Here is a 113804-nt window from a genome sequence, read left to right on the forward strand (position 1 = left end):
GCGGCACGGGACGGGTCACGGGCTCGGCTCCCGGCCGCTGCCCGCCGAGCACCCCGGGCAGCGGCGCGTGCAGGCCCGCGGCGCGCGCCGCGGCCGCCCACGAGCCGGCGGGCGCGCCGCCCACCACGGCCCCGGTCGCCGCTGCGACCGGCCCCGCGGGCACCGGCGTCCCGGGCGCGTCGTCCGTCACCGGTCCGCCGAGGAGCCGGACGACGTCCGCGTGCTCCTCCCGCGCGATCGTCGTCCAGGCGTCCGCCCCCGCGTCGTCGAACAGCTCGATCGCGGACAGGAAGAGGCCGTGCGCACGCTGCAGTTCTCCGGCCCGCACGAGAGCCCGCGCGGCGCAGAGGTCCGTCCGCGCGTGCTCGTAGGGCGAGGCCGTGGTCCGGTTCACGCGCGTCGCCCGCTCGAGCGGCGCGGTGAGGTCCTCGGGTGCGGCGAGGGACACGTCGGCCCGGACGAGCGTCGCCGACCGCAGCGACGGCGGCAGCTCCTTCGCGTCCACCTTCCGCCGGGCCAGCGCGCGCTGCGCCGCGTCGTGGCGCCCGGCGACGACCCAGGCCTCGACGTCGTCCAGCCCGGGCAGCGGGAGCATGCGTGCGCTGTCGGGGCGCTCGCGCTCGGCCGCGAGCTCCAGGAGCGTGGCCGCCTGGGTCACGTGGTGCGCGAACGCCGCGCCCATCGCCCGGTCCACGAGGAGCCCGAGCCGGACCGGGCGGGACGTCGGGCTCGCGCACGTCTCCTCGAGCGCCGTCGCCACCGGTCCCACGACGCCGCGGGTCATCATGTCGAGACGGCGCGCCGCCGCCACGCCGAGCCCGGCGAACGGCAGCCCGAGCGGGAGCCGGAACGCCGCCTCGGCGAGCTCGTCCGCGGCCCGGGTCAGCGTGCCGCGCCACAGGTGCACGAGCGACTGGGCCAGCCGGACGTGCGCCTCCGCGAGCGGCGTGAGGGCGGCGTCCGGCCCGTCGAACCACCGGCCGCCGTCGCGGACCGGCGCGAGGGACGCGACGACGCTCGCGAGCGTCTGTGCCGCGTCGTCCAGCCGGTCGTCGGCCGCGAGGGCGAGCGCACGGCTCACCTGCAGCGACGCCTCGTGGTCGGGACCGAGGTCGACGTCGGGGACCACCCCGCGCTCGCCCACCCCGAACACGGCCGCCCAGGACCGTGCGAGGGCGAGCCCCGCGGCCGTCTCGTCGTCGTCGCACCACGACGCGAGGAAGGTCGCCGTGTCGAGGAGCTGGGACGTGCTCACGCCGTCGCCCCGCTCGGCGTGCAGCCGTGCCGCGTTGAGCACGCCCGACACGACCCCCGCCACGGCGTCCGGCGCGAGGTCGTCGGGCTGTCCGCCGCGCAGGTAGGGCGAGAGGACGTCGTCGGGCACCTGACCCTCCGCGAGCGTCAGCGCGGCGACGAGCGGCCCGAGCGTCCGCGCGCGCAGCGCGTCGTCGCCGCTGCGAGACGCCTTGCGCAACCAGTCCGCCGCGTCCTGCACGTGGCCCGACCGCAGCGCGGCGACGCCCGCGATCGCGAACGCCTCGGCGCGGTGCTCGGTCGCGGCCTGGCTCGCGGCCTCGCGGGCCACCTCGTGCGCCCAGACGACGTCCCCGCGGTCCAGGTGCCGACGCGCGATCCGCAGCAGTCCCGGGACGAGCGCCGGGTCGCCGACGAGCGTCGCGAGCGCCGAGTGCCACACCGCGACGTCCTCCTCGCCCGCCCGGCGGTGCGCCTCGGCGAGCGCGACGTGCGCCGAGGTGCGCTCCGCGAGCCGCGCGTCCGCGTGGACCAGGGACCGCATGCGCGGGTCGACGAACGCGAAGCGGCCACCCACGAGCGCGAGGTGCTCGGCGAGCGGGCCGTCGAGGACCTCGTCCATCGCGAGGCCGGTCGCCGACAGCAGCAGCTCCGTCCGGTCCACGACAGCCACGGCCGCGACCAGGAGCGCGTGCCGCTCCCCCTCGCTGAGGGCGGCGAGACGGTCGGCGAAGAGCGAGCGCACGGCGGGCACCGCCGGCAGCGGGTCCGGGAGGATCGACCCCCCGGAGAGCTGCTCCGGCGTGAGCAGCGCCGCCGTCTGGGTGAGCGCGGCGGCGTTGCCGCCGAGGAGCGACGCGAGGCGCGCCGCGACGTGCGGCGCGACGGCGAGCCGGCGCTCGACGAGCAGCAGGTGCAGGGCGTCGGCGGGCGCGAGCGGCGGGACGGCGCGGAGCTCGAACGGCCCGGAGGACGGGTCGAGCGCGCCCGCCGTCGCCGTACCGAGGAGCACGACCGGCGCGTGGCGCTGCGCGACGAGGCTCGCTAGGACGGCCCTGCTGAGCTCGTCCTGGAGGTGCAGGTCGTCGGCCACGAGCACGACCGTCGCGCCGTCGAACGACTCCACGAGGAGCTCGGCGAGCGCGACCGCCGCGACCTCCGGGAGGTGGCCGAAGCCGGGGTCGACGGGCTCGAGGACGCGCGTGAGGCGCTCCGGCACGACGCCGCCCGCGAGCTGCGACACCTGCGACACGAGCGACACGACCGCGGAGCCCGGCGCGGGAGCACCCGCGGGCGGGCGACACCGCAGGGTGAGCGTCGGGCGCGCGAAGGTGGACGTCGCGACGGCCTCGCACACGAGCTCGAGCGTCGCGCTCGCCCCCATGCCGCGCTCGGCCGTCCACACGAGGCCGCCCTTGCCCTCGCTCACGGCAGCGAGCGCGCGGTCGACCTCCTGCGCGCGGGAGGAGAGTCGCTCGAGCCGTCGCGCGGACCGCGTGTCCGCGCGACGGTGCGGCTCGGGAACCAGGTAGTCGTGCTGTTCTGACATGTCGGGACCCTCCGTCCGGGGGCTTCGTCGCCCGTCGACCGGATGAAATGTTAACAACCCTCCGTAAACAAGGGATCACCACATCGTTTCCCGGTCGTCACACGACCGCCACCTGGGCCGACGGCGCTTGCCCCGTCTGGGACGGAGGGCTAGCCTGGCCTCGATCCCCGTCGCGGCCACGGTTCTCGTGCGCCCCGACCCGGGTGCGGCGCCCACGGCGCCGCCGCCACGAGAGCGAGGTGAGCCCCATGCCGGACGGCAGCAGTCATAGAACCGTGCACTGCGCGCTCACCCTCCGTGGCCCGCAGCCCGTCGCCTGAGTCGGCGAAGCCCGAGGACTCGCGCGGCCGGCCGTCGCCCCGCGCGGGGAGGTCGCCAGTGCGCACCGCGCGCGCCGTCGTGCGCGCCGCAGGAACACCCGCCGACGCACCTCGCCGACCCACCCGCGCCCGCCGCCCACCCCGTGGCGCTCGCCCGTGGTCGTCGGCCCGCCGAGAAGGACGACCACCATGACCCAGCGCTCGCCTGCCACCGAGACCCGGACGCGCCCCGCACGCCTTCCCCTGCGCGACGCGCGCGAGGACCGACGTCGCGCCCGCCGACCGAACCTGGAACGCCAGTCCATCTCCTTCACCGTCGGCCTGTACGTGTTCATCTGCGTCGCCCTGCTGCTCGCGCACGTCACCGCCGGAGGTGTCTGATGACGACGACGCTGCCCGAGCCCACGGGCCTCGCCCTCACGGCCGGTGCCGACCGTGCCCTCCCCGCCCCCGCACGCGGCGGGCTGGACCTGCACGCCCGCGCGCAGGGCACCGGCGCACCCCGGTTCGACCCCCGCGTCCTGCGCTCCCGCTGGGTCCAGGTCGGCGTGGGCGACCCCGACGCGACGGCCCGCGCCGCCGAGCACGGCGTCGACTTCGCCGCCGCCGGCGACCGGGTCTGGGAGACCGACGCGCACGTCTACCTCCCGGTGACCGCCACGCGGCGCGACGGCGACCGGGTCGTCTACGAGCGGATCGTGCTCGCACTCTCCCCCGACGTCGTCGTGACCGCCCAGCCGCAGCGCCACTACGGCGTCTTCGACAAGGCGATCGCGCGCATGCGGCGCACCCCGTGGCTCACCGGATCCTCCTACGGGGTGGCGTACGCGCTGCTCTACGCGCTCAACGAGGCGGCGGACCGCGTCGTGTCGTACGCGAGCGACCTGCTCGAGGACATGTCCGACGAGATCGACGAGGCGACGCGCGGCGTCGACTCCCGCGGTCGGGAGATCGGGGTGAGCGACATGCAGGACACCATCACCCGCATGAACCGCGCGGAGGAGATCGTGTCTCGCGCCCAGGAGTCCCAGCTCTCGCTCGCGCGCGCCGCACGGCACCTGCGCAGCGAGATCGCCGACTCCGACCCCGTGCTCGCCGGGCTCGTGGAGACCCTGGTCGCCGACATCGACGGGGTGAAGCAGCACGCGAGCTTCGAGCACGACAAGGTGCGGTACCTCCAGCAGGCGATCATGACCTCGCTCGACGTCAAGCAAGCCCAGATCGTCAAGGTCTTCACGATCATCACGGCCGTGTTCCTGCCGCCGACGCTCATCGCGTCGTTCTACGGCATGAACTTCACGCACATGCCCGAGCTCGACCGTCCCTACGGCTTCACGCTCACCGTCCTGCTCACCCTCGTGGCAGCCGTCATCCCGCTCGCCTACATCAAGCGCCGCGGCTGGCTCCGCTGACCCCGACGGCGCGCGCTCGCGTCTGGTCGGCGAACCGGGCCCGCGACGCGCGGTCGGTCTCCAGCCCGCGGGCTCGGGCCTCGAGCCCGCGGGGTCGGGTCCGCGGCGCGGGTGGCCTCGGTGCTCGGGGCTGCGGCGCCGTCACCCTGGCCTGTCGGGCGTGGGTTCTCGGAGCGCCGCTCTGACGCCCCTTCGCATCCGAGCCCACCCCCACCGCTCTTCCATCAGCCCACCCACGGCCCGCCGCCCGGCCGACCAGGCCGTCCTCGCAAGCCGAACAGGCGACCACGGCTCGTCAGGCACCCCCCGACGATCCACAACCACCTGCTCGACGTGACGTCGCCACGACTCGACGCGACATCGCGACGACCAGCCCGTCCGACGGTGACGCGACCCACGGCCCCGGCGCAGGGCACCGGGAGCCGGGAGCCGGGAGCCGGGAGCCGGGAGCCGGGAGCCGGGAGCCGGGAGCGACCGTGCCACGCCGGCGACCGAAGGGGACAGCGGGAACATGCTCGGTGAACCGACACCGCGGGCAGTCGCCCGAGGTGGGCGGAGACCGGGGCGAGACGACGCCGGGCGGGGTGGGTGGTGGTGCAGCGTCGTGGCGGGCCTGGCGGGAGCCGCGAGGAACGAGCGGCGGATGGTAGACGCGGCACCACCACCCACCCCGCCCACCCAACCCAGCCACACGTCGTCGAACACCAAGAACCACGGCTCTACCTCGCGCGATGCGCTCCGGGACGTGCGTCAGGCCTCGAGGATCAGGGTGACCGGGCCGTCGTTGACGAGCTCGACGGCCATGTGCGCGCCGAACCGTCCGGTCGCGACCTCGATCCCGCGCTCGCGCAGCCGTGCCACGACCGCCTCGACCAGGGGCTCGGCGACGGGCCCGGGGGCTGCTCCGTTCCACGACGGCCGGCGGCCCTTCTTCGTGTCGGCGTAGAGCGTGAACTGGCTGACGACCAGCACGGGTGCGCCCTCGTCCTGCACCGACCGCTCCCCCGCGAGGATCCGGAGCTCCGCGATCTTGCGCGCGATGGTCTCGACCTGCGCGTCGCCGTCGTCGTGCGTCACGCCGACGAGCGCGAGCAGCCCGGGACGGTCGATCGCCCCGACGACCTCCGTCGTGCCGTCGTCGGCCACGACGCTCACGCTCGCGCGCGAGACGCGCTGCACGACGGCCCTCACGAGCGACGCTCCGCGTCATCCGTCGGCGCGGCGGACGCGCCGTCGAGGACCGGCCGCACGACGCCCACGGGCCGGCCCGCGCCGAGCACGGGTACGTCGCCGAGCGCGGTCAGCGCCGCGTCGTCGACCCCCGCCACGCCGAGCGCGCCGAGGCGTCGGAGCGCGGCGGCGAGCACCGCGGGCCGCGGGCGGGAGCCGCCGTCGAGCACCTTGAAGGCGAGGGCGCTGCCGTCGGGCAGACCGGCGCCGTAGACGCCGTCCGCACCGTCCTTGGCGACCAGGCCGGGCACCGCGCGCATCGCGAGCGTCGCGTCCCGGCCCGTCCCGCCGACCATCTCCGGGAACGCCGCCATCGCGCGCGCGACGTGCGCCTCCGGCGAGCGCGGGTCGCGCTCCGGGGCTGCGGCGAGCCGCCCGAACGCCCGCGCGAGGCCGCGCACTGTCGTCGAGAAGAGTGGCGCGCCGCAGCCGTCGACGGTCACGTGCTCGACCGGCACGCCGGTCGCCTCGGCGACGGTCTCGCGGACCGCGACCTGCAGCGGGTGGTCGACGTCCAGGTAGGTGGCGGTGTCCCAGCCGGCGGCGACGCACGTCGCGAGCATCGCCGCGTGCTTGCCGGAGCAGTTCTGCGTGATCGACGACGGCCCGTGGCCCTCGAGCTGCCACGTGAACGCGGCGGGCGGGTGGAGCGGCATGTCGGGCGTGTTCCGCAGCGCCGACTCGTCGAGCCCGGCGCCGTCGAGGATCTCCCGGACGCCGGCGAGGTGCTCCGGCTCCCCGTTGTGGCTCGCCGCGGCGAGCGCCAGGAGGCGGGGTGGCAGGACGAGCCCGTGCCGCAGCATCGCGACGGCCTGGAACGGCTTGACGCTCGACCGCGGCCAGATCACGGCGTCGGCGTCGCCACGCTCCAGGACCGGCTCGCCGTCGCCGCTCAGCAGGACGAGGTGTCCGGCGTGGACCGACTCGACGAGGTCGCCCCGGACGACCTCCGCGAGCGGGACGGCGGCGCGCTCGACCCCGCCGTGGACGTGCGCGGTCACCGGCGCGTCACCAGCCGCCCGGGCGGCCGGACGACCCGTTGCCGCGGCCGTTGCCGTACGGCTGGAGCCGCGGGCGCACGTCGACGAGGTAGACGATCGCCGCGACGACCGCGATGAGCCCGATGAAGCCGAGGTTCACACCGCCGCCGAGGGGCAGCGAGAGGAACCCGAGGGCCGCGGCGACCGCGAGGATCGCGAGCCAGATCGGCTTGGTCAGCTTCCCCTCGGCCGTGAACGCTCCGGCCGGACGCCGGATCGCGTCGACGAGCGCGAAGAGCTGCGTCCCGAACACGACGAGCGAGAGCGCGAGGTAGACGATCCACTGCAGCGACCCGATGATTCCCACGGGCACGAGCCTACGGTCTGGCGAGGGGCCACGGCACCACCCGCAGCCCGACCGACCGCGCGGCGGTCACCACGTGCGGGTCCCAGGCGGCGACGATCGTGTCGTCGTGCGCGACGGCGAGGGCGCTCGCCACGTGCACCGCGTCGTTGCTGCGCAGCGCACCGGCCGCGACGAGCGCCGACGCGCGGTCGGCGACCTCGCCCGAGACCTCGACGACGTGGAGCGCGGGGTACAGCTCGTCCCACGCGCCGAGGGCGCTCGCGTGGCCCGGGCCGTCGAGCACGCCGGCGCGGGCGCCGGCGGCGAGCGCCGCCCGCACCTCGACGTCGGCGAGGCGGCTCGTCACGACGACGTCCGCCCGGTTCCACAGGCGGCTGGCCAGCGCGGAGCCGACCTCGGGGACGCAGAGCTTCACGAGGGCGCTCGCGTCGAAGTAGACCAGGGCCATCGGGGCCTCAGCGCCGGATCCGACGGACGAGCGCGGCGACGCCGCCGCCACGACCCCCACGGACGCCGTCGGACGACCGCGCCCCGTCCGTCGTCGCGGGTCGCGCGCCGGCGTCGCGGCCCGCGGGGACCACGTGGACCGGGCGCTCGCCCGCCGGCGGGACCAGCACGCCGTCGCGCACGAGCTCGGTGACCAGGTCTGCCGTCGCGACGCCCGTCAGCCGGGCGACGGGGACGCCGCGCTCGGTGATGACGACCTCCTCGCCCTCCCTGGCCCGCTCGATCCACGACTTGAGCTCGGCGCGCAGGGCGCTGACGGGGACCTCCATGCCCCGACGGTACCGGCCCGGGGCTCCGCTGTGCAGGGTGAAGAACGTCCGGTTCGCCCCGACGGGCCGGGATGGTCCGCTCAGAGCTCGGGAAGGGCGTCGCGCGCCTGCTGCGGCGACGCCCCGGCCGCCTCCAGGAGGTCGACGATGGGCGACCGCACGAGCATGACGAGCGACTGCACCTGCCAGTCGCCGTCGCCGAGCGCGTGCGGGTCCGCGCTGTGCGCGACCTCCAAGAGGACCTCGCGCGCGACGGCCGGGTCGCGGCCGGCGCCGACCGCTTCCGCGAGCACGTGCACCCCGGCGCCGAACCGGGCGACGAGGTCCGCGACCGCGTCGAGCTCCCGCTCGTCCGGCCCGCCCGCGACCGGCATCGCACGCCGCGCCAGGACGCGCACGCTGCGCATGGCGCGGTCCACGAGGACGGCCTGTCGCTCGAGCCCGCCGAGCTCGTCGCGGTGCCGCAGCCCGGCCGCGGTGACGCGTGCGAGCTCCCGCGCCGACGACGCCGCCGACTGCCAGTCCTCGAGCGCTCCCTCGGAGGCGCGGCCCTTGACGAGCGCCGCCTCGAGGTCGGCGCGGTCGCGTCTGCGCAGCCCTCGCGCGAGGACGTCGAGGACGGCGGCGAGCTCCGTCGTCGCCTCGGCACCCAGCAGCCGGGGACGACGGCGGGGGTCGCCGGGCGTGAGCGCCGCGACCGCGAGCGCGACGGCCCCGCCCACCAGCGCGTCCGTCCACCGCCCGAGCGGGCCGCCGGCCTGCGCCGCCGGGAGCCCGACGATGACGATCGCCTGCACGCCGGCCTGCGTCGTGAGCATCGCGCCGCGGTCGATGAAGCGGGCCGCGAGCGCGGAGACGGCGAGCACGACGGCGACCTGCCACCACCCGGAGCCGATCGCGTGGACGACGAGGTCCCCGAGCCCGACGCCGATCGCGACCCCGACCGCGAGCTCGAGGACGCGGCGGAGCTGCCGGTCCTGGCTGAACCCGAGGCACACCCACGCGGAGACGGGGGCGAAGAAGGGAGCGGTGTGGCCGAGACCGTACCGGGCGATGCCGAACGCGAGGCCCGCGGCGGCCGACGCCTGGAGGATGGGCCACAGCGCCACGCGGACGCGTGAGACGCCCTGCCGGATCCGGGCGCGCAGGAGGAGCCGGCGCCACGCGGTGCGGGCGACGTCGACCGCGCCGGGTCCGGAGTCCGGGCCCGGCGGGCGCCCGGACGCCGGCCCCGCGGTCACAGCATGCTCGTCGGCGCGCCCTCGCCGCGGGGCGTGATCCCCCGGCCGACGGGGCCGCGCGGGGCGGGACGGTCGACCGAGACGCCCTCGCCGGGCACCACGACCTCCTGCGCCGCGGAGATCGCGCCACCGTCGCAGTCGACCAGGAGCTCGGCGTCCTCGGGGACGCTGCGCTTGAGGACGGCGAGCGCGATCGGGCCGAGCTCGTGGTGGCGCGCGACCGACGTCACGGCGCCGACGGGCCGCCCGTCGAGCGTGACCTCGGCGCCGGGCGCGGGCAGCAGGTGCCCCGAGCCGTCGAGGTGCAGCATCACGACCCGGCGCGGCGGGCGCCCGAGGTTGTGCACGCGCGCGATCGTCTCCTGGCCTCGGTAGCAGCCCTTGTGGAGGTGGACGGAGGTGCGCAGCCAGTCGGTCTCGTGCGGGATCGACCGGTGGTCGATCTCGGTCGCGAGCCGCGGCCGCCACGCCTCGACGCGGGCGGCCTCGCTCGCCCACGTGCCGACGAGCCGCCACCCGGCCGCCTCGCGCGCGGCGACGGCGTCGGCCAGCTCGGCCCGCGGCACCAGCACGAGCCGCCACGGCCGCTCCCGGCCCGGGTGCTCGTCCTCGGGCGGGCCGTACCGCGTGCCGCCGCCGGTGACGCGCGGCCACGGGTCGCGCCACGTGACCGGCTCGCCCTCCGCGCCCTCGGCGTCGACGGGCTCGCCGAGCGCCGCCCACGCGTCGGTGGCGTCGGAGATCTCGACCCGGAGCATGAACTTCATCCGGTCGAGCCAGGCGGCGAGGTCGGCGGCGTGCGAGCGCTCGGTGACGAGCCAGGTCGTCTCGCCGTCGTCGACGACGGACGCCGCGTGCTCGACGTGCCCCTGCGGGGAGAGGACGAGCAGCTCCGTCGACGTGCGCGGGGAGAGGTTCGTCAGGTCCTGCGACGTGATGGAGTGCAGCCAGCTCAGCCGGTCGGGACCCGTGACGGTGACGACGCCGAGGTGCGACTGGTCGACGACGGCACCGCCCGTGCGCAGCGCGCGCTGCTCGCCGGTCGGGTCGCCGTAGTGCCAGGCGACGCCCTCGTCGGGGCCGGTCGCGGGCACCGCGCCGTGGCGGGACAGGAGCGGGCTGGTGTAGCCGGTGGTCACGGGTGGTCCTCCTTCGTCGGCGCGTCCGGGCGTGCGGGCGCGCTCGTCCGTCGGCCCGCGGGTCAGGTCGTCGGTCGCCGGGTCAGCTTCGCGGACGCGTACGACTGCAACGGCTCACCGAAGGCCGCCAATTCCCACACCCACAGGAGCTGGCCCTCGACGAACCCGTACAGCCGCTTCGAGGCCGTGACCTCCGACGCGGTGGACGTGCGGGCGATCAGGTCGCTCGCCAGGTCCACGCGGCCGTTACCGACCGCTCCGAGGTACACGGACACCCGGCCCGCGGGGTCGGCGATCAGCACCTCGAGCGGGTGCCGGTCGTCCTCGAGCCCGTCGGGCCGATCGGTGGACACGCGCCAGTAGCCCGTCTCGGTGGACCACACGGGGGCGTCCGACGCCGCGGCGTCCAGCGTCTCGGCGTCGCGCTCGGGCCACGCGCCCTCGTCGGGGACGGTCTCCGGCACCTCGGTCTCGAGGAGTCGCAGGGTCGACTCGTAGCGCAGGTACGGGCCGCCGTCGTGGTCGAACACGACGTCGTGGACGAACGGCGTCTCCTCGATGCCCGGGTACTTGACGACCCCCTCGCCGCGCCAGCTCCCGACGAGCCAGGCGAGCGGGTAGACCTCGGGCGCGAGCCCCTCGGGGAACTCGAACGGCATCAGCGACCACCTCTCGGAGTCGGGCGGGGCGACGTGCGGGGGGCGGGGCTCGCCCCGCGCGGCAGCGTCAGCGCTGGCCCTTGTAGAGCTTGTAGACGACGTACCCCGCGAACCACGTGATGGTGACCGTCGCCGCGAGGAGCAGGCCGAGGAAGATCAGCTCGAGAGTGTGCGGACTCATGCGCCCGATCCTACCGGCCGGGCGGGACGACCACGCCGCGGGCGGGGAAGGCGCCGGCGGGGAGGGCTACGCTCGGCCGCGTGACCGACATCGTGCCGCCGCCCGCGGCTCCCCGTCAGCGCTCGCTCGTCGTCAAGGCCACCTCGGGGCTCGACCGCCCCGAGGCCGCCAACCAGGCGTTCACCGTCGCCGCCGCGGCGGTCGCGGCGGGCGTCGAGGTGAGCGTGTGGCTCACGGGCGAGGCCGCGTGGTTCGGGCTGCCCGGGCGTGCGGCGGAGCTCGAGCTGGAGCACGCCGCCCCGCTGCCCGACCTGCTCGACGCCGTGCTCGCCGCCGGCACCCTCACCGTGTGCACGCAGTGCGCGGCGCGCCGCGGGATCACGGCCGACGACGTGCTCCCCGGCGTGCGGATCGCCGGCGCGGCGGTGTTCGTCGAGGAGGCGCTGCGCGACGGCGCCCAGGCGCTGGTCTACTGACCGATCCGGTCTCCGGCCGGGTCTCCCGGCTTCCCGGGTGCGGCGCCGTCAGCGCGCCGGGGCGACCCGGCGCAGCAGCAGGTACAGCTCGCACCCCAGGCACAGGCCGAACGCGGCGTTGAGGACGGCGGCCACGAGCGCGAGCGCCGCCGCGGCGGGCACGGCCGCCTCGACGCCGAGCAGCCCCAGCACGACCCCTGCGCCGGTGATGACGAGGCCGACCGCCTGCGCGAACCGCGGCGGCCTCGGGTCCTCGCGCTCCGCCGTCGGGCCGATGCGCGGGAGCACGACCACGCGGTAGACCCACGCCTGCCACGTGCCCTGCGCGCCCCGGATCGCGCCGAGCAGGAAGCTCGCCGCGACGAGCGCGAGCAGCACGAGCGCGGCGGGCGACGTCCACAGGAGGATGACGACCGCGAGCAGCAGCGCCGTGATGCCCGCCCCCGCACGCGGCCCCCGCGGGTCGATGCCGGCGGGCGCAGTCCCGCGCTCCGTCGTGGCGTCGCCTCGCCCAGCCTGGTCGCTCATGCGGTCTCCTCCGGTGCGGCCGTCGGGGACGGCGTGGGTCAGGCGTCGTGCGCGGTCGCGGAGGCCGCTCCCGCGTCCGCGACGGCGAGCGCCGCGAGCGCCTGGGCGCGGTTCATCCCCCCGCTCGCGCGGGCGACCTCCCGACCCTCCGCGTCGAGCACGAGGACGGTCGGCGTGCGCAGTATGCCGAATGCTCGCACCAGGTCGAGGTGGTCGTCGACGTCCATCTCACGATGCGTCACGTCGTCGTGCGCCGCGCTGACCTCGCCGAGGACGCGCGCCGTCGCCCGGCACGGCGCGCACAGCTCCGCCGAGAACTGCACGAACGTGCCGCGCGCACCCAGCACGACGTCGTGGGCGGGCCAGTCGAAGGACGCCGCGCCGTCGTCGGTCGCGGACCCGGACGTCGTCGTGCGCGGCGCGCGCACGACCCCCTGGCGCCGCTGCCACCACACGCCGAGGGCGAGCGTCGCGAGCAGGGTCGCGCCGAGGAGCACGACGGGGAGCACCGACGGCGTCATCCCACGATCACCCGGCCCACCACGAAGATCAGCGTCCCGCCGACCGCGACCGGCAGCGCCGTCGCGGAGAACGCGCCGAGGCGCCCCCGCAGCTCCGGGAGCTGGTCGAAGAGCGCGTGGAGCGACGCGACGAGCAGGCCCGCGACGACGCCGGACCAGACGCCGCTCAGCAGGTCGAGGTCGGGCATGACGTACCCGACGGCACCGCCCGCGGCGACCGCGAGCCCCAGGGTGAGCGCGGCGTTGGTCCAGCCGCCCAGCGGCAGCGCCGAGACCGCGGAGGCGACGGCCAGCGCGACCGCGCACGTCACGACCAGGGACTCGCCCGCGTCGGTGCGTCCCGTCGCGATCCAGCCCGCGCACGACGTCGCGACGACGATCCCGCTCACGGTCCCGACGAGCGACTCGACCAGCCGCGGGCGCCCGTCGCGGCGCAGGAGCTCGGCGACGAACGCGAGCACCACGGCGAGCGCGAGCACCACGGGCAGGTGCCGCAGCGCGGGCTCGCCGTGCGTCGCGGCCGTGGCACCCACGGCGCCGAGCCCGGCGATCGCGATGACGACGCGCGTCCCGCCGTGCACGGGGATGTCGAGCAGGCGCGGCCACCCGATCGCGACGATCAGGGCAAGGGCCCACGACGCCGCGGCGAGCGGGAGCGGGCCGAAGAACGCGGCGACGGCGATGCCCGCGGCGAGGCACGCCGTGACGACGGCCCGGGTCGAGAGGTCCACGCGGTCAGCGCCCCGTTCGGGGGTCGCGGGAGGGCGTCGGGTCGTGCAGCACGCCTCAGAGTGTCGCAGAGTCTCCCGCCGGACCGCCTACCGGCCCGGCACGCGCACGGCCGTGGAACGTTCGCCGTGTCCGCGCCCGGCACGCGATACGGTAACCATCCACGGACCGAGAACGTGGCCGATGACGTGGCGAGCCCCGCAGAGGTACGTCCCGGCCCGGTCGCCACGCGTCGACGCCCGGGGGCGCCGCCCGCGCCCCGCGACCCGGAAGGAGGTGCCGGATGGCAGACCTGCTCATCCTCACCCCCGCGACAGGCGGTTCTGTCGAGGTCCTGCCTGCCCTCGGCCTGCTCTCGCACCGCATCCGAGTCCTTCCCATGGAGCCGTCGGCGCTCGTCGACGCCCCGGACTCCGACGTCGTGCTGCTCGACGCGCGGCGCGACCTCGTCGCGGCCCGCACCACGTGCCGCCTCCTGCACGCCACCGGGCTCACCGTCCCGCTCGTGCTCGTCCTCACCGAGGGCGGCCTGACCGTCGTCACGGCGGAGTGGGGGGCTGACGACCTCCTCCTGGAGGGCGCCGGCCCGGCGGAGGTCGAGGCCCGGCTGCGCCTCGTCGTCGAGCGGTCCGCGCGCGGCCCGGCCGAGGACGGTCCACAGGAGATCGCGGCGGGCGAGCTCGCGATCGACGCGAGCGGCTACACCGCACGGCTGCGTGGCCGGCCCATCGACCTCACCTACAAGGAGTTCGAGCTCCTCAAGTACCTCGTGCAGCACCCCGGCCGCGTGTTCACCCGCGCCCAGCTGCTCCAGGAGGTGTGGGGGTACGACTACTACGGCGGCACGCGGACCGTCGACGTCCACGTCCGGCGCCTGCGCGCCAAGCTCGGCCCCGAGCACGAGCAGCTCATCGGGACGGTGCGCAACGTCGGGTACCGGTTCGACCCGCCGAAGGACCGCCGCCCCGCCGAGGGGGCGGAGGACGCCGGGGCGGGCACCGCCGGGTCGTCGGCCGACAGCGGGCCCGGGACCCCGGTAGGTTCGTCCGGGTGACGCCCGACCCCTCCGACTTCACGTCCGCGCTGCCCGACGGCCCCTGGCGCCATGAGCTCGTCCCGGCCAACGGCGCGCGCTTCCACGTCGCGCTCGCCGGTCCCGAGGACCGCGGGGTGCGGGACCCCGGGCCGCCGCTCGTCGTCCTGCTCCACTCCTTCCCGCAGTTCTGGTGGGCGTGGCGCCACCAGATCGAGCCGCTCGCCGCGGCGGGCTACCGCGTCGCCGCGATGGACGTCCGGGGCGTCGGCGCCTCCGACAAGCCGCCGATCGGCTACGACGCCCCGACCCGCACGCGCGACATCGCGGGGGTCGTGCGCTCGCTCGGGTCCGGACGCGCCGTCGTCGTGGGCCACGGCACGGGCGGAAGCCTCGCCTGGGCGATGGCCGCGCTCCAGCCCGCCGTCACGGCCGGCGTCGCCGCGTTCTCCGCGCCGCATCCCGCGCGGCTGCACACCTCCGCCCGCCGTCTGCTCACGCCCGCCGCGCTGCGTCAGCTCGCGTTCTACCAGGTGCCCACGCTGCCCGAGCGCGCGCTCGTCCGCGGCGACCTCGTGGCCGAGGTGCTCGCGACCGGGGCGGCCACGCCCTTCGCGCCCGACGTCGTCGACACGTACCGCACGGTCATGCGCATCCCGTTCGCGGCGCACACCGCCATGGAGTCGCTGCGCTGGGCGGTGCGCTCGACCCCTCGCCCGGACGGCCGTCGCTTCCTCGCCGCGCTCCGCCGCCCGATCGACGTCCCCGCGCTGCAGGTCCACGCCGAGGAGGACGGCCTCGTGCGACGCGACCTCGCGGACGCAGACGGCGCCGCGCTCGCCCGCGACTTCCGCTTCGAGGTCGTGGACGGTGCCGGCCACTACCTCCCCGAGGAGGCGCCCGACGCCGTGACGGAGCTGCTGCTCGACTGGCTCCCGCGCGCGGTCTAGCCGGGGACCTCAGCTCGTCTTGACGAGCTTCGCCGCCTTGACCGGGTCGACCTCGCCGACGCCGAAGGACGGGCACCAGCGGGCGATCGTGCACGCGCCGCACGCGGGCTTGCGCGCGAAGCACACCCGCCGGCCGTGGAAGATCAGCCGGTGCGAGAGCATCGTCCACTCCGACTTCTCGATGAGACCGCCGACGACCTGCTCGACCTTGACCGGGTCCTCCTCGGTGGTCCAGCCGAGACGGCGCACGAGCCGGCCGAAGTGGGTGTCGACCGTCAGCCCCGGCACGCCGAACGCGTTGCCCAGCACGACGTTCGCCGTCTTGCGACCCACGCCCGGCAGGGTCACGAGGTCCTCCAGGCGGCCCGGCACCTCGCCGTCGTAGCGCTCGACGAGCGCCTGGCCGATGCCGATGACCGACTGCGCCTTGGCCCGGAAGAACCCGGTGGGGCGCAGCATCTCCTCGAGCTCCTCCCGGTCCGCGCCCGCGTACGCCGCGGCGTCCGGGTAGCGCGCGAACAGCGCCGGGGTCGTGAGGTTCACGCGCTTGTCCGTGGTCTGCGCGGACAGGACGGTCGCGACGAGCAGCTCGAGCGGCGTCGTGAAGTCCAGCTCGCAGTGCGCGTCCGGATAGGTGACCGCGAGCTCGCGGTTGGTGCGGCGCGCCCGCCGGACGAGGGCGAGGTGCGACTCGGGCTTCGGCGCCCCCGTGCGGGCCGGCTCGGTGGTGGTCACGGACCCACCGTAGCCGCCGCCCCCGACACCCGAGTTGCAGCCGTAGGGCAGACTTGTCCTGGAACATTTCCGAGGACGAGACGATAGGACACCCCGCGTGGACGACGACGTTGTGCTCTCCGCCCCCCTGTTCGCGACGATGGACGCGGACGAGACGCGCACCCTCTTCGAGTCGATGCAGCAGATCGAGCTCTCCCGCGGCGACGTGCTGTTCCGCGAGGGCGAGCCGGGCGACCGCCTCTACGTGATCGCGAGCGGCAAGATCAAGCTGGGGCGCCGCTCCAACGACGGCCGCGAGAACCTCCTGTCGATCCTCGGCCCCGGCGAGATGTTCGGCGAGCTCTCCCTGTTCGACCCGGGCCCCCGCACCGCCACCGCGAGCTCCGTCGCCGACTCCGTCATCTACGAGCTCGGGCACGACCAGCTCGTCGAGTGGATCGAGAAGCACCCGAGCGTCGCCAAGCACCTGCTCAACGCCCTCGCGCGCCGGCTGCGCCGCACGAACGAGACGCTGGCCGACCTCGTGTTCTCCGACGTGCCGGGCCGCGTCGCCAAGGCGCTCCTCGACCTGTCGACGCGCTTCGGCGAGGAGACGGACGAGGGCATCCGCGTCGCGCACGACCTCACGCAGGAGGAGCTCGCGCAGCTCGTCGGCGCGTCGCGCGAGACCGTGAACAAGGCGCTCGCCGACTTCGCGACGCGCGGCTGGGTGCGCCGCGAGGGCCGGGCCGTCGTCCTGCTCGACATGGACCGCCTGGAGCGCCGCGCGCGCTGACCGCCGCACCGACGAGGACGGGGTCGGCGACCGGGTCCGCGAGGACCTGGCCGCCGACCCCGTTCGCGTGCCGGCAGAGGGAGCTACTCCGCGAGCTCCACGACGATCTCGACCTCGACCGGGGCGTCGAGCGGCAGGACCGCGACGCCGACCGCGCTGCGGGCATGGACGCCCGCCTCGCCGAAGACCTCTCCGAGGAGGGTGCTCGCGCCGTTGACCACCCCGGGCTGCCCCGTGAACGACGGGTCGCTCGCGACGAACCCGACGACCTTCACGACGCGGGCGACCTGGTCGAGGTTCCCGACGACGTCGTGCACGGCGGCGAGCGCGTTGAGCGCGCACTGCCGCGCGAGGGCTGCGGCCTCGGTGGACGGGACGAGCCCCTCGCCGTCGCCGACCTTGCCCGTCGCGGGCAGGGCGCCGTCCACGAACGGGAGCTGGCCCGACGTGTGGACGTACCGGCCCGAACGCACGGCGGGCACGTAGGCCGCGACGGGCGCCGCCACCGGCGGGAGGGCGAGGCCGAGCTCCGTCAGGCGCGCGGCGATCGTCCCGGCGGGGAACCCCGCCACTACTTCTCCCCGGTCGGGCGCTTGAGGTAGGCGACGAGGCCGTTGCCGTCGGGGCCCGTGACGACCTGGACGAGCTCCCAGCCGTCGGAGCCCCACTGGTCGAGGACGGCCTTGGTGTTGTGGATGATGAGGGGGATGGTCGCGTACTCCCACGTGGTTGCCATGGGGCGAGCGTAGTCGGCCGCCGCGGGCATCACCCGCGAGCACCGCCGCGGGATGCTTACACAACCCGCACACCCGCGAGCCCCGGGATCCCGGGGCCCTCCCAGGGTCGCTCCCGTAGGGTTGGCACCATGGCTTCCCCTGTGCGTCCTCGCGGCCGGCAGATCAACGCGTACCAGCTCGTCGCCCTCTTCCTGGCGTTCGTGCTGGTCTCCGGCGTGGGCGGCGTCCTCGCGGCCGGACTGCTCGTCCCGCTCGCCGCCGGGGCGAACACGGCGACCGACACCGCCGTCGAGGTGTTCGACGAGCTGCCGGCGGACCTCGAGCCGGGCCCGCTGTCCGAGCAGTCGCGCATCTACGCCAACGACGGCACGACGCGCCTCGCGACGTTCTACACCGAGAACCGCATCGTGGTCCCGCTGGACCAGGTCTCGGACGCGATGAAGAACGCGGTCATCGCGATCGAGGACAAGCGCTTCTGGGACCACGGCGGCGTCGACGTCGAGGGTCTCCCCCGCGCGGTCGTCAACAACATCACGGGCGGCGACACCCAGGGCGCCTCGACGCTCACGCAGCAGTACGTGAAGAACGTGCTCATCGAGCAGGCGGTCCGCGAGAACGACACCATGGCGCTCTACGAGGCCAACGAGAAGTCGCTCGGGCGCAAGGCGCGCGAGGCCAAGCTGGCCATCGCGCTCGAGAAGAAGATGACCAAGGAGGAGATCCTCCAGGGGTACCTCAACATCGCGCAGTTCGGCCGCTCGGTCTACGGCGTGGAGACGGCGGCGCGGCACTACTTCAACAAGAGCGCGATCGATCTCGACTACGTCGAGGCCGCGACGATCGCGGGCATCACCAAGGCGCCGTCGACGTACGACCCGACCACGGAGCCGGAGAACGCCCAGAAGCGTCGCGACATCGTGCTCAACCAGATGTACCAGCAGGGGTACATCACCCGGGAGGAGTACGACACGGGCCGCGCCCGTCCGATCGCCGACACGCTCTCCGTCCAGCCGCTCGAGGCGGGCTGCCAGGCATCCGGCGGATCGGCGTTCTTCTGCGACTACGTCACGAAGATCATCATGTCCGACCCGGTGTTCGGCGAGACCAAGGAGGAGCGCCAGACGCTGCTCTACCGCGGCGGCCTCGACATCTACACGACGCTCGACCCCGCCATGCAGGCAGCGGCAGAGCAGCACGCCTCGGCGGCGGTCCCGGCGGACGACCCGAGCCAGATCGAGGACGCGATCGTCACCGTCGAGCCGGGGACCGGCAAGATCCTCGCGATGGCGCAGAACCGCGCGTTCGACAACACCCAGGAGCCCGCGCCGAACACGACGGCGGTCAACTACAGCGTCGACCAGGCCCACGGGTCGTCCAACGGGTTCTCCCCCGGCTCGACGTGGAAGCCGTTCGTGCTCGCCGAGTGGCTCAACCAGGGGCACTCGCTCTACGAGACCGTGAGCGCCAACAAGCGCACCTGGACGATCAACCGCGACTTCCACGCGAGCTGCACGCGGCTCGGGAACGAGAAGTGGACCCCCGCGAACTCCGACGGGCCCGGCAGCGGGTCGATGTCGGTCCTCAAGGCGACGTACAACTCCGTCAACACCGCGTACACCACGATGGCGAGCCAGCTCGACCTGTGCGGCATCGCGACCACCGCGAAGGCCGCCGGGTTCCAGCCGTCGATGCTCCGGGACGAGGGCAACATCGACATCAACGCGTCGATGATCCTCGGCACCCAGAACTCCTCCCCGCTGCAGATGGCCGCGGCGTACGCGACGTTCGCGAGCGGCGGCACGTACTGCTCGCCCGTCGCGATCACCAAGGTCCTCGACTCCGACGGCCAGGAGCTCCCGGTGCCGTCCGCGAACTGCCAGCCCAACGCCATCGACCCGACGGTCGCGAACACGGTCACCTACGCGCTGCAGCAGGTGCTCACGCAGGGCTCCGGGCGCGGCAACGGTCTCGCCGACGGGCGTCCTGCCGCCGGCAAGACCGGCACGGCGAACAACAACACGCACACGTGGTTCATCGGGTACACCCCGCAGGTCGTCACCGCCGTGTGGATCGGCAACGCCGAGAGCGACGTCCCGATGAACGGGCGCTTCACGATCAACGGGAAGACCCGCCCCTACTGGTACGGCTCGAGCCTGGCCGCGCCGACCTGGCGCGACTACATGAACCAGATCCTCGCCGGCCAGCCCGCCCCGGGCTTCGCCGACCCGGACTGGAAGCGGATCAACGCCCCCGCCCCGCCCCCCACGGCGCCGACGACCCCCGAGGGTGGCGGCGGCGACCAGGGCGGCGGCCAGGGTGGTGACCAGGGCGGCGGCGACCAGGGCGGCGGCGACGCCCCCGACGCCGACGCCGGCGGAGGTCGTGGCGACCGCGGTGACCGCGGGAACGGGGCCGGCCGCGACGACGTCGACCTCGGCGAGTGGTTCGGCAACCTCGGCGGCGGGGGGAACGGCTGAGCGCCGTCGGCCCGCGCCGGGCCCTGCGCGGGCTCGGTGCGCTCGCCGCAGTCGGTCTGGCGGGCGTCGCGTACGCGCACGTCGAGACCAAGCTCTTCACGCTCCGCCGGGTGACCGTGCCCGTGCTGCCCGCCGGCACGCCCGACCTGCGGGTGCTCCACGTCTCGGACCTCCACCTGGTCCCCAGCCAGCGGCGCAAGATCGAGTGGGTGCGCTCGCTCGCCGAGCTCGAGCCGGACCTCGTCGTCGACACGGGAGACAACCTCGCGCACGTCGACTCGCTCGAACCCCTGCTGCACGCGCTCGAGCCGCTGCTGTCGGCTCCCGGAGCCTTCGTCATGGGGTCGAACGACTACTACGCGCCCGTCCCCAAGAACCCGGCGCGGTACCTCCTGCCGGACGCGCGCGTGCCGTTCGCGTCCCAGGCACGCCTGCTGCCCGCGAGCGAGCTCGCCGCGGCGATGCGTGACGCGGGCTGGGTCGACCTCACGAACCGTCGCGACGTCCTCGAGGTCGGCGGCGTCCGCCTCGACCTCGTCGGCGTGGACGACCCTCACCTCGACCGGGACGTCTTCCCGGCGCCCACCGCGCCGGACGGCCGCCACGACGGCCCCGAGGCGCCGTCGAGCGACGGACCGGTGCTCCGCGTCGGGGTCACGCACGCCCCGTACCGGCGCGTCCTGGACGCCATGCACGACGACGCCGCGGAGCTGATCCTCGCGGGCCACACCCACGGCGGGCAGCTCTGCGTGCCCGGGTTCGGCGCGCTCGTCACGAACTGCGACATCGACCGACGGCGGGCCAAGGGCCTGCACGGCTGGCCCGGGGCGCGGCCCGACGCACCGGGCGGCGAGGACTCGACATGGCTCCACGTCTCCGCCGGAGCGGGCACCTCGCCGTACGCGCAGGTGCGGTTCGCGTGCCGACCCGAGGCGACGCTGCTCACCCTGACGGCACGCTGACCGCGGTGCGCGCGCCCTCACCGCGAGGGCGCGCACCGGGTGTCGCCGGGGTCACGGGAATCGAGTTTCGTCGCACGGCACTTCGTCGGCTATTCTGAGCAGGCTTCCCGCGCGGAAGACGAGGACTCCTCGTCGATCGTCGTGCGGACGAGCAACCGGGGTGTGGCGCAGCTTGGTAGCGCGCTTCGTTCGGGACGAAGAGGTCGCAGGTTCAAATCCTGTCACCCCGACCAGGCAGAAGGCCCGGAATCGCCACGATTCCGGGCCTTCTTCATGTCCGTCGCCAGAGGCGTCCCCGCTCCCCGACCCCCGTCCTCAGGACCGGCCCGCACCGAGGCCGGTCGCCGTCCCGGCGGCGTCGCACGGTGGGTCGATCGTCACCCCCGCCGCCTCCGCCTCCCCCACCAGGAGGACGAGGGCGCGCTCCATCGCCGTCGGCTGCAGCTTGCCGACCTGGTGCCCGTGCGGATGGTCGAAGAACGCGAGCAGGCACAGCAGGAGCGTGATGACGAGCGTGACGCTGCCCATGAGCAGGCCCTGCGTCGCGGCACGCTCCGCGGAGTCGGCGAAGAAGAGCAGGAAGACGAAGACGGTCGCGGAGACGACGAAGAGGACGAGCCACAGCGGCAGCGGGATCAGGCCCTCCGCGCCGTGCACGCGGGACTGGCGGGCGTCCTCGCGGGCCGCGGTCTGGTCCATCCACCGGTCGTAGGCGGACTGCTGGGTGTCCGACGCGGGGACGACGTCGCGCACGGTCCGGTAGAGCGCGACCCCCCACGGGTTGACGGCCTCGCCGAGCTCGCCGTCCGCCATCTGCTCCCACTCGTTCGCGACGACGTACCGGGCGTAGCAGACGAGCTCGCCGGAGAGCCGCGCCGCGTCGTCGGGGGCGAAGAACTGCGCGGTCTCCAGCTGCTGCACGACGATCCGCGCCTCGGCCTCAGCGCCGCTCCTCGCCTCGTCGTAGGACTCGAAGGCGAGGAAGACGATGAAACCGAGGAGCACCGAGAAGCCGGTGGCGACCACCCCGAAGACCCCGGACGCCCGGTCGCCGTCGCTGAACCGGCTGCCGGCCGGTGCACGCCGCCGGACGAGGAGCATCGTCGCGACCGCCACGGCGACGACGACGGCGGTCACGATCGCGCCGACGACGATGCTCACGGCACCTCCTCCGCGCGGGGACCGCCGCGCGGTGCACGACGGTGCTGTCGTGGACAGCCTGCCCGTGCGCACCGCACGGGGCGTCACGCGAAACGCATGAACGCTGCCACGGCGCGGCGGCGCGAACCGGCGTGCGCCACGCCCAGGGCCGTGCGCACACCTGCCACCGCACCTCGCACCTCGCACCTCGCACCTCGCACACGATCGCGCGAGACTGGGGCGGTCCGCCCGAGTCCGGGGCACCGAGTCACCGCGGAGGTTCTGATGAGCGCTGGACGTCACGTCGTCGTCGGAGGAGGGCTCGCCGCCGCGAAGGCCGTCGAGACGCTGCGCGACGAGGGCTACGACGGCGGGCTGACCGTCGTCGCGCGCGAGCGGCACCGGCCGTACGAGCGGCCGCCGCTGTCGAAGGACTACCTGCGCGGCGAGGCGGAGCGCGAGTCGGTGTTCCCCCTCTCCGCGGACTGGTACGCCGAGCACGACGTCGAGCTCCTCACCGGGACCGACGCGACCGCCGTCGACCTCGCGGGCCGGAGCGTGTCCCTCGCCGACGGCCGGACACTGCCGTACGAGAAATTGCTGCTCGCCACGGGATCGGCCCCGCGCCGGATCCCGCTGCCCGGCCTCGACCTGGACGGCGTCCACGAGCTGCGCACGCTCGACGACAGCGACGCGCTCGCCGCCGCGCTGCGCGCCGCCCACGACGGCGGCGCGGGGCGGCTCGTCATCGTCGGCGACGGGTGGATCGGGCTCGAGGTCGCGGCGTCGGCCCGCACACTCGGTCTGGACGTCACGGTGATCGGGCTCGGCACGCACCCGCTCGAGCGCGTCCTCGGCCCGGAGATGGGCGAGCTGTACGGGCAGGTCCACGCCGACCACGGCGTCCACCTCCACCGCCGCGCCCAGGTCACGGGCATCTCGGGCTCAGGCGGCCGCGCGACGGGCGTCGACCTCGCCGACGGGACCCACGTCGACGCCGACCTCGTGCTCGTCGCCGTCGGCGCGGTCCCGAACATCGGGCTCGCCCGGGACGCGGGCCTCGCGCTCGACTCCTCGACGGGCGGCGTCGTCGCCTCCGCGACGCTCCAGACCACCGACCCCGGCGTCTTCGTCGCCGGCGACATCGCGAGCGTCCCGTCCGCGCGCTACGGAAGGTCGGTGCGCGTCGAGCACTGGGCGACGGCCCTCAACCAGGGTCCGCACGCCGCGCGCGCGATGCTCGGCGCGACCGACCCCTACCCCGAGCTGCCGTACTTCTTCTCCGACCAGTACGACGTCGGCATGGAGTACCTCGGCTTCGTCGCCGGCCCCGACGCCTACGACGAGGTCGTGGTCTCCGGCTCGGTCCCCGACCGCGAGCTCGTCGCGTTCTGGCTCAAGGACGGCCGCGTCGAGGCCGGCATGGCCGTCAACGTCTGGGACCGCATGGAGGACGTCAAGGCCCTCATCCACCGCGACGCTCCGGTCGACCGCACCGACCTGGAGTCCTTCGTCTCCTGAGCCCCTGAGCCCCTGAGCCCCCGACCAGGCGATCCCAGCCGTTCGAGCAGGTGGTCCTGGCTCGTCCGGGGGGAAGGGACGCGCCAGGACCACCTGTTCGGCGCAGGGCGGGGGGGGTCAGTGTCAGGGGAGGTCGCGCTGCTCCGGGCCGACGTAGTCGCTGAGCGGGCGGATGAGGGCGTTGGCGGCGCGCTGCTCCATGACGTGCGCGGTCCAGCCCACCACGCGCGAGGCGACGAACAGCGGGGTGAACATCGGGGTGTCGAAGCCCATGAGGTGGTACGCGGGGCCGGCCGGGTAGTCGAGGTTGGGGAGGATGTTCTTGCGCTCGGTCATCGCGGTCTCGAGCGCGGTGTAGAGGTCGAGGAGGTCCTGGCGGCCGTAGTGCGCGACGAGGTCGTCGAGCGTCGCGCGCATGGTGGGGACGCGCGAGTCCCCGTGCTTGTAGACGCGGTGCCCGAAGCCCATGATCTTGCGCTTGTGGGCGAGCGCGTCGTCGAGCCAGGCCTCGGCGCGGTCGGCGGTGCCGATCTCGGCGAAGGTCGCCATGACGGCCTCGTTCGCGCCGCCGTGGAGCGGGCCCTTGAGCGCGCCGACGGCGCCGGTCACCGCCGAGTGCAGGTCGGACAGCGTGGACGTGATGACGCGCGCCGTGAACGTGGACGCGTTGAACGAGTGCTCGGCGTAGAGCACCATCGACACCTCGAACGCGCGCACGACGGCGGGCTCGGGCTCCTCGCCGAACGTCATCCACAGGAAGTTCTCGGCGTAGGCGAGGTCGTCGCGCGGCTCGACGATCTGCTGCCCGCGACGGCGGCGCTGGTCGAGCGCGACGGCGGCGGGCAGCACGGCCCACAGGCGGACCGCCTTGGCCTGCTCGGCCTCGGGAGACGAGTCCTCGGCGTCGGGGTCGTGGGCGCCGAGCTGGGAGATCGCGGTGCGGACGACGTCCATGGGATGGCACGTCGTCGGGAGCTCGAGGATCGCGTTGCGCACGTTGCCGGGCAGCGCGCGGTGCGCACGCTCGACGGCGGTCTGCTCGGCGAGCTGCTCGGGCGTCGGGAGCTCGCCGTGCCACAGGAGGTACGCGACCTCCTCGAAGCTGCGCCGGGCGGCGAGGTCCTGCACCGGGTAGCCGCGGTAGAGGAGCGAGTTCGTGTCGGGGTTGACCTTCGAGATCGCGGTGACGTCGACGACGACGCCCGCGAGCCCCTTGCGGATCTCGGGCCCCTCGGTGGTGGTCGGGGAGGTGGTCATGCGGTCACTCCTTCGTGCAGCACGGGTCGCGGGGAGATGCCGGTGCCGCGGCCGACGGGCTCGCGGCACCGGCCGGTGGTCAGGGCCGGTAGGTGAAGATGCCCTCGTCGAAGGTGTTGTAGGCGGCGTAGTCGAGCAGCTCGTAGAGGCGCGCGCGCGTCTGCATGCTCTCGACCTGCCCCGCCTGGGTGCCGGTCGCGGCGATCTCGTCGAGCGCGCGCTCGGCCGCGCCCATCGCGACCCGCAGGAGCGTGACGGGGTAGATGATCAGCCGCACGCCGGCGTCGCCGAGCTGGCGGCGCGTGAAGAGCTCGGACTTGCCGAACTCGGTCATGTTGGCGAGCACGGGCACGTCCACGGCCGACGCGACGGCCTCGAACTCCGACAGGTCCTTCATGGCCTCGGGGAAGATCGCATCGGCGCCCGCGTCGACGAGCGCCTTGGCGCGGTCGATCGCGGCGCGCAGCCCGGCGTCGCCGGGGATCGTGCCGCGGACGTCGGTGCGCGCCATGATCAGGAAGCCGGGGCCGCGGCGCGCGTCGGCGGCCGCCCGCACGCGCTTCGCCGCCTCGTCGAGCCCGACGACCTCCTTGCCGTCGAGGTGGCCGCACCGCTTGGGGTTGACCTGGTCCTCGACGTGCGCGCCTGCCACGCCCGCGTCCTCGAGCGCCTGGACGGTGCGCGCGACGTTCATCGGCTCGCCGAAGCCGGTGTCGGCGTCGACGAGCGCGGGCAGGTCGGTGACGCGCGCGATCTGCTGCGAGCGCCCCGCGACCTCGGTGAGGGTCGTGAGGCCGATGTCGGGCAGGCCGAGGTCGGCCGACAGCACGGCCCCCGACACGTACACGCCCTCGAAGCCCTTGTCCTGGATCAGGCGCGCGGACAGCGGGTTGAACGCGCCCGGGAGCCGCAGCGGCTCCCCCGTGGTCGCCGCGGCGTCGAGCGCCGCGCGGAACGCGCGCCGCTTGTCCGACGGCGTCACCTGGCTGTACAGCATCAGCGCGCCTCTCCCTCGGTGGTCGTGGTGCCCGACGCCGTGGGGTCACCCGGCCCGCCCGGCTGCGCCGCGGCGTCGGGCGCCTCGTGCATGGTGAAGCCCTCCCCCTCGAACCCGGCGCGCGCCCCGCCGACCTCGTCGCGTCCGAGCTCGAACAGCCCGGTCGGGGTGGGGACGGAGTCGAGCAGCCCCGGGCGGCCGACGATCGTCAGCTCGCGCACCTCGTCCGCCGTGAGCGACGGGAGCCGCTGCGCGAGGTCGAGGAAGCGCTCGATCTCGGCGTCCTCGAGGACGTCGGCCGCGAGCGTGCGGAACTTCTTGACGTACTGCTCACGGCCGAACGGCCGCGCCCCGAGCGGGTGCGCGTCGGCGACGGCGATCTCGCGGACGAGGCGGCCGCCGTCGGCCAGCTCGATCTCCACGCGCCCGCCGAACGCCTTCTCGGCCGGGTCGGTCGAGTGGTAGCGGCGCGTCCACTCGGGGTCCTCGGCGGTCGTGACCTTGGCCCACAGCGCGACGGTGTCGGGGCGGCCGGCGCGCTCGGGGGCGTACGAGTCGACGTGGTGCCAGCCGCCGTCCTGCAGCGCGACCGCGAAGATGTACGGGATCGAGTGGTCGAGCGTCTCGCGCGACGCCGTCGGGTCGTACTTCTGCGGGTCGTTCGCGCCGGAGCCGATGACGTAGTGGGTGTGGTGGCTCGTGTGGATGACGATCGACGCGACGTTCTCGGGGTCGGCGAGCCACGGGTGCTCGTCGTGCAGCGCGCGGGCGAGGTCGATGAGCGCCTGCGACTGGTACTCCGCGGAGTGCTCCTTGGTGTACGTGTCGAGGATCGCGGTCTTCGGCTCGCCGGGGGCCGGGAGCACGACGTCGTACGCCGCGTCCGGGCCGTCGAGCAGCCACGCGACGACGCCGTCCTCGCCCTCGTAGATCGGCTCGGGCGACGTCTGGCCGCGCATCGCCCGGTCGACGGCCTCGACCGCGACCTTGCCCGCGAAGGCCGGGGCGTGCGCCTTCCACGTGGAGATCTGTCCCTTGCGGGACTGGCGCGTGGCCGTCGTCGTGTGCAGGGCCTGGCCGATCGCCTGGAACACCGTCTCGGTGTCGAGGCCGAGCAGCGTCCCGATGCCCGCCGCGGCCGACGGCCCGAGGTGCGCGACGTGGTCGATCTTGTGCCGGTGCAGGCTGATCGCGCGGACGAGGTCGACCTGGATCTCGTAGCCGGTCGCGATCGCGCGGACGACCGCGGCGCCGTCGGACCCGGCGTGCTGCGCGACGGCGAGGATGGGCGGGATGTTGTCGCCCGGGTGGGAGTACTCGGCGGCGAGGAACGTGTCGTGGAAGTCGAGCTCGCGCACCGCGACGCCGTTCGCCCACGCCGCCCACTCGGGGCTCGTGCGCGTCGCGAGGGCGCAGCCGAACACCGTCGACCCCGGCGCGTACGGGTGCGCGAGCGCCTGGCCGCGCGCCGCGACCGCGGGGCCGCGCGTGAGGCTGGCCGCGGCGACGGCCGCGTTGTCGATGACCCGGTTGATCACCATGTCGACGACCTCGGGCGTGACCTCGACGGGATCGGTCGCGAGCTCGGCGAGCTTCCACGCGAGCTGGTCGGTGCGGTCGAGCGGCTCCGCGCTGGGGTAGACGCGCAGGTGGTGGGTGTACGGCATCGGTGTCTCCGTCGTGCGGTGGGCGGTGGTCAGGGGAGGTCGTCGGGCGCCGACCCCGCGCCGCGCAGCGACTGCTCGGCGAGGGCGGCGCTGCGCTCGATGTGGGCCCGCATCGCGGCCTCGGCCGCGGCCGGGTCCCGGCTCGCGATCGCGTCGGCGACGGCGCGGTGCTCGTCGACGTGGTCGGTGGTGCCGACGCGGCGGCGCGCGGCGAGCGCGCGGTACCGGTCGACGTGGCCGCGGATCTGGCGCAGGAGCGCCGACCCCCAGCGGTTGTCGGCGAGCGCCTCGATCTCGCCGTGGAACTGGGCGCCGACGCGCAGCACCTCGTCCTCGTGGTCCCGCACGGCGTCCATGAGGGTCACGAGCCGGACGAGGCGGGCGACGTCGTCGGGCGTGGCGCGCTCGCACGCGTCCCGGGCGAGGAGGCCCTCGAGGCGCGCGCGCACGTCGTAGACGCGGCGCGCGTCCGCGACGTCCAGCGGCGCGACGCGCACGCCCCCGGTCGGCAGCTCGACGACGAGCGCCTCCGCCTGGAGCAGGCGCAGCGCCTCGCGCACCGGGGTCCGGGAGACGCCGAGCTCGGCGGACAGCACGGGCTCGGTGAGCCGTGCGTCGGGCGCGAGGGACCCGTCGATGATGCGGCCGCGCAGGAGGTCGTAGACCGCGCGGGCGCCGGACTGGCGGCGTGCGAGGCCCGCGTCGCCGGGGGCCGTCGCGGCCTGCCCGACGGCGGCGCGCAGGTCGGGCGTCGTCGTCACCCGGCCATCGTGCCACACGCTCTGCGCACTTGTATACAACTGTCTCCGCGGGTGACGGTGTCACATCCCGGGGCGCTGCGGCGTCGTACGGGCATGAGGATCGCAGTGACAGGTGGGACAGGGACGATCGGCCGGCACGTCGTCGCGGCGCTGACCGCGCGCGGGCACGAGGTGCGCGCGCTGAGCCGGCACGCGGAGCGGTACGCCGTCGACCTCCGGACGGGCGCCGGGCTCCCGGCCGCGCTCGCCGGGGTGGACGTGGTCGTGGACGCGAGCAACGCGTCGTCGTCCACGACGGACGCGCGGGCGACGCTCGTCGACGGGACGCGCCGGCTGCTCGCGGCCGAGCACGACGCCGGGGTGCGGCACCACGTGCTCGTCTCGATCGTCGGGTGCCACGATGTGCCGATGGCCTACTACGGCGTGAAGGTCGAGCAGGAGCGGGCGGTCGCCGCCGGCGCCGTCCCGTGGACCGTCGTCGCGGTGACGCAGTTCCACGAGTTCGTCGCCGGGACGCTCGCCGGCGCCGCACGACGTGGCGTCGTGCCGCTGCTGCGTGCCCCGGTCCAGCCGGTGGCGGCACGGGACGCGGCCTCGGCCGTCGCCGACGCCGCGGAGCGCCAGCCGCTGCGCGGCACCACGACCGTCGCCGGGCCCGAGGTGCTCGACCTGCGCGACGCGGCGCGCGCCTGGCGCGCCGCCACCGGCTCGCGGGCCGTCCCCGTCCGCGTCCCGCTGCCCGGGAAGCTCGGGCGGGCGCTGCGCGCGGGCGGCCTCACCGACCCGCACCCCGACGCGCGCGGCACGACGACCTTCCGCGACTGGCTCGCCGCCCAGCCCGCCGCGACGGCCGCGCGATGAGCACCGACGACCTCGCGCACGCCTTCGAGGCCGAGCGTCCGCGCCTCCTGCGCCTCGCCTACGCGACCACCGGGTCCTGGTCGGACGCCGAGGACTGCGTCCAGGACGCGTGGCTGCGCCTGCGCACCCAGGACCCGGCGTCGATCCGCAACCTCGCGGCGTGGCTCACGACGACCGTCGGGCGCCTCGCGCTCGACGTGCTCGGCAGCGCGCGCGTGCGGCGCGAGCGCTACGTCGGGACGTGGCTGCCCGAGCCCGTCGTCACCGCGCCCGGCGCGCGCTCCCCCGTCGCGTCCTCCGCGGAGGCGACGGCCGGTGCCACCGACCCGGCCGAGCGGGTCACGCTCGACGAGGAGGTGAGCATGGCGCTGCTCGTCGTGCTCGAACGCCTCTCCCCCGCGCAGCGCGTCGCGTTCGTGCTGCACGACGTGTTCGGGCTGCCGTTCGAGGAGGTGGGCGACGTCGTCGGGCGCTCGCCCGCGGCGGTGCGCCAGCTCGCGTCGCGCGCCCGCAAGGACGTCGAGGCGGGGCGCCCGCGCGGCCGGACGTCGCGCGCCGAGCAGGAGCGCGTCGTCGAGGCGTTCGTCGCGGCGTGCGCGGGCGACGACCTGCCGGGACTGCTCGGCCTGCTCGACCCCGACGTGACCCTCCGGGGCGACGGCGGCGGCAAGGTCCGCGCGCTGCGCCACCCGGTCCAGGGGGCTTCGACGGTCGGGGAGGTCCTGCTCTCCTACCTGCGCAACCGGCCGCGCGGCGCGGGCGCCGTCGACGTCAACGGCCGCCCCGGGCTCGCGCTCGTCGACGGCTCGGGGGTGCTCACCGTCCTGGCGTTCACGCTCGTGGACGGGCGCATCGCGGCCCTCGACATCGTCCGCAACCCGGACAAGCTCGGCACGGTGCCGTCGGGGTTGCTCGACGACGCCCGACCCTGGTGGCCCTGACCGGCTACGGCCGGAAGTCCCCGGCCGGCCAGCCCCCGTAGCCGTCGAGGTGCTCGTCGGCGTCGCGCACGTAGTCGTCGACCGGCGTCATGCGCTCGGCCATCTCGAAGTGCCAGTCGACCAGCTCGCCGAGCGGGACGGGGGTGCGCGACGACCGCGCGACGTCGCGCCCCTCCTCGGACCACAGCGGCGGGTAGAGGCTCAGCCCCTCGTCGAGCCGGACCGTCCCGACCTCGTCGTACCAGCCGGGCCAGCGGACCGTGGCGTAGAACTCCGTCGTCCCACCGCTCACCGCCCACTCGAGGAACGCAGCCTGGCCGAACCCGAGGTCGACCCACGAGAGCGAGTCGGGCGCGAAGTAGTTGACGTTGCCGAGCTGCCCCGGGAGCCCGCCGCCGTTGATCGCGAAGGTGCCGCCCAGCACGTCGTACGCGACGACGAGGACCGACGGCGCGACGCTGTGCTCCCCCGGCTCGCCGAGCCCGTTGACGGTGGCGAGGTCGGGCAGTCCCGCGCCACCCCCGCCGATGATCCGCAGCCACCCGCCGTCGACGACGACCCCGCCCGTGTGGAGCGCGAGCGCGCCCAGCGTCGAGCGGACGGTGACCTGGAGCCGGTAGAGGACCTCGAGCGACCACGCGGGTGCCGGCACGACCTCCACGCCGCCGCGCCCGAGCATGCGGGAGAGCGTCGGCCACGCAGGGTCGTCGACCGCCGCGAGCTCGGCGGCCGTCCTCACTGTCATGGCCGGATCATGCCAGATGTTGCCGGCATCCAGGAGTCCTGCTATGGAGCGGCGCCCGGCAGGTCCCCCGATGGGCTGAAAGACCGATTCGGAAGGGACCCTGCACCCGCCCCGCCGCCGCTCGTCCCTCCGGCGCGGGACGCATGTGAAGACCCCGCGGCGAGCCCGCGCAGACCGCGTCGGTGCGGCCACGTCGCGGCGTCCGCGTGGGTAGCGTCTCGGCCGTGGACGACGAGCGCACCGCACCGACGACGGACGGTACCGACGTAGCTCCGCCGGAGAACGCGACCCGGGTCCCGCGGAGCACGATCGCCGTCGTCGCGTCGGTCGCCGGCGTGGGCCTCGCAGTCGTCGCCGCGCTCCTCGCCCCCGCGGTCCTCGACGCGGCCGTGGCGGACGGACCGGCCGCGCTCCGGTCGTCACCACCGGACGGGTCGACGGCGACGTCGCCCGCACCCGGCGACCCGGAGCACGAGGTCGAGGACATGACCGCGCTCCTGCTCGCCCTGCCGGGCGTCGAGGACGTGCAGACGAACGGGCGGGTGGGCACGTCGGCCGAGATCACGCTCGTGACCCCGCTCCCGTCCCCCGAGGTCGCGCAGCGCACCGCCAGGGACGCGAGCGCGATCGTCGCCGCGGTGCCCGGCGGCGGCGCGTGGTCGCTCCGGGTCGAGGGCACGGACGCGGGCGGCGGGACGCTCGCCGTCGAGCACGGCCCGGGGGCGGCCTCCGTCCCCGGCGTCGACCCAGCCACCGGGGAGCCGCGCCCCGACCTCCTCGGTGCCGACGCCGTCGCCGACGCGGTCCGCCTCGTCGCCCACGACTCCGTGCGGCGCGTGTACCTCGCCCCGGGCGCCGCCTCGGTCGACGTCCGCTCGGCCGACGACCTCGTCCCCGTCGCCGCGCTCGTGCGGGCCGAAGGTCGAGGGCTGACGAGCCTCGGCGTCCAGGGCTCCGGTGTCGGCACCTACGACGGCGACGGGCTGACCGTCCCCGACGACGCCCTGCTCACGCTCCTGGCCGACGTCGCCGCGGAGCCCGGCGTGACGCAGGTCGTGCACGACGCCGTCCGTGACACGTTCCCGCAGGACCCCCTGCTCACGGTGATCACCTCGGGCGACGCGGCCGTCGTCGCGCGCACGCTCGACGGCGCGGCCTACTCCGGCCCGGTGCTCGCGTACCAGGTCCACGGCTCGACCGACGGCGGCGCGTCCGCGACGCGCTCCGGGTTCGTCGCGGGGGTGGCGCCGGGCGCCGGGGCGCGCCCCGCGGGCGCGTGCGCGCCCGGCGACCTCGCGCTCGGGGCCCCGGGGTTCGACGCCGCGGCGGGGCGCCGGTTCCTCACCGTCACGGCCCGCAACGACGGCACCGCGGAGTGCGTCCTCGCGGGACCGCCCGCGCTCCGCTTCGTCGCCGACGACGGCTCGGAGACGGACGTGCTCCTCGAGCCGGACGACGACGGCCTCGCCCCGCTCACGCTCGCACCCGGCGCCACGGCCTGGGCCGCGCTCTCGTGGCGCGGCGGGTCGACGGCCGACGACCCGCCGCTCGTCACGACGCTGCTCGTGGCCCCGCAGCCGGGCGACCCCGAGTCCGTCGTCGGGCTCGCGGGGATCCCCGGCGTCGGGGACGGCCTCGACCTGCTCGGCGGCGGGACCGCGACGATCGGGTCGTGGACGCCCGCGCGGGAGCTCGCGAGCTGACCCGTCACCCGAACGTCGCGGTGAACACCTGGACGCCGGGCGGGACGTCGAGCTCGACGAGCCCTTCCGTCGGGCCGTCGCCCTCCAGGACCGGGTAGAGCGTCGGGCTGCCGGAGACGTCGATCTCGCTGGTCGTGGTCCGCCCGTCCGTCGTGACGCGCGCCGTGACGGTGCCCTCGCCGCCGAGCACCGTGAACACGTCGGTCGAGCGGTACGCGAGGCGCACGCGCGCGTCGTCGGACACGGCGGTCGCGCCCTGGAAGTCGACGTCCCACGTGCCGCCGAGCGAGAACGTGTCCTGCCGCTGGTCGTCGGCGAGCGTGAAGTCCTGCTGCCCCGCGGCGTAGCGCGGCTCGCCCGCGTAGTTGACGACGCGCTTGATGGAGAAGTAGGTCTCGGGCGTCGTCTCGTCCTGCGGCGTGGTGTCGCCGACGGCGGTGGGCTCGGGCAGCTCCACGCCCGGGTTCGCGTCCTCGAGGAGCTCGCGCACCAGGCGCTCGGTGTCCTCGTACCCGCCCTCCCCGAAGCGGATGTGGCGCACGGTCCCGTCGGCGTCGACGAGGTACTGCGCGGGCCAGTAGCGGTTCCGGTAGGCCGTCCAGGTCGCGTACGCGTTGTCCTGGGCCACGGGGTAGAGAACGCCGAGGTCCTGCGCGCCCGCGACGACGTTGCGCGTCTCGCGCTCGAACGCGAACTCGGGCGTGTGGACCCCGACGACCTCGAACCCCGCGCCGACGTCGCGGTACCGGTCGTACCAGGCGTTGACGTGCGGGATCGCGCGCTGGCAGTTGATGCAGGAGTAGGTCCAGAAGTCGACGAGCACGACCTTGCCGCGCAGCCCCTCGAGCGTCAGCCCGTCGCCGCCCGGGGTGTTGAGCCACGTGTCGATGCCGCGCAGCTCCGGCGCGGTGCCGCAGTCCTCCAGGACGGGCGCGCCGTTCGAGCAGTTCGACAGCTCGCGGTTCTCGTCGGTGACGAGCCCGCCGAGGTCGAGCGCCTCGCGCACGGCGTCGTTCTCGTCGACCCGCTGCTGGAGCGCGCCCGTGTAGTCCGGCAGGGCGCGCTGGAGCGCGGCGGGGAGGTTCAGCGCGAGCGCGCCTGCGAGCGCGATCATCACGACGCCGCCCGTGACGCGGATGCCGCGCGTGTGCCGCTGGAACCCGCGGACCCGCTCCGCGACGCGGCGTCCCGCGAGCGCGAAGACCAGGAGCGGGACCGCCGCCCCGACCGCGAACGACACCGTCAGCGCGACGGTGCCCGGGCCGATGTTCCCCGTCGCCCCCGCCACGGTGATCGCCGCGAGGACGGGCCCGGCGCACGGCACGTACAGCACGCCGAGGCCGAGGCCGAGCACGAACGCCCCGCGGTCCTGGCGCGCGGCGCCGCGTCGTGCCCCGAGCGCCGCGACCCGCCGGAACGGCCGCTCCAGGACCTCCTCGACGCGCGGCACGATCATCCCGACGCCGATCGCGACGAGGAGCACGATGCCCGCCCAGCGCAGCAGGTCCTGCGGGAGCCCGAGCGCGGTCAGCAGCAGGGAGCCGAGGAGCGTGAAGACGCTGAAGCTGAGGACCAGGCCCGCGATGACGAGGTAGGGGCGCCACGAGCGGCGCGCGGCCCGCCGCGTCGCGCGGCGACCGGGCCCCTCGTCGGCCGGGGTGGCGGGCTCCGCGTCCCCCGTCGACAGGTCGAGGGCGAGCGCCCCGCCGCGCGTCGGCCGCGCCGCGACCTCGCGCGCCCCGGTCTCCTGCGCGCCGCCCGGGCCACCCCGGCCACCCCGGCCGCGCAGCCCCGCGGCCGGGCGACCGCCGACGCGGACCACGTCGGGGACGCCCGCGAACAGCCCCGGGAAGACGCCGCCCGTCCCGGTCTCCGCGGTGCCCGACGGCGCCTCCCCCGTGCGCGCGCCCTGCACGCCGCCTGCGAAGAAGATGACGGGCAGCATGGGCAGGATGCACGGCGAGATCCCCGTGATGAGTCCCCCGAGCAGGCCGATGACGATGAGCGTCTCCATGCCCGGGGTTCGGACCGGCGGCCCTCGCGGATGGGTCCGCCACGCGCCGAGAGCACGTCGCCGGGCGCACGACGACGGCCCCGACCGTCCGGTCGGGGCCGTCGGGACCCGCTCGCGCGGGTCCACCGCACGCCCGCTTCTGGACGCGCCGGGAGGGTCACATGGTCGGCATGAGCACCGAGTCGACGAGGTACACGGTCGCGTTCTGCGTCATCACGCCACCGCACACGACGGCCGCGTCGTTGACCATGAGCTCGTCGCCCGAGCCGGTCACCTCGACCGTGCCGCCCTCGACGGTCTCGTGCTCGCCGACGACCTGGTCGGGCGTGAGCTGGCCGGGCACCACGTGGTACGTGAGGATCTTCGTCAGCGTGTCGGAGTCCGTCTTCAGCGAGTCGAGCGTCGCGGCGTCGATCGTCGCGAACGCGTCGTCGACGGGGGCGAACACGGTGAACTCGCCGCCGTTGAGCGTGTCGACGAGGTTCACGTCCGGGTTGAGCTCGCCCGTGACGGCCGCGGTGAGCGTCGTGAGCAGCGGGTTGTTCGACGCCGCCACGGCGACGGGGTCCGTCGACATCCCGGTGATCGACCCGGCGCCGTCGGGCACCTGCTCCGCGTAGGCCGCGCAGCCGGGGCCCACGAGGTTCGCGGCAGGGTCGGCCGCCATGTCGTCCGAGCCCTCGGTCGAGTCGTCGGTCATGCCGTCGGACGTCGAGTCGTCCGTCATGGTGTCCTCGGACGGGGAGTCGGTCGTCGTCGAGTCGGACCCCGTGTCCGTGTCCGAGCTGCACGCGGACAGGCCGAGCATGGCGAGCGTGGCGATGCCGGCGACGGCGTACGACGTGCGGGTGCGAACGTTCATCGGTCTCTCCTCGGGTCGTCGCCCCGCCGGTGCGGGGCGTCATGCCGAGGGTTCGGAGCGCCGCCCCGGGTGGATGGGTCGGGATCGGCACGAGTTCTCTCGCGCGCGTCCCGACCCCTCCGGACCGCGGCGCTCAGCCGACGAGCGCGACCACCGGGTCCGTCGTGGGCTGCTCCGAGCCGCCCGCCGGCTCGACCGTCACGGCCATGCCGACACCCGGCTCGTCCTGGACGAGCCGCGACGTGCTGCCGTCCTGGACGTCGAGGACGCCCGCCGAGACGACGGCGCCGTCGGGCTCGACCACCCAGAGCTGGTAGTCCCGGTCGTCGCCGGCGTCGGGCAGGTCGGACGCGCGGAAGTACATGTCGTCGCCCGCGGCGAGGACCGACGCCTGCCCGCCGCCCGCGACCTCACCGTGCAGGATCGTCGCGTCGGGGTCGGCGAGCATCCGCGCGATCGCGTCGGCCTGCTCCTGCAGGCGCGACTGCTCCTGCGTCGCGCGGACCGCGACCGTCGTCGGGACGGCCACCGCGACGACCGCGGCCACCGCCGCCGCGAGCCCGGTCCAGCGCCGTCGGCGCGCGCGGCGCGCGGCCGCGAGGTCGACGACGACGCCCCCCGTGCTCTCCCCGGCGGACGGGACGGTGGCCGCGGACGCGGCCACCCGGGCCAGGACGGCGTCGCGCAGCGCGGGCGGCGGGGCGGTCTCGACCGCGAACGCCGCGACGACGTCGCGGTACTCGTCGAGCGCGCGACGCGCGTCGGGGTCGGCCGCGAGCAGGCGCTCGACGGCGCGCCGCTCGACGTCGTCGACCGCGTCGAGCGCGTAGGCAGGCAGCAGGTCGCGGACGTCCCGCAGGTCGTCCGGCCCGGCCCCCCGCGGCGAGGTCTCGTCAGCCACGGCGCACCCCCAGGCAGTCGCGCAGGCGCAGGAGCCCGTCCCGGATCCGGGACTTCACGGTCGGGAGGGCCGCGTCGAGCCGCTCGGCGACCTCCCGGTAGGTGAGCCCGCCGTAGTACGCCTGCACGACGGCCTCCCGCTGCGTCGCCGTGAGCGAGTCCAGGCACTGCCGCACGGCCGCGCCCTCCAACCGTTGCTCGACGTCCTCGACGACGACGTCACGCGGCACCGTGGCCGTCGACGCGTCCACGTCGCGCTGGTCGCGGTCGCGGCGCGCCTGCTCGGCACGCACCCGGTCCACCGCGCGCCGCCGCGCGAGCGTCACGACCCACGTGCGCGCGGACCCGCGTGTCGCGTCGTACCGTTCCGCCGTCTGCCACACCTCGACCATCACCTCCTGCACGACCTCCGCCGCGTGGTCCGGGTCCCGCAGGACGCCCAGGCACGTGCCGTAGGCGACCGGCGCGAGCGCGTCGTAGACGGGCGCGAACGCGGCCGGGTCGCCGGCGGCGCACGCCACCAGCGCGGCGTCGACCGCGGGGTTCGTCGTCAGGGGAGGTGGCACCCGGCCAGTGTGCGGCACGGACGCCCCACCCACCCGCTGCGGCACGTCGGCCACGATTCTCGGCACCGGGCCTCCCACCGCACCCTCCCGGACCGTCCGGGACGTTCATGGTTCGGTGCCGACGCCTCCGCGGATGGGACGACGCCGGGAGAGCGTCAGAGCGCGCGGCGGGTGCGCACCGCGGCGGCGAGCTCGCGCAGGAGGTCGGCCGTGGTGTCCCAGTCGATGCACGCGTCGGTGACGGACTGCCCGTAGACGAGGCCGCTCGGCGCGGGCTTCTGCGCGCCCGCCACGAGGAAGCTCTCCATCATGAGGCCCGTGATCCCCTGCTCGCCCTCGGCCAGCCGCGCGGAGACCTCGCGCACGACCTCCGCCTGGCGCACGTGGCTCTTGCCGGAGTTGCCGTGCGACGCGTCGATGACGAGCCCGTGCTCCGTGACCCCGCCACGGCCCGAGGCGCGCGCGACCGCGAGCGCCGCCGCGACGTCGTCGGCCCCGTAGTTGGGGCCCGAGCGCCCGCCGCGCAGGATGACGTGGCAGTCGGGGTTGCCCGCGGTCTCCACGGCGGCGGCCCGGCCGAGCGAGTCCATGCCGAAGAACGTGTGCTCGCTCGCCGCGGTGATGCAGCCGTCGACCGCGATCTGCACGTCGCCGTCGGTCGCGTTCTTGAACCCGACGGGCATGGACAGGCCGGAGGCGAGCTGGCGGTGCACCTGCGACTCCGCGTTGCGCGCGCCGATCGCACCCCACGACACGGCGTCGGCGATGTACTGCGGGCTCGTCGGCTCGAGGAACTCGCACGCGGCCGGGACGCCGGCGTCGAGCACGCCGAGCAGCACCTCGCGCGCGAGGCGCAGGCCGTGGTGCACGTCGTGCGAGCCGTCGAGGTGCGGGTCGTTGATGAGGCCCTTCCAGCCCACGGTCGTGCGCGGCTTCTCGAAGTAGACGCGCATGACGACCATGAGGTCGTCCGCGAGCTCGTGCGCGACGGCGGCCAGGCGGCCCGCGTACTCCAGCGCGGCCTCGGGGTCGTGCACCGAGCACGGGCCGACGATGACGAGGAGGCGGTCGTCGTCGCCCGCGAGGACGTCGCGGACCTCGCGGCGCGACGTCGTCACGAGGTCGCTGCGCGTCGCGCCGAGCGGCAGGTCGGCGAGCATCGTGCGCGGTGCGGGGAGCGCGTCGAGCGCGCGGACCCGCAGGTCGCTCGTGCGGGCCTGGAGCTCGGGGCTGTCCACGGGGTCGACGGTACTCGTCACGCGGTCGGTCGACGCGGTGGACGTCGGGCTGGACGACGCGGTCTCGGGCTGGGTGGTCGTGCTGGTCACGGGAGGCTCCTGGTCTGTGCGGCGGTGGTCGGGGGCCGCCGTGAGATCGGAGTGCTCAGCGGTGCCCAGCGGCGCTTCACCGGCCTGCTGCCGCCCGTGGTCCCGGAGCGGCCCGTCTCACGACGAAGGGCCCGGACGCGGTCCGCGTCCAAGGCCCTGTGCTGGCTCCGGGTGGTGATCTGTGGTCAGGCGAACGCCCGCACGGCCCCACCGGGAGCCTGCGTAAAGCGCCAATACCACTGAGAAGTCACGGAGCGACCGTAGCACAGGGCCTCTGCGGTCCGGTCGGCGCGTCTCACGAGCCGGTCGGCCCGGACCGGCGCGCCCGCCTAGGCTCGGGGCATGCCGATCCCCGAGTTCGTCGCCGCCCTGCGGTCCCGCGTCGGGACCGACCTCCTGTGGATGCCGGGGGTGTCGGCCGTCGTGGTGGACGACGACGGCCGCCTGCTGCTCGGACAGCGCGCCGACACCGGGCAGTGGGCCGTCATCAGCGGGATCCTCGAGCCCGGCGAGGACCCCGCGGTGGGGCTCGCGCGCGAGGTGCGCGAGGAGACGGGCGTCGAGGTCGTCGTGGACGCGCTCGTCGCGGTGACCGTCACCGAGCCGGTCGAGTACCCCAACGGCGACCGCTCGCAGTACCTCGACCTCGCGTTCCTGTGCCGGCCCGTGTCCCCGGCCGCCGCCGCGGCGGCGCACGTCGCGGACGACGAGTCGCTCGCGGTCGCGTGGTTCGCCCCGGACGACCTGCCCGACGACCTCGCCCGCTCCACGGTCGAGCGCCTCGGCCATGCGCTCGGGCGGCTCGCGGACCCCTCAGCCGGCCCCTTCTTCGTCCGCTGACGCGACGCGCGACGGCTCCGTCGCGGGCTCGTCCGACGCCTCCGGGCCGAGCCAGCGCACCGCGAGCAGGCACGCGTCGTCGTCCTCGGGAGCGCGCGCGACGACCGCCTCCAGCAGCTCCGTCCCGCTCAGCCCGGCCCCGAGCGCGTTCGTGACGATCTCCGCGAGCTCGTCGAGCGCGAGCGCGAGCGGCCGGTCGCGGCGCTCGACGACGCCGTCGGTGAAGAGGAGCAGCAGGTCGCCCGGGGCGAGCGCGACCGTGTCGGCGACGCGCGGCGTCGTGCCCCGGACGCCCAACGGGGTGGACCGCGCCTCCCACAGGTAGCCCGCGGACCCGTCCGCGCGCACGAGCAGCGGCGGCAGGTGCCCGGCGCACGCGTAGCGCAGCACCCCCTCCACCAGCTCGAGCTCCCCGTACACGAGGCTCGCCATGAACCCCGTCCCGGTCCGGTCCACGAAGCGGTCGAGCCGCTCGACCACCTCCTCCGGCGGCAGCCCGGTGTCCGACGCCGCGCGGACCGCCGTCCGCAGCTGCCCCATCGCGGTCGCGGCCTTGAGCCCGCGCCCCACCACGTCCCCGACCGAGAGCGCGACGACGTCCGGGGCCACGCGGAACGTGTCGTACCAGTCGCCGCCGACCTGCAGGTCGTGCACACCGGGGCGGTAGCAGGCCGCGATCTCCACGTGCGGGTCGGCGACGATCCCGTCCGACAGCATCGCGCCCTGCAGCTCGCTCGCGACCGACACGCTCTGCTCGTGGGTCGTGGCCCGTGCCAGCGCGAGCGCCGCGAGCTGCCCGGCCGCGGCGGCCGTGCCGAGGTCGACCGGTTCCGAGCCCGCCGCCCGGCGCGGCTCCAGCGCGAGGACGCCGAGCAGCGCCCCCGCCGTGCGCAGCGGGACGACGACGGTCCCGTCCGCGCGCACGCCCGCCTCGGCCAGCTCCTCGATCGTCGGGGCGGTCACGCCCGCCGCCCCGCCCCAGCGGCGCAGCGGGCCGCCCTCCTGCGGCGTCCACAGGGCGGCGTCGCCCGCCCCGAGCATCGTCACGGCGGCCCGGAGCAGGACCCACGCGACGCCGTCGAGACCGGCGACGCTCGCCAGGTCGGCGGCGATCCCGTGCAGCAGCCGCACGCGCCGCTCCGCCTCCTCCGCGGCGCGTCGGGCACCCACCAGCTCGTGCTCGAACCGGGACCGCTCGCGCGCCCCCAGCATCGCGACCTCGACGAGCCGCTCGCCGCGGACCTCGCGCCCGATCGCCGTGAGGAGCACCGGCTCGCGCCCGCGCGGCGTCCGCAGCTCCACCGCGACCTCGTCGACCCGCCCCTCGATGTGCAGGCGCGGACCGAGGTGGGTCTCCCAGTAGATGCGGCCGCCCACCGTCAGCAGGTCCGCGAGCCGGCGCCCGGCGACCGCCTCCACGTCGGGCACGTCCAGCAGGCGCAGGAACTCGTCGTTCCCGTCGAGCACCCGCCCCTCCGCGTCGAGGAGCAGGAGCGCGACGGGCGCGAGCACCCAGCGCTCGCCGCGCGACATCACCATCAGGAGTCCCCGAGCCAGTGGCGCATCGCCTCGACGAGGAGCGCCGGGTGCGACAGGTTCGGGCAGTGCCCGACCGAGTCGATGACGACCAGCTCGCTCCCCGCCAGGTGCTCGTGCACGTACCGCCCCACCGTCTGCGGGGCGATGACGTCCTCCCGGCTCTGCACGACGAGGGCCGGGGTCCGCACGCGCGCCAGGTCCGCCCTGTTGTCTCCGAGGAACGTCACGCGCGCGAACTGCCGGGCGATCGCCGGGTCGTTGCGCCGGAAGACCTCCGCGAGCTCGTCCCCCAGCGCCGGGCGGTCGGGATTCCCGACGATCACCGGCGCCATCGCCTGCGTCCAGCCCAGGTAGTTCGCGTCCATCGTCTCGAGCAGCTCGTCGATCTCCTCCGCCGAGAACCCGCCGCGGTACCCCTCGTCGTCGACGTACCGGGGGCTCGGCCCGACAAGCACCAGGCGGTCGACGAGGTCGGGCCGGTCCGCCGCCGCGAGGAGCGCGATCACCGCGCTCACCGAATGACCCACGAGGATCACCGGCTCGTCCGCGACGTCCTCCACGACCTCGATCATGTCCGCGACGTAGCCCCCCAGCTCCGCGTGCCGCGCGGGGTCGTACGCGGCCGGGTGGGACGCGCCGCAACCCGAGTGGTCGAACAGCACCACCCGGTGGTCCGCCGCGAAGACGGGCGCGACGAAGCGCCACATCGACTGGTCGCAACCGAAGCCGTGCGCGAAGACCATCGTCGGGCCATCCCGCGGTCCCATGACCCGCACGTTGTTGCGTTCGCGCACGTCCACGGGTCACAGCGTAGGGGGAACCCGATCCGGTGAGCAGGGCCCACGCGGGTGAGATCGCGCCCGGAGGCGCCCCGCACGGCGGTCCGCGACCGTGCGCACGGCACAATGGCCCCATGCGTGTCTCGGCGAAGGCTGACTATGCGGTGCGGGCGTGCGCCGAGCTCGCGGCGTCCCCCCACGGCGACCCCGTGCGGGCGGAGGACCTCGCGGCCGGCCAGGGCCTGCCGGTCTCCTTCCTCGAACGGATCCTCGGCGACCTGCGCCGCGCCGGCATCGTCACGAGCGTCCGCGGCCGCTCCGGCGGCCACCGCCTCGCGCGCCCCGCGTCCGAGGTGACCCTCGCCGACGTCTTCCGCGCCGTCGACGGACCGCTCGTCACCGTGCGCGACGAGCGCCCCCCGAGCCTCGAGTACGAGGGCTCCGCGGCCGCTCTCCTCGAGGTCTGGGTCGCCCTCCGCGCGAGCGTCCGCGACGTGCTCGACCGCGTGACGATCGACGACGTCGTCCGCCGTGACCTCCCCGACGACGTCCACGCCCTCGCCGCCCGCGCCGACGCCTGGGAGAACCCCTGACCCGCTGAGCCCGCGGTCGGGCGCTCCGCTGGGTCGGGTCCGCGGTGGGGTCGGACCGTGCGCCGTCGTGCCGCCCGGTGCTGGGTGGGGCCCGGCCGAGATGCGAGAAGTGGCCGCTCCGGGCCTCGTTCTCGGGGCCATTTCTCGCTTCTCGTCACCACGCGGCGCGTGGTGGCGCGTGGCGACATCGGCTGTGGGGCGGTAGATCGAGACGCGCCCGTTAACACTGGCCCACGATGTGGTCGGCGCTTCACATACTGGACTCGTTCGGTCAACCTTGTCGGGACACGTCGGGGCTGCCCCGGCCCACCCCGAGCACGGAGGACGCGGTGCGGACCCTCATCCTGCTGGCCCTCGTGGGCCTCGGTGCGCAGCTCGTCGACGGCAGCCTCGGCATGGCGTACGGCGTGACCTCGACGACGCTCCTGCTCGCGATCGGGACGAACCCCGCGGCGGCGTCGGCGACGATCCACCTCGCGGAGATCGGGACGACCCTCGCGTCGGGTGCGGCGCACTGGCGGTTCGGGAACGTGGACTGGAAGGTCGTCGTGCGGATCGGCGTCCCGGGCGCGATCGGCGCGTTCGCAGGCGCGACGTTCCTGTCGAACCTGTCGACCGAGCTCGCCGCGCCGGTCATGTCGCTGCTCCTCCTGGCGCTCGGCGTGTACGTGCTGTCGCGGTTCACGTTCGTGGGGCTGCCGAAGGGCCGGCAGGGCCTCCCGCTGCGCAAGCGGTTCCTCGCGCCGCTCGGCCTGATCGCCGGCTTCGTCGACGCGACGGGCGGCGGTGGCTGGGGACCCGTGGGGACGCCGGCGCTGCTCGCGTCGGGCCGGATCGAGCCGCGCAAGGTCATCGGGTCGATCGACACGAGCGAGTTCCTCGTCGCGGTCGCCGCGTCCCTCGGCTTCCTGTTCTCGCTCGGCAGGCAGGGGATCGACCTGCTGTGGGTCGGCGCGCTGCTGCTCGGCGGCCTGGTCGCGGCGCCGATCGCGGCCTGGCTGGTGCGGCTGCTGCCGCCCCGGATCCTGGGCTCCGCGGTGGGCGGCGTCATCGTCCTCACCAACGTCCGCACGCTGCTGCGCTCGGACTGGGTCGACGCGAGCGGTGCGGTCCAGGGCGTCGTGCTCGGCGTCGTCGCCGTCGTGTGGGCCGCAGCCGTCGCGTGGTCGGTCCGGGCGCACCGCCGCGCCGTCGCCCTCGAGGCCGCCGAGCCGCTCGAGGTCGGCGAGCCGCCCGCGAACGCGGCGGCCGCCGCTCCCGAGCTGCAGTCGGCGCCCGCTTCCCGCTGACCGCGTGCTCGTCAGTCGCGCGCGTAGCGGCGGACGAACGCGGCGAGGATGCGGTGCGGCGCCCAGACGTCGCCGCGGCGGACGGTCGCCTCGACGTCGCCCGCCGCCTCGGGCGCGAAGTACCCGTAGTCGCGGTAGACGCCGATGCGCGTGAGGATGCCGTCCAGGTCGAGCTCGGGGTGGAACTGCGTCGCGTAGAGGTTCTCCTTGACCCGGAACATCTGGACCGGGCAGGCGTCCGACGTCGCGAGCAGCACCGCGTGCGACGGCAGCCGGGTCACGGCCTCCTTGTGCCCGACGTACGCCTCGAACGCGTCGGGCAGGTCGGCGAGGAGCGGGTCGGCCCGGCCCTCCGGCGTGAGTCGGATCGTCACGGGCGAGATGGGCTCGGCGAACGTGTCGTCGAGGACGGCGCCCTCGTGCAGCCCGAGCGTCCCGACGCCGTAGCACGCGCCGAGGAACGGGACGTCGCGCTCGACGATCTCGTCCAGGAGCGGCGCGAGGTCGCGCTCGACGCGACGCTGGGTCGGCGACTTGTCCTTCTCGGGCAGGGACGAGTCGAACGGGCTGCCGCCGACGATCACCCCCGAGTAGTCGCCGAGGTCGATCGCCGGCAGCGGTCCGGCCTCCATGCGCACGCGGTGCAGCGCACCGGCGTCCAGCCCGGAGTACCGGAGCACCGCCGCGTGCTCCCCGTCGGCGGCGGGGTCCTCCGCGCGCGACGCGAGCAGCAGGAACGGCCTCATGCCGGCCACGCTAGGTGCGTCCTCGCAGCCTCGCCCGGGGTGGGCACGCGGGTCGCGGTCGGACCGGGCCGTGCCGGACCGGGGCGCGGTCGGGATCGTCGAGCGCGCCGTCGAGGGCCGCGGCGGCGTCCCCGCCCCGACGGCGCGCACGACGGCGGCAGCGCGGCCGCAGCAGGCGGACGGTCACGACGGCGCGGGCCGTGAGGATCGACGCACGGTGCCGGAGCACGCGTGCGGGGGCGCGCTCAGGCACGGTCGTACGTGAGGACGGCGTTGCCGCCGTCGAACGTGGCGACGTCGGTCAGGTCGTAGGTCGTGGGCCGGAACGCGGTACCACCGAACGCGCTCCGACCGGCACCGGCCACGACGGGGTAGAGCTTGACGACGAGCCGGTCGATCTCGCCGCGGAGCGCGCCCGCGAGGACGCCGCCGCCCGCGAGGTAGATGTCGAACGGGGAGTCCTCGGCCTTGAGCGCTCGCACGAGCCCGACCGGGTCGTCGCGCACGATCGTCACCGCCGGGTCGAGCTCGGGCTGCGACGTCGAGACGACGTACTGGCGCAGGTGCGCGTACGGGCTCGTGATCCCCAGCCGGAGCGCGGGCTCGTACGTCCGCCTGCCCATGACGATCGTGTCGAACGTGCGGTGGGGGGCGTCGTCGACCCCGAGCTGGCGGCGCCCGTGCGTGGGCAGGACGTCGGGGAACGTGTCGATCATGCGCGCGCTGTACGCGTCGGAGGAGGGATAGAAGTCGACCTCGTCGTCCGGGCCCGAGAGGAAGCCGTCGATCGACAGGGCGACGAAGTAGGTGAGTCGTCTCATGGTTCCAACCTCGGATTCCACCGATTCGTCATCAATGACGCATGCTGGGTGGATCGTTCACCCCGTGTGAACGGTGCACGGCGACGGAGACGGAGGCAGAGGTGGCCGCGTGGAGCTGAGGGACATCGAGATCTTCCTGACGCTCGCCGACGAGCTCCACTTCGGGCGCACCGCCGAGCGGCTCCACGTCTCCCCCGCGCGCGTGAGCCAGGCGATCAGCCGCCAGGAGCGCCGCATGGGCACGACCTTGTTCGAGCGCACGAGCCGACGCGTCGAGCTCACTCCGGTCGGCGCCCGCCTGCGCGACGACCTGCGCCAGGGCTACGAGCTCATCCAGTCCGGGATCGCGGCGGCCAGCCGCACGGGAGAGCGGCCGGCCGGCGTGCTGCGCGTCGCCGCGATGGGCATCGTCGGCCACGAGCTGCAGCCGGTGGTCGACGCGTTCGGGGAGCGGCACCCGGAGTGCTCGGTGGAGCGCCGCGAGTTCCACTTCTCGGACCCCTTCGGGGCGCTGCGCGAAGGCGAGGCGGACCTGCAGGTGACGTGGTCCCCGGTCCGCGAGCCCGACGTCGTCGTGGGGCCGCGCGTGCTCACGGAGGGACGCGTCCTCGCCGTCGCGGCGGGGCACCCCCTCGCGGGCGAGGACGCGGTGTCCCTCGAGGTCCTCGGCGACCACGCGGTGCTCGACCTCGGGACCGGCGTCCCCACGTACTGGGAGGAGGCCATGGTGCCCCGCCGGACGCCGTCGGGCCGCCCGGTGCTGCGCGGGCCGGTCGCGCGCACGTTCCACGAGGTGCTGACCGTCGTCGCCTCGGGCGAGGCGGTCACCCCGCTCAACGCGCACGTCCGGCGGTACTACACGCACCCGGGGGTCGTGTACGTGCCGATCGTCGACGTCCCCGACACCGAGTGGGTGCTCGTCTGGCTGCGCGACCGGGAGACCACCGAGGTCCGCGCCTTCGCCGAGACCGCCCGCGAGCTGGGCTCGCGGGCGATCTGAGGCTCAGCTCCAGCGGAAGAGCTTCACCGCGAGCGGGAGGAGCACGGCGGTCCACGCGACCATCACGACGAGCTGGAGCGTGGGGACCTCCGTCTCGAACCATCCCGCCGACATGGCCTGGGCGGCCGCCCCGAGCGGGGAGAACTGGCCGACGTCCCGTACGACGTCGGGCATGATCGGGCCCGGCGTCCACATGCCCGAGAGGAAGAGCATCGGGAAGTAGACGAGGTTCCCGATCGCCGACGCGGTGCTCCCCTTGGCGGCGACCGCCGCGACGACCATGCCGAGCGAGAGCATGGACAGGACGGTGAGCACGAAGGCCAGCACGACCGTGAGCGGGCTGACGGGCGCGGCGAGGCCGAACACGACCTGGCCGACGACGAGCGCGAGCGCGGACGACACGGCGATCGCGCCGAGGTTGATGACGAGGTGGGCGACGACCACGCCCTGCGGGCGCATGGGGGTCGTCGACAGCCGGCGGAGCAGCCCCTTCTCGCGGGCGGTCGCGAAGGTCACGGGCATCGTCGTCAGCGCGGGCGTCGCCACCGCGGCGGCGAGGACGACCGGCAGGTAGGTCGCGATCGCCGTCAGTCCGTCCCAGGGCGCGCCCGCCCCCGTGATCGGCTCCCGCATGCCCGGGATGGCGAAGCCGACGCCGACGAGCAGGACCGTGGGGAACGCGAGCGCGAAGAACACGGCCGCGCCGTCGCGCAGGAACAGTCGGGCCTCGGTCAGCAGGAGCGTCCTGAACCCTCGCCAGCCCGAGCGGGCGTCGGGGACGTGGGGCAGGGTCGTCGTCGCGGCGGTCATCGTGCGGCTCCCTCGTGCAGGGCCGCGGTGTCCGCGGCGTGGTCGTAGGTCCGGCCGGTCACGGCGACGAAGACGTCCTCGAGCGTCCGGGAGACGGTCCGGACGTCGTCAGGCACGACCTCCTGCTCGGCGAGCGCGAGCACGACGGCGAGCAGCACGCGGCGCGACCCGGTCACCACGATCTCGCGCGCGTCGACCTCGACGCGCTCGACGTCGGCGAGGCCGGCGAGCGTGTGGAGCGCCAGGTCGTGGTCGGCAGGCGGTACGCGCAGCCGGACCGTGCGCGACGTGTCGACGGAGTCGATGAGCTCCGCGGGCGTGCCCTGCGCGACCACGCGACCGCCGTCGATGATGACGAGCCGGTCGCACAGGCGCTCCGCCTCCTCCATGAAGTGCGTGACGAGCAGGATCGTCACGCCCCGGTCCCGCACGCGTTCCACGAGCTCCCACGTGGCGCGGCGCGCGGCCGGGTCGAGGCCCGTGGTCAGCTCGTCGAGGATCGCGACGCGCGGGTTGCCGACGAGCGCGAGCGCGATCGAGAGACGCTGCTTCTGCCCGCCCGAGAGCTTGCCGAACGCGACGCGCCGGTGCGCGGCGAGGTCGAGGAGGTCGAGCAGCTCCTCCACGTCCGACGGCGACGCGTAGAAGGACGCGAAGAGGCGCATCGCCTCCTCGACCGTGATCTTCTCGTGGAGCGCCGCCTCCTGGAGCTGGACCCCGACCGCGTCGCGCACGGCGGCCGGGTCCGTCTGCGGGTCGACGCCGAGCACGCGGACCGTCCCGCCGTCGGCTTCGCGCAGACCGGCGAGGCACTCGACGGTCGTCGTCTTCCCGGCGCCGTTGGGGCCGAGGATGCCGAAGATCTCGCCCGCCCGGACGGTGAGGCTCACGTCCTCGACGGCGACCGTGCGGGCGGCTGCGTCCCCGCGACCCCCCGGCCCGGGGTAGGTCTTGCGCAGGTTGCGGACCTCGACGACGGGCGACGCGCCCGCCGACGGTGCAGGGGTCGGGGCGGGCGACGCGACGGTCGCGCCGTCGGCGGGCGGTGGTGCGGGGCTCATGCTGACCTCCACGAGGGTGTGCGAGACCCACGCGCGGCGCGGGGCCACTCGGTGGGCTCTCGGGGAACGGTGGGTGCGGTGCGTCCGGTCAGCCGCTCGCGCTCGCGGCGAACTCGACCGGTCGGATCGCGACGCCCCGCAGGACGACGCGCAGGAGCAGTGCGGCGAGCGCCACCCCGACGGCCCCGCCGAGGACGGCGAGCCCGACGGGGGTGCCGTCGAGACCGACGACGCGCGCGAGCGCGTCACCGAAGAAGCCGGAGCGGAGGAAGACCTCGGCGACCACCACGGGGACGAGCGACGCCAGGACGAGGAGCACCCCGCGCAGGAACCCGAACCCGTAGAAGCCGGCGGCGACGACCATCCCGGCCAGGTAGTACACGACGCAGAAGATGCCCTCGACGAGGATCACGAGGCCCACCTGGGAGCCGTCGCCGTAGAGCTGCCCGAGCTCGGGCTCGGTCGCCCACCCCGCGTCCCGGAACAGCGACCACGCCCCCCACTTCACGAGCGCGCTCGCGACGCCGAACGTCAGGCCCGACACGACGGCGCCGATCCACAGCCCGTGCGTGTACGAGCGGCGCGTGCCGCCCGACGCGACGTGCACGGCGATCGTCATGAGGGGCAGGATGATGCCCATCACGAAGAGGAAGAACTTCGCCGAGCCGGCGACTCCCCCGACCGCCTCGATGCTGACGTCGTCGTTGCGGTGCATGATCCAGAGGATGAGCGCCCCGACCGCGAGAGCGATCGCCCAGAACCAGACCCCGACGTACCAGGTGCCGCCGATGAAGTACCGGGCGACCGCCTTGACGCCGCGCCGGTGGGCGGCGGACTCGAGGGCGCGGCGCTCGGCGGTGCGGTGGGTCGTGGCGGTCATCGTGCCTCCTCCGTCGTGTCGGGCCGCGCCCCCGCCTCGTCGCGCCCGGCGCGGATGAGGTGGACGAACAGGTCCTGGACGGGGACGGCGCCGACCTCCAGCCCGGCCTCCGCGGCGGCCGCCCGCTCGTCGTCGGCGAACGTGCCGAAGAGCGTCACCTGGGCCGTGCCGCCGAGTCGCTGGCGCGCGAGCACCTCGCGGCCCGCGGCGTGCCGCTCGACGACCTCGGCCGGGCCGGTGAGGCTCACGCCCCGGGCCCGGACGTCGTCGGCGTTCTCGGCGAGCAGGACACGCCCGCGGTCGATGATGACGACGTCCTCGAAGAGCCGCTCCACCTCGGAGATGAGGTGGCTCGACAGCAGGATCGTGCGCGGGTGCTCGGCGTAGTCCGCGACGAGCGCGTCGTAGAACGCGTACCGGCTCGGGGCGTCCATGCCGAGATAGACCTCGTCGAAGATCGTGAGCGGCGCGCGCGCCGCGAGGCCGATGACGGCGCCGAGCGCCGAGCGCTTGCCGCGCGACATCTCGCTCGGCTTCTTGCGGACGTCCACCTCGAGCTCGTCGAGCAGGCGCGCGGCGAGGTCGGCGTCCCAGTGCGGGCGCAGGTCCGCGTAGTACTCGAGCGTGTCGCGGGCCTTGTCGGTCTCCCACACGTCGCCGCTCTCCCGGACGAGCTGGGTGTGCACGGTCGCCCACACGTTCTCGAACGGGTCCTCGAGGTCGCCCGCCGGCCCGACCCGCACGGTCCCGGCCGTGGGCCGGCGGAAGGCTGCCAGCAGGGCCGCGAGCGTCGTCTTGCCCGCGCCGTTGCGGCCGAGCAGGCCCGTGATGACGCCCGGGCGGACCGTGAGCGTCGCGCGGTCCAGCGCGGGGACGCCGTCGCTGCGTGGGTAGCGCACGACGACGTCGCGCACCTCGGCCGCGAACGGCGCCGGGGCCGAGGTCGTGGTCCCGGCGGTCGGGTCCTGGTCGGTGGGGCGGCTGGTGGGCCGGGCGGTCACGGGTCTCACCTCGGGGCGGGGTCGGTGGTCGGGCCGGTGCTGGGGGCGCCGCCGGTGCCGGGTCCGGCGGGGCGCGGCCGGCCGAGGACGTAGTCCACGATCTCGGCCGTCGGGACGTCGAGGAGGTCGGCCTGGGCGAGCGCCGGCGCGAGGACCTCGTCGAAGAACCGGGCGCGGTGGTCGGCGAGCAGCCGCTCCCGCGCCCCGGGGGCGACGAACATGCCGAGGCCGCGCCGCTTGTAGAGGACGCCCTCGTCGACGAGCCCGGCGAAGGCCTTCGCGGCCGTCGCCGGGTTGATGCGGAACGTCGTCGCGAACTGCGTGGTCGACATGACCTGCTCCTCCTCCGCGAGCTCGCCCGCGAGCACCTGCGCCCGGATCATCTGCGCGATCTGGAGGTAGATGGGTTCCGGTCCGTCGAACATGGGCCCCATCCTCTCCCGCCTCGCGCCTTCTGCGGTTCATTACTCAACTAATGAACCACAGATGTCGACGGTCCCGCAACCCCGTTCGCGCGAGGTAGAGCCCTGGTACGCCCAGGTAGAGCCCTGGTCCCGCGAGATAGAGCCCTGGTCGCGCGAGGTAGAGGGTGGGTCGTGCGAGGAGGCACCCTGGGAGTGACCACGGCTCTACCGCGCGGGAGGCGGTGTGGACGCAGCGTGCGAGCTCGCGGGCGGGACGCCCTGGGCCGAGCCGCTGAGCACCTGGACGAGCCTCGCGTTCGTCGTCGCGGGCGCGGCCGTCGTGGTGGCGGCGCTGCGCCCCCGCCCGGGTCCGTCGTCGGGCACGCCTCGGCCCGACGCCGCCGCGACCACGCGCCTGCGCGTCGCCTTCGGGATCCTGGTCACCCTCATCGGGGCAGGGTCCGTGGTCCAGCACGGGCCGTCGCCCGCGTGGGACCCCGTCGCGCACGACCCGCCGCTGCTCGGCGCGCTCGCGCTCGTCGCGGCCGACGCCGTCGCGGACCTCGCGGGCCGTCGGCTGCGGACCTGGTGGTGGCTCGCCCCGACGCTGCTCGGGGTGGTGCTCGCCGCCGTGGCGCCCCCGTGGTCGACCACGGCCCAGGTGGTCGCGGCCGGCGTCGCCGTGGGCGCGAGCGCCTTGCGGGCGTGGCGTCGCCCCGCCGTCCGACGCCGCACCGTCACCGCGCTCGTGCTGCTCGCCGTGGGCGGCGGGGTCGGGACGCTCACTCGCCCCGGGTGGCCGCTGTGCGACGCGAGGGGACCCCTCGGCGTCACGCTCCAGGGTCACGCCGCCTGGCACGTGCTCGCCGCGGCAGCCCTCTGGGTGCTCGCGCCGACGCTGGGCACCCGCCGCACGCCCTGAGCGCGACGATCACCCGCTCCGGGCGGTACCCACCGCGGCCCGGCGGTGGGACCCTGGGAGGATCCGGCGTCCGCGGCGGGTCACGCCCTCCGGCCGCCGGCGGTCACGAAGGAGTGAGACGACGATGGTCACCATTCGGCGCGGGTTCTCCAGCTTCTCGGCGGACGACCTCGACGCGGCGCGCGATTTCTACGGAGGAACCCTCGGGCTCCCCGTCACGGCACTCGACGACGGGGGTGGTCTGGTGCTGCACCTCGGCGGCGGTTCGGACGTGTTCGTGTACCCGAAGGAGGACCATCGGCCGGCCGCCTTCACGGTCATGCACCTCACCGTCGACGACGTGGACCAGGTCGTCGACGAGCTCACCGCGAAGGGCGTGACGTTCGAGCGCTACGAAGGGTTCGACCAGGACGACAAGGGCATCGTGCGCGGCTTCATGGAGGGCGGCGACGGGGCCTGGTTCACCGACCCGGCCGGCAACATCGTCGGCCTCGCCGACGGCGAGAACATGGCACGCCTGGTCGGGGGCTGAGGCCCTGGACCTCCCACCACGACGTAGAGCCCTGGTCGATGACCAGGGCTCTACCTCGCGGTACCGGGGCTCTACCTCGCGGTACCGGGGCTCTACCTCGCGGTACCGGGGCTCTACCTCGCGAGGGCGGGGGTGAACGCCGCGCGGACGGCGTCGAGGTCCTGGGCGACGAGTTCCGCGAGCTGCACCGCGTTGAGCGCGGCGCCCTTGCGGAGGTTGTCGTTCGACACGAAGAGCACGAGGCCGCGGCCGTCGGGGACGGACTGGTCGGTGCGGATGCGGCCGACGAACGACGGGTCCTTCCCGGCCGCCGCGAGCGGGTTCGGGACGTCGGCGAGCACGACACCCGGCGCGGCAGCGAGGATCTCGCGCGCCCGGTCGGGCGTGATCGCGTTCCCGAACTCCGCGTGGATCGCGAGCGAGTGGCCGGTGAACACCGGGACGCGCACGCACGTGCCCGCGACGGCGAGCCCCGGCAGGCCGAGGATCTTGCGCGACTCGTTGCGGAGCTTCTTCTCCTCGTCCGTCTCCTCCTGCCCGTCGTCGACGATCGACCCGGCGATCGGGACGACGTTGAACGCGACGTTGCGCGGGAAGACCGCGGGCTCCGGGAAGGCGACCGCGCCGCCGTCGTGCACGAGCCCGACCAGGCCCGCGCCCGTGCCCTCCGCCGCGGCGCCCGCGACCGCCTGCGCGCGCAGCTCCTCCGCACCGGCGAGACCGGCGCCGGACACGGCCTGGTACGTCGCGACGATCAGGCGCTCCAGCCCGGCCTCGTCCGCGAGCGGCTTGAGCACCGGCATCGCGGCCATGGTCGTGCAGTTCGGGTTGGCGATGATCCCCTTGCGCGCCTCGCGCAGCGCGCCCGGGTTCACCTCGGACACGACGAGCGGGACGTCCGGGTCCATGCGCCACGCGGACGAGTTGTCGATCACGACGGCGCCCGCCTCGGCGAAGCGCTCGGCCTGCGCCTTCGAGGTCGCGCCGCCCGCGGAGAACAGGGCGACGTCGATCCCGCGCAGGTCGTCGGTCGACGTCGCGGCGACGTCCTCCACGACGACGTCGGTCCCGCGCCACGGGAGCGTCGACCCGGCGGAGCGTGCCGACGCGAAGTAGCGGATGCTCGCGACGGGCAGGTCGCGCTCGTCGAGGAGGCTGCGCATGACGGCGCCCACCTGGCCGGTCGCGCCGACGACGGCGACGTGCAGGCCCTGACGGTTCTCGGTGCTCATGGTTCCTCGTCCTCTCAGCGGCCGGTGCCGGCGTAGACGACGGCCTCGCCGTCGGCGGCGTCGAGCTCGAACGCGGTGTGCACGGCGCGCACCGCGTCGTCGAGCGAGTCCTCGCGGGTGACGACCGAGATGCGGATCTCCGAGGTCGAGATCATCTCGATGTTGATGCCCGCGTCGCGCAGCGCCCCGAAGAGCTTCGCGGAGACGCCCGGGTGCGACTTCATGCCCGCACCGACGAGCGAGAGCTTGCCGATCTGGTCGTCGAACTGCAGCGAGTCGAACCCGATCTCGCCCTGCAGCGCGGACAGCGCCGACATCGCGGCCGGCCCGTCGCCCTCCGGCAGCGAGAACGAGATGTCGGTCAGGCCCGTGCGGGCGGCCGACACGTTCTGCACGATCATGTCGATGTTCACGCCCGAGCCGGCGACGACCTCGAAGATGCGCGCGGCCGTCCCGGGGACGTCGGGCACCCCGACGACGGTGATCTTGGCCTCGCTGCGGTCGTGCGCGACGCCGGAGATGATCGGGTCTTCCATGACGGTCTCCTCGGGAAGGTCTGCAGAGCTGGGGGCGGCACCGACGGCGGGCTGCGGCGCGGAGTAGGCGTCCGCGCTGACGAACGTGCCGTCCTTGCCGCTGAACGACGAGCGCACGTGGATGGGCACGCCGTACCGGCGGCCGTACTCGACGCAGCGCAGCGCGAGGACCTTGGCCCCGCTCGCCGCCATCTCGAGCATCTCCTCGTACGTGATGCGGTCGATCTTGCGCGCGCTCGGGACGATGCGCGGGTCGGCCGTGAAGATGCCGTCCACGTCCGTGTAGATCTCGCACACGTCGGCGTCGAGGCCGGCGGCGAGCGCGACGGCGGTCGTGTCCGACCCGCCGCGGCCGAGCGTCGTCACGTCGTTCGTCGACTGCGTGACGCCCTGGAAGCCCGCGACGATCGCGACCTGGCCGCGCTCGATCGTCTCGCGGATGCGGTGCGGGACGACGTCGACGATGCGCGCCTTGCCGTGCACGGCGTCGGTGATGACGCCCGCCTGCTGTCCCGTGAAGGACTTCGCCTTGACGCCCAGGCTGTTGATCGCCATCGCGAGCAGCGACATCGAGATGCGCTCGCCCGCGGTGAGGAGGATGTCCATCTCGCGCTGCGGCGGGAGGGGGGTGACCTGCTGCGCGAGGTCGATGAGCTCGTCCGTCGTGTCGCCCATCGCCGAGACCACGACGACGACGTCGTGCCCGGCCCTCTTGGTCTGCGCGATGCGCTTGGCCACGCGCTTGATGCTCTCGGCGTCGGATACCGACGAACCGCCGTACTTCTGCACGACAAGTGCCACGTGCTGCTCCATCTGTCGCCGGCCTCCGTCTCTCTCAACGGCCCGCCGGGTGCTTGTGGGTCGATCGATGATACGCACGCGTCCCGCCGTCCGGCCAAGCCCGTCCCGCCATGCGGGCCCGGGCGGCGCGGCGTCAGCCCGCGCGGTGGCTCCGGTCGAGGGGCGCGGTCGCGCGCCGGATCGCCGGCATCGGGAGCACGACCGGTCCCGAGGTCGCGACCGTCGAGGGCGCACCCCGCCCGGCCTCTCGCACCGGGCCGGCGACGACGACGTAGGCGAGGCCGACGACGAGGGCGCCGCCGACGAGGTTGCCGAGACCGACCCAAGCGATGTTGCGGGCGAAGTCGGCCCACGTCGTCGCGCCCAGGTCGCCGAGGAGACCGAGCGAGAAGGTCGTCATGTTGGCGACCACGTGCTCGAAGCCGGAGGCGATGAACGCGAGGATCGCCCAGAACAGGACGATCGCCTGGCCCGCCTCGGAGCGCAGGCGACCGCAGGCCCAGATCGCGGCGCACACGAGGAGGTTGCACAGGACGCCGCGGAAGAAGAGCTCGCCGCCGGTCTCGTGGGCCTTCGCCCGCAGCATCGACGCGACCATCTCGCCCGCGGGCGCGTTGGAGTGCAGCACCCCGGCCTGCGTGACCGCGAACGCGAACAGCATCGAGCCGGCGAGGTTGCCGGCGAGGCACAGCCCGAGCGTGAGGGCGGCGTCACGCACCCGGACGGCGCGCGTCGCGACGCCCTGGGCGAGGATCATCATCGCGGAGGTCGCGAGCTCGGCCCCGGCGAACACGACGAGGGTCAGGGCCGCCGCGAACACACCCCCGGCGACGAGCCGCTCCCCCGGCGACCCGGCCGCGAGGAAGGGGCCGGCCGTCGCGACCATGAGCACGACGCCGACGCCGATGTACGCGCCCGCGAGCATCGCGGCGACGAGGTAGCGCGCCGGGCGTCTCGCCGAGCCGACCTTCTTCCGGGCCGCCTCCGACTGGGTGGTCAACGCCTGGGCGAGGGTCTGCACGACCTCGATCCTCGCCGTCGCCCGTCGCGCCGACCAGGGCCTGTGGTCCGCGACCCTCCGGGACCGAAGGACCGCGGCCGCGGGACCGCCCGGAGCGCGACGCCGGCCGCCGTCAGGCGGTCGCCGCCTCCACGGGGAGGTCGACGTCCACGGCGTCCGCGGCGCCGCTCTCCGTCGTCGGCACCGGGACGGCCCCGAGCGGGGACGGGCGCGGGTCGAGCACCGCGGAGACGATCGCCTCGATGGCGAACTCGCTCGCCTCGCCGAGCTCGACCTGCGTGGGGTCGAGGAGCCACTGGACCTGGAGGCCGTCCATGACGGCGAGGATCGACGCCGACGCGTGCCGGACGCTCGCGGGGACCGCGACGCCCCGCTCCGCGCACAGCGCCTCGAACGCCTCCACGGCCTCGCTGCGCAGCGTGCGGTACCGACCCTCGAAGAAGGCGCGCGCGGGGTGGTCGTCGGTCACGGACTCCGCGGAGAGCACGGCGTACGTCTGCACGATCCCGGCGCGCTGCGCGTTGAGGAACGCCGTGCGGACCAGGTGGCGGAACATGTCGATGCCGCCCGGGATGTGCTGCCCGTCGAGGCCGGCGACGTCGCTCTCGTCGCGGTAGCGCAGCACCTCGAGGAGGAGATGGTCCTTGGACCCGAAGTGGTGGAGGATCCCGGCGTGGGTCATGTCGACCTGCTCGGCGATCTCCGCCAGGGGGCCGTTGTGGTAGCCCTTGCTCCCGAAGGTCGCCATGGCGGCCTTGAGGATCTCCTCGCGGCGCCGGAGGGTCTCCTCCCGCACGCGGGGGCGCCGCCTGCTCGTGGTCATCGCCTCGTCACTTCCTCGTCGTGGTGCCCGGTGCGCCACGGTCGGCGCCGACGTCGGCGCCCCGGCACCGAGCACGTCCTCGGTCCGTCGCCGTCCGGGGTGATCCTACGCACGCGGCAGCGCCTCCGAGCCCCGTTCTCGGCAAAGGTCACGGTGAGATATCGATCTGACCTGGGGAAACGCAGATTCTTGCCAACTTACTGACTGCACGGTAAGTTCTCCGCTCGACAGACGACTCGACGACGAGGAGCACGTACGTGACATCGCAGTCCCTCGCGGGAGAGCGCGACCCCGCGGAGCTCGCCACCCTGCGCACCCGTGCGCAAGGGCTGCCCCTCCGCGAGAAGGTCCGCCTCCTCACCGGCCGGTCCATGTGGCGCCTGCACGCCCAGGACGAGCTCGGGCTGCGCCCCGTCGTCATGTCCGACGGCCCCGTCGGGGTCCGCGGCACGAGCGAGGTCGAGGGCGAGACCTCGATCCTCTTCCCGTCCCCCAGCGCGATCGGCGCGACGTGGGACCGGGCGGTCGCGCACGAGACCGGGCAGGCGTTCGCCCGTGAGGCACGCACGCACGGCGTCGACGTCGTCCTCGCGCCCCAGGTCAACATCCAGCGCACGCCCGTCGGCGGCCGGCACTTCGAGTGCTACTCCGAGGACCCGTACCTCACCGCGCAGATCGGCACCGGCGTCGTGCGCGGCCTCCAGGACCAGGGCGTCGCCGCGTGCGTCAAGCACTACGTCGCCAACGACTCCGAGACCGAGCGCACGTCGTACGTGTCGCACGTCGACCCCCGCGTCCTGCGCGAGGTCTACCTCGCGCCGTTCGAGGACGCGGTCGCGGCGGGCGCGTGGTCCGTCATGGCGGCGTACAACCAGGTGGACGACGGCGTGGAGTCGGGTCCCATGACCGGGCACCGGCACCTGCTCACCGACGTCCTCAAGGACGAGCTCGGGTTCGACGGCGCCGTGGTCTCCGACTGGGTGGCGACGCACACGACCGAGCTCTCCGCGAACGGCGGCCTCGACGTCGTCATGCCCGGCCCGGGCGGCCCGTGGGAGGACGCCCTCGTCCGCGCGGTCGAGGAGGGCCGCGTCCCCGAGAGCGAGATCGACGACAAGGTCGCGCGCATCCTCCTGCTCGCGCGCCGGGTCGGCGCGCTCGACGAGCCCGCCCGCCCCGTCACGCACGACGGCGACCTGCGCGCGCTCGTGCGCCGCACCGCCGCCGCCGGCACGGTCGTCCTGCGCTCGGACGTCGCGAACCCCGTGTGGGACCGTCCGGCACCGCGGTCGATCGCGCTCGTCGGCCCCAACGCGGTGCGCCCGCACGTGCTCGGCGGCGGCAGCTCGACCGTGAACCCCGCGCACGTCGTCACGCCCGCCGAGGGACTGGCCGCGCGCTGGCCCGACGCCACGCTCACCGTCGCCCGCGGCGGCGACGCGCGCCGGTTCGCCCCGCGGCTCGACGTGGAGGGCCGCAGCGCCGACGGCGCCGCCGTCGCGATGACCTGGCTCGACGCCGAGGGCGCGACGCTCCGCAAGTCCGTCCTGCCCCGCTGGGACGGGTTCCTGCGCGACCTGCCCGCCGAGGTCGACACCGTCGTGCTCGACGTCGACGTCCTGCTCGACGAGCCCGGGGACCACGTGCTCGAGGTCGGCACGGTCCCGGGTCACACCATCGAGATCGACGGGGTCGTCGTCGCGGAGGACGACCGCCGCTCGGGGGTCGAGGTCATCCTCGACTCCTCGATCAACAACCCGGCGGGCGTCCCCACGACCGTGCACGTCGACGCGCCGCGCCGCGTGCGGATCACGGCGTCGCTCCTCGTCACGCGCGCCCAGGGGTACGGGAACATCGTCCGCGCGGAGCTCCGCCACCGCGTCCCGGCGCCGAGCGTCGAGCAGGAGATCGCCGACGCCGTCGAGGCGGCCCGCGCGGCCGACCTGACCGTCGTCGTCGTCGGGACGAACGAGGAGGTCGAGTCCGAGGGCTGGGACCGCACGTCGCTCGCGCTGCCCGGCCGTCAGGACGAGCTCGTCGAGCGGGTCCTCGACGCCGACCCGGACGCGGTCGTCGTCGTGAACGCGGGCGCCCCTGTGCTCCTCCCCTGGCTCGACCGCGCGCGCACCGTGCTGTGGGTGTGGTTCCCGGGCCAGGAGGCCGGGCACTCGATCGCGGACGTCCTCGCGGGCGTCGTCGAGCCGGCGGGCCGCCTCCCCTGGACGCTCCCGGCCGACGAGGCCGACGTCCCCGTCCCGCACGCGGTCCCCGACCAGGGGGTCGTCGAGTACGCCGACGGCGTCCACGTCGGCTACCGCGCGTGGGAGCGCTCGGGCGCCGTCCCCGCCGCACCCTTCGGGCACGGGCTGGGCTGGACGACGTGGTCGTACGACGCGTCCGGCGAGCCTGACCATCTCCCCGCCCGCACGCCCGACGGCGACGCGACCCTCACGGTCCGCGTCACCAACACCGGGCACCGCGACGGCCGCGAGGTCGTCCAGGTCTACGTCGAACCCCCGGTCGCGCCCGCGTCGGCCCCGGTCGCCGAGCGCGACCGTCCGGTCCGCTGGCTCGGCGGGTTCGCCGTCGTCGACGTCGCCGCGGGGACCTCCGCCGACGTCACCGTGACCGTCCCCCGCCGTCAGCTCGAGGTGTGGGACACCGACAGCGGACGCTGGCACCTCCCGGCCGGGACCTACCGGCTCCGGGTGGGGCGTTCCGTCCACGACCTCCGCCTGGACACCGCGGTCCGGGTGCAGGAGAGCACCACGGAACAGGAGTAGCCGGACCGCGGTCCACCCCGGGCGACCCAGCGCCCCACGCAGTTCTCACGCAGTACTCACGCATGCTCGACCGCCCCGGCACCGCGCCGGGGACGAAGTTCCCTCGAAGGAGAGAGATTCATGAGGTTGAAGGCCTCCGCGATCGCCCTCGGCATCGCGACAGCACTCGTGCTGACCGGCTGCTCGTCGTCCGGCGGCAACGACGACGACAGCACGACCAGCTCCGGCGAGGGCGCCGCCCTCACCATCGCCAAGCCGGACGGAGCGATCGCGACCGAGTCGAACAACCCGTGGATCGGCGACTCGTCCGCGCTCAAGCTCGGCTACGTCAACGCGATCTACGAGCCCGTCGGCATCGTCAACGTCGTCAACCCGTCGGACGAGATCCGCCCCTGGCTCGCGTCCGAGATCACGTGGTCGGAGGACTACACGTCGGTGACGCTCACGACCCGCGAGGGCGTGAAGTGGAGCGACGGCAAGGACCTCACGGCCGACGACATCGCGTACTCGTACCAGATCCTCGTCGACACGCCCGAGCTCAACACCGCGGCGCTCGACATCACGGACGTCGCCGTGGACGGCGACAAGGTCACCGTCACGTTCGGCACGCCGATGTTCGCCAAGCAGGACAAGGTGCTGCACCGGTTCGTCGTCCCGAAGCACGTGTGGGAGGGCGTCGCCGACCCGACGACGGAGACGAACCCCGACCCCGTCGGCACCGGCCCCTACACGCTGACGAGCTTCAGCACGGAGAGCGTCCAGCTCGACGCGCGCGACGACTACTGGGGCGGCGAGCTCGCGGTCCCGACGCTGTACTACGTCTCCTACAACGACAACAGCGCCCTGACGACGGCGCTCGCCAACGGCGACGCGGACTGGGCGCAGGCGTTCCTCCCGAACGTGCAGTCGGCGTTCGTGGACAAGGACCCGGAGCACAACGTGTACTGGGCCCCCGCCGGCCTCGGCATCGACGCGATGTTCGTCAACACGACCAAGAAGCCGTTCGACGACGTCGCGTTCCGCCAGGCCGTGAACATGGTCATCGACCGCGAGCAGCACCAGCAGATCGCCCGCGAGGGCGGCGTCCCGCTGCTCACCTCCGTCACGGGACTGCCGACCCCGGCCGGCGACCCGTTCATCTCGGACGAGTTCGCGGGCGAGGAGTACGAGGTCGACGTCGAGGGCGCCAAGAAGGTCCTCACCGACGCCGGGTACACGTTCGAGGGCGACACCCTGATCGACCCCGACGGCGAGCCCGTCACCTTCCAGCTCAGCGTCCCGCAGGGCTGGAACGACTACGTCACCGGCATCAGCCTCATCGCGGAGTCGGTCAAGGCGATCGGCGTCGAGGCCACGGTCGACACGCCCGACTCGGACTCGTGGTGGGCCGCCAAGGGCACTGGCGACTTCGACGCGATCCTGCACTGGACCGAGACCGGCGCGACGCCGTACGACATCTACAGCGACACGATGGACGCCCGCTGGCTCAAGCCGGTGGGTGAGGCCGCGGACTACAACTTCGGCCGCTTCGACAGCCCGGAGGCCACGGCCGCCCTCGACGCGTACCTCGCGGCGACGACGGACGAGGACCGCGCGACGGCCATCGCCGAAGCGCAGAAGATCTTCGTGGACCAGGTCCCGGTCATGCCGATCGGCACGCGCCCGTTCATCACGGAGTTCAACACGCGCAACTACGTCGGCTGGCCGAGCGACGACGACCCGTACATCAACGCGGACCCGACGCAGCCGACCGCGGTGCTCATCCTCACCCAGCTCAAGCCGGCCGAGTGAGGTCACCGAGGCCCGCGCGGCGCACGCCGCGCGGGCCTCGGTGCGGCCCAGCCCCCCGCACAGAAACAGGTAGGACGAGTGAACACCGAACCCCTGCTGACCGTCTCGAGCTTCAGCGTGGTCTACGACGTCGACCCGCCGGTCGAGGCCGTCAGCGACGTCTCCCTCACGCTGCACCGCGGGGAGATCCTCGGCCTCGCCGGCGAGTCCGGCTGCGGCAAGACGTCGCTCGCGTACGGCATCCAGCGGCTGCTCAAGCCGCCGGCCGTGATCCCCTCGGGATCGGCGATCTTCCACGACGAGTCGGGCGAGGACGTCGACCTCAACGCGCTCGACGACGACGCGATGCGCCGGTTCCGCTGGGACAAGGCGTCGATGGTGTTCCAGGGGGCGATGAACGCGCTCAACCCCGTCGCGACCATCGGCAAGCAGCTCGGCGACGTGTTCGAGACGCACCGCCCCCGCATGAGCAAGGCCGAGCGGACCGAGGAGAGCGCCCAGCTCCTCGACCTCGTCGGCGTCGGGCGCGACCGCCTGCGCTCCTACCCGCACGAGCTCTCCGGCGGCATGCGCCAGCGCGTCATGATCGCCATGGCCCTGGCGCTCAAGCCCCAGCTCATGATCATGGACGAGCCGACGACGGCGCTCGACGTCCTCGTGCAGCGCGAGATCCTCCAGCAGATCTCCGACCTGCGGAAGCAGTTCGGCTTCTCGGTCATCTTCATCACGCACGACCTCCCGCTGCTCCTCGAGATCTCCGACCGGATCGCGGTCATGCGCCAGGGCCGGATCGTCGAGCTCGACACCGCGTCGAACATCTACCACCACGCCCAGCACGAGTACACCCGCAAGCTCCTCGGCTCGTTCCCGAGCCTCACCGGAGAGCGGGGCGGGTTCGTGCGTGGCCGGTCGGAGCCCGCGGCCACGGCCGCGAGCACGGCCACGACCAGCGCAGGAGGCCAGGCCTGATGACCACCCTCGAGTTCTCGCACGTCAGCAAGAAGTATAAGGTCCGGGGCTCCGGCGACCTGCTCGCGCTCGACGACGTCAGCTTCACGCTCACCTCGGGGCGCACCATCGCGCTCGTCGGGCAGAGCGGCAGCGGCAAGTCGACGATCGCGAAGATCCTCACGCAGCTCGAGCGCGCCACGTCCGGCGAGATCCTGCTCGACGGCGCCCCCATCCCCCGCCGGGGACGGGCGCTGCGCCGCTACCGGCAGCAGATCCGCATGGTCTTCCAGGACCCGTTCGCGTCGCTCAACCCGTACCACACGATCCGCCACCACCTCGAGCGCCCGCTGCGCCTCGACCACGTGGTCCCGAAGGACGAGATCGACGCCGAGGTGCACCGCCTCCTCGACCGCGTCCACCTCGACGGCGGCGTCGTGGAACGCCGCCCGCACGAGCTGTCCGGCGGTCAGCGCCAGCGCGTCGCGATCGCGCGCGCCCTCGCGTCGCGCCCGTCGCTGCTCATCGCCGACGAGCCGGTCTCGATGCTCGACGTGTCGATCCGCCTCGGCGTGCTCAACCTCCTCGCCGAGCTCCAGCGCGAGGCGAACCTCGGGGTCCTCTACATCACGCACGACCTGGCGACCGCACGCCACTTCAGCGACGAGATCATGGTCCTGCACCACGGCAAGGTCGTGGAGCACGGCCCGGCCGACGACGTGATCCTCGACCCCCAGCACCCCTACACCCGCGCGCTACGCGATGCCTCGCCCAACCCGGAGGTCCACTTCTCCGGCACCGGCCCCGCATCGTCGAGGAGCTGATCCCGTTGCGATTCTTCGCCCGCCGCACCGCCTTCTACCTGTTCACCGCCTGGGCGGCGATCACGATCAACTTCTTCCTGCCCCGCATGATGAAGGGCGACCCGGTCTCCGCGTACCTCGCGAAGAACCAGGGGAAGATCAGCCCCGAGGCGGCCGAGTCGTTGCGCACCCTCTTCGGGCTCGACGACGGTCGGTCGCTGTTCCAGCAGTACATCGACTACTGGGGCCTCATGCTCAGCGGCGACCTCGGTCGCTCGTTCTCCAAGGGGCTCGCCCCCGTGGGCGACGTGATCGCGGCCGCCCTGCCGTGGACGCTCGGGCTCGTCGGCATCGCGACGATCCTCAGCTTCTTCCTCGGCAGCGGCCTCGGTGCGATCATCGGCTGGCGCCGCGGAAGCAAGGCCGACGCGATCGTCCCCATCTCGACGTTCTTCTCGACCGTCCCGTACTTCTGGATGGGCCTCATCGCCATCGCGGTCTTCTCGAGCATGCTCGGCTGGTTCCCGGCGTCCCACGCGTACAGCAAGGGCGCGTCGCCCGAGTGGTCGTGGGAGTTCGCCTGGGACGTGATCCAGCACGGCACGCTGCCCGCCCTGACCATCGTCGTCGCGTCGCTGGGCGGCTGGGTGCTCGGGATGCGGAACATGATGATCACCGTCCTCGACGAGGACTACGTGACGGTCGCCCAGGCCAAGGGCCTCCCGCCGCGCAAGGTGCTCACGCGCTACGCGTCGCGCAACGCGGTGCTGCCGCAGCTGTCGAGCTTCGCGCTCTCGCTCGGCTTCATCGTCGGCGGCACGCTCGTCATGGAGCTCGTCTTCTCCTACCCCGGGGTGGGCAAGCTGCTGCTCGACGCCACCAACGCGAAGGACTACCCGCTGATGCAGGGACTCTTCCTCGTCATCACGCTCTCGGTCCTCGTCGCGAACATCCTGGCGGACGTCGCCTACGCCGCCCTCGACCCGCGCACGCGTCAGACGGAGGCCTGAGCCATGACGTCCACCACCACGACCGCGGCGAGCGAGACCACCGCGCCCGCGACCCCGCCGGCCGCCTCGGGCGGCTCCTCCGGACGCGGCCTCGCGAGCCGCGCCGGGGCGTCGTTCGCGATGTTCCGCAACGGCAAGTCGCTCACCGGCCTCATCATCCTCGGCGTGTTCACGCTCGTGGCGATCTTCGGCGACCTCCTCGCGCCGTACGGCCCGCTCGAGAAGGACTTCACCGCGCTCAAGCAGCCGCCGTCCGCGCAGCACCTGCTCGGCACGACGCACATGGGCGAGGACGTCCTCAGCCAGATCATCTACGGCACGCGGGGCGTGCTGGTCGTCGGGTTCGTCTCCGGCATCATCGCGACGCTCGTCGCGGTGATCGTCGGGGTGACCGCCGGGTACATCGCGGGCTGGCGCAGCGAGTCCCTCTCGGCGCTCACGAACGTGTTCCTCGTGCTCCCGGGCCTGCCGCTCATGATCATCGTGGCGTCGCAGCAGGAGAACCCGAGCCTCCTCCTCGTCTCCACGGTGCTCGCGATCACGGGCTGGGCCTGGGGCGCGCGCGTCCTGCGGGCGCAGACCCTGTCGCTCCGCAACCGGGACTTCATCCAGGCGGCGCGGGCGAACGGCGAGCCGATCCACCGCATCATCGCCGTCGAGATGCTGCCGAACCTCACCGCGATCATCGCGTCGAGCTTCGTCGGCACGGTGACCGCGGCGGTCCTCGGCCTGACGACCCTCGCCTTCATCGGGGTCATCCCCATCACGAACCTCAACTGGGGCACGATCCTCTTCTGGGCCCAGCAGAACGGCGCCTTCCCCGACTACTGGTGGTGGTACGTCCCCGCCGGCCTGTGCATCGCGCTGCTCGGCATGGCCCTGTCGCTCATCAACTTCGGCATCGACGAGTACGTGAACCCGCGCCTGCGGTCCGCCGGCGAGCGGGCGCGAGCGATGCGCAAGAAGGGCTACAAGGTCTCGAGCGGGATCACGACCGTCGCCGACCGCCCCGACCTGCTGGCGGGGAGCGTCACCCCGCCCCCGCCCGACGCGCCGCACGTCGACCTGCCGGGCGCTCCGGTGCACGGGGACGACATCGGCGCCGTGGCGGAGGCCGACCAGGCGACGGGCGGCCCGGACGTGATCCCGGCCGGCCGGCCGGAGCGCTTCGCGTAGCGGGCGTCGCACAGACAGGTGAGGGGCCGTACCACGGCCCCTCACCGGCAGACGGTCCCGGCACGGGACGCCGTCCGCGCCACGCCCCTGGTGCGGACGGCACGCCTCCACCCGTGCCGGGACCGTTCGCGTCCCTCGGGTCAGCGCATCTTGCGCCGGTAGATCGCGACGGCCCACGCGTAGGCGACGACGAGGATCCCGACGAGCCACGCGAGCGCGACCCAGATGTCGGAGCCGACCGGCTGCCCGCCGAACAGCGCGCGCAGCGTGTCGACGATCGCGGTGACCGGCTGGTTCTCCGCGAACCACGCGACCGGGCCCGGCATCGTGTCCGTGGGGACGAACGCGGAGCTGATGAACGGCAGGAAGATCAGCGGGTAGCTGAACGCCGAGGCGCCGTCGACCGTCTTGGCCGAGAGCCCGGCGACCACCGCGAGCCACGTCAGGGCGAGCGTGAACAGCACGAGGATGCCCAGCACGGCGAGCCACGCGCCCACCGACGCGTCGGTGCGGAACCCCATGAGGAGCGCGACGCCGACGACGATCGTCACCGAGACGAGGTTCGCCACGAGCGACGTGAGCACGTGCGCCCACAGGACGCTGGACCGCGCGACGGGCATCGACTGGAAGCGCTCGAAGATGCCGCCCTGCAGGTCGAGGAACAGCCGGTACGACGTGTACGCGACGCCCGAGGCGACGGTGATGAGCAGGATGCCGGGCAGCATGTAGTCGATGTACGACCCGGCGGCGCCGGTGTCGATCGCGCCGCCGAGGACGTAGACGAAGAGCAGCATGAGCGCGATCGGGGTGACGGCGGTCGTGATGATCGTGTCCGGGCTGCGCAGGATGTGGCGCAGCGAGCGGCCGGTCAGGACACGGGTGTCGGCCAGGACGTGCGTGGTCATCGGAGCTCCTCTCCGGCGGGCTGGGCGCCCTCGGTGGTCGTCGGGGTCGTGGGGTCCTCGCCGGTCGCGCCGACGAGGGTGAGGAACACGTCCTCCAGGGACGGCTGCTTCTCGACGTACTCGACCTGCGCGGGCGGCAGGAGCGCCTTGAGCTCGGCCAGGGTGCCGTTCTGGATGATGGTGCCGCGGTGCAGGATCGCGATCCGGTCCGCGAGCTGCTCGGCCTCGTCGAGGTACTGCGTGGTGAGCAGCACGGTCGTGCCGCCCTGGGCGAGCTCGCGCACCGTGGCCCAGACCTCGATGCGCGCCTGGGGGTCCAGACCGGTCGTCGGCTCGTCGAGGAAGATGACAGGCGGGTCGCCGATCAGGCTCATCGCGATGTCGAGGCGACGGCGCATCCCGCCCGAGTAGGTCCCTGCCCGGCGCGAGCCCGCGTCCGTGAGCGAGAAGCGGGCGAGGAGGTCGTCCGCCACCTGACCGGGGTGCTTCAGGTGGCGCAGGCGCGCGACGAGCACGAGGTTCTCGCGCCCGGTGAGGACCTCGTCGACCGCGGCGAACTGCCCGGTCAGCGAGATCGACTCCCGGACCTGCCCGGGCTGCTCGACGACGTCGTACCCGTGGACGCTCGCAGCGCCCGCGTCGGGCGTGAGGAGCGTCGACAGGATGCGGACGAGCGTGGTCTTGCCCGCCCCGTTGGACCCCAGGAGCGCGAAGATGCTCCCGCGTGCCACGTCCAGGTCGACCCCACGCAGCACGTGCAGGTCGCCGAACGACTTCTCGATGCCTCGGACCCGCACCGCGGGCTCGAGCGTCTGGTCGACTGACATGTCCAGGTCTCCGTCTCTCTCAGGTGGGGTTCAGGGCCGGCGGACGACGACGTCGCCGAAGCCGGTGCTCGCGTGGATCTCCGCGGTGGCCTCGTTCTCGACGGGCCCCTCGGTCGGGGTGAGGTGGTTGCGGACGCTGCCGTGCTCGGAGCTCGCGTCGAGGAACGCGGCCGTGCCCTCCGGCACGCCCACGTCGATCGAGCCGAACGACGTGCTGAGCGTGACGCTGCCGGACTCCAGGCGGTCGACCCGGATGCCGCCGTGGGCGGACTTGGCGGTGAGCGTGCCGAGCACCCGGGCCACGGCGATCTCGCCGTGCGCGCCCTGCACGGCGAGCGTGCCCGTCACGGCGCCGACCGTCGTCGTGCCGTTGCTGGCCTTGATGGTCCCGTCGCCGGCGATCTCGCTGATGCGCACCGAGCCGGCGCTGACCTTGACGTCCGCGGCGCCGGCGACGCGGCCGACGACGACGGACCCCGCCGAGGCCTTGAGGGCCAGCCGGTCGACGTCCTCGAGCCGGACGTCGGCGACGGAGAGCGTCATGTCGACGTCCCCGAGCGAGCCCTCGGTGTAGAGGGTGCCCGCCTTGCCGCGGAGGTCGGATCCGGCCGGGAGCTCGACGGTGATGTCGGCGGTCCCGGCCGCGAACGGCAGGACGAACTGCTTCCACGAGCCGGGGTACAGGATCGTGACGGCGTCACCGTCGCGGTCGACCCGGACGTCCTGGGCCGCGCGGACGCTGCCGGACTTCGAGGGGTCCGTCGGCAGGACCGTCACGACGACGTCGTCACGGTCGCCGGCGACGACGTGCAGGTTGGCGAAGGGCACGTCCACGACGACCGGGACGGGCTGGGAGGCGGGGAAAGTGGGCATGACGGAGCTCCAACGGTGGTGTCGGTGTGGTGTCAGCGGATGGTGGGAGGGGCGGGCGCGCGGACCGGAGCGGTCAGCGCACCCAGCCGGTGACGCGGGCGGAGCCGCGCGGCTGCGGGCGGGCCTGCGCGGCCGGGCGCCCGGTGGACTGCTCGAGCGCCGCGGCGACCGCGCGCACGAGCCACGTGTTGACGGAGACGCCGTCGCGGGCGGCGGCGGTCTCGGCCTGCGTCTTGAGGTGGTCGGGCAGGCGCAGGGTCGTGCGGGTCGTGGCGCCGGACTCGGCGTCGACCGGCGCCGCGGCGGGGGTCGGCGCGGACGCCGGAGCGAGGCCGTACGCCGGCTCACCGGGAGCGCTGGGCGGGGCCGCGGAGGCCGGGGCGGCGACCACGAACTCCGGGGCGCCGCCCCGCAGCCGCACGTCGACCGACCCGGGCGCGAGCTCCGCGGAGATCTCTCCCGCCGCGGCCGAGAGCGCGTCGAGCAGGACGAGCCGCACGGCCGCGTCGAGAGGAGCGGTCAGCCGCTCGGCGAGCCGGCGGCCGTCGTCCCCCGCGGCGTCCGCGGCGGCGGCGAGGCGGTTCTGGAGGTCGTCGACATACGGGGTGAGGTCCATGACGCCATCATGGCACCACGAGTGGTGTCATGACAACCCCTGATGGCAACATTTCGACACCACGTGACACCAGACAGGTCTCCGCGCTGGTCAGCGTGGTGTCAGGAGCGCAGGTCGGTGACGACATCGGAGCCGAGCTTGAGGATGAGCGCTCCCACCACGACCACGAACACCACGCGGACGAACGCGCTGCCCTTGGCCACGGCCATGCGCGCCCCGACGTACGCACCGAGCAGGTTCGCCGCGCCCATGAGCAGGCCCAGGCCCCACAGCACCGCGCCGTACGGGACGAAGAAGATCAGCGCGCCCGCGTTCGTCGCGAAGTTCGCGATCTTCGCGAGCGCCGACGCGGGCAGGAACGCGTACCCGAGGATGCTCACGAGCGCGATGACGAAGAACGTCCCGGTGCCCGGGCCGAGGAGGCCGTCGTACGTGCCGATGACGAGGCCGATCCCGGCTGCGGCCCAGCGGTGGCCGTTGCCCTCCCAGCGCAGGTTCGTCGCGTGCCCCAGCTTCGGCTTCGCGATCGTGTAGGCCGCGACCCCGACGAGCACCACGAGGATGATCGGCTCGAACAGCTCCGCCGGGATGCGCGACGCGAGGGCGGCGCCGCCGATCGCGCCGACCAGCGCCGCGAGCGCCATCGGACCGGCCGTCCGCAGGTCGGGGCCCACCCGCCGGTAGTACGTCGCCGCGCTCACCGAGGTGCCCATGATGCTCGCGAGCTTGTTCGTCGCGAGCGCCTGGACCGGGCTGATGCCGGGCACGAGGAGCAGCGCGGGGAGCTGGACCAGACCCCCGCCGCCGACGACGGCGTCGATCCACCCCGCCGTCAGGGCGGCGAGGACGAGCAGGAGGACGGTCACGCCGTCGATCTCGAGCCCGCCGGAGACCGGGAGGGAGAAGGCGGGCAGCACTCCCTAGTGGTACCACAGCGCCTCGGTCGCGGTGGTCCTGCGTCCCGGTCGTGCGCATCCGGTCCGCCGGACGGGCATCGAACCGCGACGTGCGTCAGGACTGGAGGGCGTCGTACTCCGCCTCGGCCGCGACGTCGTCCTCGACGTCGAGGCGCAGGTGCGCGAGCGCGAGCTGCAGCACGCGCAGCGCGCTCGCGGCGCGCTCCCCCCAGAGCGAGACGTAGGAGAACTGCCACCACCACAGGCCCTCGAGCTCGCGGCCGCCGTCGTAGTGCTGGAGGCCCTTCGCGAGGCACTCGGCGACGCACGCGAGGTCGCCCGAGAGGGACGCGGCCCCGACCTCGGCGCCCACGAGCGGGTCCGTGATCTCGGCGTAGTCGTCGAACCCGTCGAAGAGCTGGGAGAGGGCCGTCCGCAGCGGGTCCACGTCGGTGTCGCGGCCGGCGTCGGGCTCGAAGCGCTCGACCGGGACGACGTCGCCCATCGCCCCGAGCCGTGCGCCCGCGGCGAGCGCGTCCGACAGCGCGAGCAGCAGCAGGGGCAGCACGGCCCCGGGTGCGGCCCCCGACGCGACCTGCGTCGCGGTCGTCAGGAACGCGCGCGCCTGCGCGGCCATGCCCTCGGCGATCTCCCGCAGGTCGGGGTCGTTCTCGATCTCCCCCATGCTCGTCACCTCTCGTCAGCCGCCGACGAGACGTCGGCCCTCGAACGCCCGGCCGAGCGTCACCTCGTCCGCGTACTCCAAGTCTCCCCCGACCGGCAGCCCGGACGCGAGGCGGGTCACGCGCAGGCCCATGGGTCCGAGCATGCGCGCGAGGTACGTGGCCGTGGCCTCGCCCTCGACGTTCGGGTCGGTCGCGAGGATCACCTCGGTCACCTGGCCGTCGGCGAGGCGCGCCATGAGCTCGGCGATCCGCAGGTCGCCCGGACCGACGTTCTCGATCGGGTTGATGGCGCCGCCGAGCACGTGGTACCGACCGCGGAACTCGCGCGTGCGCTCGATCGCGACCACGTCCTTGGGCTCCTCGACGACGCAGATCACCTCGGGCGACCGGCGCGGGTCCGCGCAGATGCGGCACTGCTCGGACTCCGCGACGTTCCCGCACGTCTCGCAGAAGCGCACGCGCGCCTTCACCTCGGTGAGCGCGTCGGCGAGCCGGCGCACGTCGACCGCGTCGGCCGCGAGCAGGTGGAACGCGATGCGCTGCGCGCTCTTGGGCCCGACGCCGGGAAGCCGGCCGAGCTCGTCGATCAGGTCCTGGACAGCGCCTTCGTACACGCCCCCAGCCTACGGGGCGCGGCCCACACGACCGGCCTGCCCGGTCGAGGCAGGACGGCCGGGTCGGTCAGGACGCGACGATCTCGACCTCGAACCCGTCGACGTCCTCGAGATAGGCGGCGTAGTGGTCGTCTCCGCCGGCGAACGGGTGGCGGTCGCCGAACAGCAACGACCACCCGTGGTCGCCGGCCCGCAGGACCAGCTCGTCCACGTCAGCGCGCGAGCCGCCGCGGAAGGCGAGGTGGTTCAGGCCCGGCCGCAGCCGGTCGTGCTCCCCGGACGCGAGCACCGGGCTCTGCTCGACGACGACGTACGTCCCGCCGAGTCGCCAGGACCGGCCGTGCTCCCATCGCTGGTGCAGCGCGTACCCGAGCTCGGTGAGCAGCCAGCCCCAGGAGCGCTCCGCCCGGGCGAGGTCCGGCACCCAGAGCTCGACGTGGTGGAGGCCGCCCCGGCTCACGGTCAGACGCCCTGGTCCTGGATCTCCTCGATGATCTTGCCGTCGAGCAGGCTCACGACGAGCGCCGTCCCGACCAGACCGGTCGAGACGATGTCGGGGTCGTCCGCGGAGGGCAGGTCGTCCATCGAATCGACCGTCGACGGCGCGTCCCGCCGAGCCGACGCCTCGGCAGGTCGGGAGACGCGGGCCGTCGTGGCCGCCGCGATCGCCGCGCGCGCGGCAGAGACCCCGCGCAGCGGCTGCGCCGGGGAGGCTGGCGCAGGGCTCACGGGCGAGACCGGTGCCGGGGCGGCCGGAGCCTGCGCAGCGGGCACCACGCGCGTCTCCGGGGCGTGGTCGAGAACAGGCTCCGGCTCGGGCCCGTCGTCGAGGTCGGCCGGAGGCTCGGCGGGCGCCCCCGCGAGCCACGCCTCGTCCGCCGTGTCGATCCGAGGTTCGGGCGACGGCGACGGCGACGAGGCTCCGGCGAGCCAGGCCTCGTCCGCGGCGTCGACCACCGGACGGTGGTCCGCGTCGCCGCCGGCGACGCCCGTCTCGACCGGTCGCTCCTGCAACGCGACGGCGCCGCGCGGTGCGGACGCGCCCGTCGCGAGCGCGGTCGGGGAGGTGGCCGTGCCGGACGCCACGGTCCCGCCCAGCGCGCCGACCGTCGCGAGGGGCACGGACGCACCGCCCCCTCCGGAGCCGGGCTCCGGACCGGTCCCGCCGAGGCCGGGCGCTGCCGGGCCCCGACCGGGGCCCGCGGGCGCGGGGGCCGCAGGGCCCTGTGCCGAGGGGCGCCCGGCACCGGCCGCCCCGCCCTCGTCGAGCCGCGCCTCGACGCGCACCTGGAGCCCGAGGGTCTGGTAGACGACGTCCTGCACCGCATGGATGTGCCGCGAGGAGGAGAAGGTGCGTGCGAGGCCCGGCGACGGGAAGGCGAGGAAGAGGACGCCCTGCGCGAGCTCCGCGACCTGCGCGTTCGGGCCGACCAGCGACCACGTGACGGGGTTCGCCCGCAGGTTCTCCAGCACCTCGGGCCAGCGCCGCCGGAGCTCCTCGGTCGTGAACGCCGGGCTCGCGGCACCGGACGGGGCGCTCGCCGTCGGCTGCGCCGGACGGCCTGCTGCCAGCCCTGCGGGGGCCGCCTCGGCACGCGCGGGCGGCGCCGCCTCCTCGCGCGTCGGCGACACGGCGTCGTCGCGCGTCGCTGCATCGGCGTCCGCGTGGTCCTGCTCCGCCGGACCGGTTGGCTCGACCGGGCCGGTCCGACGCGCGGTACCGGTCTGCTCGACCGGCGGCACCGCCTGCGCCGGTCCGCCGCCGGTCTCCGCGGTCGACGACGACGTGGGCACGGCGGGCGGCGCGGCGTCCGTGCGCGCGGGCTCGGTCGTGCCCGACGGAACGACGCCCTCGTTCGGTACGGACGGGGTGTCCGGTGCCGACGGGGCGCCGGGCGCCGAGGCCCGCTCGTCCTCGACGGTCCCTGCCGGGACGGCCGCGGCGGCGCGGGGCTCGGCCGGCTCGGGTGCGGGCCGCGCGTCGGTCGGCGCGGCGGCACCGGCCGACGGCTGCACAGCGGGGGCGGACGGGGTGGACCGGGTGGGGCGGAGGGCGGCGCGCACGGCGGCGGCACCGGTGAGGCCGGACGCCGGTGCGGTCGCGGCGGGGGCCCGGCCGCCGCCGTCGGGCACGGCGGCTCCGGCGCCGGCAGGCGTCCCCGCCCCCGGCGAGACGGCCGCCGGCACGGCGGCGACGGCGCCCAGGCCGCCACGCTCGAGCCGGTCGAGGCGCGCCGCGAACCCGGCTGCGCCGTCGTCGGCCCCGGGAAGGAGCAGCCTCGCCATGAGGAGCTCCAGGTGGAGTCGCGGCGAGGTGGCGCCCGTCATCTCCGTGAGCGCCGCGTTGACGAGGTCGGCCGCGCGCGAGAGCTCGGCGACGCCGAGGTTCTGCGCCTGGGCGCGCATGCGTGCGAGCTGGTCGGCGGGCTGGTCGCGCAGCACGGCCTGCGCCTCGTCGCCGGAGACGGCGATGACGATGAGGTCGCGCAGGCGTTCGAGGACGTCCTCGACGAAGCGCCGGGGCTCGTGCCCGGTCGCGATGACGTGGTCCACGACGCGGAAGATGCTCGCGCCGTCGCGCGCGGCGAGGGCGTCCACGACGTCGTCGAGCAGCGTCGCGTGCGTGAAGCCCAGGAGCGCGACGGCGCGCTCGTACTCCACGGCGCCGTCCTGGGCGCCCGCGATGAGCTGGTCCATGACGGACAGCGAGTCGCGGACGGAGCCGCCCCCGGCGCGCGTGACGAGCGGGACGACGCCGCCGCCGATCGTCACGCCCTCCGCGGCGCACAGCTCCTCGAGGTAGGGCCCGAGCACGTCCGGCGGGACGAGACGGAAGGGGTAGTGGTGCGTGCGCGAGCGGATGGTGCCGATGACCTTGTCCGGCTCCGTCGTCGCGAAGACGAACTTCACGTGCTCGGGCGGCTCCTCGACGAGCTTGAGCAGGGCGTTGAAGCCCTGCGGCGTCACCATGTGCGCCTCGTCGAGGATGAAGATCTTGTACCGGTCGCGCGCCGGGGCGAACGCGGCGCGCTCGCGCAGCTCGCGGGCGTCGTCGACGCCGTTGTGCGACGCCGCGTCGATCTCGACGACGTCGAGGCTGCCCGGGCCGCCGCGCGCGAGCTCGACGCACGACGGGCACTCGCCGCAGGGCGTGTCGAGCGGGTCGTCCGGGGTGTTCCGCGCGCAGTTGAGCGTGCGCGCGAGGATGCGCGCGCTCGTCGTCTTGCCGCAGCCGCGCGGGCCGGAGAAGAGGTAGGCGTGGTTCACCCGGCCGCTGCGCAGCGCCTGCATGAGCGGCGCGGTCACGTGGTCCTGACCGATCACCTCGGCGAAGGTCTCGGGCCGGTAGCGGCGGTACAGGGCGGTGCTCACCCCCGTCACTCTAGACGCCGCGTCCCACAGGCACGAGGCCGCTCCGCCGTGGTCGACGCCGAGCGCCACGAGATCGACCCGTACGTCCGAGATCGACCCTCGGGAGGTCGATCTGGGGACGCACGGGCCGATCTCGCGGGGCGGGTCAGCGGTGGAGCGCCTTGCGGGCGAGCCAGTTGCCGAGGAGCTGCGCGACCTGGACGATCGCGATGATGACGAGGACCGTCACGACCACGACGCCCCAGTTGTAACGCTGGTAGCCGTAGACGATCGCGAAGTTGCCGAGCCCGCCGCCGCCGATGATCCCCGCGATCGCGGACATGTCCAGCACGGCGATGAAGAGGAACGTGTACCCGAGGATGAGTGGCGCGAGCGCCTCGGGGACGAGCACGGTCGTGATGATGCGCCACGACGACGCGCCCATCGCGCGCGCCGCCTCGATGACGCCTGGGTCGATGCCCACGAGGTTCTGCTCGACGATGCGGCTCGTGCCGAACGCCGTCATGACGGACAGCGGGAAGATGAACGCCTCGGTGCCGAGCGTCGTCCCGACCACCTGGAGCGTCACCGGCCCGAGCAGCGTGACGAAGATGATGAACGGGATGGGCCGCACGATGTTGACGAGCACGTTGAGCACGCCGAACACCCAGCGGTTGTCGAGCAGGTTGCCCCGCCGCGTCACGTAGAGCGCGATGCCGAGGGCGAGGCCCGCCAGCCCGCCCGTGAGCAGCGCGACGGACACCATCTGGAGCGTCTGCCCGAAGGACTCCCAGAGGATCGGCCAGAGCTGGGACCAGTCGCGGTTCATCAGCGGCCTCCGAGGTTGCCGTGGCGGAAGAGGGTCTCGCGGCCGGTCCCGTACGGGTCGCCCAGGTCGCCGCCGGCTTCCTCGGGGGCGTCCCCGCCGCCCGGGTCGGCGTCGAGCCGCGCGACGCGCGGGTCGTCGAGCGGCCGGTCCGCGGTCCCCAGGTCCACGACGTCGGCCCGCTCGGCCAGCGCGACGAGGAACGGCGCGATGCGGTCCTCCGGCGCGTCGAGCTCGACGGTGAGCGACCCGAACGGGCGCTCCCCGACCTCGGAGATGCCGCCGTACACCACGGACCCGTCGACGTCGTGCTCACGCAGGAGGCGGAACAGGTCCGTCCCCGTGCTCGCGCCCTCGCGCACGCCGACCGTCACGAGCCGCCCGGGGTGCCGCTCGCGCAGCCGCGCGAGCGTCTCGCGCGACGGGCGGTCGTGGAGCGCGGTGCCGACGAACCGCTGCGCGGCGTCGGCGCTCGGTGCGGAGAAGACGTCGTACACGTCACCCGTCTCGACGACCCGCCCGTGCTCCATCACGGCGACGCGGTGGCACGTCGAGCGCACGACCTCCATCTCGTGCGTGATGACGACGATGGTGATGCCGAGCTCGGCGTTGACGCGCCGCAGGAGCGCGAGCACCTCGCGCGTCGTCTCGGGGTCGAGCGCGGAGGTCGCCTCGTCGGCGAGGAGGATCGTCGGCTGCGCGGCGAGCGCGCGCGCGATGCCGACGCGCTGCTTCTGCCCGCCCGAGAGCTGGCGCGGGTACGCCTTCGCCTTGTCGGCGAGGCCGACGAACGCGAGGAGCTCCGCGACGCGCGCGGCGCGCTTCTCGCGCGGCCAGCCGGCCACCTTGAGCGGGTAGGCCACGTTCCCGGCGACCGTCCGCGACGACAGCAGGTTGAACTGCTGGAAGACCATGCCGATGCGCGAGCGCACCTCGCGCACGCGGCGCTCGGGCAGCCCGGTGATCACCTGGCCGTCGACGACGACCTCGCCGCTCGTCACGGTCTCGAGCGCGTTGACGAGCCGCACGAGCGTCGACTTGCCGGCGCCCGAGTAGCCGATGACGCCGAAGATCTCACCGCGGCGGATGCGCAGCGAGACGTCGTCGACGGCGTGCACGGCGCCGTCGCCCTCGCCGAACGTCTTGCTCACGTGGCGCAGCTCGATCGCGGGCTGCTCGTCACCGCCCTCGTCGCGGGGGACGTCGGTCACGTCGGGTTCCTCTCGTCGGAGGCCGGGCCTCCGGGCCGGGGCCGCCCGGGTCGCCTGGGATCACCAGGTGCGTCGTCGGGGCCGCCTGTCGGGGTGTGCCGCTCGCCTGCCATCGTCCTCCCCCGGGCACGACGGCGCGCGAGGGCGGGCGCGACGCGCGCGCCCGCCCTCGCGGGGACGTCAGGAGTTGCGGATGTCGTCCTCGATGCCCGCGAGGATCTCCTGGAGCTCGGCGGGCGTGTTCTCCTTGATGACGGCGGTGCCGCCCGACGCCTTCTTCTCCGCCTCGACGACCTCCGGCGAGTGCGAGATCTCGGCGAGCTTGAGCAGCGTCGCGTCGTCCTTGTCCTCGGCCCGCGCGACCCACACGTTGATGTAGGGCTTGGCGGCGTCGGAGTCGGGGTCGTCCTGGAAGAGCGCGTCCTCGGGCTTGAGGCCCGCGTCCTCGACGAAGTCGTTGTTGATGATCGACGCGTCGACCGACTGGAGCTGGATCGGGGTCTGCGCGGCGTCGACGGGCGTGACCGTCACCTTGGAGCTGGGCAGCACGTCGGCCTCGGTGGAGATGGAGCTCCCGCCGTCCTTGAGCTCGACCAGGCCGGCCTCCTGGAGCACGAGGAGCGCACGGGCGAGGTTGGTCGGGTCGTTCGGCACGGCGACCTGGCCGCCGTCGGGGATCTCCTCGAGCGACGTGTGCTTCGACGAGTACAGGCCGAGCGGGTAGACGGCGGTCGCGCCGATCGGCTGGAGGTCGTCGCCCGCGTCCACGTTGTACCCCGCGAGGAACTGGAGGTGCTGGAACTGGTTGACGTCGAGCTCGCCCTGGGACAGCGCCGGGTTCGCCTGCGTGTAGTCCTGGAGGTCGACGAGCTCGATCTCGATGCCCTCGGCCTCGGCCTGCTCCTGGAACACCGCCCACTTGTCGTCGGACGCGCCGACGACGCCGACGCGGATCGGGTCCGCGGCGTCGCCGCTCGCGGCGCCGCCCGCGGTGTCGTCGCCACCGCCGCAGGCGGTGAGGGTGAGGGCGGCCGTGGCGGCGATCGCGGTCCAGGTCAGACGCTTGCGGGTGGTCGAGAACGACATGGGGGTTCCTTCCGGTGGCGGCGACGACGGTCACGGGTGGCGACCGGCGCGGCCGGTGGTGCAGGGACGGCCCTGCGAGGCGGTGGGGTTCGGGGTGCTTCCGGCGGGCCATCAGCCACGCGGCGAGCGGGGGCGTCGTCGTCAGGACGACGCGGCGGGTGCGGCGCAGGTCTCCCTGCGGGTCACGACGGCGTCAGCAGCCGCACATTCGCCCGGTGCGCACGCCACGACAGCACGACGTGCCGGCGCAGGACGCTGCGCGCGGGGTCGTGGTGACGACGTGGTTCCGGGTCATGCCGACATCATGTGCACGGTGGCACCCCGGACGCCAATCCCCGGGCCAGATTGTCCATGATGTGGACGGAGAAATGGTCGCATGCCGGGAATCCCCGGCCTCAGACCGGGACGAAGCGGGCACCTGGCCAGGTCATGAGGGCCGTGCGACGACCGAACGGGGAGATCTGCGCCACACCGCCGCTCACGTCCGGGCCAGGGCGGCGAACTCGGGCGCTCCGTCCGCGGGAGGGTCCACGCGCATCGGCGGCATCACCCGCGCGACCAGCCAGACCGGCAGGATCGCGACGCACAGCACCGGGATGAGCCGCACGTCGCCCACGGTCACGGCCGCCATGAAGAGCGCGAGCCACCCGTCCCGGCTCACGACGAGCACGGCCCCGAGGACGGCCGCCGACACCGCGACCGCCGCGGGCACGGCCGGGACGAGCGACGATGCCGCGAGCCCGACCGCCACGCCGACGAACACCGTCGGGAAGATCCGACCGCCCCGGAAGCCGGCGCCCGCGGCGACGACGAGGGCGACGAGCTTGACGAGGGCGAGGACGAGGATCGCCGACCAGGCGAGCGTGTCGGCCTCCTCGGACAGCTCCTTCATCTGCGCCAGCCCCTTGAAGAGCGTGAGCGGCCCTCCGAGGACCCCGAGGAGCCCGAGCAGGAGACCGGCGGCACCGAGGGCGAGGACGGGGTGCCGCAGCGCGTGGAACGCGCGGTGGACCCACGGGAGGGCGAGGACGGCCAGGAGCGCGAGCAGTGCGGCGACGAGGGCCACGACCGCGGCGCTCAGCGCGTCGCCGACGTGCAGCCCGGGATGGTCGGGGAGGTCGATCGCGAACGTCGGCGCGTCGAACGCGAGCATCGTCACGGCCCCGGCCCCGGCGGCCACGAGCGGGGCGAAGAGCCGGTCGAACAGCGGTCCCGGCGCGTCGCCCCGCTCGGCGAGCGTCTCCGTCAGGACGAGCGCGGCCGCGACCGGCGTCGCGAACATCGCCCCGATCGTCGCGGCCATCGCCAGGCCCACGGCACCCTGCACCGGCACGCCCAGCCGGGGGCGGCACAGGAGCCAGGCCGTGAGGGCGACGTTGATCGCGATGATCGGGTTCTCCGGCCCCAGGCTGACGCCGCCCGCGAGGCCGAGGACGAGCGTGAGGGCGAGGCCGGGCAGGGCACGCAGCGGGAGCGGAGCGGTCACGAGGTCCGTCGTCGCGGGGTCGACCCCCGCGTGCCCCGGTGCCCACCGGATCGTCGCGCCGACCAGCAGGCCCGTGACGGTGAGCACGACGACCGTCCACCAGGTCTCCGTCGTCGCGAGGCCCCACGCCGCGGGCAGCCGGTCCCACACGAGGTCCTGGATCCACGTGGCGAGCGCCGAGAGCGCGAGAAGGGTCAGGGCGCAGAGCACGCCGACCAGGAGCGCCGGGACGACCAGGCGCACCAGGCGCCCCGTTGACAACGGACGCTGCGGTTCCCCGGTCACACGGGCAGAGAACCACGCCGGGACCGAGGCTGCACCTCGACCGCTCGGGTCCGCCGCGGCCCCGGGACGCGAAGGACCCCTCGCACACCCACCAGAGCTCACCTACCCTTGCTGCCTTCCGGCCCTGGGGGAGTTCGGCGAGATGATGCCGCACGAGGGGTCTGCGCCCACCCTAGCCCAGGTCGGCGCCCCACCCGAAACCCGGTCGGGCGCGGGGGCGATTCGGCCCGGACGCCGCGGTCCGGTATCCTCGTTGCGCTGCCGTCGGTGCGCCGTGTGCGCGTCGGCCGTCGCACCAGGAGGATTCGCCTAGTGGCCTATGGCGCACGCTTGGAAAGCGTGTTGGGTTAACAGCCCTCGGGGGTTCGAATCCCCCATCCTCCGCAGACCGAAGGGCCCGCCGCACTCGCGGCGGGCCCTTCGTCGTCGTCCGTCGCACCATGTCCGGCCGCCGGGACCGAAAAGGCCCGTCGCACGAGTGCGACGGGCCTCTCGACGTCCCGACGGTCCGACGCGCCGGGACGTGGCGCCGGCGGTGCCGCCGACGGCTACCCCCAGCCTACGGGTGTCTGGCCCGGAACGGCAGGGGTCTCTCGTCCCCAGTGCCCGTGATCTCCACGACGCACGTCGTGCGGGGAGCCGCGGCCACGGGTCAGACGACGTGGCATGGGCGCCCTCCGAGGGTCACGAGCTGCGGGCCGGCGCCCGGCGCGCCCGACGCGACGAAGCCGAACGTCGCCGTCGCGCCCGGTCGCACGCGCGCGTTCCACGACAGGCTGTGCGCGGTGAGGGCGGCGCCGTCGCGGCCCGCCTGCGCGCCCCACACGTCGGTGAGCCGCTGGTCCCCGTCGGGCGTCCAGCGCAGCTCCCAGCCGTCGAGCGGCGACGCGCCGGTGTTGCGGAGCTCGACCTGGGCGATGAAGCCGCTGCCCTTCTTGCCCTGCCACGTCCCGTGGACGGTGTACGCGACCTCGCAGGTCGGGCGCTCGACGGCGGGCGAGGCGAGCGCGAGGAGCTCAGCGGCCTGCTCGACGAACCACTGCCCCGCCGCCGGGTCCTCGATGCCGCGTGCGGGGTCGAGCGGGCCGCCGGTGCCGCGGTAGCACTTGCCGTCGGACTCGCCGGGCACCTTGATCCACAGGTACGCGTCGACGAACGGGTCCCCGGTGTCCGTCGTCGGTCGCTCGCCGAGCCCGCGGTCGGGCGGGTTGCACCACACCTCGGGGTCGGCGTAGACGCCGGACGGCGCGGTCCACGGCCCCTGGCCGTTGCGGCTCGTGTCGACGACGACGTGCTTCTGCGCCGCCGGGTCGCGCGCGACGCCCGTGTCCGCGTACGCCTGGGCGTACGCGGCGTCGGTGAGGCCCCAGGTCTCGACGTCGTCGGGGTTCGCCGGGTAGTACTGGCTCGCGCACCACGCGGGCTCCCACCAGCTGTTCACCGACAGGTTGACGCAGTCGCTGATCCACGTCCCGTACTTCACGAGGCGCTCGGTCTCGACGTAGTTCGACGCGTTGACGAACACGCCGTCGGCGCGCTCGACGCCCGCCTTGATGAGGCGGTCGGTGATGTCGCCGACCCCGAGCCACCCGCTGTGCGTCCCGTCGAGGTAGACCGAGGTGGCCGGGAGCGCCGTGAGCGCGTCGACGGCGTGGTTGAGCTGGACGAACCGGTCGGCCGCGGCGGTCTCCGGGTCGAGCTCGGCCGGCCGGCACCACTCGGGGTTGCCGTTGATGTCGGTGTACCAGGGGATGATCCCGAGCCCGTCCGGCTCGAGGATCACGATCGCCGGGTCGTCGCCGATCCCCTCGGCGACGGCGTCGACCCAGGCCGTGTAGGCGGCCGTGTCGGCGGCGCCGCCCGCGGAGTACTGCGCGCAGTCCCGGAACGGCAGGTTGTAGACGACGACGGTCGGCACCGACCCGTCGGTCGCGGCCGCCCGGACGACGGACGCGACGTCGTCGCGCACCTCGTCGGGCGTGCCGCCCGTGAACCATGAGGCCGACGGGAAGGACCCGAGGAGCTGGGCGTCGGCGCGGGCCTGGCCCGTGAGCGCGGCGGCGGCCTGGAGGGTCGTGGAGAACGGGTCCACGTAGAGGCGGGTCCCCGGCCCGACGACGTCGTCCGCCGCGGGGGCGGCCGTCGCCCGGGGTGCGGCGGGGGTCGGGACGGGGGCGGCGCCGGCGCTCCCGGCGGCGGCGAGCAGCGGGCTCGCGAGCGCGAGAGCGGCGACGGCGGACAGGACGGCACGACGTCTCATGCGGATCTCCTTCGATCGACACGGGGGTGCGGAAACGACGGATGGAAGCGCTCCCATCGCGTCGTGACCTCCACTCAACCCGGCGCCGTCGTCGGCGTCAAGGGCCAGGTCGCGACAGAGCGCTCCCTCGCGGGTGGACACTCGTTGAACGGGTGTTTAGTCTATTGAACGTGCGTTCAGACCAGCCCTCGCCGACCGGCCGCGGCCGCCCCGCGCCGTCGGGCACCGACGACCTCACGACCCGCGCCCGCATCCGGGACGCCGCCGTCTCGCGCTTCGCGCGCGACGGGTTCGGCGCGCCGCTGCGCACCATCGCCGCCGACGCGGGCGTGAGCGCCGCGCTCGTCGTGCACCACTTCGGCTCCAAGGACGGGCTGCGCCGCGCGTGCGACGACTACGTGTTCGACGCGGTGCGCGCCGCCAAGACCGACGCCATCTCGCCGCAGGACCCCGCGGCGGGCCCGATGGGACTGTTCGCGCAGCTCGCCGGGATCGAGGACTACGCGCCCGTGTTCGAGTACACGCTGCGCAGCCTCCAGGCGGGCGGGGACCTCGCGCGGTCGTTCGTCGAGCACCTCACGCAGGTCACGCTCGAGTACATGGAGTCGGGCGTCGCCGCGGGCGTCATCCGCCCGAGCCGCGACGAGGCGGCCCGCGCGCGCTACCTCGTCTCCGTCTCGCTCGGGTCCCTGCTCGTCGACGGCGCGCTGCGCGAGCGGGCCGAGCCGCGCGACCCCGAGGCGGACCTGCGCGAGTACGTCGAGCGCGTGATGCTCCCCGCGCTCGAGGTCTTCACCGAAGGACTCTTCGTCGAGACGACCCTGCTCGACGCCTACCTGCAGCACACCACCCACCAGGAGGAGACGCGATGACGAGCACGACCCCCGCCGTCGAGGTGCACGACCTGCGCAAGGCCTTCGGCCACGTGCAGGCGCTCGACGGCCTCGACCTCACCGTCCGCGCGGGCGAGGTCGCCGGGTTCCTCGGACCGAACGGCGCGGGCAAGTCGACCACCATCCGCGTGCTGCTCGGGCTGCTGCGGCCCGACTCCGGCAGCGCGCGGCTGCTCGGCGGAGACCCCTGGCACGACGCCGTCGACCTCCACAAGCGCCTCGCCTACGTGCCGGGCGACGTGAGCCTGTGGCCCAACCTCACCGGCGGCGAGGCGATCGACCTGCTCACCCGGCTGCGCGGGAGCGTCGACCCGCAGCGCAAGAAGCTGCTGCTCGAGCGCTTCGAGCTGGACCCGTCGAAGAAGGCGCGCACGTACTCCAAGGGGAACCGGCAGAAGGTGGCGCTCGTCGCGGCGTTCGCGTCCGACGTCGAGCTGCTCGTCCTCGACGAGCCGACGTCGGGCCTCGACCCCCTCATGGAGTCCGTGTTCACGCAGTGCGTGCGCGAGGTGACGGCCGAGGGCCGCTCCGTCCTGCTCTCCAGCCACATCCTGGCCGAGGTCGAGAAGCTCTGCGACACCGTGACGATCATCCGCTCCGGGCGCACGGTGCAGTCGGGGACGCTCGCCGAGCTCCGCCACCTCACGCGCTCGTCGGTCACCGCCGTGACCGAGCGCGACCCGTCCGCGCTCGACACCCACGACGGCGTGCACGACCTCGTCGTCGAGCCCGGCGCGGACGGGACGCGGGCACGGTTCGACGTCGACAACGACCACGTCGAGGCCGTCCTGCGCACGCTCACCGACCTCGGGCTGCGGTCCGTGACGGTCAACCCGCCGTCGCTCGAGGAGCTGTTCCTGCGCCACTACGGCGACGAGCTCGCCGTGCTCGACGGGGCGGGCGCGCTGTGAGCGCCCCCGGGACCGCGCGCACGGCGGCACCGACGCGCGGGCGGCGCGCCACCGCCGTCGCCCCCGAGCCCCACCGGCGGGGCCGCGCGGCCACCGGCTGGACCACGCTGCTGCGCTTCGTCCTGCGGCGCGACCGCGTCCGCATCCCCGTGTGGACCGCGTCGATCGCGCTCCTGTTCGGGTACGCGGCCGTCGCGCTGGACACGCTCTACCCCACCGCGGCCGACCGCCAGGCGCGCGCGGCGCTCGTGTCCAGCCCCGCGGGGATCATGCTGTCCGGTCCCCAGTACGGGATCGAGGACTACACGCTCGGCGCGATGATCGCGAACGAGATGGCGCTCACCGTCATGGTCGCCGTCGCGATCATGAGCATCTCCCTCGTCGTGCGGCACACGCGCGCCGAGGAGGAGACCGGCCGGGCGGAGCTCGTCCGGGCCGGGGTCGTCGGGCGTCACGCCCCCGCGACCGCCGCGTTCGTCGCCGCGCTCGTCGCGAACGCCGCCATCGCGCTCGCGACGGGGGCCGTCCTCGTCGCGACCGGGCTCGAGGCCGTCGACTCGTTCGCGCTCGGCGCTGCGGTGGGCGTCACGGGGCTCGTGTTCGCCGCCGTCGCGGTCGTGACGAGCCAGGTGACCGAGCACGCGCGCGCCGCGAGCGGCCTCGCGCTCGCCGTGCTCGGCGTCGCGTTCCTGCTGCGCGCGGTCGGCGACGTCCAGCAGGAGCACGGGAGCTGGGTCTCGTGGCTCTCCCCCATCGGCTGGGCGCAGCAGATCCGCGCGTTCGTCGACCTGCGCTGGTGGCCGCTCGGCCTCTCGGCCGTCCTCGTGGTGCTGCTCCTCGCCCTGGGCGCGGCGCTCGCCGCGCGGCGCGACCTCGGTGCCGGCCTGGTCCCGCCCCGCGCGGGGCGGCCCGACGCCGCCGCGTGGCTCGCGAGCCCGCTCGCCCTCGCGTGGCGCCAGCAGCGCGCGTCCGTGCTCGCGTGGAGCATCGGGGTCGGTGTCACCGCGCTCGCGTGCGGGACGTTCGTCGACTCGGTGGGCGACATGGTCGCCGACAACCCCGAGATCGCGCAGATGCTCGGCGACGCCTCCGACCTCGTGGGCGGGTTCGTCGCCGTCATGGCGCTGTTCCTCGGGCTCGGCGCGGGCGGGTTCGCCGTCGCGTCGGCCCAGCGGGCCCGCGGCGAGGAGACGGCGGGACGCCTCGAGCCCGTGCTCGCGACCGGGGTCGGGCGCGTCCGGTGGCTCGGGGCGCAGCTCGTCGTGACCCTGGTCGGGACGTCGGTGCTGCTCCTCGTCAGCGCCGTCGGGCTGTGGCTCGGTGCGCTGAGCGTCGGCGAGGACGCGTTCGGGCTCGGCGACTACCTCGCCGCGTCGTTCGCGTACCTCCCGGCGATCGCGGTCGTCGCGGGCGTCGCCGTCGCCGCGTTCGGCTGGCGGCCGGGCCTCGCGTCGCTCGCGTGGGCGCTCCTCGCGTACTCGTTCGTCGTGACGATGTTCGGTGCCCTGCTCGACCTGCCGTCGTGGGCCAGCGGCGTCTCCCCGTTCTGGCACGTCCCCCAGCTCCCCGGGGCGGACGTCGAGCCGTGGCCGTTCGTCTGGCTCACGCTCCTCGCCGTCGCGCTCGTCGCGCTGGGCCTCGCGGGCTTCCGCCGCCGCGACGTCCCCCGCCCGTGACGCCGCGGCAGAAACCTCGGCACCACGAGGTAGAGCCCTGGTACCGCGAGGTAGAGGTCTGGTAGCGCGAGGTAGAGGTCTGGTAGCGCGAGGTAGAGGTCTGGTAGCGCGAGGTAGAGGTCTGGTCGACCCGTGCCCCTGACCACGCCTCTACCTCGGCTAACCCAGGCTCTACCTCGGCGGACCAGGGCTCTACCTCGCGTCGCCGTGGGGGCCTCCGGATAGGCTCGGTCCACTGTGCCCGACCACGGAGGTGACGGTCATGTCCACGCCCGACCAGAGCGACGCGACGCGCTCGGCCAGGGCCACCCTGCACGAGTGGGTCGCCGCGATCCCCACCCAGGAGCCGAGCCCGGCGCCGGACGGCGGCTCCGGCGTCCCCGACCCGCGCACGTGGGTCGCGGCGCTCGCGCTCGAGGGGACGTGGCTCGGCCTCTACCAGGACGCGTACGCGCTCACCGAGGCCGAGTGGGAGGACCTGCTCGGCGACCTCTCCCGGTACGCGGACGTGCGTCCGCCCGCGAGCGCCGTCGTCTTCCGCGACGTGGACCTCGACGAGGACCCGTTCCGCGACGACGAGCGCCCGCTCGTGGACGCCGTCCTGCGGGTCGCGCTCGAGGAGGGCGTCGAGAACCTCACGCTCGCCGCGGTCGCGCGCCGCTGCGACCGCAGCGAGTCCACGCTGCTGGCGATGTTCGGCGACGCGGAGACGCTGGTCGACGACGTCGCGCTCGAGGTGCTGCAGTCCGGGTTCGACGACCTGTCCCCGCTGCGCCTCGACCCGTCGCGCGCGGCGGTGGCCGCGTCCGTCGCGGCGCTGGACGACTCGCGCAAGGCCGCGGCGCTCCTGCGCCTGTACGCGCTCGGCGGCGTCGCGCGCGACGACGTCCCGGAGGGGCAGCACGAGGTGCACGCGCTCGTGCTGCGCGCGTGGCGCGAGGAGGGCGCGCCGTCGTCGCTCGTGCTCGCCGCGCTCGCGTGCGACGGCTGGCGCGCGGGCGAGCTGCAGCGGGCGCTGCTGTTCCCGCCCGCGCTGCCGGGCGCCGTCGTGCGCGAGCTGGCGCGCCTCGTCGACGACGCGGCGGGTCATTCCTCGAACCGGTAGCCGATGCCGGGGCTCGTGATGAGGTGGCGCGGGGCCGCCGGGTCGTCCTCGATCTTGCGGCGGAGCTGCGCGAGGTAGACCCGCAGGTAGTGGGTGTCGCGCGTCGCGGTCGGCCCCCACACCTCGCGCAGGAGGTGCTCGCGCTCGACGACCCGCCCGCGCTGCGCGACGAGGATCTCGAGCAGGGCCCACTCGGTGGGGCTCAGCCGCACCTCGACGCCGCCGCGCAGGAGGCGGCGGCGGGCGAGGTCGATGTGCAGGTCGCCCGCCTCGACGACGGCGGACCCGTCCCGGGCGGTGCCCGCCGACCGCCGCACGGCGGCCCGCAGCCGCGCCATGAGCTCGGGCATCGCGAACGGCTTGGTGACGTAGTCGTCGGCGCCGGCGTCGAGCGCGTCGACCTTGTCGTCGCCGAGGTGGCGGGCGGAGAGCACGACGATCGGCACGGTGCTCCACGCGCGCACCGCGCGGATGACGTCGAAGCCGCTGAGGTCGGGCAGACCGAGGTCGAGGAGGATGACGTCGGGCGTGTCCGTCGCGACGAGGTCGATGCCCGCCCCGCCCGACGTGGCGGTGCTCACCCGCCAGCCGTGCGTGCGCAGCGTGATGGCGATGGCGCGCAGCAGGCCGGGGTCGTCGTCGACGACGAGGACGTGGTGGGTCGCCGGGTCGTCGCTCACGCGCTCTCCTCCCGCTCGGGGCGTGCCGCGTCGCGCGGCGCGACGGGGACGGTCAGGACCATGGTGAGGCCTCCGCCCGGGGTGTCCTCGGGGACGAGGGTCGCCCCGACGGCGCGGGAGAACCCGCGCGCGACGGCGAGCCCGAGCCCGACGCCGTGGCCGGCAGCGTCACCGAGCCGCTGGAAGGACTCGAACATCCGTTCCTTGGCCTCGTCGGGCACCCCGGGCCCGAGGTCGACGACCCGCACCTCGACGATCCCGCCCGAGGCGGACGCCCGGACGCGGACGGGCTCGCCCGGGGGCGCGAACCGCACCGCGTTGGCGACGACGTTCGCGACGACGCGCTCGAGCAGGCCGGGGTCGGTGCGCACCAGCGGCAGGTCCTCGGGCACGTCGAGCACGACGCGCGGGCCGTGCGGCTCGACCGCGACCGGCACGATCTCCTCGAGCGAGACGTCGCGCAGGACCGGGGCGACGGAGCCCGTCTGCAGGCGCGAGAGGTCGAGCAGGTTGTCGATGAGCTGTTCGAGCCGCCCGGTCTCGGACGCCGCGGTCTCGACGAGCGCCGTCCGGTCCTGCGGCTCCAGGACCGCCTCGGGCGAGCGCAGCCCGTCGACCGCGGCGCGGATCGCGGCGAGCGGGGTGCGCAGGTCGTGCGAGACGGCGGCGAGCAGCGCCGTGCGGGTCGCGTCCGCCTCGGCCAGGACGGCGGCTCGAGCCGCCTCCTCGCGCAGCCGGCGGTACTCCAGCACGATGCCCGCCTGCGCGCCGAACGCCTCGAGCACCTGGCGGTCGCCCGCGGGCAGCGGACGGCCGTCGAGCACGAGCCGGAGGTCGTCGTCGACGCTCACCACGGTCCGGGTCTCGTCATCGCCCCCGGGGCGTCGTCGGGACCCGCTCCCGGCCGGCCCCCCGGTGTCGGCGGCGCGGTCCGCGACCGCGATGGTCGACCACTCGCGCCCGCGCCCGTCCGCGCGCGACCGCTCCTCGATCGCGACCCGCCGGAGCTGGAAGGTCTGGGCCAGCCGACCGACGACGGCCTCGGCCGTGTCCTCCCCGGACAGGACCGAGCGGGACAGCGCGGCGAGGGTCGACGCCTCCGCCCGCGCCCGGTAGGCCTGCACCGTGCGCCGGGCCGAGAGGTCGACGACCGACGCGACCGCGGCCGCGACGAGCACGAACACGAGCAGGGCGAGCAGGTTCTCCGGGTCGGCCACGGTGAGCAGCCCCGTGGGCGGCGTGAAGAACCAGTTGAGGCACAGGAACGAGACGACGGCGCAGGCCAGCGCGGGCCACATGCCGCCGACGAGCGCGACGCCGACCGACAGCGCCAGGAAGAGCATGACCTGCGTCGACAGCCCGACCGCTCCCCGAGCGGCGTCGAGCAGGGCCGTGAGTCCCGCCGGGCCGGCGACGGCGAGCACGAACCCCGCGACGCGCCGCCGGGCGGACAACGGGCTCCAGCCGCGCCGCGCGACCCGTCCCGACCGGGCCCGCTCGTGCGTCACGAGGTGCACGTCGAGCGAGCCCGAGAGCCGGGCGATCTCCGCGCTCGTGGACCCGAGGAACGCCTCGCGCCACCGCGAGCGCCGCGAGACGCCGACGACCACCATCGTCGCGTTCGCGCCGTGCGCGAAGTCGACGACGGCCGACGCGACGTCCTCCCCCACGACGGTGTGGAACGTCCCGCCGAGGGACTCGACGAGGGCGCGGTCGGCGGCGATCGCCGCGGGCGAGGCCGTGGGCAGGCCGTCGGTCGCGAGCACGTGCACGGCGAGGAGCTCGGACCCCGCCGCCCGCTCGGCGATGCGGGCGCCGCGACGCAGCAGCGTCGCGCTCTCGGGCCCGCCGGTCACGGCCACGACGACGCGCTCGCGCGCCGGCCACGTCCCGGAGATCGCGTGGTCGGCGCGGTACCGCGTGAGGGCGTCGTCGACGCGGTCCGCGAGCCACAGGAGCGCGAGCTCGCGCAGCGCCGTGAGGTTGCCCTCGCGGAAGTACGAGGACAGCGACGCGTCGATCTGCTCGGCCCGGTACACGTTCCCGTGCGCGAGCCGCCGCCGCAGCGCCTGGGGCGAGAGGTCGACGAGCTGGATCTGGTCGGCCTCGCGCACCACGTGGTCGGGGACGGTCTCGCGCTGCCGCACCCCCGTGATCGCCTCGACGTCCTCCGTGAGCGACTCCAGGTGCTGCACGTTCACCGTCGTCACGACGTCGATCCCGGCCGCCAGCAGGTCGTGCACGTCCTGCCACCGCTTGGCGTGGCGCGAGCCCGGCGCGTTCGTGTGGGCGAGCTCGTCGACGAGCGCGACGTCCGGGTCGCGTGCGACGACGGCGTCGACGTCGAGCTCGGTGAGCTCGACGCCCCGGTGCCCGACGGCGCGGCGCGGGACCACCTCGAGGTCGCCGATCTTCGCCGCCGTGGCGGGGCGCCCGTGCGTCTCGACGAGGCCCACCACGACGTCGGTCCCGCGGGACCGGCGACGGTGCGCCTCGTCGAGCATCGCGAACGTCTTGCCGACGCCCGGCGCGGCGCCGAGGTAGACCGTCAGCCTCCCCCGGCGCCGCCCGTCAGGCGTGTCGGCACTCATGTGCGCAGTCCATCACGTCGCACGTCAGGGCGCGTCCGAGCCGTCGGTCCCGGCCGGCGCCAGGTCCTCGAGCGCGAGGTTGAGCGCGAGCACGTTCACGCGCGGGTCGCCCAGCACGCCGGCCACGCGCCCGGCTGCGGCGTCGTCGACGAGCGCGCGCACCGCCGCCGGGTCGAGCCCGCGCGCGGCCGCGACGCGGTCGACCTGCTGGTACGCGTACGCGGGCGACACGTGCGGGTCGAGGCCCGAGGCCGACGCCGTCAGGGCGTCCGGCGGGACCGTCGCCGGGTCGACGCCGTCCTCCGCGGCGACGGCCGCCCGGCGCGCCTCGATCGCGGCGACGAGCTCGGGGTTGTTCGGCCCCAGGTTCGACCCCGCGGACGCGAGGGTGTCGTAGCCCTCCCCGGCCGCCGACGGGCGGCCGTGGAACCACTCGGGCGCGGTCCCCGGCTCGCCGAACGCCTGGCCGACGAGCACGGACCCGACGACCGGGGCGCCGCCCGCCCCGGCGTCGTCGACCGACGAGGCCCGGGTGCCGTCGGCGCGGACGAGCGAGCCGTCGGCCTGCCACCCGAAGGCGGCCTGGCCGACGCCCGTCACCGCGAGCGGGTAGAGCCCGCCGAGCAGGAGCGTCATGAGGAGCAGGACGCGCAGCCCCGCCCACGACTGCCGGACGAAGGAGACGGCGCCGCCGGCGGTCGACGGGCGGCCTCCGGACGGGACCTGCGAGGAGCTGGGCACGGGAGTTCCTTTCGGCACCGGGATCAGAAGCCCGGGAGGAGGGAGACGAGGAGGTCGACGAGCTTGATCCCGACGAACGGCGCCACGAGGCCGCCGAGCCCGTAGATCAGCAGGTTGCGCCGGAGCAGCGCCGACGCGGACGCCGGGCGGTAACGCACCCCGCGCAGCGCGAGCGGGACGAGGACCACGATGATCAGGGCGTTGAAGATCACCGCGGAGAGGATCGCGGACTGCGGGCTGGACAGGCGCATGACGTTGAGCACCTCGAGCGCGGGGAACACGCCCAGGAACATCGCGGGCAGGATCGCGAAGTACTTCGCGACGTCGTTCGCGACGGAGAACGTGGTGAGCGCGCCGCGCGTGATGAGGAGCTGCTTGCCGATCTCGACGATCTCCAGGAGCTTCGTCGGGTTCGAGTCGAGGTCGACCATGTTGCCCGCCTCCTTGGCGGCGGTCGTCCCCGTGTTCATCGCGACGCCGACGTCGGACTGGGCCAGCGCGGGCGCGTCGTTCGTGCCGTCGCCGGCCATCGCGACGAGGCGACCGCCCTCCTGCTCGCGCCGGATGAGGGCGAGCTTGTCCTCCGGCGTCGCCTCGGCGAGGACGTCGTCCACGCCCGCCTCGGCGGCGATGGCCCGCGCCGTGATCGCGTTGTCGCCCGTCACCATGACGCTCCGGATGCCCATCGCGCGGAGCTGGTCGAATCGCTCGCGCAGCCCGTCCTTGACGACGTCCTTGAGCCGGACGACGCCGAGCACGCGCGCCGGACCGTCCGCCACCTGCTCGGCCACCACGAGCGGCGTCCCGCCCTGCCCGCTCACCGTCTCCACGTGGGCCGCGAGCTCGTCCGTCTCCGGACCCGTCACGCTCCCGCCCGTCGAGTGCACCCACCGCTGCACCGCCGAGCCGGCGCCCTTGCGCACGCGCCGCACGCCGCCGTCGGGCGAGTGCAGGTCCACGCCCGACATCCGGGTCTGGGCCGTGAACGGGATGAACTCCGCGCCCGCGGTCTCCCGGACCAGGTCCGCCGCGGGACGCCCGTCCATCGACGTCACAAGGTCGACGATGCTGCGCCCCTCCGGGGTCTCGTCGGACAGCGAGGCCAGGCGCGCCGCGTCGGCGAGCTCCGCCGCGCTCACGTGGCCCACCGGCAGCACCTCGGTCGCGAACCGGTTGCCGTGCGTGATCGTGCCGGTCTTGTCGAGCAGCAGCACGTCGACGTCGCCCGCCGCCTCGACCGCGCGGCCCGACATCGCGAGCACGTTGCGCCGGACCAGGCGGTCCATGCCCGCGATGCCGATCGCGGACAGCAGCGCACCGATCGTCGTCGGGATGAGGCACACGAGGAGCGCGACCAGCACCACGAGCGACTGCCGTGCCCCCGAGTACACCGCGAACGGCTGGAGCGTCGCGACGGCGAGCACGAACACGATCGTCAGCGAGGTGAGCAGCACGTTGAGCGCGATCTCGTTCGGGGTGCGCTGGCGCTCGCTGCCCTCGACGAGCGCGATCATCCGGTCGACGAACGTCTGGCCGGCCGGTGCCGTGATCCGCACGACGATGCGGTCGGACAGCACGACCGTCCCGCCCGTGACCGCCGAGCGGTCCCCGCCCGACTCGCGGATCACCGGCGCGGACTCCCCCGTGATGGCCGACTCGTCGACCGACGCGACGCCCTCGATCACGTCGCCGTCGCCCGGGATCGTCTCCCCCGCGACGACCACGACGACGTCACCCACCCGCAGGCTGGACGACGGCACGTCGACCGTCGGCAGCAGGTGCAGGCTGGACCCCGCGGTGAGCGTGTCGGTCGGCGCGTCCACACGGCGCGCCGTGGTGCTGCGCTGCGTCGCGCGCAGGCTCGACGCCTGCGCCTTGCCGCGCGACTCCGCGACCGACTCGGCGAGGGTCGCGAACAGGACCGTCGCCCACAGCCACGCCGCGACGAGGACCGAGAACAGGTCCGGGTCCAGCGCCGCGAGGACCGTCGTCGCGACGGCACCGATCTCCACGACGAACAGGACCGGCGACCGGTACAGCACGCGCGGGTCGAGCTTGCGCACCGCGGCCGGCAGCGCCGCGCCCACCTGCGCGAGGGACAGCGCCCGCGGCGCGCGACGCCCGCCGCGGTGGTCGTCGTGGTGCGCGCCGTCGTCGGGCGCCCCCGCGGGGGACGCCGGGGTGCCGGGCAGCTGAGGGACGGAAGCGAGCGGGGTGCTCATGACAGGGACTCCACGACAGGACCGAGGGACAGGACGGGGACGAAGGTGAGGCCGACGACCACCAGCGCGACCGTGCCGAGCAGGCCGACGAACAGCGGCTGGTGGGTCGGCAGCGTGCCGGCCGACGGCGGCACCGAGCGCTGCGAGGCGAGGCGCCCCGCGAGGGCGAGGACGAGCGCGATGGGGACGAACCGGCCGACGAGCATCGCGAGCCCGAGGAGCGTGTTGTAGTACGGCGTCCCGGCCGACAGCCCGGCGAACGCGGAGCCGTTGTTGTTCCCGGCCGACGCGAAGGCGTACAGCACCTCGGTGAGCCCGTGCGGGCCGCCCTCCTGCTGACCGGCGAGGCCGTCGGGCAGGACCACGGAGAGCGCCGTGCCGACGAGCACGACCGCCGGGGTCGTCAGGACGTAGAGCGCGACGAGCGTGATCTCCTGGCGGCCGATCTTCTTGCCCAGGTACTCGGGCGTGCGACCCACCATGAGGCCCGCGACGAACACCGCGACGACGGCGAGCACGAGCATCCCGTACAGCCCCGCGCCCACGCCGCCGGGGGCGATCTCGCCGAGGAGCATGTTGAAGAGGACGACGCCGCCCCCCGGTGCGGTGAGCGAGTCGTGCATCGCGTTGACCGCGCCCGTCGACGTGCCGGTCGTCGCGGTCGCGAAGAGGGCGCTCGCGGCGAGGCCGAACCGGGTCTCCTTGCCCTCGAGCGCGGCGCCCGCGGCGTGCGGGGCGGCACCCGGCCCGGCGAGCTCCGCCCAGGTGGTCAGCGCGAGCGCGACGGCGAACAGCCCGGCCATCGCGCCGAGGACGGCCCAGCCCTGACGGCGGTCGCCCACCATGAGGCCGAACGTGCGCGGGAGCGTGAACGGGATCAGCAGGATGAGGAAGATCTCGAAGACGTTGGTGAACGGGTTCGGGTTCTCCAGCGGGTGCGCCGAGTTCGCGTTGAAGAACCCGCCGCCGTTGGTCCCCAGCTCCTTGATGGCCTCCTGGGACGCGACCGGACCGCCGAGGACGTGCTGCGTGCCGCCGGCGAGCGTCTCGACCGCGGTGTGCGGGCTGAGGTTCTGGACGACGCCGTTCGCCACGAGCACGACCGCGGCGACGAACGCGATCGGCAGGAGGATCCGCACGACGGAGCGGGTGAGGTCGGTCCAGAAGTTGCCGACCCGCGCGTCGGTCCCCGAGCGGGCGAACCCGCGCACGAGCGCGATCGCGACCGACATCCCGACGGCGGCCGAGACGAAGTTCTGCACGGCGAGGCCGGCCATCTGCAGGAGGTGGCCCGCGGCCGCCTCGCCGGAGTACCACTGCCAGTTCGTGTTCGTCACGAACGAGACCGCGGTGTTCCACGCGCCCGCGGGGTCCAGCCCCGTGAACCCGAGGTTCATCGGCAGGTGGTCCTGGAGCCGGCCGAGCCCGTAGAGGAACAGGACCGAGGCGAGCGAGAAGCCCAGCACGGAGAAGAGGTAGGTGCTCCACCGCTGCTCCGCGTCGGGGTCCACGCGCGCCAGCCGGTAGCCCGCGCGCTCCACCCGCAGGTGGCGCGACGAGGTGTACACGCGTGCCATGTACGCACCGAGCGGCGCGTGCACCGCCGCGAGCGCCGCGACGAGGAGCGCGACCTGACCGACGGCCGCCCACACGACCGCGGCGTCGACCGTCGTCGGCACGGCGCTCACCGGGCCCGGTCGCTGCGGAGCAGCGCGACGAAGAGGTAGCCCAGCACGGCGACGACGGCGCCGAGCGCGATCCAGTCGAGGATCATCACCGGGTGCCTCCCGAGGAGCCGTGACGACGCGCGACGAGCGCGACCGTCGCGAAGAACGCGACGGTGAGGAGGAGGAAGGCCAGGTCGGCCATGGTGGGAACGCCTTCTCGACGACGGTCGGCCGGCGCTCGTGGCGGGCGCCCTGCCGGCACCCGGAACCCGGGCGCACTGCCGTTCTACGCCCGGCCGGAGGGATCCGGACGGGGCTCTGACGGAACCTTGACGCCCTCTGCCGGAACCTTGACGGGGCGCCGCGCCGACGGCCCGCGCCCGCCTGGCACGATGGCGCCATGCTGACTGTGCGGGTCACCGCGGGGCACGACCTCGCCGAACGTCTGCGTCCCGTCCTCGACGCCGACCCCACCGTGTGCGACCTGGCGGTCGTGCCCGGCGCGGCGCTCGAGGGGCGCGGCGACGTCCTCTGGTTCGAGATGGCGCGGGAGAACGCGAACAACGTCATGCGGACGCTCCGGCACGCGGGCGTCCCGGCCGACGGGAGCATCGTCGTCACGGAGCCGGTGACGGTCGTGTCGGACGCCGCGGTCGCGGCCGAGCGGGCGGCCCCCGGCCATCCCGCCGACGGGGTGCTGTGGGCGCAGCTCGCGGACGCGTCGCGCGAGGACTCCCGGCCCTCCGCCACGTTCTTCGTGTTCCTGCTGCTCGCGACCCTCATCGCGGGGGTCGGTCGCCTGCTGGACCAGCCCATCCTCATCATCGGGGCCATGGTCGTCGGGCCGGAGTTCGCCCCCATCGCGGCGATCTGCTACGCGGTCGTGCGACGGCGGCGCGGGATCGCCGGGTCGGCGCTGGCGACGCTCCTCGGCGGGTTCGCGGGGTGCGCCGCGGTCGCCTGGGCGGTGTGGAGCCTCGCCTACGCGGCGGGCCTCATCACGTTCGAGCAGGCGACGACCGGGGCGCAGACGGAGTTCATCGTGTCGCCCGACGCGTGGTCCTTCGTCATCGCGCTCCTCGCGGGCGTCGCGGGTGTGCTCTCGCTCACCACGGCCAAGTCGGCCGCGCTCGTCGGCGTCTTCATCTCCATCACGACGGTGCCCGCCGTCGGGACGATCGGCCTGACCCTCGCGGTCGGGGCGTGGGACGAGGCGCTCGGCGCGGGCGTCCAGCTCCTCGTGAACGTCGCCGGGCTGCTCGTCGCCGGCATCGCGACGCTGTTCGTCCAGCTCCACCTCGGACGCCGGCTGGGCCGCGCGCGCCCGCTCCGGGTCCGCCCTGGCGGCGGTCCCGACGCCCGCTGACGCGAAGGACGCGGGTGCTCCTCGTGGGGAGATCGTGACGACCGCGTGACCGACACCCCGACGACCTGGGCACGGGCCGCCGTCGGGCCTCTAGGATGTGCCGCATGATCTTCAAGGCCGTCGGCGACGGGCGCCCCTACCCGGACCACGGCCGGGTGACCGCCCGCGACTGGGCCGAGGTGCCCCCGCGTCAGGTGCGCCTCGACGAGCTCGTCACCACCAAGCGCACGCTCGACCTCGACGCGCTCCTCGCCGAGGACTCCACGTTCTTCGGCGACCTCTTCGCCCACGTCGTCGAGTACGAGGGCGTCCTCTACCTCGAGGACGGGCTGCACCGCGCCGTGCGGGCCGCGCTCCAGCAGCGCGCCATCCTGCACGCCCGCGTCCTGACCGTGCGATGAGCGCGGGGTCCGGTAGGTTTCTGGCGTGACCACCCGCCCCGACACCGCGCGCGCCGAGCGTCGCCGACGCATGCACGAGCGCCAGGCCGTCGTGTTCGGGCTCCTCATCGCCGCGCTCGCCGTCGTCGGGCTCGGTGCGCTGGCCGTGTACACGGGCGCGATCGACGCCCCGTTCGACCGGCCGCTGTCGTCACCCGAGGCGGTCGACGACCTGGCGCACGTCGAGGTCCCCTGCCTCCCCGAGGGCACCCTCCCGGTGGCGACCGGCGACATCCAGGTCAACGTCTACAACGCGTCCGGCAAGGACGCCCCGCTCGGGCGCCTGAACCAGGACCTCCTCACGTCGCGCGGCTTCACGGTGCTCTCCACGGGCAACGCGCCGGACCTGGACGGCGACGAGAAGTCGGACGTCATGGCGCGGACGCAGATCCACTTCGGAGCCGCCGGCCTCGCGCAGGCGTACACGCTCGCCGCCCACTACGACAACCCCGGCCTCGTGCTCGACGCGCGCGAGGACGCCACCGTCGACCTCTACGTGGGTGCCGACTTCGAGGACGTCGTGGACCCCGAGCTCGTCGGCCTGTCCGGCGACGTCCCGCTCGAGAGCCGCGCCGGGTGCGTCGCGATCGAGGAGATCACCCCGCAGCCGCTGCCCGTGCCGCCCGCGGAGGGCTGAGCACGTCCCTCGCCCGGCGCCCGCCGAGCCTCACGACCGCCGAACGGTACCCATGAGCACCCTGCCCCTCCGGCCCGCCCGGACCACCGACCCCGACGAGGTCGACCGCCTCTACGAGATCTGCCTCCGGACCGGCGCGTCCGGCGCGGACGCGACCGCGCTGTACACCGACCCGCGGCTGCTCGGCGAGGTCTACCTCGGGGCGTACCTCGCCCTCGAGCCGTCGCTCGCGTTCGTCGTCGAGGCCGACGGCGTGGCCGCGGGCTACGTGCTGGGGGCGCGCGACACCGCCGCGTTCGAGGCGCGGTCCGAGCGGGAGTGGTGGCCCCCGCTGCGCGAGCGCTACCCGCTCGGCAGCTTCCCGGAGGGCTCCCGCGACGAGGCGCTGGTCCGTCAGATCCACCGCCCGCACCTCACCGACCCCTCGGTGCTCCCCGACTATCCCGCGCACCTCCACGTCGACCTGCTCCCCGCCGCACAGGGCGGCGGCAACGGCCGTCGGCTGATGGCGGCCCTGTTCGACGCCCTCCGCGCCGCCGGGGCCCCGGGAGTCCACCTCGGCGTCGCGGAGGACAACGTCTCCGCGATCGGCTTCTACGAGCACCTCGGCTTCACCCGCCTCGACGTCGACGAGGGCCTGGTCCTGGGCCTCCACCTCTGACCCGGCGCCCCGGTGCCGACCCCGGGATCGCTCCTCACGCGCGGCGCCTCCTGGGGAGAGATCCCGGGTTGGCGCGAACCCTGGACTTCTCCCTACCGACGCGCGCGTGGGAGGAGCGATCCAGGGGTCGGCCCCCCGCGAGGCGGGGAGTGACTCGACGGGTTCCACAGTCCCTCGGTTGCGGGGTCCCTTCCACAGGGGCGTCCGGCGAGCCCCTCCGACGACGTCAGGTGCGCTGGGATGCGACCCATGCCGCCCCGTTCTCCCGTACCGGAAGCCCTGCGTGCCGTCGCCGCCCAGCAGGAGTCGCTCGTCTGCACGAGGCAGTGCGTCGAGGCCGGGGTCGGTCGGAACGTCCTGACCCGCCTCGTGCGCTCGGGGTCCTGGTCACGGATCACCGCCGGCGTGTACGACCTCGACGCGACACCCTGGCAGGCGCGTCCGCCCGACTCCCGACGCCGCCGTGCTGCCTGGGCGGCGCTGCTCGCCTTCGGCCCCGAGGCGATCGCCGTCGGGCCGTGCGCGCTCGCGCTGCTCGGCGTCGCGGGACTGCCCGCGCGCGTCGTGCCCCAGGCCACGTTGCCGGGTGCCCGCTCCCTCGAGTCGCGGGACGGCATCCGGCTGCGCATGTTCGACGACGGCATGACCGTCGTGCGGGTCGGCGACCGGTACGTGGCCGCCCCCGAGTGGGCGCTGGCCCAGGCGGTGCCCGAGCTCGACCGCCCCTGGGCCGTGGCGGTCATGGACTCGGCTCTCCACCTCGGGCTGGTGACGCCCGAAGGTCTCGACCGCGCGCACGACCACGCCCGTGGTCGGCGGGGTGTCGCGCGGACGCACTCGTGGTGGGAGCTCGCGGACCGTCGGTCCGAGTCGCCGCTCGAGACCTGGGTGCGGCTCGACTGCGTCGACGGCGGCGTCCCGCCGGACATGCTCCAGGTCCCCTTGGTCGGGTCGAGCGGACGGGAACGGCGCGGCGACCTGGGCTGGCTGCTCGACGACGGCCGCTGGGTCGTCGCCGAGGCCGACGGCGCGGAGTTCCACGACACCCCGAGCGCCGCGTTCGCCGACCGGGAACGTCACAACGACCTCGTGACCGGCGACGTCGCGGCGATGCTTCGATTCACCTCCGCCGACACCCGCGTGCCGGGCCGCGTCGCAACCACGGTGCGGCGCGCTCTCCTGGCGTCGGGACGCCGTCGTGCCGCGTGACGTGAGGACGCCGAACCCGGGCCCGCTCCCCAGCGAAGGCTTCGGCTGGGGAGAGATCCCGGGTTCGGCATCGGGCGGGGGTCCGTCAGCGGGCGTCCTCGACCGCGTCGTGGACGATCGGCTCGTCGCCGCCGGGGGCCGACGCGGGGCTGGCGGGCTCCTGGGTCGTGCCGCGCCACCGCGCGATGGTCCGCATGAGGTGGTAGATCACGAGCGCCGCCGCGGTGCCGAGCGCGATGCCCTCGAACGTCAGGTCGCCGACGACCCACGTGAAGTTGGCGATGCCGACGACGAGCGGCACGGCGGCGGTCGTGAGGTTGACCGGGTTGGAGAAGTCGACCTTGTTCTGCACCCAGATGCGCGCGCCGAGGATGCCGATCATGCCGTAGAGCATCGTCGCCGCACCGCCCAGGACCCCGGCGGGGATGGTCGCGATGAGCTCACCGAACTTCGGCGAGAGCGAGAGCACCAGGGCGGTCGCCGCCGCGACCCAGTACGCCGCGGTCGAGTAGACGCGCGTCGCGGCCATGACGCCGATGTTCTCGGCGTACGTGGTCGTGCCGGACCCGCCGCCGATGCCCGCGAACGTGGTCGCGAGGCCGTCCGCGAAGAGGGCACGGCCGGTGAGGTCGTCGAGGTTCTTGCCGGTCATCGCCGCGACCGACTTCACGTGCCCGACGTTCTCTGCGATGAGCACGAGCACGACGGGCACGAACAGGCCGAGCACGGCGACGTCGAACGTGGGCGTGACGAACTCGGGGAACCCGATCCAGTCAGCCTTGCGCATGTCGGTGAAGTCGACCTCGCCCTGGAGCAGCGCCGCGACGTAGCCGACCACGACCCCGACCAGGATCGACAGGCGCCCGAGGATGCCCTTGAACAAGACGCTCACCAGGATGATCGACCCGAGCGTGACGAGCGCCGTGACCGGCGCCTTCTCGAAGTTGTCCCACGCGGCCGGGGCGAGGTTGAGGCCGATGAGCGCGACGATCGTGCCCGTGACGATCGGCGGCATGACGACGTCGATCCATCGCGCGCCCGCGACGTGCACGAGCAGGCCGACCGCGGCGAGCACGAGGCCGGTGACGAGGATGCCGCCGACGGCGACGGACTGGCCCTGCGACATCGTCGCCGCACCGATCGGGGCGATGAACGCGAAGCTCGACCCGAGGTAGCTCGGCAGCCGGTTGCGCGTGATGAGCAGGAACCCGACGGTGCCGATCGCGGAGAAGAACAGCGTCGTCGCGGGCGAGAACCCGGTGAGCAGCGGCACGAGGAACGTCGCGCCGAACATGGCGACGACGTGCTGCATGCCGATCCCGATGGTCCGCGGCCAGGTCAGCCGCTCGTCCGGGTCGACGACGTCCCCCGGCGCGACCGTCTTCCCGTTCCCGTGCAACCGCCACCCGATGGCGCTCATGTCTCTCCCGTCCGTGAAGTTCGTGTGAAGACCCCCGGAGCAGGGTAGTGCCCGCCGAACCCGGGGTTGCTCCTCACCCGAGCGGTCCGGTGAGGAACGACCCCGGGTTCGGCGGCGGTGCTACGCGGCCGCGTGCACCTGGAGCCATGCCAGGAGGTAGCTGCGGGTGGTGCCGTCGTCGATGCGTTCCGCCGGGAGGGTGCGGGCGACCTCCAGTGCGGCCGCGGCGTCGTCCGGGCCGGCGAGCGCCGCGTACATCAGGAGTTGGTCGCCGAACAGCACGTCCCACGACGCGGGGTCGTCGCGGGTGCCCGCGAGCGCCTCGTCGAGGTTCGCCCGGATGCGCTCCGGGTCGCCCGCGAGGTAGCCGGCGACGGGCTGCGTCGGCAGCACGAGGATGCCGAGCATCGCGCTCGGCGCGGCGCTGAACCACGTGGCCCAGTCGCGCTTGCCGCCCCACACGAGCGACGTCACGGTGTGCCCGAACCCGTCGAGCGCAGGGTCGTCGCGGTCGACGTCGGTCCAGTACGCGCGCGCCGAGGCCGCCTCGGCGGACAGCAGCCAGCGTGCCTGCGCCTCGAGCGTCGCGTCCCCCGACGCCTGCGCCCACAGCGCGAGCCCGTTCCACGCGGACACCGCCTCGGACGCGGACTCCTGGTTGTTCCCGTCCGCGAAGGGCGCGTACCCCGACGCCCACGAGTGGCCGGCGTACGCGTCGAACACGCGCAGCGCCGGGAAGTCCTCGTCGCCCGCGCCGGACGCGACGTCCGCGGCGAGCAGGTCGAGCACGGGCGCGAGGTCCGCGGCGAGCGCCGGGTCGTCGGCTGCGACGACGCCCGCGGCGTAGAGGAAGTACCCGTAGTGGAAGTGGTGGTCGTTGAGCTCGTCCGACCCGAACGACGGCGTCCGCCCGACGACGCTGCGCACCTCGGGGTCGTAGACGAAGCAGCGCGCGTCGCGCTCCCCGCAGCCGGAGGGCTCGGCCCACTCGCGCAGCGTGGCCGAGAGGTCGTCGCGCAGCGGCGCCGCGACGTCGTCGAGCCCGAGCTGTTCGGCGAGGGCGAGCAGGTTCGCGTCGCGCGCGAGCGCCTTGCCCCCGAAGTACGTGTCCGACGGCACCTCGAGAGACCCCGCCTCGAGCGCCGCGGCGTCGGCCCGCACCTGGTCGGCGAGATCCGTCGTCTCGTTCTCGCTCAGCCCGGAGAGGTCGAGCGCCCCGGCGGGTTCGACGGCGGGACTCGACCAGGCGAGCGTGCTCGCCGTGCACACGTCGACCGTCCCGAGCACGGTCGCGTAGGTGCCCAGGCCGCACGCCGCGCCGTCGCCCTCGCGCTGGTGCGGCAGCCGCACGACGACGGTCCCCGGCCCGGGCTCGTCACTCCCGGTCTCGTAGGTGATCGCCGTGGTGGCGGCGTCGTCGGCCACGCCGTACGCGAGGGTCGTGCCCGTGACGGGGTGCGCGGCCGCCTCGGCGAGCGTCGCGACGGCGCCGTCCGGGGCGCCGTCGGGCACGGGGAACCACGCGACGGAGTCGCCCGCGGCGAGGTCGAGCGAACGACCGTCGTCGGACAGCGCGCCCTCCGCCCCGACCAGCACGTACTCGCGTCCGCCCGCCTCGGTCGTGACGAGCCCGTCCGCCGCGTCGAACGCGACGGTGAGCGCCGCCGTCTGGTCCGTCGCCGCGGTGTACCGCAGGACGGGCGACCCCTCGACGAGGGCCACCGTCCCCAGGACGGAGCCTGCGTCGTCGAGCAGGTCGACCATGACGGACGCGGTGTCGTAGGCGGTGACCTCGACCGACTCCGCCCCGACGTCCACGCCGACCCGCGGCACGAACGGGCCGAGGATCGACTGCTCGGTGACCTCGACGTCGGGCAGGCCGAACGCGAACCCGCCGTCGGTCACGCCGAACGCGAGCGGCACGGGGAACACCGGCAGCGGCTCGTCGCCGAAGACCAGCCCGGAGAACCAGCGGTTGGTCGGCGGGACCAGGCCGTCCGCGAGCCTGGCGGTGGGCATCGGAGCGACCGACTCCTGCGGCAGGATCGACGGGTCGACGTCGGGGACGGTCCCGGTCAGGTCCGCGGCGGGGTGCCCGACGGCGGAGCCCGCCCCGGGCGGCCCCGTCGCCCCGGGCGACACGTCCGTCTCGAACAGCCCGCACCCGGTGACGAGCGCTGCCGATGCGAGCACCACCACGACGGCCCGTCCGCGAGATCGGCCCGAGCGCCCGAGATCGACCTTCGGGAGGTCGATCTCGTGGCGGACGGGTCGACCCCGGCGGGGCGTCACAGCCCCACCTTGCGGAGGAACGTGCCGAACGACTCGTCGACCCCGGCGAGCGGGCCGTCGTCGTGCAGCTCGATGCTCGCCGTGACGGGCGTGCCCGACGCGACGAGGCCGTGCTCCGCACCGCGCACGAGCGCGTCGCTCGTGACCTCGATCGTGGCCTCCGCCTGGTTGGCGGTGTTCTGCACCGCGACCGACGCGACCTCGCCCGCGATCTCCACCTGGTTCGGCAGCACGACCGTGACCTCCGCGCCCTGGCGGACGCGCGCGAAGTCGCTCGGGTCGAGCGTCAGCCGGGCGTCGACGAACAGCGACCCTTCGCGCTCGAGCGACGCGATCACCTCGCCGGCCTGGACGAACCCGCCCTCGCGGGTCGTGACGTCGGTGACCACGGCGTCGTAGGGCGCGACCAGCGTGATCGTCCCGTCGGGCGCCACCTGGTACGCGGACGTGTCGGCGCTGACGAGCCCGAGCGCGATGTCGTGCTGGAGCGTCAGGCTGCTCACGGTGAACAGCGGGTCGCCCGCGGCGACCTCGTCCCCCTCGGCGACCTCCGCCGCGGTGACGGTCCCCGCGTAGTCGCTGCCGACGTCGAGCACCTCGGCCCGGATGGTCGCCGTGGTGCTCGTCGCCTGCCCGAGGCGCCGGTTCATGACGAGCGTGAGCGCCGCGCACACGAGCACCACCACGAGCAGCCCGCCCACGAGGCGGAAGCGGTTCGACCAGGTCATGCGACACCTCCGACAGGTCCGGACGACGAGTCCCCGCCACGGCGCGCCCGCCGCCTCCCGGCCCGCGTCCCGACGCCGACCGTCACCTCCACGCCGAGCCGCGCCGACAACGCCTCGTCGACGACGGCCGCGGCCGCTCCGTCCCGCGGCCGGACCAAACGCCCTCCGTCCCGAGCCGCCAGGCGCGTCGACCGCGACTCTCGGAGGGCCGTCACGACGAACGCGCCGAGGATCAGCGTGTTGGTGACGTTCCAGGCGAGCGCGAGGCTCGGCATCGGGTCGCCCCACTCCTTCCAGGCCCCGACCACCGACGTCACGAGCAGGAACGCGAAGAACAGCACCTGCGGGATCATGTAGTTGAACGGCGACGTGACCTTCCCCTTGCTGCCGGTCACGTGCCACGCCTGCTCCTTGCCGGTCAGCGCGTTCCACAGGGCCGTGGTGTAGATGGGGAACGACACGGACGCGAGCATGAGCACCTCCCACCGGAACGACCCGAGCGTGAAGAACGCGATGGCGATCTGGAGCACGTAGAAGCCCGCGTAGTAGAGCAGCCACGTGCCCCACGAGATGGTGAGGTTCATGGGCGTGAGGTCGAGGTAGACCTGCAGCGGCGGCACGAGCAGCAGCACGAGCGGCGCGATGCCCGCGAGGTAGTGCGTCGCGGTGACGGTGTACTGGAGCCGCTGGTCGAGCGTGAGGGTGCGGCGCGGGCTGAGCGGGTTGTGCTGGAGCAGGATCTCGAACCCGCCGGTCGCCCAGCGCAGCTGCTGCTTGGTGTACGCCTCGACGGTCTCCGGGGTGTCGCCGACCGCGAGCGTCGTGGGGATGTAGATCGTGCGCCACCCGCGCTCGTGGAGCATGAGCGACGTCCACACGTCCTCGGACTTGGAGTCGGTGTGCATGCCGCCGATGTCGTCGATCGCGGCGCGGCGGAAGATCACGTTGGTCCCGACGCAGAACGCGGCGTTGAAGCGGTTGCGGCCAGGCTGCACGAACCGGTAGAAGACGGCCTGCATGTACCCGGCGCCGCGCGAGATGAGGTTGTCGAGGTTGCCGTAGGTCTGCGGCGTCTGGACGAACGCGACGTCGTCCTTGACGAAGAACGGCACGGTCTCCACGAGGAGCTCCGGCCTGGCGACGAAGTCGGCGTCGAGGATGACGAAGAAGTCGCCCTTGGCGATGGCGAGCGCGTGGTTGACGTTGCCGGCCTTCGCGCCGTTGCTCGACAGCCGTCGCACGTAGCGCGCCCCGAGCTGGGCGGCGAGGTCGCGGACGTCGTCGGACCGGCCGTCGTCGAGCACCCACGTGCGGTGGGTGCCGCGGACCGCGAGGGCAGCGCGCACCGTGCGCGCGATGGTGTCGAGGTCCTCGCCGTAGGTCGTGATGAGGACGTCGACCGTGACGGGACGGTCGTGGAGGTACAGGTTCCAGCGCGTCGGGTCGTCCTCGGCGCCGTCGCGGATGATCTCGGGGACGTCGAACAGGCGGTCCTTCGCGTGGTGGAACGAGAACCCGCGCGGGTCGTGCCCGCTCGACAGGACGGTCCACATCGCCAGCAGCGCCTGGGCGACGAGCACCGACTCGGCCGTGATGACCATGACGTACGGCAGCGCGTCGCCGCGGTTGGCCGGGTTGAGCAGGAACACCGCGTACGCGACGACGCCGAGCGTCGCCAGCAGCATGATCATGACGAGCGACGGCGAGCGCGCGGCGGAGTTCTCGTCGCGCGGCGGGCCGGTCGGGCGGTCGACGTCGGCGCTCGGGCCGAACGTCGCGGGCCGCACGTGCTGCGTACGGCGCGGGGTGACGACCAGGCGGTCGAACTCGGAGACGGGCATCGCAGACCTCCGGCTCTCGACGGGGCCCCGGGAATCCTCCGGGGGGCGCGGTCGGGCCGACGGCGGACGACGGCGGGCGGACCCGCCGGGTCGTCGAGAGCCCGGGTGCGGCGACGTCGTCGGCGTCGTGACGTGGTGCGTGTCGTGCCGTGGTGCGGTGCCGTGCGGGACGTGCGGTGCGGCCGAGCCGGTCGAGCGCGGGCCGAGACGGGTCGAGGTGGCCCGCACCAGCGGGCCACCTCGTCGTCTGCGCCGAACGTAGCGGTGCCGGGCGGGCTTGTCACGGGTCGTGCGGGGTGACGCGACGGCCTCTCTTCCGCCCCAGGTCAGATGTGAACGGGCCGGGCCGCGGGCGGCGCCACGTCGTCGAGGTGGGCCGGATCGTTGGTGCGGTGCCGTTCCCGACCCGGTCGGAAGCCGTCGTCCGCGACCGGGTGAGCGCTCACCCGGCGGCGACCCGCACGAGCCGGAAACGAGTCGTTCACGGGCGGAAACGGAGAATTCACGGCGCCGGCGCGCCGGGCGTCCGACGGGTGGACGCCTGCGGCGGGCGGACGGCACCGGCCGCGGTCGCGGTCGCGGTCGCGGTCGACGATGCCCACGTCGCGACGAGCCTGTCGTCGCGACGCGGGCACGGACGGTCAGGGCAGCTGCGGCACGACCTCAGACGCGATGAGGTCGAGGTGGTCGAGGTCGTGCAGGTCGAGCACCTGGAGGTAGAAGCGCGTCGCGCCCTGCTCGGCCGCGGCGGCGATCTTGTCCGCGACCTCGGAGACCGTCCCGGCCAGGCCGTTGCGGCGCACCTCGTCGGGCTCGCGCCCGATCGCGTCGGCCCGACGGCGGAACTCCGCCTCGTCCTTGCCCACCGCGACGACGAACGCCGCCGAGTACACGAGCGAGTCGGGGTCACGGTCGGCGTCGAGGCACGCGGCGCGCACGTTCTCGAACCGGTCGGGCAGGACGCCCGGGTCGGGGAACGCCGCGTTGAACTCGCTCGCGTACCGGGCCGCGAGCGCCGGGGTGCGCCGGGGACCGTGGCCGCCGACGATCACCGGGACGCGCTCCTGCGCGGGCTTCGGCAGGGCCGGGGAGTCCGTGAGCGTGTAGTGCTCGCCGCTGAACGAGAACGTCTCCCCGACCGGCGTCTCCCACAGCCCGGTGATCACCGCGAGCTGCTCCTCGAGGATCCCGAACCGCTTCTCCGGGAACGGGATGCCGTACGCCTCGTGCTCGCGCGCGAACCAGCCCGCGCCGAGCCCGAGCTCCACGCGACCGCCCGACATCTGGTCGACCTGCGCGACCTGGATCGCCAGCACGCCCGGGTGGCGGAACGTCGCCGACGACACGAGCGTGCCGAGCCGGATGCGGCTCGTCTCGCGGGCCAGGCCGGCGAGCGTCGTCCACGCGTCGGTCGGGCCGGGCAGCCCGTCGCCGTCGCCCATGACGAGGTAGTGGTCGGAGCGGAAGAAGGCGTCGAACCCGAGGTCCTCGGTCGCCTTCGCGACCGCGAGGAGGTCGTCGTAGGAGGCGCCCTGCTGGGGCTCGGTGAAGATGCGCAGGTCGATCTGGGTCATGCCGTCACCCTGCCACACCGGGCGACTGCCCCCGCCCGCAGGAGCCCCCGTCCCGCGAGGTAGAACGTCCGGTCGCGAGGTAGAACGCGCCGAGCTCTACCTCGCGACGCGATGTTCTACCTCGGAGGCACCGGGCGGCGATGCAGTCAGTCGGCGAGCGGGACGAGGTCGAGCTCCTGGAACTCCGCGACCTCGGGCACCCAGCGGTCGGCGACGAACCCGCGGTGGTCCGGGTGGGCGTCGTACGCGGCGTACGCGGCGTCGTCGTCGAACACCATGGAGAACTGGAACGTCAGCGGGCTCTTGGCGCTCACCTGGCGCGAGACCGTGAAGTCCCGCACCCCCGGGATCGCGGTGAGCGTGCGGCGCGCGGTGCCGAGGAACTCGGCCTCCTCGGCGCTGCCGGCGGGGTGGACGAGGCGGAAGGCGACGGTGTGCTGGATCACACCGACACCGTAGACGGGGCCCAGGATCGGCGCCCGCTAGTCTCGCGGCATGCGGATCCGCTGGCGCGAGGTCTCCGGGCACTTCGACGAGAGCGTCGAAGGACGCCTGCCGGACGGATTGGTGCACGGGACGACAGGAGCCGACCCCGCTCTCCTCCTTCTGCGGTACCAGGCGCTCGGTTGGAGGGTCGAACAGGACGGTCGGCCGATGGATGCCGACGGTCTTCGCCCGACCGAGGACGGGGAGCTCCCAACGCTCGTCGTTCATCCCGACGCGACGGTGTCGGTGAACCTGTTCCTGTGGCCCGGAGACGAGATCGCTTTCGACGTCGACGCCCGGGAGATCCATGACCAGGCCACGTTCGACGTCGTCTGCCGGTTCCTCGTCGAGACGGGCCGCGCGCTCGCCACGGACGTCGACCTCTGCCCCGAGGGAACCACGTCGCCGTTCCTCCGCTACAGCGCAAGGACGGACAGCCTCGGCCTGTGTCCCTAGGCTGGCGACCATGCGCGTGAGCACCGTGATCCTGCCGATCTACCCGTGGAGTGAGGGCCGCGACGTGTGGCGCGAGGCCGACGACCTCGGGTTCCACGCCGCCTACACGTACGACCACCTGTCGTGGCGGACCTTCCGCGACGGGCCGTGGTTCGGCGCCGTCCCGACGCTCGCCGCCGCGGCGGGCACGACGGAGCGGGTACGCCTGGGCACGCTCGTGTCGTCGCCGAACTTCCGTGAGCCGGTGACGTTCGCGAAGGACGTCATGACGCTGGACGACCTGTCGGGCGGCCGGATCACGGTCGGTCTCGGCGCGGGCACGACCGGCTTCGACGCGGCGGTGCTCGGCGGTGAGCCGTGGTCCGCGCGCGAGCGGGCGGACCGCCTGCGCGACTTCACGGTCCTGCTGGACCGGCTGCTCACCGAGCCCGCCGTCACGCACGACGAGGGCCACTACCGCGCGCACGAGGCGCGGACCATCCCCGGTCCGGTGCAGTCCCCGCGCGTGCCGTTCGCCATCGCCGCGACCGGCCCGCGCGGCCTGCGGCTCGCCGCGCGCTACGGCCAGGCGTGGGTGACGACGGGCGACGGCCGCCTGGGCGACGACGCGACCCCGGCGCAGTCCCGCGCGGCGGTCCGCGACCAGGTGGAGCGGCTGGAGGCCGCGTGCGCCGACGCCGGTCGCGACGCGGCGTCGGTCGAGCGGATCCTGCTCACCGGCTTCACGCCCGACCCCGCGCTCGCGTCGGTCGACGCGTTCGTCGAGACCGCGCGCGGGTACGCGGAGGCGGGGATCACGGAGATCGTCGTCCACCGGCCGATCCCCGGCACGCAGTTCGCCGCCGACCAGCGCGTCTTCGAGCAGATCGCGACCGACGGAGCGGCCCAGGTCGCCGGTCTCTGACCGTTCGGATCCCGCCCCGGAGGCGAGCCACCGCCGTCGGCCACGGCGCCGCGGTGACGGTGGTTCGCGGCCGGAGGGAACCTCGCCGGCCTCTGCTGCGTGAAAGAGGTGGGGCTGCTGTGACACAGGTCCGTACGGAGGGGCTCACGGGTCCGTGACGCGAGGAGGCGACATGCGCAAGGCACCGGCGGGGTGGTACCCGGACGCACCGGGGTCGGGCAGCGAGCGCTGGTACGACGGCGCGGTGTGGACCGACCGCACCCGGACCCGCCGCGCGGCGGAGGACGCTGGGCTGTGGCGGCGCGTCCTCGTCGTCGGGGCGGTCGTCGTGGTCGTCGTCGCGGCGCCGCTCCTGCTCGCCGTGCTCGACTGAGCCACCGCGACCCCGACACGGGCCGTCAGCCGAGCGGCCCCAGCACCCGGTACGTGACGTGCGTGACGAGCGACGCGGCGCGCACGGCGACGGTCTCGAGCGCGAGGGGCGGGACGCCGTCGAGCACGCGGTCCCCGTGCCCGAGGACCTGCGGCACGACGTGCAGCCGGAGCTCGTCGAGGAGCCCGGCCGAGAGCGCCTGGTTGATGGTCGCGGCGCCGCCGGCGACGGAGACGTCCCGGTCGCCCGCGGCCTCCCGCGCCTGCGCGACGGCGGACTCGATGCCGTCGGTCACGAAGAAGAACGTCGTCCCGCCCTCCATGACGAGCGGTTCGCGCGGGTGGTGCGTGAGCACGAACACGGGCCCGTGGTACGGCGGCTCCGGACCCCACCACCCGCGCCAGTCGAGGTCCCACTCGCCGCGGCCCGGGGTGAACATGTTGCGGCCCATGACGTACGCACCGGCGGCGAGGATCGCGTCGAGCTCCGCACGGTTCTCGTCAGCCGTCTCGAACATCCACCGGTGCAGGTCCACGCCCTCGCCGAACGGGTGCTCCACCGTCTGGTCGGGCCGGGACGAGAACCCGTCCACCGACACCGCCACGTCGCACGTCACGTTCCCCATGCCGCCCTCACCCTCCGCGGTCGGCACGAGCCGCGACCGCCGTCGTCCACACCTGACGCCACCTCCGACCGCGCGCGCACCCGGAACTCATCGCACCCGCTATCTCGACGTGGCGGCCTCCTCGGTCGCGATGCGCAGGGCGGCGACGAGCTCGCGGTAGAGCTCGTCGGTCGCGAGGAGCTCGGCGTGCGTCCCGCGGGCGCGGACGCGTCCGTCCTCCATGACGAGGATGAGGTCGGCGTCGATCACGGTCGACAGGCGGTGCGCGATCGTCACGACGGCGCGGTCGCGCGCGAGGTCCTCGATGACGGCGTGCACGGCGGCCTCGGTGAGCCCGTCGACCTGCGCCGTCGCCTCGTCGAGCAGCAGGACGTCGGGCGCGTGCAGGACGGCGCGCGCGAGGGCGACGCGCTGCCGCTCGCCGCCCGAGACGGTCGTCCCGACGAGGGACGTGTCGAGGCCCTCGGCGAGCGAGCGCACCTTGGCCTCGAGCCGGACCTTCGCGAGCGCGGCCCACATGGCCTCGTCGGTCGCACCGGGGTCGGAGAGGAGGAGGTTCTCGCGGATCGTCCCCGGCACGACGGGCGTCTCCTGCTCGACGTACGCGAAGCGGCGCCGGACGTCGTCGAACGTGAGGTCGTCGTAGGGCACGCCGTCGAGGAGGATCTGCCCGGACTCGGGCTGGAGGAACCGCAGCAGCAGGGAGAACGTCGTGGTCTTGCCCGCGCCCGACGGCCCGACGATCGCGACCTGCCCCCGGTGGGGCACGTCGAGGTCGAGGTCGCTGACGACGGGCTCGCCGCCGGGCAGGTAGCGCGCCGTGACGCCCCGCAGGGAGAGGCGCGGCGTCCCGGCAGCGGTCCCGTCCGTGCCCGACGTCGCGCCCGCCACGGCCTCCCGAGTCGCCTCCGCAGCGGCCGGGTCCAGCGCCGCCGCGCCCGCCCGGGCCGGCCGAGCGACGTCGTCGTCCTCCTCCGGCTCGATCGACTGGACCTCGCTGATGCGTCCCGCGGCGGCGATGCCGGCCTGGAGCTGCGTGACGTTCATGGTGAGGCCGGTGACGGGCTCGACGATCTGGAACGCGTAGAGGAGGAACGCGACGAGGCTCGACACCGCGAGCAGCCCCTCGTCGACGCGCCACGCGCCGAGCGCGAGGATGACGATGATCGCGAGCTGGATCCCGCCGCCCGCGATGGTCCACGCGACCGCCTCGGTCCGCACGGCCCGGACGCTGTGCCGCGCGGACGCCTGCGCGTCGTCGAGCACCCGCTCGATCTGGCGCCCCTCGGCGCGGCTGGCCTTGATGGTGCGGATCGCGCGGAGGCCGCCCTCGAGCGTGCCGCCGAGGCTGCCGAGCGACTCCTGCGCCTTCTCCTGCGCCTTCGCGATCCTCGGCATGAGCGCGCCGACGAGCACCGCGATGACGACGATCGCGCCGAGCGTCGTGCCGAGCAGCACGATGTCGAGCACGCCCATGAGGACGATCGTCCCGACGAGGGACACGGCGAAGTTGACGAGGTTGACGATGCTCGACGACGCGGCCTCCCGCAGCAGCACGGTGTCGGACGTGACGCGCGTGACGAGCTCCCCGGTCGGGCGCCCGGTGAGCGCACCGATCCGCGCGCGGAAGTAGCGCCGGACCATGGACGACCGCGCGTCGAGCACGACCCGCTCGGCGAGCGTGCCGAGCAGGATCCACTGCCACAGCCCGAGCACGAGGCCCACGACGAGCAGCCCGACGAGCGTGAGGACGGCCGGGGTCAGCGACTCCCCCGTCCCGAGGGTGTCGAGCACCCACTTGGTGACCATCGGCGTCGCGAGCGCCGCGGCGGTGGTGCCCAGCCCCAGGACGAGGCCGAGCAGGAGCGTGCGGCGATGCGGTCGGACGAACTCCCCGAGCACCTTGAGCCGCGGGAGGAACGGGCCGGTGGGCGTGTCGGGCGTGTCGGGCGTGGCGGGCGTGGCGGGCGTCGTGGTCGGCGAGCCGGTGGCGTCAGTCGTGGGCATGGCGTCAACCATGGTTGACATCCTCTCTCGTGTCAACTGTGGTTGACGCGGGCGGAACAGAGCAGCGGAACGGGCGTGACCACTAGTGGAACATTCCTGTTCCACTCGTGGCAAGAGGTGTTCCACTGCGCGGAGGGCTATCGTGGGCCGCGTGACGGCACGAACCAGCGCGCGGGACGCCACCACCGCGCCGGCCCTCGCAGCGGCGCGCGACGGCGCGCCCGCGGAGAGCGGCACCCGCGCGCGCACGCGGCGCGCGATCCTCGACGCCGCGGTCGCCGTGCTCAGCACGGACAAGTCCGCGTCGCTCGGCGACGTCGCCCAGGCCGCGCAGGTGGGGCGCACGACGCTGCACCGCTACTTCCCCGAGCGGGCCGACCTCGTCGAGGCGATCGGGACCGAGGCCGTCGAGCGCACGCGCGCCGCGATCACCGCGGCCCGCCTCGACGACGGCGCCCCCGCGTCCGCGCTGCGCCGCCTCGCGTTCGAGTACTTCGACCTCGGCCCCTGGTACATGGTGCTGTTCAACGAGTTGTCCGGCGGCGAGCCCGAGTTCTGGGCGGAGTCCGACGCGGTGGAGGAGCCGGTGCGCGACCTCCTGCGCCGCGGCCAGGCGGACGGCGTGTTCGACGACCAGCTCAGCGTCGCGTGGCTCGTCCGCACGCTCTGGTGGATGCTCTTCAACGCGTGGGCGATGCACGACGAGGGCGAGGCGACGCGGGCCGACGCGCTGCGCATGGCCGTGCGCAGCATCGAGGGCGTGGCGCTCGCCCGCGAGGCCCGCTCGTGAGCACGGCCCCGACCCCGCGACCCGGCCTCGGCGAGCGCCTGGGGCGCTGGTGGCAGCGTGCCGACGAGGTGCGCACGGGCGTGCGCTGGGCGAGCGTGGGGACGGTCTTCGGCGGGATCGCCGTCGCGCTCGTGTGCCTCGTCCTCGTGCTGCGCGGCCGCGTCTGGGCGTGGTTCCCGCTCCTCGTCGCCGCCGCCGTCGCGCTGCGCGAGGTCCGCTACCTCCAGCGCGCCGCGCGCGGCGGCCGACCCCGCTACCAGGAGAACGCGCCGCGCTGAGGTCCGAGCCGTGTGCGAGCCGACTCCGGACCGGTCCCGGACCTCGGTGGGCTCAGGGCACGGGGGGAGGTCTCCCCATCGTGCGTGCTCGCCGGTCCGGCTAGCGTCGACGGCGACCACGCTCGCTCGAGGACACGACGAAGGACGCCCGATGTCAGGATTCTGGGGAAGCAGTCCCTCCGAGCTGCGCAACCTCGCCGCGCGCGCGACAGACGCCCGCGGACTGCTCGAGGACGCCCGCCACGTGCTCGACACGGCCGTGCGCGCCACGTCCTGGTCGGGTCCGGACGGCGACGCCTTCCGCACGTCGTGGGCCGAGGAGCTCGCACCCCGCCTGAGCGCCGCGGCGCTCGTCGTCGACCACCTCTCGACGACCCTTCGCCACAACGCCGCCCAGCAGGAGTCCTCGAGCGCACCGACCGGCCCCTCGGACGGGTGGGCGCTCCCGTCGATCCTTCGCGTCGGCTTTGCGTCCCCGTTCGAGCTCGAGGTCTGCGCACCCTTCGACCCCGACAAGGGTCCTTCTCCCCAGCCTCTCGCTCGGCCGGACCTCGACGACATCGTGGCGCTGCCCGCGCCGGTGCCCGACGGCATCGGTCCCGTCCGCTCCCTGCCCGACCGCGCCCCCGTGCCCCCGGACCTCGACGGTATCCAGTCCCTGCCGGCACGAGTGCCTCCGGGGAGCATCCCGTCCCTCCCCGACCACGCGCCCCTCGATCTCGACGACATCCAGGCGCTCCCCGCGCACCTGGACCCGCCGGGCGGCGCCTCGGAGCGGGTCTCCGAGTAGGCGGGTCATCCGGAGGTCGCACCCCGGTGGACCGCAGGATCCACCGGACGGGCGACGCGCCGGGGGCGGGTCGACGGGAAGACTGGCGGCACGGCGTCGGGCAGCGGCGCCGGAGACCTCCGGAGGTGCTCCGCCCGTGACGACCCCGACTCCTGCCCGGGACGCTGCGTCCCCCGAGCAGCTCCCCGAGCCGTCCCCCCAGCAGTCCTCCGCCCGTGCGGCCGCGCGCGGCCTGCGCTTCACGGCGCGTCGCGGTGCCCGACGGCGCGAGGCCGACCCCGCGCAGCGCCCGGCCGTCCCGCCGGTCGAGCGGGCGAACGGCTGGCTCGTCGCGGTCGCGGTGCTCGGGGCCGCGGTCCTCTTCTCCGTCCTCGCGATGAACGCCTTCATGGGCGGCTGACGCCCCGCACGCCTCCCGCCGTCGTCGCCGTCACAGTCGCGGGTCGACGGGCTCCGACTCCAGCGCCAGCACCGCGAACACCGGCTCGTGGACGCGCCAGGTCGCCTCGCCGCGCGCCACCCGGTCGAGCGCCTCGAGGCCGAGCGCGTACTCCCGCAGCGCGAGGGACCGCTTGCGCCCCAGCGACCGCTCGCGCAGCCGTTCGAGGTTGCGCTCCTCGGTGTACTCGGGGCCGTAGATGATGCGCAGGTACTCCCGGCCGCGGACCTTGAGCCCCGGCTGCACGAGCCCGCCGCCCTTCCCGGGAGCGCCCCGGCGCCGCACGAGGTTGGCGACCGGCTTGACCACCATGCCCTCGCCGCCGGCCGCCGTGAGCTCCTCCCACCAGGCCGTCCCCTCGGCGCGCGACGCGTCGTCGGCGAGGTCGACGACGACGCGCCGCGTCGTGCGGAACAGCGCCGGGTCCGCCGCGACGAGCCGGTCCGCGACGTCGAGGTGCCACAGGTGGTCTCGCTCGGCGTACGTCGTGCCGGCCGACTCCGCGGACCCGGCTCGCGCGGACGTCCCGCTCGCGAGCACCTGGAACGGCGCGACCTGCACGCCGCGCAGCGGGTCGGGCGCGGCGTCGCCGTCCACGGCCGCGCCCGTGTCCCAGCGGTAGCGCCGGTACGCCTCGACGAACAGCTCGGCGTCGGTCGACCGCCGCGCGGTCCGACGCCGGAGCTCGCCCACGTCGACGCCCCGCGCCTCCGCCGCGGCGAGGGCCGCCAGGGCCGCGGGCATGACCGCCCGTGCGGCCGCCCCGACGCTCGCGTACTGGTCGCGCAGGAGCTGGTCGGCCTTGAGCGACCACGGCAGCACCTCGGCGTCGAGCAGCACCCAGTCGGCGCCGAGAGCGTCCCACGTCCCGGCCGCGTCGAGGGCCGCGGCGACGCGCCCGAGCAGCAGCGCCGTCGTCGGCTCGTCGAAGAACGACCGCCCGGTGCGGGTGTGCACCGCGCCGGGCGCGTCGACCCCGAACCGCTCCGCGACGACGCGCGACCCGTCCGCCGACCCCGAGTCGCGCGCGACGAGCAGCACCGCGCGCGACCCCATGTGCTTCTCCTCGCACACGACCCGGTCGACGCCGTCGCGCGCGTACGCGGCGAACGCGCCGTCGGGGTGCTCGAGCAGGCCGGGCAGGGTGGAGGTCGCGACCGGGCTCATGGTCGGCGGCAGGTACAGCAGCAGCCGCGGGTCGACGGCGAACCGGCTCATGACCTCCAGCGCCCCCGCCGCCTGCTCCTCGCCGACGGTCACGCGCCCGTGCGTCGCGGTCTCGACGGCGCGCCGCCCGAGCACGTCGGCGACGGAGAGCAGGTCGGGCTCGCGCACCGGCGCGCCGTCCGAGCCCTCCGGCAGGAACGGGCGCGCGGGCGCGTAGTACTCGCGCGCGGCCGGCACCTGCACGACCTCCTTCTCCGGGTAGCGCAGCGCGGACAGCCTCCCGCCGAACACGCACCCCGTGTCGAGGCACATCGTGTTGTTGACCCACTCGGCCTCGGGCGTCGGCGTGTGCCCGTACAGGACCATGGCGTGGCCGCGGTAGTCGTCCGCCCACGGGTAGCGCACGGGCAGGCCGAACTCGTCGGTCTCGCCCGTGGTGTCGCCGTAGAGCGCGAAGCTCCGCACCCGCCCGGACGCC

Annotated in this window: 107 protein-coding genes, 2 tRNA genes, 1 other RNA gene and 1 pseudogene (2 of these 111 cut by a window edge); 42 read left to right on the plus strand and 69 right to left on the minus strand. The window is 74.4% G+C overall.

What is annotated here, in order from left to right; translation table 11 throughout:
- Window positions 1-2803, minus strand: partial view of a helix-turn-helix transcriptional regulator gene (locus tag NHH00_RS15410; protein WP_253053859.1) — the 5' portion only. The gene continues 266 nt to the left of window position 1, outside the view; only the first 2803 of its 3069 coding nucleotides appear in the window; it begins with the start codon at window positions 2801-2803; the stop codon falls past the left edge of the window.
- 509 nt (window positions 2804-3312) lie between these two features.
- Here NHH00_RS15410 and NHH00_RS15415 point away from each other — a divergent pair.
- Entirely contained in the window at window positions 3313-3504 is a 192-nt protein-coding gene (locus NHH00_RS15415; RefSeq protein ID WP_253053861.1) for a hypothetical protein, read from the plus strand.
- Complete coding sequence (locus tag NHH00_RS15420; protein WP_253053863.1) at window positions 3504-4535, plus strand: CorA family divalent cation transporter; 1032 nt, start codon at window positions 3504-3506, stop codon at window positions 4533-4535. Before NHH00_RS15415 ends, NHH00_RS15420 begins: the two co-directional genes overlap by 1 nt.
- A 750-nt stretch (window positions 4536-5285) precedes the next feature.
- Here NHH00_RS15420 and dtd read toward each other — a convergent pair.
- The 8 genes from dtd to NHH00_RS15460 all read right to left on the minus strand — a co-directional run bounded on the left by dtd (window position 5286) and on the right by NHH00_RS15460 (window position 10927).
- The gene (gene dtd, locus NHH00_RS15425) at window positions 5286-5726 is read right to left on the minus strand and encodes a D-aminoacyl-tRNA deacylase (RefSeq protein WP_253053866.1); all 441 of its coding nucleotides are present in this window, start codon (window positions 5724-5726) and stop codon (window positions 5286-5288) included.
- Entirely contained in the window at window positions 5723-6766 is a 1044-nt protein-coding gene (locus NHH00_RS15430) for an asparaginase (protein WP_253053868.1), read from the minus strand. The genes dtd and NHH00_RS15430 overlap by 4 nt, the downstream gene beginning before the upstream one ends.
- Before the next feature lie 7 nt (window positions 6767-6773).
- Window positions 6774-7112: a DUF2516 family protein gene (locus NHH00_RS15435; RefSeq protein WP_308202327.1), complete on the minus strand. Its 339-nt coding sequence runs from the start codon at window positions 7110-7112 to the stop codon at window positions 6774-6776.
- Window positions 7113-7122: 10 nt separating this feature from the next.
- On the minus strand, window positions 7123-7560 hold the full coding sequence (locus NHH00_RS15440) for a type II toxin-antitoxin system VapC family toxin (protein WP_253053870.1): 438 nt from the start codon (window positions 7558-7560) through the stop codon (window positions 7123-7125).
- A gap of 7 nt (window positions 7561-7567) precedes the next feature.
- Window positions 7568-7888, minus strand: a complete 321-nt coding sequence (locus tag NHH00_RS15445) for a type II toxin-antitoxin system Phd/YefM family antitoxin (RefSeq protein WP_253053872.1) — start codon at window positions 7886-7888, stop codon at window positions 7568-7570.
- Between the two features lie 80 nt (window positions 7889-7968).
- Window positions 7969-9129, minus strand: a complete 1161-nt coding sequence (locus NHH00_RS15450; RefSeq protein ID WP_253053874.1) for an FUSC family protein — start codon at window positions 9127-9129, stop codon at window positions 7969-7971.
- The gene (ygfZ, locus tag NHH00_RS15455) at window positions 9126-10268 is read right to left on the minus strand and encodes a CAF17-like 4Fe-4S cluster assembly/insertion protein YgfZ (RefSeq protein WP_253053876.1); all 1143 of its coding nucleotides are present in this window, start codon (window positions 10266-10268) and stop codon (window positions 9126-9128) included. Before ygfZ ends, NHH00_RS15450 begins: the two co-directional genes overlap by 4 nt.
- A 62-nt stretch (window positions 10269-10330) precedes the next feature.
- Window positions 10331-10927 carry an FABP family protein gene (locus NHH00_RS15460; RefSeq protein ID WP_253053878.1) on the minus strand — a complete coding sequence of 199 codons (597 nt, stop codon included), beginning with the start codon at window positions 10925-10927 and terminating at the stop codon, window positions 10331-10333.
- A 261-nt stretch (window positions 10928-11188) separates the two neighbouring features.
- Between NHH00_RS15460 and NHH00_RS15465 the strand changes: the two genes are divergently transcribed.
- A complete protein-coding gene (locus NHH00_RS15465; protein ID WP_253053880.1) occupies window positions 11189-11584 on the plus strand; it encodes a DsrE family protein in 396 nt (131 codons plus the stop codon).
- A 48-nt stretch (window positions 11585-11632) separates the two neighbouring features.
- Here the strand turns inward: NHH00_RS15465 and NHH00_RS15470 are convergent, their stop codons facing one another.
- The 3 genes from NHH00_RS15470 to NHH00_RS15480 are packed head-to-tail and all read right to left on the minus strand — an operon-like array spanning window position 11633 to window position 13364.
- Window positions 11633-12112 (minus strand): DUF4395 domain-containing protein, encoded by a 480-nt coding sequence (locus tag NHH00_RS15470; protein ID WP_253053882.1) that lies wholly within the window; start codon window positions 12110-12112, stop codon window positions 11633-11635.
- A 38-nt stretch (window positions 12113-12150) separates the two neighbouring features.
- On the minus strand, window positions 12151-12633 hold the full coding sequence (locus NHH00_RS15475) for a thioredoxin family protein (protein WP_253053884.1): 483 nt from the start codon (window positions 12631-12633) through the stop codon (window positions 12151-12153).
- Complete coding sequence (locus NHH00_RS15480) at window positions 12630-13364, minus strand: hypothetical protein (protein WP_253053886.1); 735 nt, start codon at window positions 13362-13364, stop codon at window positions 12630-12632. The genes NHH00_RS15475 and NHH00_RS15480 overlap by 4 nt, the downstream gene beginning before the upstream one ends.
- A gap of 281 nt (window positions 13365-13645) precedes the next feature.
- Between NHH00_RS15480 and NHH00_RS15485 the strand changes: the two genes are divergently transcribed.
- Window positions 13646-14416, plus strand: a complete 771-nt coding sequence (locus NHH00_RS15485; protein WP_253053888.1) for a winged helix-turn-helix transcriptional regulator — start codon at window positions 13646-13648, stop codon at window positions 14414-14416.
- Window positions 14413-15345, plus strand: coding sequence for an alpha/beta fold hydrolase (locus tag NHH00_RS15490; protein ID WP_253053890.1), 933 nt, complete (start codon window positions 14413-14415; stop codon window positions 15343-15345). The genes NHH00_RS15485 and NHH00_RS15490 overlap by 4 nt, the downstream gene beginning before the upstream one ends.
- Before the next feature lie 9 nt (window positions 15346-15354).
- Here NHH00_RS15490 and nth read toward each other — a convergent pair whose 3' ends face one another.
- Complete coding sequence (nth, locus tag NHH00_RS15495) at window positions 15355-16080, minus strand: endonuclease III (RefSeq protein ID WP_253053893.1); 726 nt, start codon at window positions 16078-16080, stop codon at window positions 15355-15357.
- 97 nt (window positions 16081-16177) lie between these two features.
- Between nth and NHH00_RS15500 the strand changes: the two genes are divergently transcribed.
- Window positions 16178-16855, plus strand: coding sequence for a Crp/Fnr family transcriptional regulator (locus NHH00_RS15500; RefSeq protein ID WP_021481784.1), 678 nt, complete (start codon window positions 16178-16180; stop codon window positions 16853-16855).
- Window positions 16856-16938: 83 nt separating this feature from the next.
- On the opposite strand, the gene NHH00_RS15505 is transcribed toward NHH00_RS15500, so the two are convergent.
- Together NHH00_RS15505 and NHH00_RS15510 are read right to left on the minus strand one after the other, a co-directional pair.
- Complete coding sequence (locus NHH00_RS15505) at window positions 16939-17427, minus strand: RidA family protein (protein WP_253053895.1); 489 nt, start codon at window positions 17425-17427, stop codon at window positions 16939-16941.
- Complete coding sequence (locus NHH00_RS15510; RefSeq protein WP_021481786.1) at window positions 17427-17591, minus strand: hypothetical protein; 165 nt, start codon at window positions 17589-17591, stop codon at window positions 17427-17429. Before NHH00_RS15510 ends, NHH00_RS15505 begins: the two co-directional genes overlap by 1 nt.
- Before the next feature lie 129 nt (window positions 17592-17720).
- Here NHH00_RS15510 and NHH00_RS15515 point away from each other — a divergent pair, with 129 nt between their 5' ends.
- The 3 genes from NHH00_RS15515 (at window position 17721) to NHH00_RS15525 (ending at window position 21264) form a co-directional block, all read left to right on the plus strand.
- A complete protein-coding gene (locus tag NHH00_RS15515; protein WP_253053900.1) occupies window positions 17721-20069 on the plus strand; it encodes a transglycosylase domain-containing protein in 2349 nt (782 codons plus the stop codon).
- Complete coding sequence (locus tag NHH00_RS15520; protein WP_374615247.1) at window positions 20066-21031, plus strand: metallophosphoesterase; 966 nt, start codon at window positions 20066-20068, stop codon at window positions 21029-21031. The genes NHH00_RS15515 and NHH00_RS15520 overlap by 4 nt, the downstream gene beginning before the upstream one ends.
- A gap of 156 nt (window positions 21032-21187) precedes the next feature.
- Window positions 21188-21264, plus strand: a tRNA-Pro gene (locus NHH00_RS15525).
- 82 nt (window positions 21265-21346) lie between these two features.
- On the opposite strand, the gene NHH00_RS15530 is transcribed toward NHH00_RS15525, so the two are convergent.
- Complete coding sequence (locus NHH00_RS15530; protein ID WP_253053902.1) at window positions 21347-22192, minus strand: bestrophin-like domain; 846 nt, start codon at window positions 22190-22192, stop codon at window positions 21347-21349.
- A gap of 264 nt (window positions 22193-22456) precedes the next feature.
- On the opposite strand from NHH00_RS15530, the gene NHH00_RS15535 reads away from it, so the two are divergent.
- Window positions 22457-23692 carry an NAD(P)/FAD-dependent oxidoreductase gene (locus NHH00_RS15535; RefSeq protein ID WP_253053904.1) on the plus strand — a complete coding sequence of 412 codons (1236 nt, stop codon included), beginning with the start codon at window positions 22457-22459 and terminating at the stop codon, window positions 23690-23692.
- 123 nt (window positions 23693-23815) lie between these two features.
- Here NHH00_RS15535 and NHH00_RS15540 read toward each other — a convergent pair whose 3' ends face one another.
- The 4 genes and pseudogenes from NHH00_RS15540 to NHH00_RS15555 all read right to left on the minus strand — a co-directional run bounded on the left by NHH00_RS15540 (window position 23816) and on the right by NHH00_RS15555 (window position 28374).
- Window positions 23816-24949 (minus strand): bifunctional 2-methylcitrate synthase/citrate synthase, encoded by a 1134-nt coding sequence (locus tag NHH00_RS15540; RefSeq protein ID WP_253053906.1) that lies wholly within the window; start codon window positions 24947-24949, stop codon window positions 23816-23818.
- Window positions 24950-25028: 79 nt separating this feature from the next.
- On the minus strand, window positions 25029-25946 hold the full coding sequence (gene prpB / locus NHH00_RS15545; RefSeq protein WP_253053908.1) for a methylisocitrate lyase: 918 nt from the start codon (window positions 25944-25946) through the stop codon (window positions 25029-25031).
- 152 nt (window positions 25947-26098) lie between these two features.
- Window positions 26099-27613, minus strand: a pseudogene (locus tag NHH00_RS15550) (MmgE/PrpD family protein); the annotation flags it as partial.
- A gap of 29 nt (window positions 27614-27642) precedes the next feature.
- The gene (locus NHH00_RS15555) at window positions 27643-28374 is read right to left on the minus strand and encodes a GntR family transcriptional regulator (RefSeq protein WP_253053912.1); all 732 of its coding nucleotides are present in this window, start codon (window positions 28372-28374) and stop codon (window positions 27643-27645) included.
- Window positions 28375-28479: 105 nt separating this feature from the next.
- On the opposite strand from NHH00_RS15555, the gene NHH00_RS15560 reads away from it, so the two are divergent.
- A complete protein-coding gene (locus NHH00_RS15560; protein ID WP_253053914.1) occupies window positions 28480-29235 on the plus strand; it encodes an SDR family oxidoreductase in 756 nt (251 codons plus the stop codon).
- Window positions 29232-30176, plus strand: coding sequence for an RNA polymerase sigma factor SigJ (gene sigJ / locus NHH00_RS15565; RefSeq protein WP_253053916.1), 945 nt, complete (start codon window positions 29232-29234; stop codon window positions 30174-30176). The genes NHH00_RS15560 and sigJ overlap by 4 nt, the downstream gene beginning before the upstream one ends.
- Window positions 30177-30180: 4 nt before the next feature.
- Here the strand turns inward: sigJ and NHH00_RS15570 are convergent, their stop codons facing one another.
- Window positions 30181-30921, minus strand: coding sequence for a DUF2625 family protein (locus tag NHH00_RS15570; protein ID WP_253053918.1), 741 nt, complete (start codon window positions 30919-30921; stop codon window positions 30181-30183).
- Between the two features lie 224 nt (window positions 30922-31145).
- On the opposite strand from NHH00_RS15570, the gene NHH00_RS20790 reads away from it, so the two are divergent.
- Window positions 31146-32624 carry a DUF4232 domain-containing protein gene (locus tag NHH00_RS20790; RefSeq protein WP_308202329.1) on the plus strand — a complete coding sequence of 493 codons (1479 nt, stop codon included), beginning with the start codon at window positions 31146-31148 and terminating at the stop codon, window positions 32622-32624.
- Between the two features lie 4 nt (window positions 32625-32628).
- On the opposite strand, the gene NHH00_RS15580 is transcribed toward NHH00_RS20790, so the two are convergent.
- The 5 genes from NHH00_RS15580 to NHH00_RS15600 all read right to left on the minus strand — a co-directional run bounded on the left by NHH00_RS15580 (window position 32629) and on the right by NHH00_RS15600 (window position 38225).
- Entirely contained in the window at window positions 32629-34638 is a 2010-nt protein-coding gene (locus NHH00_RS15580) for a cytochrome c biogenesis protein DipZ (protein WP_253053920.1), read from the minus strand.
- 157 nt (window positions 34639-34795) lie between these two features.
- Complete coding sequence (locus tag NHH00_RS15585) at window positions 34796-35500, minus strand: fasciclin domain-containing protein (protein ID WP_253053922.1); 705 nt, start codon at window positions 35498-35500, stop codon at window positions 34796-34798.
- 133 nt (window positions 35501-35633) lie between these two features.
- A complete protein-coding gene (locus NHH00_RS15590) occupies window positions 35634-36401 on the minus strand; it encodes an anti-sigma factor (protein ID WP_253053924.1) in 768 nt (255 codons plus the stop codon).
- A complete protein-coding gene (sigK, locus tag NHH00_RS15595) occupies window positions 36394-36966 on the minus strand; it encodes an ECF RNA polymerase sigma factor SigK (protein WP_253053926.1) in 573 nt (190 codons plus the stop codon). Before sigK ends, NHH00_RS15590 begins: the two co-directional genes overlap by 8 nt.
- 155 nt (window positions 36967-37121) lie before the next feature.
- Entirely contained in the window at window positions 37122-38225 is a 1104-nt protein-coding gene (locus NHH00_RS15600) for a 3-deoxy-7-phosphoheptulonate synthase (protein ID WP_374615249.1), read from the minus strand.
- A gap of 411 nt (window positions 38226-38636) precedes the next feature.
- Here NHH00_RS15600 and NHH00_RS15605 point away from each other — a divergent pair, with 411 nt between their 5' ends.
- A complete protein-coding gene (locus NHH00_RS15605) occupies window positions 38637-39134 on the plus strand; it encodes an NUDIX hydrolase (protein ID WP_253053928.1) in 498 nt (165 codons plus the stop codon).
- Here the strand turns inward: NHH00_RS15605 and NHH00_RS15610 are convergent.
- A complete protein-coding gene (locus NHH00_RS15610) occupies window positions 39108-40673 on the minus strand; it encodes a SpoIIE family protein phosphatase (RefSeq protein WP_253053930.1) in 1566 nt (521 codons plus the stop codon). The genes NHH00_RS15605 and NHH00_RS15610 overlap by 27 nt on opposite strands.
- Window positions 40673-41473 carry an alpha/beta fold hydrolase gene (locus tag NHH00_RS15615; RefSeq protein WP_308202330.1) on the minus strand — a complete coding sequence of 267 codons (801 nt, stop codon included), beginning with the start codon at window positions 41471-41473 and terminating at the stop codon, window positions 40673-40675. Before NHH00_RS15615 ends, NHH00_RS15610 begins: the two co-directional genes overlap by 1 nt.
- 113 nt (window positions 41474-41586) lie before the next feature.
- Between NHH00_RS15615 and NHH00_RS15620 the strand changes: the two genes are divergently transcribed.
- Entirely contained in the window at window positions 41587-42045 is a 459-nt protein-coding gene (locus NHH00_RS15620; RefSeq protein WP_253053932.1) for an RrF2 family transcriptional regulator, read from the plus strand.
- Window positions 42046-42374: 329 nt separating this feature from the next.
- A complete protein-coding gene (locus NHH00_RS15625) occupies window positions 42375-43334 on the plus strand; it encodes a sulfite exporter TauE/SafE family protein (protein WP_253053934.1) in 960 nt (319 codons plus the stop codon).
- An 11-nt stretch (window positions 43335-43345) separates the two neighbouring features.
- Here NHH00_RS15625 and NHH00_RS15630 read toward each other — a convergent pair whose 3' ends face one another.
- On the minus strand, window positions 43346-44080 hold the full coding sequence (locus NHH00_RS15630; protein WP_253053936.1) for a glutamine amidotransferase: 735 nt from the start codon (window positions 44078-44080) through the stop codon (window positions 43346-43348).
- Window positions 44081-44325: 245 nt separating this feature from the next.
- The gene (locus NHH00_RS15635; RefSeq protein WP_253053938.1) at window positions 44326-44901 is read right to left on the minus strand and encodes a dihydrofolate reductase family protein; all 576 of its coding nucleotides are present in this window, start codon (window positions 44899-44901) and stop codon (window positions 44326-44328) included.
- A gap of 109 nt (window positions 44902-45010) precedes the next feature.
- On the opposite strand from NHH00_RS15635, the gene NHH00_RS15640 reads away from it, so the two are divergent.
- A complete protein-coding gene (locus NHH00_RS15640; RefSeq protein ID WP_253053940.1) occupies window positions 45011-45901 on the plus strand; it encodes a LysR family transcriptional regulator in 891 nt (296 codons plus the stop codon).
- Window positions 45902-45904: 3 nt separating this feature from the next.
- Here NHH00_RS15640 and NHH00_RS15645 read toward each other — a convergent pair whose 3' ends face one another.
- The 5 genes from NHH00_RS15645 to NHH00_RS15665 all read right to left on the minus strand — a co-directional run bounded on the left by NHH00_RS15645 (window position 45905) and on the right by NHH00_RS15665 (window position 50078).
- The gene (locus tag NHH00_RS15645) at window positions 45905-46711 is read right to left on the minus strand and encodes an ABC transporter permease (RefSeq protein ID WP_253053942.1); all 807 of its coding nucleotides are present in this window, start codon (window positions 46709-46711) and stop codon (window positions 45905-45907) included.
- Window positions 46708-47772 (minus strand): ABC transporter ATP-binding protein, encoded by a 1065-nt coding sequence (locus NHH00_RS15650; RefSeq protein WP_253053944.1) that lies wholly within the window; start codon window positions 47770-47772, stop codon window positions 46708-46710. Before NHH00_RS15650 ends, NHH00_RS15645 begins: the two co-directional genes overlap by 4 nt.
- An 88-nt stretch (window positions 47773-47860) precedes the next feature.
- On the minus strand, window positions 47861-48652 hold the full coding sequence (locus NHH00_RS15655) for a hypothetical protein (protein ID WP_253053946.1): 792 nt from the start codon (window positions 48650-48652) through the stop codon (window positions 47861-47863).
- On the minus strand, window positions 48649-49653 hold the full coding sequence (locus NHH00_RS15660; protein ID WP_253053948.1) for an ATP-binding cassette domain-containing protein: 1005 nt from the start codon (window positions 49651-49653) through the stop codon (window positions 48649-48651). The genes NHH00_RS15655 and NHH00_RS15660 overlap by 4 nt, the downstream gene beginning before the upstream one ends.
- A gap of 5 nt (window positions 49654-49658) precedes the next feature.
- Window positions 49659-50078 (minus strand): GntR family transcriptional regulator, encoded by a 420-nt coding sequence (locus NHH00_RS15665; RefSeq protein ID WP_253053950.1) that lies wholly within the window; start codon window positions 50076-50078, stop codon window positions 49659-49661.
- Between the two features lie 223 nt (window positions 50079-50301).
- Between NHH00_RS15665 and NHH00_RS15670 the strand changes: the two genes are divergently transcribed.
- Both NHH00_RS15670 and NHH00_RS15675 read left to right on the plus strand, forming a co-directional pair.
- Window positions 50302-50979: a hypothetical protein gene (locus tag NHH00_RS15670; RefSeq protein ID WP_253053952.1), complete on the plus strand. Its 678-nt coding sequence runs from the start codon at window positions 50302-50304 to the stop codon at window positions 50977-50979.
- 124 nt (window positions 50980-51103) lie between these two features.
- Window positions 51104-51511: a VOC family protein gene (locus tag NHH00_RS15675; RefSeq protein ID WP_253053954.1), complete on the plus strand. Its 408-nt coding sequence runs from the start codon at window positions 51104-51106 to the stop codon at window positions 51509-51511.
- 113 nt (window positions 51512-51624) lie between these two features.
- Here NHH00_RS15675 and NHH00_RS15680 read toward each other — a convergent pair whose 3' ends face one another.
- The 4 genes from NHH00_RS15680 to NHH00_RS15695 all read right to left on the minus strand — a co-directional run bounded on the left by NHH00_RS15680 (window position 51625) and on the right by NHH00_RS15695 (window position 55924).
- A complete protein-coding gene (locus NHH00_RS15680) occupies window positions 51625-52743 on the minus strand; it encodes an aspartate-semialdehyde dehydrogenase (protein ID WP_253053956.1) in 1119 nt (372 codons plus the stop codon).
- A gap of 14 nt (window positions 52744-52757) precedes the next feature.
- A complete protein-coding gene (locus NHH00_RS15685) occupies window positions 52758-54080 on the minus strand; it encodes an aspartate kinase (RefSeq protein ID WP_253053958.1) in 1323 nt (440 codons plus the stop codon).
- Between the two features lie 133 nt (window positions 54081-54213).
- Window positions 54214-55101 (minus strand): formate/nitrite transporter family protein, encoded by an 888-nt coding sequence (locus NHH00_RS15690; protein WP_253053960.1) that lies wholly within the window; start codon window positions 55099-55101, stop codon window positions 54214-54216.
- Between the two features lie 112 nt (window positions 55102-55213).
- Window positions 55214-55924 carry a TetR/AcrR family transcriptional regulator gene (locus NHH00_RS15695; protein WP_253053962.1) on the minus strand — a complete coding sequence of 237 codons (711 nt, stop codon included), beginning with the start codon at window positions 55922-55924 and terminating at the stop codon, window positions 55214-55216.
- 257 nt (window positions 55925-56181) lie between these two features.
- Here NHH00_RS15695 and NHH00_RS15700 point away from each other — a divergent pair, with 257 nt between their 5' ends.
- From NHH00_RS15700 to NHH00_RS15725, 6 genes are all read left to right on the plus strand, one after another.
- Window positions 56182-58707: a beta-glucosidase gene (locus tag NHH00_RS15700; RefSeq protein WP_253053964.1), complete on the plus strand. Its 2526-nt coding sequence runs from the start codon at window positions 56182-56184 to the stop codon at window positions 58705-58707.
- Between the two features lie 120 nt (window positions 58708-58827).
- Entirely contained in the window at window positions 58828-60498 is a 1671-nt protein-coding gene (locus tag NHH00_RS15705) for an ABC transporter substrate-binding protein (protein WP_253053966.1), read from the plus strand.
- Window positions 60499-60576: 78 nt separating this feature from the next.
- On the plus strand, window positions 60577-61467 hold the full coding sequence (locus tag NHH00_RS15710; protein WP_253053968.1) for an ABC transporter ATP-binding protein: 891 nt from the start codon (window positions 60577-60579) through the stop codon (window positions 61465-61467).
- Window positions 61467-62270: an ABC transporter ATP-binding protein gene (locus NHH00_RS15715; RefSeq protein ID WP_253053970.1), complete on the plus strand. Its 804-nt coding sequence runs from the start codon at window positions 61467-61469 to the stop codon at window positions 62268-62270. The genes NHH00_RS15710 and NHH00_RS15715 overlap by 1 nt, the downstream gene beginning before the upstream one ends.
- Before the next feature lie 5 nt (window positions 62271-62275).
- Complete coding sequence (locus NHH00_RS15720) at window positions 62276-63259, plus strand: ABC transporter permease (protein WP_047232284.1); 984 nt, start codon at window positions 62276-62278, stop codon at window positions 63257-63259.
- Window positions 63260-63262: 3 nt separating this feature from the next.
- Complete coding sequence (locus NHH00_RS15725; protein ID WP_253053972.1) at window positions 63263-64435, plus strand: ABC transporter permease; 1173 nt, start codon at window positions 63263-63265, stop codon at window positions 64433-64435.
- A gap of 140 nt (window positions 64436-64575) precedes the next feature.
- Here NHH00_RS15725 and NHH00_RS15730 read toward each other — a convergent pair whose 3' ends face one another.
- From NHH00_RS15730 to ffs, 14 genes are all read right to left on the minus strand, one after another.
- Window positions 64576-65340: an ABC transporter permease gene (locus tag NHH00_RS15730; protein WP_253053974.1), complete on the minus strand. Its 765-nt coding sequence runs from the start codon at window positions 65338-65340 to the stop codon at window positions 64576-64578.
- Window positions 65337-66167, minus strand: a complete 831-nt coding sequence (locus tag NHH00_RS15735; RefSeq protein ID WP_253053977.1) for an ABC transporter ATP-binding protein — start codon at window positions 66165-66167, stop codon at window positions 65337-65339. Before NHH00_RS15735 ends, NHH00_RS15730 begins: the two co-directional genes overlap by 4 nt.
- A gap of 30 nt (window positions 66168-66197) precedes the next feature.
- On the minus strand, window positions 66198-67040 hold the full coding sequence (locus NHH00_RS15740) for a DUF4097 family beta strand repeat-containing protein (protein ID WP_253053979.1): 843 nt from the start codon (window positions 67038-67040) through the stop codon (window positions 66198-66200).
- A 73-nt stretch (window positions 67041-67113) separates the two neighbouring features.
- Window positions 67114-67656, minus strand: a complete 543-nt coding sequence (locus tag NHH00_RS15745; RefSeq protein WP_253053981.1) for a histidine kinase — start codon at window positions 67654-67656, stop codon at window positions 67114-67116.
- A gap of 101 nt (window positions 67657-67757) precedes the next feature.
- A complete protein-coding gene (locus NHH00_RS15750; RefSeq protein WP_253053983.1) occupies window positions 67758-68573 on the minus strand; it encodes a TSUP family transporter in 816 nt (271 codons plus the stop codon).
- 94 nt (window positions 68574-68667) lie between these two features.
- Window positions 68668-69237: a DUF5063 domain-containing protein gene (locus NHH00_RS15755; RefSeq protein ID WP_053371787.1), complete on the minus strand. Its 570-nt coding sequence runs from the start codon at window positions 69235-69237 to the stop codon at window positions 68668-68670.
- Window positions 69238-69252: 15 nt separating this feature from the next.
- Window positions 69253-69852: a recombination mediator RecR gene (gene recR / locus NHH00_RS15760; protein ID WP_253053985.1), complete on the minus strand. Its 600-nt coding sequence runs from the start codon at window positions 69850-69852 to the stop codon at window positions 69253-69255.
- A 67-nt stretch (window positions 69853-69919) separates the two neighbouring features.
- Complete coding sequence (locus NHH00_RS15765; protein WP_253053987.1) at window positions 69920-70312, minus strand: VOC family protein; 393 nt, start codon at window positions 70310-70312, stop codon at window positions 69920-69922.
- Between the two features lie 2 nt (window positions 70313-70314).
- Window positions 70315-73224: a DNA polymerase III subunit gamma and tau gene (locus NHH00_RS15770; RefSeq protein WP_253053989.1), complete on the minus strand. Its 2910-nt coding sequence runs from the start codon at window positions 73222-73224 to the stop codon at window positions 70315-70317.
- 145 nt (window positions 73225-73369) lie between these two features.
- A complete protein-coding gene (locus NHH00_RS15775) occupies window positions 73370-74032 on the minus strand; it encodes a methionine ABC transporter permease (protein ID WP_253053991.1) in 663 nt (220 codons plus the stop codon).
- A complete protein-coding gene (locus tag NHH00_RS15780) occupies window positions 74032-75240 on the minus strand; it encodes a methionine ABC transporter ATP-binding protein (RefSeq protein ID WP_374615117.1) in 1209 nt (402 codons plus the stop codon). The genes NHH00_RS15775 and NHH00_RS15780 overlap by 1 nt, the downstream gene beginning before the upstream one ends.
- A 180-nt stretch (window positions 75241-75420) precedes the next feature.
- Complete coding sequence (locus NHH00_RS15785) at window positions 75421-76326, minus strand: MetQ/NlpA family ABC transporter substrate-binding protein (protein ID WP_253053993.1); 906 nt, start codon at window positions 76324-76326, stop codon at window positions 75421-75423.
- Window positions 76327-76804: 478 nt separating this feature from the next.
- Complete coding sequence (locus tag NHH00_RS15790; RefSeq protein ID WP_253053995.1) at window positions 76805-78055, minus strand: ion channel protein; 1251 nt, start codon at window positions 78053-78055, stop codon at window positions 76805-76807.
- Window positions 78056-78165: 110 nt separating this feature from the next.
- Window positions 78166-78262, minus strand: an RNA gene (ffs, locus tag NHH00_RS15795) — signal recognition particle sRNA small type.
- Window positions 78263-78395: 133 nt separating this feature from the next.
- Here ffs and NHH00_RS15800 point away from each other — a divergent pair.
- Window positions 78396-78481: transfer RNA gene (locus NHH00_RS15800), tRNA-Ser, on the plus strand.
- Window positions 78482-78749: 268 nt separating this feature from the next.
- Here NHH00_RS15800 and NHH00_RS15805 read toward each other — a convergent pair.
- On the minus strand, window positions 78750-80357 hold the full coding sequence (locus tag NHH00_RS15805; RefSeq protein WP_253053997.1) for a glycoside hydrolase family 6 protein: 1608 nt from the start codon (window positions 80355-80357) through the stop codon (window positions 78750-78752).
- Window positions 80358-80527: 170 nt separating this feature from the next.
- On the opposite strand from NHH00_RS15805, the gene NHH00_RS15810 reads away from it, so the two are divergent.
- From NHH00_RS15810 to NHH00_RS15825, 4 genes are all read left to right on the plus strand, one after another.
- The gene (locus NHH00_RS15810; protein ID WP_253053999.1) at window positions 80528-81229 is read left to right on the plus strand and encodes a TetR/AcrR family transcriptional regulator; all 702 of its coding nucleotides are present in this window, start codon (window positions 80528-80530) and stop codon (window positions 81227-81229) included.
- Window positions 81226-82161: an ABC transporter ATP-binding protein gene (locus tag NHH00_RS15815; protein ID WP_253054001.1), complete on the plus strand. Its 936-nt coding sequence runs from the start codon at window positions 81226-81228 to the stop codon at window positions 82159-82161. Before NHH00_RS15810 ends, NHH00_RS15815 begins: the two co-directional genes overlap by 4 nt.
- The gene (locus NHH00_RS15820) at window positions 82158-83837 is read left to right on the plus strand and encodes an ABC transporter permease (protein WP_253054003.1); all 1680 of its coding nucleotides are present in this window, start codon (window positions 82158-82160) and stop codon (window positions 83835-83837) included. The genes NHH00_RS15815 and NHH00_RS15820 overlap by 4 nt, the downstream gene beginning before the upstream one ends.
- Window positions 83838-84099: 262 nt before the next feature.
- On the plus strand, window positions 84100-84942 hold the full coding sequence (locus NHH00_RS15825; RefSeq protein ID WP_253054005.1) for a hypothetical protein: 843 nt from the start codon (window positions 84100-84102) through the stop codon (window positions 84940-84942).
- On the opposite strand, the gene NHH00_RS15830 is transcribed toward NHH00_RS15825, so the two are convergent.
- The 6 genes from NHH00_RS15830 to NHH00_RS15855 are packed head-to-tail and all read right to left on the minus strand — an operon-like array spanning window position 84924 to window position 92950.
- Window positions 84924-85622 (minus strand): response regulator, encoded by a 699-nt coding sequence (locus NHH00_RS15830; RefSeq protein WP_253054007.1) that lies wholly within the window; start codon window positions 85620-85622, stop codon window positions 84924-84926. The two genes, NHH00_RS15825 and NHH00_RS15830, sit on opposite strands and share 19 nt — an antisense overlap.
- Complete coding sequence (locus tag NHH00_RS15835; RefSeq protein WP_253054009.1) at window positions 85619-88213, minus strand: DUF4118 domain-containing protein; 2595 nt, start codon at window positions 88211-88213, stop codon at window positions 85619-85621. The genes NHH00_RS15830 and NHH00_RS15835 overlap by 4 nt, the downstream gene beginning before the upstream one ends.
- Before the next feature lie 24 nt (window positions 88214-88237).
- The gene (gene kdpC, locus NHH00_RS15840; RefSeq protein WP_374615121.1) at window positions 88238-88954 is read right to left on the minus strand and encodes a potassium-transporting ATPase subunit KdpC; all 717 of its coding nucleotides are present in this window, start codon (window positions 88952-88954) and stop codon (window positions 88238-88240) included.
- Window positions 88955-88977: 23 nt separating this feature from the next.
- Window positions 88978-91176 carry a potassium-transporting ATPase subunit KdpB gene (gene kdpB, locus NHH00_RS15845; protein ID WP_253054011.1) on the minus strand — a complete coding sequence of 733 codons (2199 nt, stop codon included), beginning with the start codon at window positions 91174-91176 and terminating at the stop codon, window positions 88978-88980.
- Window positions 91173-92855 (minus strand): potassium-transporting ATPase subunit KdpA, encoded by a 1683-nt coding sequence (gene kdpA / locus NHH00_RS15850; protein WP_253054914.1) that lies wholly within the window; start codon window positions 92853-92855, stop codon window positions 91173-91175. The genes kdpB and kdpA overlap by 4 nt, the downstream gene beginning before the upstream one ends.
- 5 nt (window positions 92856-92860) lie before the next feature.
- Complete coding sequence (locus NHH00_RS15855; RefSeq protein WP_253054013.1) at window positions 92861-92950, minus strand: potassium-transporting ATPase subunit F; 90 nt, start codon at window positions 92948-92950, stop codon at window positions 92861-92863.
- Window positions 92951-93243: 293 nt separating this feature from the next.
- Here NHH00_RS15855 and NHH00_RS15860 point away from each other — a divergent pair, with 293 nt between their 5' ends.
- From NHH00_RS15860 to NHH00_RS15880, 5 genes are all read left to right on the plus strand, one after another.
- Window positions 93244-94209, plus strand: a complete 966-nt coding sequence (locus tag NHH00_RS15860) for a DUF389 domain-containing protein (RefSeq protein WP_253054015.1) — start codon at window positions 93244-93246, stop codon at window positions 94207-94209.
- Between the two features lie 104 nt (window positions 94210-94313).
- The gene (locus NHH00_RS15865; protein ID WP_024841670.1) at window positions 94314-94610 is read left to right on the plus strand and encodes a type II toxin-antitoxin system VapB family antitoxin; all 297 of its coding nucleotides are present in this window, start codon (window positions 94314-94316) and stop codon (window positions 94608-94610) included.
- Window positions 94611-94635: 25 nt separating this feature from the next.
- On the plus strand, window positions 94636-95286 hold the full coding sequence (locus NHH00_RS15870) for a LytR C-terminal domain-containing protein (RefSeq protein WP_253054017.1): 651 nt from the start codon (window positions 94636-94638) through the stop codon (window positions 95284-95286).
- A gap of 52 nt (window positions 95287-95338) precedes the next feature.
- Complete coding sequence (locus NHH00_RS15875) at window positions 95339-95947, plus strand: GNAT family N-acetyltransferase (protein WP_253054019.1); 609 nt, start codon at window positions 95339-95341, stop codon at window positions 95945-95947.
- 249 nt (window positions 95948-96196) lie between these two features.
- Window positions 96197-97156, plus strand: a complete 960-nt coding sequence (locus NHH00_RS15880; RefSeq protein ID WP_253054021.1) for a type IV toxin-antitoxin system AbiEi family antitoxin domain-containing protein — start codon at window positions 96197-96199, stop codon at window positions 97154-97156.
- 85 nt (window positions 97157-97241) lie between these two features.
- Here NHH00_RS15880 and NHH00_RS15885 read toward each other — a convergent pair whose 3' ends face one another.
- From NHH00_RS15885 to NHH00_RS15910, 6 genes are all read right to left on the minus strand, one after another.
- The gene (locus NHH00_RS15885) at window positions 97242-98576 is read right to left on the minus strand and encodes a uracil-xanthine permease family protein (protein ID WP_253054023.1); all 1335 of its coding nucleotides are present in this window, start codon (window positions 98574-98576) and stop codon (window positions 97242-97244) included.
- 120 nt (window positions 98577-98696) lie between these two features.
- Window positions 98697-100775: a glycosyl hydrolase gene (locus NHH00_RS15890; RefSeq protein ID WP_253054025.1), complete on the minus strand. Its 2079-nt coding sequence runs from the start codon at window positions 100773-100775 to the stop codon at window positions 98697-98699.
- 89 nt (window positions 100776-100864) lie between these two features.
- On the minus strand, window positions 100865-101596 hold the full coding sequence (locus tag NHH00_RS15895) for an HlyD family efflux transporter periplasmic adaptor subunit (protein WP_253054027.1): 732 nt from the start codon (window positions 101594-101596) through the stop codon (window positions 100865-100867).
- Window positions 101593-103437 (minus strand): glycosyltransferase family 2 protein, encoded by a 1845-nt coding sequence (locus NHH00_RS15900; RefSeq protein WP_253054029.1) that lies wholly within the window; start codon window positions 103435-103437, stop codon window positions 101593-101595. The genes NHH00_RS15895 and NHH00_RS15900 overlap by 4 nt, the downstream gene beginning before the upstream one ends.
- Window positions 103438-104078: 641 nt before the next feature.
- A complete protein-coding gene (locus tag NHH00_RS15905; RefSeq protein WP_253054916.1) occupies window positions 104079-105002 on the minus strand; it encodes an LLM class F420-dependent oxidoreductase in 924 nt (307 codons plus the stop codon).
- Between the two features lie 155 nt (window positions 105003-105157).
- Window positions 105158-105457: a Dabb family protein gene (locus NHH00_RS15910; protein WP_253054032.1), complete on the minus strand. Its 300-nt coding sequence runs from the start codon at window positions 105455-105457 to the stop codon at window positions 105158-105160.
- A 49-nt stretch (window positions 105458-105506) separates the two neighbouring features.
- On the opposite strand from NHH00_RS15910, the gene NHH00_RS15915 reads away from it, so the two are divergent.
- The 3 genes from NHH00_RS15915 (at window position 105507) to NHH00_RS15925 (ending at window position 107230) form a co-directional block, all read left to right on the plus strand.
- The gene (locus NHH00_RS15915) at window positions 105507-105953 is read left to right on the plus strand and encodes a hypothetical protein (RefSeq protein WP_253054034.1); all 447 of its coding nucleotides are present in this window, start codon (window positions 105507-105509) and stop codon (window positions 105951-105953) included.
- 10 nt (window positions 105954-105963) lie between these two features.
- Window positions 105964-106857 carry an LLM class flavin-dependent oxidoreductase gene (locus tag NHH00_RS15920; RefSeq protein WP_253054036.1) on the plus strand — a complete coding sequence of 298 codons (894 nt, stop codon included), beginning with the start codon at window positions 105964-105966 and terminating at the stop codon, window positions 106855-106857.
- A 172-nt stretch (window positions 106858-107029) separates the two neighbouring features.
- Window positions 107030-107230: a DUF2510 domain-containing protein gene (locus NHH00_RS15925; protein WP_253054038.1), complete on the plus strand. Its 201-nt coding sequence runs from the start codon at window positions 107030-107032 to the stop codon at window positions 107228-107230.
- Between the two features lie 25 nt (window positions 107231-107255).
- Here NHH00_RS15925 and NHH00_RS15930 read toward each other — a convergent pair whose 3' ends face one another.
- A complete protein-coding gene (locus NHH00_RS15930; protein ID WP_253054040.1) occupies window positions 107256-107855 on the minus strand; it encodes a dihydrofolate reductase family protein in 600 nt (199 codons plus the stop codon).
- Between the two features lie 99 nt (window positions 107856-107954).
- Entirely contained in the window at window positions 107955-109862 is a 1908-nt protein-coding gene (locus NHH00_RS15935; RefSeq protein ID WP_253054042.1) for an ABC transporter ATP-binding protein, read from the minus strand.
- 151 nt (window positions 109863-110013) lie between these two features.
- On the opposite strand from NHH00_RS15935, the gene NHH00_RS15940 reads away from it, so the two are divergent.
- The 4 genes from NHH00_RS15940 to NHH00_RS15955 all read left to right on the plus strand — a co-directional run bounded on the left by NHH00_RS15940 (window position 110014) and on the right by NHH00_RS15955 (window position 112120).
- Window positions 110014-110652 carry a TetR/AcrR family transcriptional regulator gene (locus tag NHH00_RS15940; RefSeq protein ID WP_253054044.1) on the plus strand — a complete coding sequence of 213 codons (639 nt, stop codon included), beginning with the start codon at window positions 110014-110016 and terminating at the stop codon, window positions 110650-110652.
- On the plus strand, window positions 110649-110930 hold the full coding sequence (locus NHH00_RS15945; protein ID WP_253054046.1) for a hypothetical protein: 282 nt from the start codon (window positions 110649-110651) through the stop codon (window positions 110928-110930). The genes NHH00_RS15940 and NHH00_RS15945 overlap by 4 nt, the downstream gene beginning before the upstream one ends.
- A 151-nt stretch (window positions 110931-111081) precedes the next feature.
- Window positions 111082-111720, plus strand: a complete 639-nt coding sequence (locus tag NHH00_RS15950; RefSeq protein WP_253054048.1) for a WXG100 family type VII secretion target — start codon at window positions 111082-111084, stop codon at window positions 111718-111720.
- A 136-nt stretch (window positions 111721-111856) separates the two neighbouring features.
- The gene (locus tag NHH00_RS15955; protein ID WP_253054050.1) at window positions 111857-112120 is read left to right on the plus strand and encodes a hypothetical protein; all 264 of its coding nucleotides are present in this window, start codon (window positions 111857-111859) and stop codon (window positions 112118-112120) included.
- 30 nt (window positions 112121-112150) lie between these two features.
- Here the strand turns inward: NHH00_RS15955 and NHH00_RS15960 are convergent, their stop codons facing one another.
- A protein-coding gene (locus tag NHH00_RS15960) for a polynucleotide kinase-phosphatase (protein WP_253054052.1) crosses the window boundary here: on the minus strand, window positions 112151-113804 show its 3' portion. Its footprint extends 1073 nt past the window's final position; only the last 1654 of its 2727 coding nucleotides appear in the window; its start codon lies off the right edge, out of view; its stop codon occupies window positions 112151-112153.

The sequence above is a fragment of the Cellulosimicrobium cellulans genome (genome assembly GCF_024124905.1).
Lineage (GTDB): Bacteria > Actinomycetota > Actinomycetes > Actinomycetales > Cellulomonadaceae > Cellulosimicrobium > Cellulosimicrobium cellulans_G.

Excerpts from the sequence above, each read along its gene's own strand:
- NHH00_RS15935 (WP_253054042.1), bottom strand. The coding sequence starts at position 109,862 with ATGCCCACGACTGACGCCACCGGCTCGCCGACCACGACGCCCGCCACG.
- NHH00_RS15570 (WP_253053918.1), bottom strand. The coding sequence starts at position 30,921 with ATGACAGTGAGGACGGCCGCCGAGCTCGCGGCGGTCGACGACCCTGCG.
- NHH00_RS15515 (WP_253053900.1), top strand. The coding sequence starts at position 17,721 with ATGGCTTCCCCTGTGCGTCCTCGCGGCCGGCAGATCAACGCGTACCAG.
- NHH00_RS15950 (WP_253054048.1), top strand. The coding sequence starts at position 111,082 with ATGTCAGGATTCTGGGGAAGCAGTCCCTCCGAGCTGCGCAACCTCGCC.
- NHH00_RS15680 (WP_253053956.1), bottom strand. The coding sequence starts at position 52,743 with ATGAGCACCGAGAACCGTCAGGGCCTGCACGTCGCCGTCGTCGGCGCG.
- NHH00_RS15860 (WP_253054015.1), top strand. The coding sequence starts at position 93,244 with ATGCTGACTGTGCGGGTCACCGCGGGGCACGACCTCGCCGAACGTCTG.
- NHH00_RS15510 (WP_021481786.1), bottom strand. The coding sequence starts at position 17,591 with ATGGCAACCACGTGGGAGTACGCGACCATCCCCCTCATCATCCACAAC.
- NHH00_RS15485 (WP_253053888.1), top strand. The coding sequence starts at position 13,646 with ATGGCAGACCTGCTCATCCTCACCCCCGCGACAGGCGGTTCTGTCGAG.
- NHH00_RS15440 (WP_253053870.1), bottom strand. The coding sequence starts at position 7,560 with ATGGCCCTGGTCTACTTCGACGCGAGCGCCCTCGTGAAGCTCTGCGTC.
- NHH00_RS15895 (WP_253054027.1), bottom strand. The coding sequence starts at position 101,596 with ATGACCTGGTCGAACCGCTTCCGCCTCGTGGGCGGGCTGCTCGTGGTG.
- NHH00_RS15730 (WP_253053974.1), bottom strand. The coding sequence starts at position 65,340 with ATGACCACGCACGTCCTGGCCGACACCCGTGTCCTGACCGGCCGCTCG.
- NHH00_RS15775 (WP_253053991.1), bottom strand. The coding sequence starts at position 74,032 with ATGAACCGCGACTGGTCCCAGCTCTGGCCGATCCTCTGGGAGTCCTTC.
- NHH00_RS15920 (WP_253054036.1), top strand. The coding sequence starts at position 105,964 with ATGCGCGTGAGCACCGTGATCCTGCCGATCTACCCGTGGAGTGAGGGC.
- sigJ (WP_253053916.1), top strand. The coding sequence starts at position 29,232 with ATGAGCACCGACGACCTCGCGCACGCCTTCGAGGCCGAGCGTCCGCGC.
- NHH00_RS15805 (WP_253053997.1), bottom strand. The coding sequence starts at position 80,357 with ATGAGACGTCGTGCCGTCCTGTCCGCCGTCGCCGCTCTCGCGCTCGCG.
- NHH00_RS15420 (WP_253053863.1), top strand. The coding sequence starts at position 3,504 with ATGACGACGACGCTGCCCGAGCCCACGGGCCTCGCCCTCACGGCCGGT.
- NHH00_RS15755 (WP_053371787.1), bottom strand. The coding sequence starts at position 69,237 with ATGGGGGAGATCGAGAACGACCCCGACCTGCGGGAGATCGCCGAGGGC.
- NHH00_RS15665 (WP_253053950.1), bottom strand. The coding sequence starts at position 50,078 with ATGTTCGACGGACCGGAACCCATCTACCTCCAGATCGCGCAGATGATC.
- prpB (WP_253053908.1), bottom strand. The coding sequence starts at position 25,946 with ATGCTGTACAGCCAGGTGACGCCGTCGGACAAGCGGCGCGCGTTCCGC.
- NHH00_RS15445 (WP_253053872.1), bottom strand. The coding sequence starts at position 7,888 with ATGGAGGTCCCCGTCAGCGCCCTGCGCGCCGAGCTCAAGTCGTGGATC.
- NHH00_RS15610 (WP_253053930.1), bottom strand. The coding sequence starts at position 40,673 with ATGGTGATGTCGCGCGGCGAGCGCTGGGTGCTCGCGCCCGTCGCGCTC.
- NHH00_RS15885 (WP_253054023.1), bottom strand. The coding sequence starts at position 98,576 with ATGAGCGCCATCGGGTGGCGGTTGCACGGGAACGGGAAGACGGTCGCG.
- NHH00_RS15785 (WP_253053993.1), bottom strand. The coding sequence starts at position 76,326 with ATGTCGTTCTCGACCACCCGCAAGCGTCTGACCTGGACCGCGATCGCC.
- NHH00_RS15620 (WP_253053932.1), top strand. The coding sequence starts at position 41,587 with ATGCGTGTCTCGGCGAAGGCTGACTATGCGGTGCGGGCGTGCGCCGAG.
- NHH00_RS15585 (WP_253053922.1), bottom strand. The coding sequence starts at position 35,500 with ATGAACGTTCGCACCCGCACGTCGTACGCCGTCGCCGGCATCGCCACG.
- NHH00_RS15475 (WP_253053884.1), bottom strand. The coding sequence starts at position 12,633 with ATGACGCCGTCGGTGCTCCCCGTCGTGCTCCTCGGCGCGACCCTGCTC.
- NHH00_RS15925 (WP_253054038.1), top strand. The coding sequence starts at position 107,030 with ATGCGCAAGGCACCGGCGGGGTGGTACCCGGACGCACCGGGGTCGGGC.
- NHH00_RS15535 (WP_253053904.1), top strand. The coding sequence starts at position 22,457 with ATGAGCGCTGGACGTCACGTCGTCGTCGGAGGAGGGCTCGCCGCCGCG.
- NHH00_RS15415 (WP_253053861.1), top strand. The coding sequence starts at position 3,313 with ATGACCCAGCGCTCGCCTGCCACCGAGACCCGGACGCGCCCCGCACGC.
- NHH00_RS15725 (WP_253053972.1), top strand. The coding sequence starts at position 63,263 with ATGACGTCCACCACCACGACCGCGGCGAGCGAGACCACCGCGCCCGCG.
- NHH00_RS15900 (WP_253054029.1), bottom strand. The coding sequence starts at position 103,437 with ATGCCCGTCTCCGAGTTCGACCGCCTGGTCGTCACCCCGCGCCGTACG.
- NHH00_RS15630 (WP_253053936.1), bottom strand. The coding sequence starts at position 44,080 with ATGAGGCCGTTCCTGCTGCTCGCGTCGCGCGCGGAGGACCCCGCCGCC.
- NHH00_RS15540 (WP_253053906.1), bottom strand. The coding sequence starts at position 24,949 with ATGACCACCTCCCCGACCACCACCGAGGGGCCCGAGATCCGCAAGGGG.
- NHH00_RS15605 (WP_253053928.1), top strand. The coding sequence starts at position 38,637 with ATGCCGATCCCCGAGTTCGTCGCCGCCCTGCGGTCCCGCGTCGGGACC.
- NHH00_RS15875 (WP_253054019.1), top strand. The coding sequence starts at position 95,339 with ATGAGCACCCTGCCCCTCCGGCCCGCCCGGACCACCGACCCCGACGAG.
- NHH00_RS15930 (WP_253054040.1), bottom strand. The coding sequence starts at position 107,855 with ATGGGGAACGTGACGTGCGACGTGGCGGTGTCGGTGGACGGGTTCTCG.
- NHH00_RS15705 (WP_253053966.1), top strand. The coding sequence starts at position 58,828 with ATGAGGTTGAAGGCCTCCGCGATCGCCCTCGGCATCGCGACAGCACTC.
- NHH00_RS15715 (WP_253053970.1), top strand. The coding sequence starts at position 61,467 with ATGACCACCCTCGAGTTCTCGCACGTCAGCAAGAAGTATAAGGTCCGG.
- NHH00_RS15740 (WP_253053979.1), bottom strand. The coding sequence starts at position 67,040 with ATGCCCACTTTCCCCGCCTCCCAGCCCGTCCCGGTCGTCGTGGACGTG.
- kdpB (WP_253054011.1), bottom strand. The coding sequence starts at position 91,176 with ATGAGCACCCCGCTCGCTTCCGTCCCTCAGCTGCCCGGCACCCCGGCG.
- NHH00_RS15815 (WP_253054001.1), top strand. The coding sequence starts at position 81,226 with ATGACGAGCACGACCCCCGCCGTCGAGGTGCACGACCTGCGCAAGGCC.
- NHH00_RS15835 (WP_253054009.1), bottom strand. The coding sequence starts at position 88,213 with ATGAGTGCCGACACGCCTGACGGGCGGCGCCGGGGGAGGCTGACGGTC.
- NHH00_RS15915 (WP_253054034.1), top strand. The coding sequence starts at position 105,507 with ATGCGGATCCGCTGGCGCGAGGTCTCCGGGCACTTCGACGAGAGCGTC.
- NHH00_RS15650 (WP_253053944.1), bottom strand. The coding sequence starts at position 47,772 with ATGAGCCCCGCACCACCGCCCGCCGACGGCGCGACCGTCGCGTCGCCC.
- NHH00_RS15880 (WP_253054021.1), top strand. The coding sequence starts at position 96,197 with ATGCCGCCCCGTTCTCCCGTACCGGAAGCCCTGCGTGCCGTCGCCGCC.
- NHH00_RS15865 (WP_024841670.1), top strand. The coding sequence starts at position 94,314 with ATGATCTTCAAGGCCGTCGGCGACGGGCGCCCCTACCCGGACCACGGC.
- NHH00_RS15855 (WP_253054013.1), bottom strand. The coding sequence starts at position 92,950 with ATGATCCTCGACTGGATCGCGCTCGGCGCCGTCGTCGCCGTGCTGGGC.
- NHH00_RS15470 (WP_253053882.1), bottom strand. The coding sequence starts at position 12,112 with ATGAGCGACCAGGCTGGGCGAGGCGACGCCACGACGGAGCGCGGGACT.
- NHH00_RS15735 (WP_253053977.1), bottom strand. The coding sequence starts at position 66,167 with ATGTCAGTCGACCAGACGCTCGAGCCCGCGGTGCGGGTCCGAGGCATC.
- NHH00_RS15745 (WP_253053981.1), bottom strand. The coding sequence starts at position 67,656 with ATGGACCTCACCCCGTATGTCGACGACCTCCAGAACCGCCTCGCCGCC.
- NHH00_RS15635 (WP_253053938.1), bottom strand. The coding sequence starts at position 44,901 with ATGAGACGACTCACCTACTTCGTCGCCCTGTCGATCGACGGCTTCCTC.
- NHH00_RS15695 (WP_253053962.1), bottom strand. The coding sequence starts at position 55,924 with ATGACCACGAGCAGGCGGCGCCCCCGCGTGCGGGAGGAGACCCTCCGG.
- NHH00_RS15645 (WP_253053942.1), bottom strand. The coding sequence starts at position 46,711 with ATGACCGCCGCGACGACGACCCTGCCCCACGTCCCCGACGCCCGCTCG.
- NHH00_RS15580 (WP_253053920.1), bottom strand. The coding sequence starts at position 34,638 with ATGGAGACGCTCATCGTCATCGGCCTGCTCGGGGGACTCATCACGGGG.
- NHH00_RS15655 (WP_253053946.1), bottom strand. The coding sequence starts at position 48,652 with ATGACCGCCACGACCCACCGCACCGCCGAGCGCCGCGCCCTCGAGTCC.
- NHH00_RS15825 (WP_253054005.1), top strand. The coding sequence starts at position 84,100 with ATGTCCACGCCCGACCAGAGCGACGCGACGCGCTCGGCCAGGGCCACC.
- NHH00_RS15675 (WP_253053954.1), top strand. The coding sequence starts at position 51,104 with ATGGTCACCATTCGGCGCGGGTTCTCCAGCTTCTCGGCGGACGACCTC.
- NHH00_RS15460 (WP_253053878.1), bottom strand. The coding sequence starts at position 10,927 with ATGCCGTTCGAGTTCCCCGAGGGGCTCGCGCCCGAGGTCTACCCGCTC.